The sequence below is a fragment of the Paenibacillus lycopersici genome, assembly GCF_010119935.1.
Lineage (GTDB): Bacteria > Bacillota > Bacilli > Paenibacillales > Paenibacillaceae > Paenibacillus_Z > Paenibacillus_Z lycopersici.
This window is the reverse complement of sequence record NZ_CP048209.1, coordinates 1,816,543-1,931,885: the sequence shown is the minus strand read 5'-3', so window position 1 is coordinate 1,931,885 and position 115,343 is coordinate 1,816,543. Positions and strand designations below refer to the sequence as shown.

103 protein-coding genes (2 of these 103 only partly in view) are annotated in these 115,343 nt (G+C 51.5%); 15 read left to right on the top strand and 88 right to left on the bottom strand.

What is annotated here, in order from left to right; genetic code table 11:
* Window positions 1–595, top strand: the end of a protein-coding gene (locus tag GXP70_RS08240) for an NAD(P)/FAD-dependent oxidoreductase (protein ID WP_162356007.1). The gene continues 650 nt to the left of window position 1, outside the view; the window shows 595 of its 1,245 coding nt (coding positions 651–1,245); its start codon lies beyond the left edge, outside the window; the stop codon is at window positions 593–595.
* Window positions 596–924: 329 nt separating this feature from the next.
* Here GXP70_RS08240 and ppsA read toward each other — a convergent pair whose 3' ends face one another.
* Both ppsA and cls read right to left on the bottom strand, forming a co-directional pair.
* Complete coding sequence (ppsA, locus tag GXP70_RS08235; RefSeq protein ID WP_162356006.1) at window positions 925–3,540, bottom strand: phosphoenolpyruvate synthase; 2,616 nt, start codon at window positions 3,538–3,540, stop codon at window positions 925–927.
* An 839-nt stretch (window positions 3,541–4,379) separates the two neighbouring features.
* Complete coding sequence (gene cls / locus GXP70_RS08230; RefSeq protein WP_162356005.1) at window positions 4,380–5,807, bottom strand: cardiolipin synthase; 1,428 nt, start codon at window positions 5,805–5,807, stop codon at window positions 4,380–4,382.
* 151 nt (window positions 5,808–5,958) lie between these two features.
* Between cls and GXP70_RS08225 the strand changes: the two genes are divergently transcribed.
* The gene (locus GXP70_RS08225) at window positions 5,959–6,180 is read left to right on the top strand and encodes a hypothetical protein (protein WP_162356004.1); all 222 of its coding nucleotides are present in this window, start codon (window positions 5,959–5,961) and stop codon (window positions 6,178–6,180) included.
* A gap of 94 nt (window positions 6,181–6,274) precedes the next feature.
* On the opposite strand, the gene GXP70_RS08220 is transcribed toward GXP70_RS08225, so the two are convergent.
* The 5 genes from GXP70_RS08220 to GXP70_RS08200 all read right to left on the bottom strand — a co-directional run bounded on the left by GXP70_RS08220 (window position 6,275) and on the right by GXP70_RS08200 (window position 10,173).
* Window positions 6,275–7,069, bottom strand: a complete 795-nt coding sequence (locus GXP70_RS08220; protein WP_162356003.1) for an ABC transporter permease — start codon at window positions 7,067–7,069, stop codon at window positions 6,275–6,277.
* Window positions 7,062–7,997: an ABC transporter ATP-binding protein gene (locus GXP70_RS08215; protein WP_162356002.1), complete on the bottom strand. Its 936-nt coding sequence runs from the start codon at window positions 7,995–7,997 to the stop codon at window positions 7,062–7,064. The genes GXP70_RS08220 and GXP70_RS08215 overlap by 8 nt, the downstream gene beginning before the upstream one ends.
* 160 nt (window positions 7,998–8,157) lie before the next feature.
* Window positions 8,158–8,406 (bottom strand): hypothetical protein, encoded by a 249-nt coding sequence (locus GXP70_RS08210; protein WP_162356001.1) that lies wholly within the window; start codon window positions 8,404–8,406, stop codon window positions 8,158–8,160.
* A gap of 265 nt (window positions 8,407–8,671) precedes the next feature.
* Window positions 8,672–9,139, bottom strand: a complete 468-nt coding sequence (locus GXP70_RS08205) for a PilZ domain-containing protein (protein WP_162356000.1) — start codon at window positions 9,137–9,139, stop codon at window positions 8,672–8,674.
* An 80-nt stretch (window positions 9,140–9,219) separates the two neighbouring features.
* The gene (locus GXP70_RS08200) at window positions 9,220–10,173 is read right to left on the bottom strand and encodes an LCP family glycopolymer transferase (RefSeq protein ID WP_225442720.1); all 954 of its coding nucleotides are present in this window, start codon (window positions 10,171–10,173) and stop codon (window positions 9,220–9,222) included.
* Between the two features lie 203 nt (window positions 10,174–10,376).
* On the opposite strand from GXP70_RS08200, the gene GXP70_RS08195 reads away from it, so the two are divergent.
* The 3 genes from GXP70_RS08195 to GXP70_RS30165 all read left to right on the top strand — a co-directional run bounded on the left by GXP70_RS08195 (window position 10,377) and on the right by GXP70_RS30165 (window position 13,093).
* Entirely contained in the window at window positions 10,377–10,808 is a 432-nt protein-coding gene (locus tag GXP70_RS08195; RefSeq protein ID WP_162355999.1) for a VanZ family protein, read from the top strand.
* A gap of 122 nt (window positions 10,809–10,930) precedes the next feature.
* Window positions 10,931–12,880 (top strand): asparagine synthase-related protein, encoded by a 1,950-nt coding sequence (locus GXP70_RS08190; protein WP_162355998.1) that lies wholly within the window; start codon window positions 10,931–10,933, stop codon window positions 12,878–12,880.
* A 33-nt stretch (window positions 12,881–12,913) separates the two neighbouring features.
* On the top strand, window positions 12,914–13,093 hold the full coding sequence (locus GXP70_RS30165) for a paeninodin family lasso peptide (protein WP_162355997.1): 180 nt from the start codon (window positions 12,914–12,916) through the stop codon (window positions 13,091–13,093).
* A 183-nt stretch (window positions 13,094–13,276) separates the two neighbouring features.
* Here GXP70_RS30165 and GXP70_RS08180 read toward each other — a convergent pair whose 3' ends face one another.
* From GXP70_RS08180 to GXP70_RS08060, 25 genes are all read right to left on the bottom strand, one after another.
* Window positions 13,277–14,488, bottom strand: coding sequence for a copper amine oxidase N-terminal domain-containing protein (locus tag GXP70_RS08180; RefSeq protein WP_162355996.1), 1,212 nt, complete (start codon window positions 14,486–14,488; stop codon window positions 13,277–13,279).
* A gap of 353 nt (window positions 14,489–14,841) precedes the next feature.
* Entirely contained in the window at window positions 14,842–16,653 is a 1,812-nt protein-coding gene (locus tag GXP70_RS08175; RefSeq protein WP_192043516.1) for an ABC transporter ATP-binding protein, read from the bottom strand.
* An 11-nt stretch (window positions 16,654–16,664) separates the two neighbouring features.
* Entirely contained in the window at window positions 16,665–17,150 is a 486-nt protein-coding gene (locus GXP70_RS08170; RefSeq protein ID WP_225442719.1) for a lasso peptide biosynthesis B2 protein, read from the bottom strand.
* A gap of 40 nt (window positions 17,151–17,190) precedes the next feature.
* Window positions 17,191–17,478, bottom strand: a complete 288-nt coding sequence (locus GXP70_RS08165; protein WP_162355994.1) for a lasso peptide biosynthesis PqqD family chaperone — start codon at window positions 17,476–17,478, stop codon at window positions 17,191–17,193.
* Window positions 17,465–18,403: an HPr kinase/phosphorylase gene (locus tag GXP70_RS08160; RefSeq protein WP_162355993.1), complete on the bottom strand. Its 939-nt coding sequence runs from the start codon at window positions 18,401–18,403 to the stop codon at window positions 17,465–17,467. Before GXP70_RS08160 ends, GXP70_RS08165 begins: the two co-directional genes overlap by 14 nt.
* An 84-nt stretch (window positions 18,404–18,487) precedes the next feature.
* Window positions 18,488–18,673, bottom strand: a complete 186-nt coding sequence (locus GXP70_RS30265) for a paeninodin family lasso peptide (RefSeq protein WP_162355992.1) — start codon at window positions 18,671–18,673, stop codon at window positions 18,488–18,490.
* Between the two features lie 20 nt (window positions 18,674–18,693).
* On the bottom strand, window positions 18,694–20,673 hold the full coding sequence (locus GXP70_RS08150; RefSeq protein WP_162355991.1) for an asparagine synthase-related protein: 1,980 nt from the start codon (window positions 20,671–20,673) through the stop codon (window positions 18,694–18,696).
* Window positions 20,628–21,878, bottom strand: a complete 1,251-nt coding sequence (locus tag GXP70_RS08145) for a sulfotransferase family protein (RefSeq protein ID WP_162355990.1) — start codon at window positions 21,876–21,878, stop codon at window positions 20,628–20,630. Before GXP70_RS08145 ends, GXP70_RS08150 begins: the two co-directional genes overlap by 46 nt.
* Window positions 21,879–22,332: 454 nt before the next feature.
* On the bottom strand, window positions 22,333–23,559 hold the full coding sequence (locus GXP70_RS08140) for a glycosyltransferase family protein (protein WP_162355989.1): 1,227 nt from the start codon (window positions 23,557–23,559) through the stop codon (window positions 22,333–22,335).
* Window positions 23,556–24,893, bottom strand: a complete 1,338-nt coding sequence (locus tag GXP70_RS08135) for an oligosaccharide flippase family protein (RefSeq protein WP_162355988.1) — start codon at window positions 24,891–24,893, stop codon at window positions 23,556–23,558. Before GXP70_RS08135 ends, GXP70_RS08140 begins: the two co-directional genes overlap by 4 nt.
* The gene (locus tag GXP70_RS08130) at window positions 24,890–26,239 is read right to left on the bottom strand and encodes a UDP-N-acetylglucosamine 1-carboxyvinyltransferase (RefSeq protein WP_162355987.1); all 1,350 of its coding nucleotides are present in this window, start codon (window positions 26,237–26,239) and stop codon (window positions 24,890–24,892) included. The genes GXP70_RS08135 and GXP70_RS08130 overlap by 4 nt, the downstream gene beginning before the upstream one ends.
* 31 nt (window positions 26,240–26,270) lie before the next feature.
* Entirely contained in the window at window positions 26,271–27,149 is an 879-nt protein-coding gene (gene murB, locus GXP70_RS08125; protein ID WP_225442718.1) for a UDP-N-acetylmuramate dehydrogenase, read from the bottom strand.
* Window positions 27,150–27,300: 151 nt separating this feature from the next.
* Window positions 27,301–28,242 carry an NAD-dependent epimerase/dehydratase family protein gene (locus tag GXP70_RS08120; protein WP_162355986.1) on the bottom strand — a complete coding sequence of 314 codons (942 nt, stop codon included), beginning with the start codon at window positions 28,240–28,242 and terminating at the stop codon, window positions 27,301–27,303.
* Window positions 28,243–28,266: 24 nt separating this feature from the next.
* The gene (locus tag GXP70_RS08115) at window positions 28,267–28,902 is read right to left on the bottom strand and encodes a sugar transferase (protein ID WP_192043471.1); all 636 of its coding nucleotides are present in this window, start codon (window positions 28,900–28,902) and stop codon (window positions 28,267–28,269) included.
* A gap of 82 nt (window positions 28,903–28,984) precedes the next feature.
* Window positions 28,985–29,671, bottom strand: a complete 687-nt coding sequence (locus GXP70_RS30260; RefSeq protein ID WP_225442842.1) for an O-antigen ligase family protein — start codon at window positions 29,669–29,671, stop codon at window positions 28,985–28,987.
* Window positions 29,672–30,261: 590 nt separating this feature from the next.
* Entirely contained in the window at window positions 30,262–31,452 is a 1,191-nt protein-coding gene (locus GXP70_RS08105) for a glycosyltransferase (RefSeq protein ID WP_162355983.1), read from the bottom strand.
* A gap of 50 nt (window positions 31,453–31,502) precedes the next feature.
* Complete coding sequence (locus tag GXP70_RS08100) at window positions 31,503–32,591, bottom strand: glycosyltransferase family 4 protein (protein WP_162355982.1); 1,089 nt, start codon at window positions 32,589–32,591, stop codon at window positions 31,503–31,505.
* A gap of 21 nt (window positions 32,592–32,612) precedes the next feature.
* Complete coding sequence (locus GXP70_RS08095; RefSeq protein WP_162355981.1) at window positions 32,613–33,581, bottom strand: GDP-mannose 4,6-dehydratase; 969 nt, start codon at window positions 33,579–33,581, stop codon at window positions 32,613–32,615.
* A 2-nt stretch (window positions 33,582–33,583) separates the two neighbouring features.
* Complete coding sequence (locus GXP70_RS08090) at window positions 33,584–34,948, bottom strand: UDP-glucose dehydrogenase family protein (protein ID WP_162355980.1); 1,365 nt, start codon at window positions 34,946–34,948, stop codon at window positions 33,584–33,586.
* A 32-nt stretch (window positions 34,949–34,980) separates the two neighbouring features.
* Window positions 34,981–36,255, bottom strand: a complete 1,275-nt coding sequence (locus tag GXP70_RS08085) for a glycosyltransferase family 4 protein (RefSeq protein ID WP_225442841.1) — start codon at window positions 36,253–36,255, stop codon at window positions 34,981–34,983.
* A 59-nt stretch (window positions 36,256–36,314) separates the two neighbouring features.
* Window positions 36,315–37,205 carry a UTP--glucose-1-phosphate uridylyltransferase GalU gene (gene galU, locus GXP70_RS08080; protein WP_162355978.1) on the bottom strand — a complete coding sequence of 297 codons (891 nt, stop codon included), beginning with the start codon at window positions 37,203–37,205 and terminating at the stop codon, window positions 36,315–36,317.
* Between the two features lie 239 nt (window positions 37,206–37,444).
* On the bottom strand, window positions 37,445–38,110 hold the full coding sequence (locus GXP70_RS08075; RefSeq protein WP_162355977.1) for a CpsD/CapB family tyrosine-protein kinase: 666 nt from the start codon (window positions 38,108–38,110) through the stop codon (window positions 37,445–37,447).
* Complete coding sequence (locus GXP70_RS08070; protein WP_162355976.1) at window positions 38,091–38,849, bottom strand: YveK family protein; 759 nt, start codon at window positions 38,847–38,849, stop codon at window positions 38,091–38,093. Before GXP70_RS08070 ends, GXP70_RS08075 begins: the two co-directional genes overlap by 20 nt.
* A gap of 452 nt (window positions 38,850–39,301) precedes the next feature.
* Window positions 39,302–40,408 (bottom strand): acyltransferase family protein, encoded by a 1,107-nt coding sequence (locus GXP70_RS08065; RefSeq protein ID WP_162355975.1) that lies wholly within the window; start codon window positions 40,406–40,408, stop codon window positions 39,302–39,304.
* A gap of 451 nt (window positions 40,409–40,859) precedes the next feature.
* Window positions 40,860–42,008 (bottom strand): nucleotidyltransferase domain-containing protein, encoded by a 1,149-nt coding sequence (locus GXP70_RS08060; RefSeq protein WP_162355974.1) that lies wholly within the window; start codon window positions 42,006–42,008, stop codon window positions 40,860–40,862.
* Window positions 42,009–42,306: 298 nt separating this feature from the next.
* On the opposite strand from GXP70_RS08060, the gene GXP70_RS08055 reads away from it, so the two are divergent.
* Complete coding sequence (locus tag GXP70_RS08055; protein WP_162355973.1) at window positions 42,307–42,675, top strand: helix-turn-helix domain-containing protein; 369 nt, start codon at window positions 42,307–42,309, stop codon at window positions 42,673–42,675.
* Between the two features lie 599 nt (window positions 42,676–43,274).
* Here GXP70_RS08055 and gltB read toward each other — a convergent pair.
* Window positions 43,275–47,879, bottom strand: coding sequence for a glutamate synthase large subunit (gltB, locus tag GXP70_RS08050; RefSeq protein ID WP_162355972.1), 4,605 nt, complete (start codon window positions 47,877–47,879; stop codon window positions 43,275–43,277).
* Window positions 47,880–48,373: 494 nt separating this feature from the next.
* On the opposite strand from gltB, the gene GXP70_RS08045 reads away from it, so the two are divergent.
* Window positions 48,374–49,813 (top strand): SGNH/GDSL hydrolase family protein, encoded by a 1,440-nt coding sequence (locus tag GXP70_RS08045; protein WP_162355971.1) that lies wholly within the window; start codon window positions 48,374–48,376, stop codon window positions 49,811–49,813.
* A gap of 233 nt (window positions 49,814–50,046) precedes the next feature.
* Here GXP70_RS08045 and GXP70_RS08040 read toward each other — a convergent pair whose 3' ends face one another.
* The 4 genes from GXP70_RS08040 to kapB form a co-directional block, all read right to left on the bottom strand.
* On the bottom strand, window positions 50,047–52,065 hold the full coding sequence (locus tag GXP70_RS08040; RefSeq protein WP_162355970.1) for a YhgE/Pip family protein: 2,019 nt from the start codon (window positions 52,063–52,065) through the stop codon (window positions 50,047–50,049).
* Between the two features lie 53 nt (window positions 52,066–52,118).
* On the bottom strand, window positions 52,119–52,328 hold the full coding sequence (locus GXP70_RS08035; protein WP_162355969.1) for a hypothetical protein: 210 nt from the start codon (window positions 52,326–52,328) through the stop codon (window positions 52,119–52,121).
* Between the two features lie 61 nt (window positions 52,329–52,389).
* The gene (locus GXP70_RS08030) at window positions 52,390–52,983 is read right to left on the bottom strand and encodes a TetR/AcrR family transcriptional regulator (protein WP_162355968.1); all 594 of its coding nucleotides are present in this window, start codon (window positions 52,981–52,983) and stop codon (window positions 52,390–52,392) included.
* Between the two features lie 105 nt (window positions 52,984–53,088).
* Window positions 53,089–53,475: a sporulation phosphorelay system protein KapB gene (gene kapB, locus GXP70_RS08025; RefSeq protein ID WP_162355967.1), complete on the bottom strand. Its 387-nt coding sequence runs from the start codon at window positions 53,473–53,475 to the stop codon at window positions 53,089–53,091.
* A 176-nt stretch (window positions 53,476–53,651) separates the two neighbouring features.
* On the opposite strand from kapB, the gene GXP70_RS08020 reads away from it, so the two are divergent.
* The gene (locus tag GXP70_RS08020; RefSeq protein ID WP_162355966.1) at window positions 53,652–54,767 is read left to right on the top strand and encodes an MGDG synthase family glycosyltransferase; all 1,116 of its coding nucleotides are present in this window, start codon (window positions 53,652–53,654) and stop codon (window positions 54,765–54,767) included.
* 263 nt (window positions 54,768–55,030) lie between these two features.
* Here GXP70_RS08020 and GXP70_RS08015 read toward each other — a convergent pair whose 3' ends face one another.
* The 5 genes from GXP70_RS08015 to GXP70_RS07995 form a co-directional block, all read right to left on the bottom strand.
* Entirely contained in the window at window positions 55,031–56,614 is a 1,584-nt protein-coding gene (locus GXP70_RS08015) for a C40 family peptidase (RefSeq protein WP_162355965.1), read from the bottom strand.
* 323 nt (window positions 56,615–56,937) lie between these two features.
* Entirely contained in the window at window positions 56,938–57,174 is a 237-nt protein-coding gene (locus tag GXP70_RS08010) for a hypothetical protein (protein ID WP_162355964.1), read from the bottom strand.
* A 255-nt stretch (window positions 57,175–57,429) separates the two neighbouring features.
* On the bottom strand, window positions 57,430–57,921 hold the full coding sequence (locus tag GXP70_RS08005; protein ID WP_162355963.1) for a double zinc ribbon domain-containing protein: 492 nt from the start codon (window positions 57,919–57,921) through the stop codon (window positions 57,430–57,432).
* A gap of 341 nt (window positions 57,922–58,262) precedes the next feature.
* On the bottom strand, window positions 58,263–59,885 hold the full coding sequence (locus tag GXP70_RS08000) for an ABC-F family ATP-binding cassette domain-containing protein (RefSeq protein WP_162355962.1): 1,623 nt from the start codon (window positions 59,883–59,885) through the stop codon (window positions 58,263–58,265).
* 73 nt (window positions 59,886–59,958) lie between these two features.
* Window positions 59,959–60,885, bottom strand: a complete 927-nt coding sequence (locus tag GXP70_RS07995) for an MBL fold metallo-hydrolase (RefSeq protein WP_162355961.1) — start codon at window positions 60,883–60,885, stop codon at window positions 59,959–59,961.
* Between the two features lie 709 nt (window positions 60,886–61,594).
* Here GXP70_RS07995 and GXP70_RS07990 point away from each other — a divergent pair.
* A complete protein-coding gene (locus tag GXP70_RS07990) occupies window positions 61,595–62,752 on the top strand; it encodes a conserved virulence factor C family protein (protein WP_162355960.1) in 1,158 nt (385 codons plus the stop codon).
* A gap of 594 nt (window positions 62,753–63,346) precedes the next feature.
* Here GXP70_RS07990 and GXP70_RS07985 read toward each other — a convergent pair.
* A complete protein-coding gene (locus GXP70_RS07985) occupies window positions 63,347–65,719 on the bottom strand; it encodes an alpha-L-rhamnosidase-related protein (protein ID WP_162355959.1) in 2,373 nt (790 codons plus the stop codon).
* A 128-nt stretch (window positions 65,720–65,847) separates the two neighbouring features.
* Here GXP70_RS07985 and GXP70_RS07980 point away from each other — a divergent pair, with 128 nt between their 5' ends.
* A complete protein-coding gene (locus GXP70_RS07980) occupies window positions 65,848–66,696 on the top strand; it encodes an AraC family transcriptional regulator (protein WP_162355958.1) in 849 nt (282 codons plus the stop codon).
* A gap of 102 nt (window positions 66,697–66,798) precedes the next feature.
* On the opposite strand, the gene GXP70_RS07975 is transcribed toward GXP70_RS07980, so the two are convergent.
* The 3 genes from GXP70_RS07975 to GXP70_RS07965 all read right to left on the bottom strand — a co-directional run bounded on the left by GXP70_RS07975 (window position 66,799) and on the right by GXP70_RS07965 (window position 68,498).
* Window positions 66,799–67,287 (bottom strand): DUF6933 domain-containing protein, encoded by a 489-nt coding sequence (locus tag GXP70_RS07975; RefSeq protein ID WP_162360360.1) that lies wholly within the window; start codon window positions 67,285–67,287, stop codon window positions 66,799–66,801.
* Window positions 67,288–67,367: 80 nt separating this feature from the next.
* Window positions 67,368–68,084 carry a DUF6155 family protein gene (locus GXP70_RS07970; protein ID WP_162355957.1) on the bottom strand — a complete coding sequence of 239 codons (717 nt, stop codon included), beginning with the start codon at window positions 68,082–68,084 and terminating at the stop codon, window positions 67,368–67,370.
* A 186-nt stretch (window positions 68,085–68,270) separates the two neighbouring features.
* Complete coding sequence (locus GXP70_RS07965; RefSeq protein ID WP_162355956.1) at window positions 68,271–68,498, bottom strand: hypothetical protein; 228 nt, start codon at window positions 68,496–68,498, stop codon at window positions 68,271–68,273.
* An 896-nt stretch (window positions 68,499–69,394) separates the two neighbouring features.
* On the opposite strand from GXP70_RS07965, the gene GXP70_RS07960 reads away from it, so the two are divergent.
* Window positions 69,395–69,946: a hypothetical protein gene (locus GXP70_RS07960; protein ID WP_162355955.1), complete on the top strand. Its 552-nt coding sequence runs from the start codon at window positions 69,395–69,397 to the stop codon at window positions 69,944–69,946.
* 539 nt (window positions 69,947–70,485) lie between these two features.
* On the opposite strand, the gene GXP70_RS07955 is transcribed toward GXP70_RS07960, so the two are convergent.
* The 27 genes from GXP70_RS07955 to GXP70_RS07830 form a co-directional block, all read right to left on the bottom strand.
* Window positions 70,486–70,875 (bottom strand): type II toxin-antitoxin system death-on-curing family toxin, encoded by a 390-nt coding sequence (locus GXP70_RS07955; protein WP_162355954.1) that lies wholly within the window; start codon window positions 70,873–70,875, stop codon window positions 70,486–70,488.
* Window positions 70,872–71,045: a DUF2281 domain-containing protein gene (locus GXP70_RS07950; protein ID WP_162355953.1), complete on the bottom strand. Its 174-nt coding sequence runs from the start codon at window positions 71,043–71,045 to the stop codon at window positions 70,872–70,874. The genes GXP70_RS07955 and GXP70_RS07950 overlap by 4 nt, the downstream gene beginning before the upstream one ends.
* A 400-nt stretch (window positions 71,046–71,445) precedes the next feature.
* Window positions 71,446–72,312: a hypothetical protein gene (locus GXP70_RS07945; protein ID WP_225442717.1), complete on the bottom strand. Its 867-nt coding sequence runs from the start codon at window positions 72,310–72,312 to the stop codon at window positions 71,446–71,448.
* Between the two features lie 830 nt (window positions 72,313–73,142).
* Entirely contained in the window at window positions 73,143–73,469 is a 327-nt protein-coding gene (locus GXP70_RS07940) for a WapI family immunity protein (protein WP_450091389.1), read from the bottom strand.
* Between the two features lie 627 nt (window positions 73,470–74,096).
* Entirely contained in the window at window positions 74,097–74,426 is a 330-nt protein-coding gene (locus tag GXP70_RS07935; RefSeq protein ID WP_162355951.1) for a hypothetical protein, read from the bottom strand.
* Between the two features lie 478 nt (window positions 74,427–74,904).
* Entirely contained in the window at window positions 74,905–75,000 is a 96-nt protein-coding gene (locus GXP70_RS29770) for a putative holin-like toxin (RefSeq protein ID WP_225442716.1), read from the bottom strand.
* Window positions 75,001–75,342: 342 nt separating this feature from the next.
* Window positions 75,343–75,723: a retropepsin-like aspartic protease gene (locus tag GXP70_RS07930; RefSeq protein ID WP_162355950.1), complete on the bottom strand. Its 381-nt coding sequence runs from the start codon at window positions 75,721–75,723 to the stop codon at window positions 75,343–75,345.
* A complete protein-coding gene (locus GXP70_RS07925) occupies window positions 75,724–75,966 on the bottom strand; it encodes a hypothetical protein (RefSeq protein WP_162355949.1) in 243 nt (80 codons plus the stop codon).
* 213 nt (window positions 75,967–76,179) lie between these two features.
* Window positions 76,180–76,860: a hypothetical protein gene (locus tag GXP70_RS07920; RefSeq protein ID WP_162355948.1), complete on the bottom strand. Its 681-nt coding sequence runs from the start codon at window positions 76,858–76,860 to the stop codon at window positions 76,180–76,182.
* Between the two features lie 262 nt (window positions 76,861–77,122).
* Window positions 77,123–77,521, bottom strand: a complete 399-nt coding sequence (locus GXP70_RS07915) for a hypothetical protein (protein WP_162355947.1) — start codon at window positions 77,519–77,521, stop codon at window positions 77,123–77,125.
* Window positions 77,522–77,687: 166 nt separating this feature from the next.
* A complete protein-coding gene (locus tag GXP70_RS07910) occupies window positions 77,688–78,239 on the bottom strand; it encodes a DUF6998 domain-containing protein (protein WP_162355946.1) in 552 nt (183 codons plus the stop codon).
* Between the two features lie 122 nt (window positions 78,240–78,361).
* Window positions 78,362–78,790 carry a hypothetical protein gene (locus tag GXP70_RS07905; protein ID WP_162355945.1) on the bottom strand — a complete coding sequence of 143 codons (429 nt, stop codon included), beginning with the start codon at window positions 78,788–78,790 and terminating at the stop codon, window positions 78,362–78,364.
* Between the two features lie 239 nt (window positions 78,791–79,029).
* Window positions 79,030–79,599 carry a hypothetical protein gene (locus GXP70_RS07900; protein ID WP_162355944.1) on the bottom strand — a complete coding sequence of 190 codons (570 nt, stop codon included), beginning with the start codon at window positions 79,597–79,599 and terminating at the stop codon, window positions 79,030–79,032.
* Between the two features lie 178 nt (window positions 79,600–79,777).
* Complete coding sequence (locus tag GXP70_RS07895) at window positions 79,778–80,593, bottom strand: hypothetical protein (protein ID WP_162355943.1); 816 nt, start codon at window positions 80,591–80,593, stop codon at window positions 79,778–79,780.
* A 98-nt stretch (window positions 80,594–80,691) separates the two neighbouring features.
* Window positions 80,692–81,177: a hypothetical protein gene (locus GXP70_RS07890; protein WP_162355942.1), complete on the bottom strand. Its 486-nt coding sequence runs from the start codon at window positions 81,175–81,177 to the stop codon at window positions 80,692–80,694.
* 177 nt (window positions 81,178–81,354) lie between these two features.
* Entirely contained in the window at window positions 81,355–81,561 is a 207-nt protein-coding gene (locus tag GXP70_RS07885) for a hypothetical protein (protein WP_162355941.1), read from the bottom strand.
* Window positions 81,562–83,097: 1,536 nt separating this feature from the next.
* On the bottom strand, window positions 83,098–83,541 hold the full coding sequence (locus tag GXP70_RS07880) for a GNAT family N-acetyltransferase (RefSeq protein WP_162355940.1): 444 nt from the start codon (window positions 83,539–83,541) through the stop codon (window positions 83,098–83,100).
* Window positions 83,542–83,776: 235 nt separating this feature from the next.
* On the bottom strand, window positions 83,777–84,517 hold the full coding sequence (locus GXP70_RS07875; RefSeq protein ID WP_162355939.1) for a glucose 1-dehydrogenase: 741 nt from the start codon (window positions 84,515–84,517) through the stop codon (window positions 83,777–83,779).
* Between the two features lie 67 nt (window positions 84,518–84,584).
* Window positions 84,585–84,899, bottom strand: a complete 315-nt coding sequence (locus GXP70_RS29540) for a hypothetical protein (RefSeq protein WP_192043428.1) — start codon at window positions 84,897–84,899, stop codon at window positions 84,585–84,587.
* 217 nt (window positions 84,900–85,116) lie between these two features.
* Window positions 85,117–85,881 carry a Nif3-like dinuclear metal center hexameric protein gene (locus tag GXP70_RS07865; RefSeq protein WP_162355938.1) on the bottom strand — a complete coding sequence of 255 codons (765 nt, stop codon included), beginning with the start codon at window positions 85,879–85,881 and terminating at the stop codon, window positions 85,117–85,119.
* A 210-nt stretch (window positions 85,882–86,091) separates the two neighbouring features.
* Complete coding sequence (locus GXP70_RS07860) at window positions 86,092–86,679, bottom strand: chloramphenicol phosphotransferase CPT family protein (RefSeq protein ID WP_162360358.1); 588 nt, start codon at window positions 86,677–86,679, stop codon at window positions 86,092–86,094.
* A gap of 446 nt (window positions 86,680–87,125) precedes the next feature.
* Entirely contained in the window at window positions 87,126–87,419 is a 294-nt protein-coding gene (locus tag GXP70_RS07855) for a WYL domain-containing protein (protein WP_162355937.1), read from the bottom strand.
* 433 nt (window positions 87,420–87,852) lie between these two features.
* Window positions 87,853–88,230: a tyrosine-type recombinase/integrase gene (locus GXP70_RS07850; protein WP_162355936.1), complete on the bottom strand. Its 378-nt coding sequence runs from the start codon at window positions 88,228–88,230 to the stop codon at window positions 87,853–87,855.
* Window positions 88,231–88,239: 9 nt separating this feature from the next.
* On the bottom strand, window positions 88,240–88,770 hold the full coding sequence (locus tag GXP70_RS07845; RefSeq protein ID WP_162355935.1) for a phage integrase N-terminal SAM-like domain-containing protein: 531 nt from the start codon (window positions 88,768–88,770) through the stop codon (window positions 88,240–88,242).
* Window positions 88,771–89,480: 710 nt separating this feature from the next.
* Window positions 89,481–91,121, bottom strand: a complete 1,641-nt coding sequence (locus GXP70_RS07840; RefSeq protein WP_162355934.1) for an RNA polymerase sigma factor — start codon at window positions 91,119–91,121, stop codon at window positions 89,481–89,483.
* A 204-nt stretch (window positions 91,122–91,325) separates the two neighbouring features.
* Window positions 91,326–91,544, bottom strand: coding sequence for a helix-turn-helix domain-containing protein (locus GXP70_RS07835; RefSeq protein WP_162360357.1), 219 nt, complete (start codon window positions 91,542–91,544; stop codon window positions 91,326–91,328).
* A 10-nt stretch (window positions 91,545–91,554) separates the two neighbouring features.
* Window positions 91,555–92,034: a DUF2975 domain-containing protein gene (locus GXP70_RS07830; RefSeq protein ID WP_162355933.1), complete on the bottom strand. Its 480-nt coding sequence runs from the start codon at window positions 92,032–92,034 to the stop codon at window positions 91,555–91,557.
* 241 nt (window positions 92,035–92,275) lie between these two features.
* Here GXP70_RS07830 and gpmA point away from each other — a divergent pair, with 241 nt between their 5' ends.
* Window positions 92,276–93,049, top strand: a complete 774-nt coding sequence (gene gpmA, locus GXP70_RS07825) for a 2,3-diphosphoglycerate-dependent phosphoglycerate mutase (RefSeq protein ID WP_162355932.1) — start codon at window positions 92,276–92,278, stop codon at window positions 93,047–93,049.
* A gap of 128 nt (window positions 93,050–93,177) precedes the next feature.
* On the opposite strand, the gene GXP70_RS07820 is transcribed toward gpmA, so the two are convergent.
* The 7 genes from GXP70_RS07820 to GXP70_RS07790 form a co-directional block, all read right to left on the bottom strand.
* The gene (locus tag GXP70_RS07820; protein WP_162355931.1) at window positions 93,178–93,951 is read right to left on the bottom strand and encodes a transglutaminase domain-containing protein; all 774 of its coding nucleotides are present in this window, start codon (window positions 93,949–93,951) and stop codon (window positions 93,178–93,180) included.
* 248 nt (window positions 93,952–94,199) lie between these two features.
* On the bottom strand, window positions 94,200–95,291 hold the full coding sequence (locus tag GXP70_RS07815; RefSeq protein ID WP_162355930.1) for an LLM class flavin-dependent oxidoreductase: 1,092 nt from the start codon (window positions 95,289–95,291) through the stop codon (window positions 94,200–94,202).
* A gap of 79 nt (window positions 95,292–95,370) precedes the next feature.
* Entirely contained in the window at window positions 95,371–95,886 is a 516-nt protein-coding gene (locus GXP70_RS07810; protein WP_162355929.1) for a GNAT family N-acetyltransferase, read from the bottom strand.
* 78 nt (window positions 95,887–95,964) lie between these two features.
* On the bottom strand, window positions 95,965–97,218 hold the full coding sequence (locus GXP70_RS07805; RefSeq protein WP_162355928.1) for a M20 metallopeptidase family protein: 1,254 nt from the start codon (window positions 97,216–97,218) through the stop codon (window positions 95,965–95,967).
* 172 nt (window positions 97,219–97,390) lie between these two features.
* Window positions 97,391–98,032, bottom strand: coding sequence for a thioredoxin family protein (locus tag GXP70_RS07800; RefSeq protein WP_162355927.1), 642 nt, complete (start codon window positions 98,030–98,032; stop codon window positions 97,391–97,393).
* 219 nt (window positions 98,033–98,251) lie between these two features.
* Window positions 98,252–99,253, bottom strand: a complete 1,002-nt coding sequence (locus GXP70_RS07795; RefSeq protein WP_162355926.1) for a zinc-binding dehydrogenase — start codon at window positions 99,251–99,253, stop codon at window positions 98,252–98,254.
* A 521-nt stretch (window positions 99,254–99,774) separates the two neighbouring features.
* Window positions 99,775–100,719, bottom strand: coding sequence for a zinc-dependent alcohol dehydrogenase (locus tag GXP70_RS07790; RefSeq protein ID WP_162355925.1), 945 nt, complete (start codon window positions 100,717–100,719; stop codon window positions 99,775–99,777).
* Between the two features lie 278 nt (window positions 100,720–100,997).
* Between GXP70_RS07790 and GXP70_RS07785 the strand changes: the two genes are divergently transcribed.
* The 3 genes from GXP70_RS07785 (at window position 100,998) to GXP70_RS07775 (ending at window position 104,408) form a co-directional block, all read left to right on the top strand.
* Entirely contained in the window at window positions 100,998–101,813 is an 816-nt protein-coding gene (locus tag GXP70_RS07785; protein ID WP_162355924.1) for a helix-turn-helix transcriptional regulator, read from the top strand.
* Window positions 101,814–102,592: 779 nt separating this feature from the next.
* Window positions 102,593–103,210: a hypothetical protein gene (locus GXP70_RS07780; RefSeq protein WP_162354580.1), complete on the top strand. Its 618-nt coding sequence runs from the start codon at window positions 102,593–102,595 to the stop codon at window positions 103,208–103,210.
* 331 nt (window positions 103,211–103,541) lie between these two features.
* Window positions 103,542–104,408 carry an aldo/keto reductase gene (locus tag GXP70_RS07775; RefSeq protein WP_162355923.1) on the top strand — a complete coding sequence of 289 codons (867 nt, stop codon included), beginning with the start codon at window positions 103,542–103,544 and terminating at the stop codon, window positions 104,406–104,408.
* Between the two features lie 696 nt (window positions 104,409–105,104).
* Here GXP70_RS07775 and GXP70_RS07770 read toward each other — a convergent pair.
* The 8 genes from GXP70_RS07770 to GXP70_RS07735 all read right to left on the bottom strand — a co-directional run.
* Window positions 105,105–105,986, bottom strand: coding sequence for a phosphotransferase (locus GXP70_RS07770; protein ID WP_225442715.1), 882 nt, complete (start codon window positions 105,984–105,986; stop codon window positions 105,105–105,107).
* A 115-nt stretch (window positions 105,987–106,101) separates the two neighbouring features.
* On the bottom strand, window positions 106,102–106,953 hold the full coding sequence (locus tag GXP70_RS07765; RefSeq protein WP_162355922.1) for an NAD-dependent epimerase/dehydratase family protein: 852 nt from the start codon (window positions 106,951–106,953) through the stop codon (window positions 106,102–106,104).
* Window positions 106,954–106,996: 43 nt separating this feature from the next.
* A complete protein-coding gene (locus GXP70_RS07760) occupies window positions 106,997–107,842 on the bottom strand; it encodes a TolB family protein (RefSeq protein ID WP_225442714.1) in 846 nt (281 codons plus the stop codon).
* A gap of 97 nt (window positions 107,843–107,939) precedes the next feature.
* Window positions 107,940–108,890 carry a phosphotransferase family protein gene (locus GXP70_RS07755; protein WP_162355920.1) on the bottom strand — a complete coding sequence of 317 codons (951 nt, stop codon included), beginning with the start codon at window positions 108,888–108,890 and terminating at the stop codon, window positions 107,940–107,942.
* Between the two features lie 243 nt (window positions 108,891–109,133).
* Window positions 109,134–111,338: a copper amine oxidase N-terminal domain-containing protein gene (locus GXP70_RS07750; protein ID WP_162355919.1), complete on the bottom strand. Its 2,205-nt coding sequence runs from the start codon at window positions 111,336–111,338 to the stop codon at window positions 109,134–109,136.
* A 292-nt stretch (window positions 111,339–111,630) separates the two neighbouring features.
* Complete coding sequence (locus GXP70_RS07745; RefSeq protein WP_162355918.1) at window positions 111,631–113,658, bottom strand: Na+/H+ antiporter; 2,028 nt, start codon at window positions 113,656–113,658, stop codon at window positions 111,631–111,633.
* 224 nt (window positions 113,659–113,882) lie between these two features.
* Window positions 113,883–114,809 (bottom strand): hypothetical protein, encoded by a 927-nt coding sequence (locus tag GXP70_RS07740; RefSeq protein ID WP_162355917.1) that lies wholly within the window; start codon window positions 114,807–114,809, stop codon window positions 113,883–113,885.
* Between the two features lie 154 nt (window positions 114,810–114,963).
* Window positions 114,964–115,343, bottom strand: partial view of a GNAT family N-acetyltransferase gene (locus tag GXP70_RS07735; RefSeq protein WP_162355916.1) — the 3' end only. 565 nt of this gene lie beyond the right edge of the window; the window shows 380 of its 945 coding nt (coding positions 566–945); its start codon lies beyond the right edge, outside the window — the gene reads right to left on this strand; it ends in the stop codon at window positions 114,964–114,966.

Here is a 115,343-nt window from a genome sequence, read left to right as displayed (position 1 = left end):
AGGCCAGCATACGCTCAGCACCTCTGCCGGACCGGCCGTTCATGCGAAGCATGTCATCTATGCCGTCGGCTACGAGCCGGAAGAACTGCGCGGCAAGCTGGTGAGGGCACAGTTGAACCGGACGAGCGCCATCCTGACGGAGCAGCAAGCCGACGTATCGCCTTGGTACGGCCGTTATTTGATTTGGGAAACCGCCCGTCCGTACTTCTACGCGCGCTTGACCGATGACGGCCGCGTCATCGCCGGCGGGTACGACGAACCCGGCGGAAAGCCGCTCGCCGGGCAGCATGCGCGGGATGAATTCTCGGACAAGCTGGCGGACCGGATCAAGCAGCTGTTTCCTTCGTTCCAAACGGCGCCTGCATACGAATGGAACGCGACCTTCGCGCTGTCGCAGGACGAGCTGCCCTTCATCGGCGAAGATCCCCAATGGCCGCAGGTTTATTATTGTCTTGGCTACGGCGGCAACGGCACGGTATACAGCATGATGGGCGCCAAGCTCATCCTCGATCTCATCGAAGGCCGTTCGAACCCGCTCGCGCCGATCGTCGGACTGGGACGGAAGTCGCTGCAGCCGAGTCCGGCCTCTTCATGAATGACCGTCAATAGCAGCCGCAATAACAGCCCGTCCATGCGCAATACCGTATCAACGACGATACCGCGCCAACGCTACGCTCAAGGGAAGCACAGCGCCAGGGGTTGTCCTCCTAGCGTACGCAGTACATAGCAACATCCCGATTAAGAGGCGAAAGGACCTCGACATCCACGGCAATGCGGATGTTGAGGTCCTTTATGTTGAGGTCCTTTCTCTTCGAATATAATCTCTCCCACGATTGAACAGCCCCCGATGCCGCCGGCGAATGCCGCTGCTTCACCGGGACTTATGCCATCGCCGCTATCGGCGCTCCATCAGTTGGCGGGGATTTAGGACAAAAGTTCAATATATCCTTCCGTTCCATGCACGCGAATGCGCTGCCCGTCCCGGATCCTTCTGGTCGCTTGCTCGACGCCGACAACCGCCGGCAAGCCATACTCCCGCGCAATAACCGCGCCATGGGTCATCAGGCCGCCGACCTCGGTGACGAGTCCTTTAATGGATACGAACAACGGCGTCCAGCTCGGATCGGTGAACGCGGTTACGAGAATATCGCCATCCTCCAGGTTCGCCTCCGCCATGTCGAGTATGACGCGCGCCCGCCCCTCGATGACGCCGGACGAAACGGGCAGGCCTGCGATCGCTCCCGCCGGCAGGTTCTCCCTTTTGTACGAGCCCGTAATGATTTCGCCGTCGGACGTGATCACGCGCGGCGGCGTAAGCTTGTCGTATACCTTGTACTCCTCCTTGCGATTGGCGATGATCCGCTCATCCAGCCGCTGCGTGCGTACGACTTCATGAAGCTCCTCGAAGGTCAGAAAGTAGATATCTTCTATCGCCTGAATCGCGCCGGCCTGCACGAGCCGAGCGGCTTCTTGCAGCATGGCCTGCTTATACGCGAAATAGCGGCTGACATAGGCATACTTCGGATATTCCCGATAACCGATGAAATTCCGGACGAGGTCGATCTTCTCCTTCGTCTCCCGGGCCTTCTGCCCGCCATCCGGCAATTGCCGCAATCGGGCCAGCAACTCCCGCTCCTTGTTCAACGCTTCGGCTCGCCCCTGCTCGAATTTCCGCTTGCTCTCCCGAGGCTCGAAATGTCTGACATTGCCCAGAATCAACGGAATAAGCGTTGCCGGGTTCTCGCTCCAACGCGTGCGCGTGATATCGATTTCCCCTGCGCACCGCATCCCGTATTTGTCGAGATAAGCCGTAATCGCATCCCGGGCTTCCCGTCCGCCTTCGAGCCGGGCCAGTTCATCCAGGAAGCTATCGCCCTTCGCATGCTCCAAGAAGGCAACGACTTCCGGATAAGGCCGAATGGCATCCGCGACATCCAGCAGCGCCAGCCCCATCTCCGAGGTAACGTTGTGCGGCACGGACTGGGACAGCATATCGGCGGCGTTCTTCTCTCCCAGCCATTTCTCCATCTGCTCATTGATCCAGAACGATGCATTCATGGCCGTCATAAACACGGCCGTGCTCCGCGGATCGAACAGGATCTTCTTAAGCTCCTGCATATCTTCAATAATAAAGTCAAACAGCTCCGGCCCGGTTTTGGCGCGGATGCCGCGTTTGAGCGCTTCGATCGAAGCTTGGGTGCGATTCATCAGCTCGGTCACGATCGTCGGGTCGTTATCGAATGGCTCCGGCGTTCGCATGAAAGCAGGCTGCCTGCCTTGGCCCCCGGCGCCTGGGCCTGGTTGATCGTCGGGCAGCAGCGGGATGAATTCGCGCGCAATGACCGTCTCGATCGCGTCCCGGGTCAGCGGATCGGATTGCCCCATGGCATGGAGCATCTTGGCTCTGCTGGCAGACGAAGACAGCATCGCCGTCGCATCGACGAACAGCCTGCCGCCGGCCTTACGCATCGGCGCCGGCGTCAGCAGCAGATAGAACGACAATCCGAGCGGCTTCATGGGATCGGTCATCATTTGCTGATGGCCTACGGATAAGTAGATGCGATTGGCTTGATCGTTCGCTTCCGGGATCGGGAATAATGTCGTGATCGGCCTGCTCTGAACCATATGGAAGACATCGTCGGCCAGACACCATTCCATATCCTGCGGGCAGCCGAAATACGCTTCGATCCGCCTGCCGATGTCTGCCAGCCGTACGATCTGTTCATCCGTCAGCGTCTGCGCATGCCGCCGTTCGGGTTCGATCGGGCGCGTCTCCGTTCCGCCTTCCGCGCATCCGTAGATCGCCATTTCCTTGGCCGCGATTCGTTTGTCGACGATCCGCCCTTCCTCCACGCGATAACAATCGGCGGACACCAGGCCGGAAACCAAGGCTTCGCCAAGTCCGAAGCCGGCATCGATCGTCAGCCGCTTGCGGCTGCCGGTCAGCGGATCGGCGGTGAATAAAATGCCCGACGCTTGCGGGAAAACCATCCGCTGTACGAGAACGGAAATATACACCTGCCCGTGGTCGATTCCGTTCTGCATCCGGTAGACGACCGCGCGATCCGTGAACAGGGATGCCCAGCATTTGCCGATATGCTGCAGAATAGCCGCTCTGCCGACGATATTCAGATAGGTGTCCTGCTGTCCGGCGAACGAGGCATGCGGTAAATCTTCGGCCGTCGCGCTGGAACGCACGGCATACGCGTATTCCTCGCCGCAGCGGGCGAGATAGCGGGTAACGGCTTCCTCCACATCGGAAGGGATAGAAGCTTCCCTAATAAGCTCCCTGAGCTGGCCGCTGATCTCGCCGACTTGTTCCAGATCAACGGCCTTCAGCGCGGCGAGCCGGTCCAGCAGCGCCCGATAGGCTGCGTTATGCTCGAAGGCTGCCCGGTATCCGGCCGTCGTGACGCAAAATCCTTCCGGCACCTGGATACCATGGATCCTGGATAATTCCGCGATATTGGCCCCTTTGCCGCCGACGAGCTGAAGCTGCGACCGTTCGATCTCTTGAAAGCCGAGTGCCAACGCATTCATTCCGCATCTCTCCTAACCGTGAAATAAAAACCGTTTGACAGACTTTGCGCCGACATGATACAATTAAATTGTAAGATGAACTAACTATGTCTATAGGTTTTAATATAAACATGCGTTTTGATTATATCATGTACCTGTCGATTTGCAATACCTGATTACAATTCACTTGATAATACACTTGATTTCATTCGCTTGAGTGACATCCGCTTGATTGATATTCATTATGATTACCATAAACAAGAACCTGGACATGTTGTCCAGGTTCTTCAATTTGTTGAGAACCATACGTCTGCTTCGGGCAGGCTCGCGGCAACCCACGTCCTGGAGCACGAACAGCTCCTGTCGGCGCTTCGCCGGCATGGCATGGATGGCTGTTACCGCTTCGAACCAGCCGGCTTCATGACGGCCGGTTCACGATACGTCCGCCGATGCAAGGAAGCGGACAGGAGATCCGTTATTCGCTGCTTGATCACGTTTTTTCATGTGCTGGCGGACAAGAGATCCGCTATATCAGCTGATTATCCTGTTTTCGGTACCGTACGGTCACATTAACGGATCCTGTGTCCGTTCGCCTACCCGAATAGACTGATTTGGCCAAAATAACGGAACCTCTGTCCTTCGAGTCTTAGAGGGGATTCGTTCCTTTCCATACATGCGGCACATGCGGCGTCGAACTTTCTCTACAATCTGATCTCTTCGCGCGGTCTGGCTTGTCTAGAGTCAAAACGCCCCCGTCATCCGCCCCCAACAGGCTGACGTCTGTGTTTAGTACCGTCAGCCGCGACGCCGCGACGCCGATGCCGTCTCCTTCCCGCAAGCGCAAGCACGCTTGCCATCCGCTACAAGAGCGGCGACAACATTCGGGCGACGACCTGGCCTGCCTTCTGCCGAAGCGGGCGCCGCTGAAAATGCGACCGGTTCACTTCCTCGCACTGCGCCGTATCCGCCCAGAAATCATCCTCCAGCCGGCGGATCGCCTGATCGTCGAACAGCAGCGCGTTAATTTCGAAGTTGCTGAAGAAGCTGCGCATATCCATGTTCGCGGTGCCGACCGACGCCAGCAGCCCGTCGACGATCAGCACCTTGGCATGCACGAACCCGCGATGGTAGCGGTAGACGCGCACGCCGGCACTCAGCAGCTCTTCCACGTACGACAGCGTCGCGAACAGCACGAGCTTCGTATCCGCTATGTACGGGATAATGATTCGCACGTCCACGCCGCTCAGAGCCGCCGTGCGCAGCGCCATCAGCACGCTCGGATCCGGGATGAAATACGGCGTCGTAATGTAGATGCGCGTCTTCGCGACCGCGATGGCCGTGAACACGCATTCCAGAATGGCGGCGTCCTTGCTGTTCGGCCCGCTGGCGATGATCTGCACCTGCTCCTGGCCGCTGCACTGGTGCACCGGCATATAGGCTTGCCCGGACAGCCGCTTCTTCGCGGTGAACCACCAATCCTGCATGAACACTTCCTGCAGGAAATAGACCGCGTCGCCGCTTACTTGCAGATGCGTGTCGCGCCAGAAGCCGAGCTTCGGGTTGCCGCCGAGGTATTCGTCGCCGATATTAATGCCGCCGACGAAGCCGACCAGCCCGTCGACGACGAGGATTTTGCGGTGATTGCGATAATTCATCCGTTTGTTGAAGAACGCCACCCGCGCCTGCAGGAAGCATGCCGTCTCGATGCCCGCCTCTTGAAGCTCGCGGATGTAGGCGGCAGGCAGCTCCAGGCTGCCCAGCCCGTCATAGATCACGCGCACCTCGACGCCTTCGCGCGCCTTGCGGACGAGCGCCTCCTTCACCTTCCGTCCGATCCCGTCATCGCGAATCGTATAGAACTCGACATGAATATGATGCCGCGCGCTCTCGATCGCCGCCAGCATCGCCTCGTACGTTGCCGCGCCGTTCGTCAGCACCTTCGTTTCGTTGCAGCCCGTGATCGGCGAGAACGTCATGCTCTGCAGCATATCGTACAGCCGCTCCTGATGCCGGAACTGCTGGCCGCGCATATCCTCCAGCCGGTTCACCAGCCGGCAGCGCATGAGCGCCTGCAGCTTGGCCACTTCCGCGACGACGCCTCTTCTGCGCAGCGTCCGTCTCCGCCGGTACTCCTGCGCCAGGAAGTAATACATGACGAATCCGATGATCGGCAGCACGAACAGAATGAGCAGCCACGCGACGGTTTTGGAAGGGCGCCGGAATTCCAGCACGAGAATCGTCGCGATTTGAAAGATGAATACGATCAGAATGATGAATGCCCAAATCATTGCGTCCCTCCCCGCCTTCTTGCCGGCGTACGTCCCTCTAGCTTTCGCAGCCGCTGCTGGGCGTATGCATCAATCAAGGCATGTTTTACCACGGCTTGGAATAAATAGCTAGTAGCACCTTACCACCGCAGGAAGGAGGATGAATCGAGCGATGTTCAGAGATGCCGGGAGAAGCGAATACGCCGAGACGTCCATCGGACCGGGAACGCATGCGGAAGGCCAGGACGGAGGGGTCTACAACGGCAATTGTCGCATGGAGCGCCAAACGGAATCCAGGACGCGTCATCCTCTGCAGGAGGGTGATCCGCTCCAGCCTCCGCACCAGCAGGCCAAGGAGAACGCCGGCAAGGAGAAAACCCGGCAAGCCGGGTAACCGCACGAAGAAAGGGAGCGCCGGCCGTACGAATGACGGCTGACGCTCCCTCTTTCATATTATTCGAACGCCTCTTTTATTCGAATGCATCGTTCTACGACGCCACGTCCCGCCGATTGAAGACGAGCCAGGTAATGCCGACGAAGACGATATAATAGCCTGCCAGCACGGCAAGCGAGAAACCGAGCGTCAAGTCGTGGGCGATTTCGCTGCTGCTCAAATACTGCTTCAAATTCAAGTGCAGGAACAGCAAGTATTCGACCCACTTGTAGTCCAGCATCGCAAGCAGGCCGCTTGCGACCATGCCGAAGAAATAGATGAACATCGACAGCCCGATCGCGAGCCCGCCGCTGCGGAACAACGTCGAGAGCATGAAGCTGAACGTCACGATCATGATGAGCCCGAGATAGTCCAGCACGTACACTTGCATCATGTAACTGAACGGGCCGGAGTTGTTCAATACGCCGAGCGCCGCGTTCGCCGTCTTGGCGTCGCCGTAGCCGAACAGAAGCAAGTTCAGCACGAACGAACTGAGCAGCATGAGCACGGACAGGAGCAGCGCGAAGATCAGCAGCGCGATGTACTTGGAAAGCAGGATTTTGGAACGGCTCCACGGCCGGATCAGCAGCAGCTTGATCGTGCCCGACGAGAACTCGCCCGCCACGCTTTCGGCGGAGACGACGACGGTGAAGATCGTAATGAGCAGATACGTGAACGACTCGATATTGCTCATCACGCTCCACATGTTCCCCGTGCCTTTGTCGAACGACTTGCTCAAAATGCTGACCAGGATGACGATCCCCAGGATGATGCCGATCATGATCCAGGTTCCGATGCGCCGGTAAATCTTCATATTCTCGTTGCGGACCAGCTGCAAGAAATTATACAATCGGATTCCCTCCCGTCATCTCGAGGAACTGGTCCTCGAGCGATTTGTTCAGGACGCGAATCCCGTATACGTTAATTCCCGCGCCGACGAGCTCCGCATTGATGCGCGCCACCGTATCCCGGTCCGCCCGCACAAGCGCCCCTTCGTCCATCCGCGCCGCTTCGTGCTTCGCGAGCAGCGCCACGGCGTCGTCCGGCCGGTCCACCTCGAACAGCACGGGACCGCTCTCTTCGGCCAGCTGCGCGCCGGTCTGGATCGTCCGCACATCGATCAGCCTGCCGCTCTGAATGATCGCGACCCGGTCGCACATCAGCTCCATCTCGCTGAGCAGATGGCTGGAGACGAAGACGGCGATGCCTTCTTCCTTGGCGAGCTTGCGCAAATAATCGCGCAGCTCGCGAATGCCCGCCGGATCGAGACCGTTGGTAGGCTCGTCCAGAATGAGCAGCGACGGCTTGTGCATGATCGCCTGCGCCACGCCCAGCCGCTGGCGCATGCCGAGCGAATACGTCTTCACTTTATCATGGATGCGATCCTTCAGCCCGACCAGTTGAATGACTTCGTCGATCCGCTGCGTCGTAATGCCCGGCACCATCCGGGAGAAGTGCAGCAGGTTCTGAAACCCGGTCAAATATTTGTACATCTCCGGGTTCTCGACGATCGCCCCGACATGCCGGATCGCCTGCTCGTAATCCTCGCGAATGCTGTGCCCCTCGATCAGCACGTCGCCCTTCGTCATCTTCATCAATCCGACCATCATACGGATCGTCGTCGTCTTGCCGGAGCCGTTCGGTCCGAGGAAGCCGAGCACTTCCGCGCGCGGAATGTCCAGCGTCAATCCGTCGATAATCGTCCGTCTGCCGATCACCTTCGACAGCTGCTGAAGCCTGACGATCGGCTGCTCGTCCGAAACGCTTCCATACGTCATCGTTGCACCCCCATTATCCGCGGAAAATCTATTTTTCCTGCGCCTTATCCCCATCAGTATAACGGATGAAGGGGGCGATTGGAAGGCGTTGGGAGCGCAGCGCTGGGCGCACGCCTGCCGGAAGCCGATCGAAATGCGCGCGCTTCGTTACGCGAGGGCGCTAGATGAACGCGAACATCGGCTCCTCCGCGTCGTCCCTGCCGTATTCGTCGAATGCCGCGCGCTTGTTCCTTTCAGGCCGGTTCACGTTTTGAAAGGGATGCGGCGCAGACGGCGTCCGCATGCACGCCGTGCAGCAGCCGAGCGGGTACTCGATCCGGTAGAAGCCGGTTAAGAACAGCTTCTCCGCCTCCTGAAGATTCAACATTTCGCCGCAGCATACGCAATAGAATTGTTGCTTGTTGACCATAATTCGCTCTCCTTTCCAAATCGACAACGTTGTATATGTATATACCTTTTGTATCAAAATATGAATATGTTGTTACAATTCGTATCGTGATCAGAATATGACAAATCTCGCGCCCTGTCAATACGATAACCGACAATTGCGACAGATTTTTCAAAATAATTCCCGATCCTGCGCCAATTCTGTCATGTATACGCTTACACATCTGGTCATTTAGCCTCTTCGCCCCGTGTGCCACGTCCTTTCGGAGCAAAGAAAAAAGGGATTTTCATCCCTTCTGATCGAACTTCATGGATCGAATGACGGCGTTCGCGCCGCCCATCATCCGTTCGTAGAGCTGATGGATACGGCGGTAGTTCGGCTGCATCTGCCCGATATACGCCAGCAGCGCAATCCGGATCGCCTTCTGGATATGATCGTCCGGAATGAATTCAATGCCATAGGCATATAAATTGTCCTCCTTGCGGCGCCAGACGACGTGTCCGAGCAGCGACAGCTCCCACTGGCAGATCGACGTCTCGATATGCAGCACGTAATCGGAATTGACGGGGAACCGCAGATGCGAATGGCATTTGAAGCCCGTCGGGCTCAGATCGTCCAGCAGCACAGGCGTATAGCTCGACTGAAAGCCCTCCCCGAAGACGCTTACGATCGATACCTTCGCCTTGATATTGCCGCGGAGTTTAATTCGAATCTGGCTGCGGGGATGCGGTGCTTGCCTGCTTTCGTTTCCCATATTGTAACGCCCCTTTATAGATTTTGATACGATTCGTATCTTATATGGCATAGCTGTTCCGCGAAAAGCGACTCTGCCGCCTAATTCAACATATGCCCCTTAATGAGCCCCTGAATCCGATCGCGCTCGGCATCGTCGACGATGTAGTACCAGATGCCGTCGATCGTTCGTCCCTTGCCCTGCACTTCCGCCGAATCGATCGACTTGATTGCCGGCCTGTAATCGATGGCAAAGCGTTTCATATCGCCAAACGGTATATTCGTCCTGACACTGTCGCCCAGCTTGCCGAGCAGGGAATGAATATGGGTAATGGAAGACAAGTTCAAGGCCTGATTCATGAGCGCCTGCAGAATATCGCGCTGCCTCGTATTGCGTCCCAGGTCGCCGTGCGGATCGTCATACCGCATCCGGGAATAGAGCAGCGCCTCTTCGCCATTCAATGAGAGATGCCCCCGTTCAAAATGATGCTTGAGGTAGTCGAACGCGAACGGATTGTCTACCTCTACGCCCCCGACGGCATCGATCAGCTTCTCGAAGCCTTCCATATTCACTTTCACGTAATAATCGATCGGGTAATCGATGAAGTTCTCGACCGTAGCGACGGACATCGGAACGCCGCCGAACGCGTAGGCATGGTTGATTTTGTCGGTCGTGCCGCGTCCGACGATCGCCGTGCGCGAATCCCGGGGGATGCTGAGCATGAAGGCCGAATGCTTGGCCGGGTTGACCGTCATCACGACAATCGTGTCCGAGCGCCCGCTGTCTTGTTCCCGCTGGTCCACGCCAAGCAGCAGGACGGTGAACGCCCGTAATTTGCCCGGTAACGGCGCAGCCTCCGGTTTCTTCGGTACGCTCGCGTCCTTGCTCACGCGCATCGGCGTAATCCGCTCGATTGGTTCGTACATCCGATCGGCCGTTGATTTAACGGAGTGGTACACATACCAGACGAGACTGCCGGTCAGAATCGCGAGCGCGACCGCGGCGATACCGGTCCACAGCAATAGACGCTTGATCGAAGGTTTCGGAGGTTTCATGGTTCAAGACTCCTTACGGACGGTTATAAAAGAAGTTCAAGGTCCCTATTCGCAGCTTCCATTTCATAACCCGCTTGCATGATACATATTGTATCATTATAATTAACAATACCTTTTCTTTTCGCCTCTTGTCAATCTTTTCTAGCGCATTCGATCAACGTCTCATACCTGTCATACCTGAAAATCATTCAAGGATGTGGAGCATGTTCAGAGCCGCAATCGCCATGCTGTGGTGCGTATTTTTGTTCGTTTGCACCTGCACGCAAAATTTCAAGCTAATGGTCATATACAGGTACATTCATTTTAGATTCAATCCGCATCCGGATTGGCATCAAATCTTGATCGTTCCAAGCGAAGATATTATTTACAGCCATACGAATTGGTATCTGCTCCAGAAAGCAGGACACTTCCTCGGCTTCGCGATCTTGTCCGCGATGCTGTATAAGCCAGGGAGATCGTACGGCATCGTGTTGGCGATCGGTTATGCGATCGTCACGGAAGTGCTCCAGCTCTATTTCTCCCGTGACGGCCGGATTGTGGATGTGTGCATCGACACCGCCGGTATCCTGCTAGCCTATCTATTGCTGAGAGCCTATGGTTCCAAACGATCCGTTCCTCTTCCTCCCCCGCGATAGTTTCAAAAATATGCGCCTAAATGTATCTTTTTTTAAAAAGAAATTGATACATACTGTTTCTTTTTCTATAAATACTCGTTATAATAAACTCAAATGTCTACAATTCGTATCAGGAGGAACCCATGAGCTTAATTGCCGGCATCGTGAACGATAGGGATTCGTCTCCGAATGATTTACGCGAGAACGGTCTGCTGCTGATGCAGGCCATGCGCGATTACCCCGCTGACGATGCGCGGCACTGGCATGACGAGTCCGCGTTCCTGGGTTGTCACGCCCAGTGGATCACGCCTCAATCCGTTTACGAGAAGCTTCCTTGCTATAACGAGTCTCTCGACCTCGCCATTACGGCGGATGCCATCCTTGATAACCGGGATGCGTTATGCAATCGGTTCCAGATCGAATCGTCCCGAAGGGACGCGTTGACGGACAGTGAATTAATCGTCATGGCCTACGAACGCTGGGGAACCGAAGCGCCGAAATATCTGATCGGCGATTATGCGTTCATGATTTGGGACAGGAAGCAGAAGCGCTTGTTCGGCGCGCGCGACCTGGCCGGGAACCGTACGCTGTACTACCATTACGATCGGCGGAGCTTGACATTCTGCACGGCGATCGCACCGCTTCTGGCGCTGCCTTCCATCAAGCAAGGGCTGAATGAAAGCTGGTTATCCGCGTTCCTGGCCATCAATGCGCCGATTGATTCCGTCGATGTATTCGCGACAGCCTACCGCAATATTCTCCAAATCCCTCCCGGCCATAGCTTAATCTCGGCGAACGGCAGGTTGACGCTATCGAAGTACGATTCGCTGGTCGTATCCGACCAGAAGCTGTCGCTCCCTTCCGATGGCGATTACGAGGAAGCTTTTCGAGAGGTGTTCGGCCAGGCAGTAGCCTCCAGGCTTCGCACCTTCAAGCAAGTCGGCGCCACGTTAAGCGGCGGGCTCGATTCCGGCAGCGTAGTCAGCTTCGCGGCCAGCGCATTGCGGAATGAAGGCAAGACGCTGCATACCTACAGCCATGTTCCGGCTGCCGATTTCCAGGACTGGACGGCCCGTCACTTGATGGCCGACGAAAGACCCTTCATTCAAGAAACGATTCGCCATGTCGGCAATATCCAAGACAATTACTTGGACTCCCAGGGGCAGAGCCCGTTCACGGAAATCGACGAATGGCTGAATATCATGGAATCGCCCTATAAGTTCTTCGCGAATTCCTTCTGGATTCGAGATATCTATCGTACGGCCAGGCAGCAAGGCATGGGGGTTCTATTAACCGGAGCACGAGGAAACAGCTCGATTTCATGGGGTTCCGTCACCCAGTACTGCGCGCATCTGCTCAAGACGATGAGATGGATCCAGTTCTACCGGCAAGCTACGTTATTCAGCAGACAGATGAGAATCCGAAGATCGCAGCTCCTGCCGAACATCGGAAAATACGCGTTTCCGTTCGTGAATAAACTGTCCTTTGCCGAAGCCGGCGACAAAGAGGATTTTCCGCAGTTAATAAACCCGGATTTCGCTGCAAGAACGCAAATTTACAACACGCTGAAGGACCACCAGCAGCTGCTCACAGAGTCGCCTCGGAATATAACGGACGAAAGGCAATTTTTCTTCAATAATTTAGCCATTCTTAATATGCAAGGCACTTCAGGCGCCAAGCTATCATTAAAATACGGCATATGGGAGAGAGATCCGACTTGCGATCCGAGAGTCGTCCGCTTCTGCCTCTCGCTTCCCATCGAACAATTCGTGCTCAACGGCGTAAGCCGTTCGCTCATTCGAAGAGCGACCGACCAATACTTGCCGGATAAAGTAAGATGGAACCAACGCGTGAAAGGCTTCCAAAGCGCGGACTGGGTTCATCGCATGACCCCCGTCCGGAGCGCGTTCATCCAAGAGCTTCATGACCTGTGCAACGACTCAGCGGCTTCCGAATACTTGAATATCCCTCAGATCAGAAGCTCGCTCACGGAAATCGAACGGCAGCCCTTTCAACCCGAGCTTGCCATGAACTCGAATATGATCTATTTAATGCGAAGTCTCGTTGTCTATCGCTTTTTACGCAAATTTTAACGCTCCGACTTGCTGAAGGGAGGTGAACACACGATGAAGAAAGTATGGCAAACACCGCAGGTGGAAGTGCTGAACGTCAGAGAAACGATGCTTGGCGACGGCTGGAAACATACCGACTGGACCTACATTGGCGGCCATCTGGATGTCGACCAATACAATTCCAATCCTAGTGGCAACACTGGGCCAATCCCTGCTGAATACTACGGCTCCTAATCCTGTCCCATACTTAAGAAGACCAGCTCCCGTACATGACGCGTACGTGAGCTGGTCTTCCCCATTTGATCCACCTAATCCGACACAAAAAAAGCCCATAACATGCACGCGTTTTGCAACGCGTTCATCTTATGGGCTTGTGGCTTAGCTTGGAACGTTATCCCCGAATTGCAGGCAGGCGCATTACAGCTTCTCCGAAGCGATCGTCTGGCTAACCGGATTGATCGTCCAATTGCCGTTCTTATCCTGGTTGACTTGAAGCAGCATAGTCACCCGTTTGTTCAGATAGTCGGAAGCCGACTTCTTCTCCGACGTTTGCACGACGTATACATAAGCCGTGCCGGCTTGATAGTACACGATGCGCTTCACTTCGTTCGTGAACTTGATATCGTACGACTTGAAGAACGCCGTCGTCGTATCCGTCAATTGCTTCTTGAAGCTCGCGTCTCCGCCGTAAGTCGCAGCCAGATCGGCGACCTTCTCCGCGTTCAATGCAGTCTCGTTCGCATTAATGACGGCCAGGATGGCCGTCTTGTCGGCATCCGGAACGACAGCCTCCGCCAACCCGCTCGCATCCTTCGAATACGTGGTCGACTTCGTACGGAAGTCGTAGATTCTCCAGCCGCCGACTGCCGTACGGGTCAAGTCCGCTTCCATCATATCCACGCGATCCAGGAAGAAGCCGCTTCCTGTCGCCTTGGTCGTTACCTTATAGCTGATCGTCGCTTTATTGCCTTGCCAAGAATCGATCGCAATGTTCTCGAACGTGGATTCGGAACCCGGGAACGCAATGGCGGTCAGGCCGCTGTAATCGCTGCGAAGCGGAGATTTCGCATCGAACGTGGCCAGCAGATCGTCCAGCTTGCCTTCGACGGCCGCTTTCTTATTGCGGACCAGAAGCGACAGAATCGCATCCAGATCGCTCGCAGCCGGCTTCATGTACGTCAGCTTGACGATTCTGGAAGACGGGATCCATTCTACGTTGAGGCCCGATGCTTCGGCGATGAAGCGAATCGGCACTAACGTACGTCCCCGAATGAGAATCGGCTTCGGCGGCTCCGGCGGCTGTTTCGTGAATTTCCCGCCATTGATGGTCATCTCATTCGTGAGCAAATTAATGACAATCGACGTCGAAGGAGATTGCCCGGTTACGATTCTCGTGGCCGAATCGTACTTCACCGTATAGCCCAACGCTTCGAAGATGCCGCGGAAGCCCGCATATACCGTCCCCCCCGTTAAGAAGGGATGCACGTCGAACGGGATTTCGTCATCCTCGAGATAGGTTCGGATATAACCGGGATCGTCGTTCGTCGCCGCCATGCTCACCGAAGCAAACGAGAATAACATGACCGCTGCAAGCAATAATGCAACCAGCGTCTTGCGTTTGTTCATCATTCAATCTCCTCCATCTCCTCGTTCTCACCCTGTACCCATCGCATCTTTAGTCGCTATTCCGTTCATGGCTATTCAACCGCCTCGATTGTACAAAACCCCCTTATTGGTATTAATGCTAGATTATGTAATCCTATACCAGCATACCAGCAGTTTTCGGGTTGGAATAGCGATTAAAGCCCTATATTGCATGAAAAAAATGGATGATTCCAGGTAGAATATCACGCCATATCCTGTTGCGTTATGATGTTTTTTGTAAAACGAAGGGTATTGTCTGATGCGCATGATCATGCGCATCGCAGCGTTATGTCTTTAGGCCCACCAGGCCATTTCACGCTGCCGCGCCGCCCCGATCGTTAATTCATGCCCGTACGCGTGGCCGGCTCCTGGAAGGCGAGCAGCTTCCCGAAAGTTCCTTTCGTCTCTGCAGCCAGCTGGGCGTATGCGCCCTGCTGAATGACTTCCCCGTTCTCCAGCACGATCACTTGATCGGCGTTGCGAATCGTCGAGAGACGGTGCGCGATGACGACGATCGTCATATTGCCCTTCAGCCGCTCGAGCGCCGTCTGGATAATCGCTTCGTTCTCGTTATCGAGTGCGCTGGTGGCCTCATCCAGAATGAGCACGGAAGGGTTCCGCAGTATCGCCCTCGCAAGCACGATGCGCTGCCGTTCGCCGCCGGACAAGCGTACCCCGCGGTCGCCGACGACCGTATCGAGTCCATTCGGAAGCTTGCTGACAAAATCATAGGAGGCAGCCAGATGAAGCGCCTGCCAGATTTGGCTCTCGCTTACGTTCGGCTGCACCAGCTGCATATTATCGCGAATGCTGGCATTGAACAGAAACGGCTCCTGCGAGACATAGCTGACGGATTGGCGGAATCCGGCTATGCTGCGTTCATCGAGCGACCGGCCATCGATGAAGACGCCCCCCTGCTCCGGCGTCAGCAGACCGATCAGGAGATCGACGAGCGTGCTCTTGCCGGCTCCGGATTTGCCGACGATCGCAGCCATGCTGTTCGCCGGGATCGACAGGGAAACCCCGCGAATCGTAAGCGCGCTATCCTTGTCGTAGCGGAAGGAGACGTTCCGGAATTCGATGCTGTCGCGAATCGTCATCGCATCCGGCTTGTCGGAAGCCATCTGGCTCCAGGCATCTCTCGCTTGCAAGCAGGCCGTCTTGATCTCGAATAATTTGGCGAATGCGGGAATGGACGTCGCGATCTGTTCGATCGTCCCTTGAAGCGAGGAGAACCGCGGCCACAAGCGGCCGAAAATCATAATAATCAGCATCAGCTGCCCCGCTGACACGTGAAGCACGTCGACGGACAGATAGACGAACGTAACGATCATGACCGATGATGCGATGCCGTAACGAAGCTGGCTCGTCGCTTGCAGCGCGGACAAATTGACCAGATTGCGCTCGATTTGCCTGCATATCGTCTTGAACCAGGCCAAATGCGAATATTCCAATGCGTTGCTCTTAATATCCTTGATGCCGTTGAACTGCTCGTTGACGCCTGCCAAATAATCCATGTGCAGCTCGGTCGTGCTGTCGCCGAGCGCCTTCGCATTGCGGACGAAGTGGCGGGAGAAATACGTGAAGCCAAGCCCGCAGCCCAGCACGATCAGCGTCAGCGGCCATGACAGAAGCAAAGCGAATCCGATCTGAATGAACGTAAAGGTGAGCGAGGTAATGAGCGTCAACGTCTGCGTCGTCCCTTGATTGACCCTTGCGAGCTCGGAGGTGAGAAGCGCGCTGAAATCCGATTTTCGGCGATGGATGAAGAACAGCCAGTTGGCTTCCATGATCGTCCGATAGGTATCCATGCGAAGGTATTTCATGAAGCGCTGCTGGATCGCGATGTTCTGGATCGTCTGTCTTCGTTTGAGAATCGCTTGCCCGATCACGACAGCGAGATAGACGCTCAAGACCAGCGGCAGCACCCACTGCTCCGGCAGCTGCTTCATCGTCCGGGATACCTCGGAGATGTATGGAATCTTGGACGTGTTCATATTCACGATGCCGACAATGCCCATGATCGGAACGAGCAAATACAGGCCGATTCCGTCCATGACGCTGATCAGCATCATGTTGAGCAGATTCCAGTACAGCCGTATGCCTTCCAGTTCATGCAGTTTGCGCAGATAAACGAATAATTGTTTCAACGCGGAGCCTCCTACCGTGATCGGGACAGCGCGCCCCCGTTCGAACGAGACCCGGCGGCGTTCTTCCCAAATAAGCGAATCATCGTGAACTGCGGGATTTCCGCTGCGCCCGTGACATAGATTCGTCCGCTTCTCACCCATGCATGGGCAATCAGCCTGCCATCGCCGTCCTTGGCGGTGCCCAGGTACAGCGTGCTTTCGATGCCGCGCCGCGCAAGCATGTTCATGGCCGCAAGCCCCCTGACCAGGCACTTGCTCTCCCACCAGGTATGTCGGCTGACGAGATGGAGCGCGTTGGAAATCCGGCGCATCACCGCTTCATCCGCCTCGTTATAGGCATACGTCGTTTCATGCGGCTGCAAATCCAGGTGTCTGACGACTTTCGAGAACGGCATCGCCTTGAGCAGACGCGCCCAGCCCAAGCAGAATACCGCTTCGACGATCAGCCATTTCATTTGGCGATTCATCTTCATGAAAAGTTTGATTTTGCCTCTCAACTCGCTCCCCGCCTTCTGTACAGTCGGCCGTCATCGGCCGTTATCCGTTTACGACAAGGCCTTCCTCCGCGAGGTTAGCCAGAAACGTCCGGACCTGCAGCTCGCATAATGCCGCGTCGATCTCATACTCCTCCGTCAGCGCGCCGACGATCTCGCCGATCGTTAGCGGCTGCTCGATCAGCTCCCATATCCGTCCGCCGACTTGGCCCAAATTATAGTACTTGCCGTTCGCGATGCTCATCATGACCGTATCGCCGTCCATCTTGCTGGCCAAATTCCCTTCCGCTCTGCCGATTGCCCGCTCATCATCAATTCTACCGTTCATCATTGGACTGCTCGCTCCTCGTAATGGTTTCTAATACTTGATCCACGATATCGTTGACCGTAAACGCATGCTCCGGACGGCGGATGCGATACATAGAAGGCGATTCAGCCAGTTTCGCGCAAGAGGAGAAATGCCACTGTTCCCGCTTGAGAAGCGGCACAAGACTCCCCCGGTACGTGTGAATCATTAACGTATGGATACGCGCTAATCCGGTAATCTCCGACACGGTCACCCGCTCGTCAGCCGTCTTCGCCAGCTCGAAAACGCCGGCCAGCCGAATCTCTTCGTCATGAAAGCAATCCACGACGGGAACCGCGAATTTCGTCTGCCGGTCGTACAGCGGCTGATAGCTGCCGTCCATGCCGAGGCCATCCAGACTGGCCTGCCATAATTTCTGCTGCGGATAGGCCGGAACGATGATCGAACCGCCATCCGTATTCTTGAGCGGGATCACATCGTCGCTCAATAGACGATAGCCGCGATGGATGAGCGCGGCAGCCAGCGTCGACTTGCCCGCCCCCGATTCGCCGACGAACGCGTATGCTCGGCCATGAACGACGATGGCGCTTCCGTGCAAAGGAATGAGCCCTCTCCTCATCAGCAGCAAGCCCATGCAAGTGCCTAATATATAGAGACGAATGAGATCGAAACTATCGTTATGGAACGGATGAACCGTAATACGACGTCCTCGGTCGACTTCGAATATTGCCGCTCCCGGTATGTACATCAATACGCAGTCGTCGAACATACCATAGTAGCCTTGATATTTGACGGCTTGCTCCCATCTATCGGTCAACTCGCCGATAACCACTTCAATATCCGTTTGCGATTCGACGAATTGCGTCGCCACGAGTTCGGGTAAGGCAATCTCGCTCGTGATATGCATGCCAAATGCCCAATAGTGCAATCGGTTCATCGTTTGTACCATCATCTATCCCCCTGGTGGAGTTCGGATGACCCTTATCCATCATGGATGGTATAAGGGCCCCGACCGACTTAAGTAAGATTGCTATTATGACGCAGAAGGCCCGCCGCCGCTGCCGCCTCCGAAGAACGAAAGCACGCTCTTCGGCTCGCTTGGATCGTCGACGTAATCATCCGCCGTCACGTAATCGACGTACTTGCTGCCTAGACCGGCCATTGTCATGCGAACATCCAACACCTCCAGTGCCGGCTGCTGCCAGGATTTCTTCGCCATAGACATCACCTCCTTTCCACTCAAGCGTGGAACTGCTGAATAAATCGGCCGGTGACTAGACTTTGCATGATTAACCGCGTCTCCCCGTTGAAAGCCTGGTCGGCATTCGGCGCTTGGCCTACGCGATTGCAAGCCTGCCGGATCCGGGCGGCATTCAAGTAATGCGCGATGGCCGGCTGCTTGCACATGGCCAACACTTCCTCCGTCAATTCCGCCCATTGATGACGCAGCCGATGGACCCAATCCGCGCCTTGGATGCCTCTTACTTTGTGATTCAAGCGGATATCGTCCGGCAGCAGGCCTTGCATGGACCGTCTGACCAGCGCGCGGTCTTGACCGTTCCGGACGTACTGTTCCGCGGGTACGGACAAGCAGAATCGGACGACCCTGATGTCGCTTGTCGGATCCCGCTCCCACACTTTATACCGCAAGGACAGCTTCATCGCTTTGCTGCCGAACGTATTGGCAATCGCGCCGTTCTCGAAGTGGCGGATACGGGCATCCATCGCGTTCGACAGGTACGCGCCGTTCAAGTTGAGCTTGTGCGGCATAAGCCGTTCCATCATGCGCATGTCCTGCGCGAAGGCGGGAGCGATCAGCTCCGACAGCCTCGGCTTACGGCTTCGAAGGCCGAACGCCCCCGCGCCGTAAGCCCGCTTGGCGATAAGCGAAAGCAGCCTCCTCCGGCCGATGCCTCTTATGCGGCTATACGAGCGGAGCTCCTCGTATAATCCCTTCACCTTCCAATTGCGCAGCATGTAAGCATAGTATCCGATAGCGGGTCCCCAGGAGATCGAATGGTTGCCCTTCGCTCCGGTAAGCAGGATGCCCGCGCCGTCTCTGGCCGCTTGCTCGTAGACCCCTCTGATCCAGAAGGAATTCTCTACGTACTTATAAGGCGTTTCCAGAATTTCAAGCCAATCGTCGACCTCCGTCAACGAGTTGAGCCCCGCGAAATCCATGAGCTTGCTCTCGATATTCCCCAAGAACGCTACCGTAGACGCTATGTATGGCGTTTCGTTCGCCAGCATGCTTCGTCCCGTCCAGTCCTGGAAGTCCTCCACGGGCACGCTGCTGTATGTATACAGCGGCTTGCGCTGCTCCCGCAGCGCCTTCGCCGCGAAGCTGGCCACCGTTCCCGAATCCAGTCCGCCGCTTAACGTAGCCGCGATCCGATGGCGTGAACGAAGTCTTGCCCGGACCGCCAAATCCAATATATTACGGAACGCTTCCTCATATTCGCCGTCCGATTTGAAGCTTAGCTCCTGCTCCGGAATGATGCTGCCATAGGACTGGTGGCTGAACTTCCGGCCCTGAAGCGTGAATGTACAGCCGGGCGGCAGCTGACGGATACCCGCATAAGCCGTCGCCGCCAGATCGAATGAATCGTACATATCCGGAATCGCCAAGTAATCGGCAAGCCATGGCTCATGCAGTTTCTTCCGTGCGCCAGGCAAAGCCAGCAGCGGCGATATCGTTGAACAGAGCGCGAAATAATCGTCATGCTGATGATAGTAGAGCGTGCGATTGCCGAAGAGATCCCTGGCGCCGAACAATAGCCGCTGCCGCTGATCCCAGATGACGTAGGCAAAGTCGCCGGCCAGATACTTGGGCGAAGCCGTGCCCCATTGCCGGTAGGCGTGGAGGATCAGCGCGCCGTCCGTCATGGACGAGCGCTCGGAGACCGCAATGTGCAGCCGGTCGAACAGTTCCTCCCGGTTATCGAGGATGGCGTCGGCCGCCAGCAGCAATTGATAACCCTCCTCATACCGCGGCATAGGCTCATTGATGGACTCGGGCGTGATCCATTGTGCATGACAGCCAAGGAACAATGAGCGATCCTGCCAGGTTTGAACGTCGTCGGCCGGAAACTTCTCCAGGCCTCGCATGAGAATATGCCCTAACGGATAGGCATCCAGGTCCGCATCATAGCCGATTACGCCTGCCAGCGCGCTCATCGCTTCACCCCGGACGACGAAGAGATATAGTGATTCATCCATTTGCTGAGTCGTCTGCCGAACGGGACGATCGCCTTCAGCCGGGCGATCTTGCTGCGATACGCATGCAGTTCCGTTCGAAGCTGCTGCTGGGCGTTATAGCTTCCCGCCAGCCGCTGCTCCAATGTTCGAAGCGCCATCCGCAGGCGAAGCGCCTCGCTGTGCGCTTGATCCATGGCGGGCTCGCCGGCCGCCGTCGCTTCCTCCCTGATGGCAGCGTCGTCTGTCCGACATTGATACGCGTCGATCCATTGCAGCCCCGTCGCATCCACGAGCTGCTTCGTTCTCCGGTTCAGATGATCCGTATCCGGCCCATCTTCGAATTTGATGCCGGTAATCCTTTCCGCCTCATCCAGTTCCTTGCCGTACCCAAGCTCACGGAAGATTGCAGCGCCGAGCAGCCTGCAGCTATGTTCGATTTCATTCTTATCCAGCACCGTCTTCCAGCTGTCGACCGAGTCGCGATGCGCCTCCCGATGATCGGACAGGAACGGATCGCCGACCCCCATGCTGTAGTACAAATCCGATTTGCCCGTATCGGCGTAATCGCCATACCTCTCGATGCCTTCTTCGTAGGCGATGCCGATGAAAGCGCACAATCGTTCCAGCTCTTCTCTCGGCGCGTCGACAAGCCGCTCGTAATAGAGCTTATACGTCGAAGCGTGTTCGGCCGAGAAATACCGATGGTATCGGAACAGCCCGACCGTGACGTCGGTCATCTTCATATTGAACGTCTGGCTCGCCGGATCCGCGCCGATATGAAAACCGTCCGCCCCGCCCTTACTGCCGTAAACCTTCTTATAGGAAGCAATCACCGCCAAGGGATTGCGAATGAGCCAGATCCGTTTCGCCTGCGGGAACAATCGGTCGAGAAACTCCAGGATGCAATAGTATCTCGGCGATTTGTCGACCACCAGCCGGGCATCCCCGCTCCGCAGCAGCCCGTTGTAGATCTGCAAGGCAAACGCACGGCAGGCTTGCTCGTACGTCTGTTCGGGGACGATGCCGTTATAGAATCGCCGGATGATTCCCGTGCCCCCGTAAGGACGAGGAGGGGCCAGCTTCATATCCTGCAAGCCCATCAGGAACCACATCTCCTGCGTCGCGAAGACGTGAGAGTGGTTCTGGAGCATGGTCGTCACCAGCGAGCTGCCGCTTCGCGGCGTGCACAGCAGGAAGACGAGATTCGTGCCATCCGGTGATATCATCTGCTCACCCGCCTATAAAGATACGATATGTAGCAATTGTATCACAGAATTTCCGTTTTGTATCGTGTTTTTTGGAGAAGCTTATTGCTTGTTTTTCAAAGAAATAGATCGATTGGAGTGATCGACTTATATCGAATGAGGGTTTCTATAAGGGGGATTGATACCAGAAGTGCGCTACTCCATCATGTTCGTTTTTGGATTAAGGAATGAGTGGGAATCATGCTTTTGGGATGAGACAGAAAAACGTATCCCTCCTGCAACAAGGAGAGATACGCCAATAAATTTGAATCAAACACACATACAATAGCGAAGCTCCCTAACAGAGTTCGCATCCCGCGGAACAGTAACGTTGACATGATTACATGATAGTGCAGATGGGTTTACAGAAAAAGCATATGAAACACTTGCTGTGATTGGTTCAGATTGGGTACTCGCAATAGTACTTAAGGACAACTTATTCAATTTGCTTCTGACGTATTACTACGGAGTTCACCTTCTTTAGATATTGAATGAATAATCGACCGTTAATCGCTAGTAATTGAAATAAAGTTTTTATTATGCCCGATAATAATGAAAATGCATTAACTGATTTCGGTTGACTCATTATGGAATGTATGATTTTCCCAATCCTAGCCTCTGCATGCTTCACATCATAATGGTTCCCAATATATTCCGAAATTCCAGTTAAATAGCTCGATTCGAAATGATTTTGTTTAATTGAAAGAATTACTTGAGACAGTTCATCATATGATGTGGGATTGCTTAGATTTCGCCCCGTAAAATTAGTCGACTTTAATTGTTCAATATTCTCAGCTCTGCACCAGAACATTGTTCCCGATTCACTAATAACAAAGCTAACTTTAGAATAAAACATAGGTTCAACTACGCTTCGGCCTTTTCCAAAAACAATGTGCGAATTAAGAATATAGTCTTTCACGTTCGTCACATGACCTTTTATGAAAATAACAGGATGTGTGAACTTCGAGTTAATCTTTTCCGAAAATTCTCTTACCTCACTCCTTAATTCTCCGTCACCAATAATGGTAAGGTTAACATCTATGTGTTCGACTATTTTTTCAATTAAGTTTAACACTAAAAAGATAGAATTCTTTTTATCATAGTCTAAACGAGAAATCAGGAGCAATTGAACTGGTTCCGCACTAGATAATTGATAGTTGCACCCGTATATATTAGGATCTGAATCAAATGTCATTCTATTCGTAATCGTCTCTATTGATTCTTCTTTAAATCTACTTTTTAAAAGCTGCTGTTTATTTTCATCACTAAATACGATGATATTCTTTTCATTCCTCATAATTTTCGTGAAAAAATCTTGAATTTCTCCGCCGGGTATTATATAAATCACAGGAATGCGGAATAAAGAGTTAATAAGACGGGCGTAATAACATTCACCTTGAGTGACCGCTATAAATAAATCGGGCTTTTCATTTAAAACAATTTTTAGTAGAGAGATAAATAAAATGATGTTTTCCAGTGGATTCCTTTTAAAAAATGCTTGATCTATTGTAGTTACACCTAGTTTCGAGAAGTCATCTTGTGATTGTGAGTACTCGCCAACGACCACCACTTGATGTTGGAGTTTATTCACCACTTTTACATATTCAAGTGCAGATAATGCCGAGCCGCCGTGAAACCTTCTTAATTTAAATAAAATTTTCATTCGACTCCACCCTGCAGCTTTAAATTATCTTTCATTTTACCGCTTTTCTTCATGAAGGTTTCATAAATTAATTGAATATCTTCTTTAGTTACGATAAGCATATTTCTCATCGTTATGTTTTCTTTCTTCCCGTAAACGTAACTGAAAATAAGAGCGCCGCAGGTGTAACTGATGGATGACGTAATTGCCGCACCAATGATGCCGTATCGAGGAATTAAGAGAAGATTCAGGCCAATATTTATAACCAAAGGTCCAATATACACCCAGAACGCATAAAGCGGATATCCTCTCCCTGCTAAATCCGGCTGCAATATTTTCACTATTGTCATCAAAATAATCCCAGGCAGTAACAATTGCAATGCTTCAGCAGAGCCGGCAAATGCTTCTCCATAGAGTATATTAATAATCGGGTGAGCAAGTATGCCTATTACTGCGCCTAATAACAAGAGCAGCGGAATAGTCATTCTCAGCAATCGGACCGCTCTTCTTGACGCTTCCTGATCACTCTTGCTATTTGCGCTTTTGGAGAATAGTACAACACTTAAAGCAGCGGGTAATTGCCAAATCAATTCAGCCATACTTACACCAACGGAGTACAGGCCCACTGCTTTTACTGTCGATAATTTTTCAAGAAAAATGACGTCAATCCTATAGTTCAACTGAAGGATAAATAATGCCGCCGCATAACTGATTCCCTTTGTAAAAAGCTTTATGGGAATGGGATGTATATATCTAATATTAATTTTACTAATTCGCTTCAAAATAAAAATCGAATAAATTGCTGAAGCCAGAATATATAATACATTCACTAAAGTGGCGCCAATAATGCCCAAATTAAGGATCCAGACTAAAAGAACTACTGCTCCAAAGTTTACAATTACCCCTATCAATCCTGATAGATTAATACTTCCGATTTTTTGTTTGCCCTGCATTACGCCGGAAGTATATTTTACAATCAAGTTTAATGGAATTGTCAGTAACGCAAGCAGCAGCGGCGCCCAGCCAAACTTATCGCTCATTGAAAAATAATAGTATCCACCTGTTAAAGTAACAGCCAGCGTGGATGAGAAGAACCACAAGAATCCTACAGAAGAAACGATATCCTCCGTCTTATAAATACCTTTACCTATAAAAAAAGCAGTCGCTTGCCGCACTCCTAAATCAACAAAGCTGACAAGCAGGAGCGGAATAACAAATATCGCTGTAACAACGCCTTTATTTTCAGGTCCGAGCAATCGACTCAATAATGCCGAGATAACGAAGGTACCAAGTAGAAAAATAAACTTCGATATGATTGTACTGATGATCTGAATTGCAGTGCTGTTATTCTTCATTTGCTTTCACTCACTCTTTTTATGTTTGCGCCTAGGGAACCAAATAGATCAATGATATTGCCATAACCGCGCTCGATTTGATAAATATTCGTAATTTTGGTGTTCCCTTCGGCTGCCAGTGCGGCTACAGCCACTGCAGCACCGCCTCGAATATCTGTAGCAACGACATCGGAGCCTTTAAGTCGGTCTACTCCTTTAATGATCGCTATCTGACCGGCAGCACCGTTAACACAGTTGAAATTTCCCGGAACGATTTCGATATTCGCCCCCATTTTGGCTAATTGGTAGCAATATTCAAACCTGCCGTCCAGGATCGTTTCCGTTAATGTAGAAGTGCCGTCCGAGAGTAACATTAAAGCCGTATGGAGTGGTTGAATATCCGTGTGGAACCCCGGATAAGCGCTTGTGACGACATCTACAGGCTGAAGCCTTTTTGTCCACCTTACCGTTAACCCGTAAGTCGTTTCGTCAATCTGAAGTCCAGTCTTTCTCCACGTTGTTAACTCGGCTGCGAGGACCTCGCCTGATATATTATGAATGTTTACATTTCCCTTCGTAATTCCTGTCGCGGAAATAAGAGTAGCCGCAATAATGCGATCGGGCATAATATTATGTACCGTCCCACGTAGTGCAGGAACACCAATTATTTCGAGTGCGTTATTATTTACCCACCTTATTTGAGCTCCCATTTTATTCAGAAGATTTATGACGTCAATAACCTCGGGATTGCATGCTGCGTTATAAATCGTTACCTTGGTTCCATTACCGCGAACTCCTGCAAATATTGCATTGATCGTTCCGCCAAATGTCGGATAATGAAACACGATATTCGATTCCTTATTTATTCTGCTTTCATTCAATAACAGTCCCATCTCATTCTCAATCATATCGAATCCCATTGCTTTGAACGCCAATACATGAAGATCATGCTTTCTGCTTCCAATACTACACCCGCCTGGAAGAGGCAGGAACAAAGAAGAGCCCCAGAAAGCAGAAGCGCCTAGAAGCAATAGGGAGTGTCTTATTTTTCCCGCTACCAGCTCATCCAACGCCCCTCCTTTCCAACCTGATCCGCAGCAAATCAGGGAATTCTGGTGTATTTCAATTTTTGCACCGGCTTCAATCAATAGCTCGATTAGTAATCTAACGTCATTTATTTCGACTGGGACATTATGCAATACGACCTCATCCGATGATAAGCAAGCAGCTACAATGGATGGTAGTGCTGAGTTTTTGGCACCGGCCAATGAAATGTCTCCTCTTAGTGAGACACCGCCTTCAATTTCTATGTAGGGTTCAGCGGTGATTGTATCTTGTAAAGCGAGGTTTCCGAATACTTGATCCATGTTACCCACTCCTGCCTAATGTAATTTCTTTTTATACATATATGGCTTCTTCTTCCAGCAAAATATTGAATTTTATATATACTGATTCTTTAATAAAAATAATTAGCCGTCTAATATCATCTGCTGTTGCCGAACCGTCATTAATGATCCAGTTTGCATGTACGTGACTTATTTCTGCTCCACCAATTTTGTAGCCTTTCAACCCGGCTTCTTCAATTAATCTCCCTGGATGCGGGCCTTCCGGAGGACTCTTAAATGTACTCCCCACAGTGGCGACATTTATTGGAAATTTGCCTTTTCTAATATCGGCGGCCATCTTAGTCTTCTGTTGAACCAATTGAATATCATCTGCATAACGCAGATGGAATTTAACGGCTACGATAATGTCTGCCTGTCCGTGAAACCTGCTCGATCGGAAATGAAAATTCGCATCATGCACTTCCACTTCTTGCAATTCTTCGTTCTCATCAATATAAATAATGGATTTTACGATTTCCGAGGTGTCATGACCGATACATCCGGCGTTCATGACAACGGCACCTCCAATTGTTCCTGGAATACCAGCATAGAACTCGAAACCGCCAATTCCGTACTTAGCCATTAAATTCGAGAGTAGGGGTAACGCAACTCCCGCTTCAGCATAGACATGGTCTTCATTTACTTGTATTTCTTTCAAGCCTTTGCCGATATGGAGGACAACTCCATCAAAGCCTCTATCATTAACGATGATATTGGAACCATTTCCAAGAACGAATATTGGCGTATTGCTCAGCCTGCAATTCCTTTTCACTTCCACTACTTCATCAATTGAATTAGGAACGATATAATACGTGCACTGCCCGCCAACCTTCATACTCGTTAATTTATGCAATGGATAGTCGAGTTCGATCTTGGAAGCTAGAGAGAACACACTTTCACCTCAGTATTTCCAGAGTAGGCGCATTTTCGGCCATCACAATTACGAAATGTATCGCAATTAAAATTTACGATACATTTCGTAACATGTCAAGCGTGATTTATCCACTGTTTCACGAAGTAATGTAGTTTCTCTTTAGGGATCCCTACATTCTAGTCAGGATGACTTCATTCTTATATTGATTGTAAAAGGTAAAGGTTTCCTCTAATCCGTTGTATAAGTTATATCTCGGCTTCCAATTCAGCTCTTTCAATGCAGCAGAATTATCTAACCGGCTATGCTTGATGTCACCTAATCTTTCTTTTGCATAGCGGGGAATGAGTCCATTCCCAGAGATATCGCCAAGTACATTAATTAATTCGTTTATAGACGTTTGTTCATTACGGCTTATATTACAAATGACATCATTTCCGAAGTGCAATGCATTAATATTCGCTTCTGCAATATCTTTAACATAAACAAAATCCCGCGTTTGTTCGCCATCCCCATAAATAACGGGTGTTTCCCCATTTATGAATCGATTAATGAAAACTGCAACGACACCGCCTTCACCTTTCACTTCCTGACCGATGCCATACACATTGGCGTACCTCAGAATTACATAACGAATATTATATAGCTTGGAATAGAGTTCAAAATATAATTCCGGAGTGAATTTGGAGGCACCATAAAATGAAATCGGGGCAACTGGATGGTTTTCATCGACTGGCAGATATAACGGATTCCCATATGCTGCAGCTGATGACGCATAAACTATTTTTTCAACACCGGTCTTCCTAGCCGCTTCCAATAAATTCAATGTGCCTAAAATATTGACCCTTGCGTCATAAACAGGTTCCTTCAACGACAGCTGCACATCGATTTGCGCAGCATGATGGATTATCGCCGCAGGCCTCTCTTCATTGACCACATCGAACAAGTCCTCCGAAGTAATATCGACTTGATAGTGTTTAACATCGGAATGAAGCTTTTCTTTGCTGCCTGTTGAAAGATTATCAACTACAATCACATTATGATCATTCTGGATCAATGCATTTACAACATGTGAGCCGATAAATCCTGCCCCGCCGGTTACTAATACCTTCATAGTTCCCCCTCCAAAGACTCTAATTTATCTTGCGCCTTCTCCTGTAAAAACAACTTTTATTGTTTTCAACAATATTTTCATGTCTAACGCGAACGACATGTTCTGAATATAATACATATCCAAATCGAGTTTTTCTTTCACTGAAATATCATATCCGCCGTTGACTTGCGCCCAACCGGAAAGCCCTGGCTTTACAAGTAATCTCTGGATAAAGCCTGGCACTTGCTCGTTAAATTGAGCAACAAAAATAGGCCTCTCTGGTCTAGGCCCAATCAGACTCATATCACCTTTTATCACATTTATGAGCTGCGGAAGCTCATCGATTCTTGTTTTACGTATGAAGCTGCCGACTCGCGTTACTCTCGGATCGTTCACCATTGCCCATTGTGCTCCGTTTTTCTCAGCATCCACCCTCATAGAACGCAGCTTAATGACTTTAAATAGCTGACCTTTCCATCCTACTCTCTCTTGAACATAAAATACCGGCCCAGGTGACTCCACTAAGATTGCGACTACGGATATAGCGATAATCGGAATGAGTAAGGCAAAAATTATACAGGATAACACAACTTCGCTAAGCCGTTTAAATAATAAATAGTAACTTTTCTTCTGGATCACACTTGGTAACACAAATTCCAATGATGCTGACGTTTCGTTCATGAACTGTTCTTTCATCGTTATATCTCCTCCCTATCTACCATTCTTTTTTCTGTATTGTAAGTTATAAATGTCATAGCAAGCATTACACGCTTTTGTTAATCTTCTCTTTATCGTTTAACCTAATGTAAGCAAAGCATATCGCGAAGAACACGTATGTTATTTTTGAATAATAAGATACGACGGCAAAATCGCCAATAAGCTGTGCTAATAGCAAAGTCACTAATAATATTGACGTTGTATCCGATATTCTAAATAATTTTATGAAGCAATATACGTACATGCCATAATAACTGAGAAACGCAATGATTCCGCCATTCACCAGCATCTCAATGAAATTGTTATGTGAGTACGTATATCTGCCGGTGTCTTTCGCCAAGAAATACCTAAAGGAATCGTACCCATATCCTGTTAATGGTCTCTTCATAAACAGATCCCATCCCAGGCTTATCATATTCGACCTTTCGATCGTCGAGTTATCGGCTCCACCATCATTCGAAAAAAAATCGAAAAATTCAGTCATTCTTAGCATTAAGGTATCAAACATCGGGAGCTGCAATATGAAGTAGACAACTGTGCCCACGGTAACAATCAGTAAAAATGTTCTTATGATTTTCTTGGATTTATTTTTCATGAAGAGTAGATACAACAGTCCCAGAAGTAAGACCACTAAAGCTTTTCTGGACGCCGTAAAGGCGGAAAGGAGTATCAAGAAAATACATGCCGCATAGTAAATGTATTTTCTTAAATAGAACGCGTAGTAAAAGCTCATTAAAGCGCCGATTGATAGCGACATACCTAGAATATTTATTTGACTTATGTCAGAGCCAATTCGCTGTGTAACAGACCCGCTAAATAAATTAATAAAACCATATACATAAATAGTGTATATGGCTAAACCAATATAGGAATAGAAAACCATCATTAGTGATTTTTCCACTTTAACCTTATCATCCAGGTAATTATATATTAAGTAAGAAACCAGGCATAGCTGCCCTACAGCAATCACTTTACTGTATGTAATTTGACTTTCCGGTGCCCAAAAATAGGTTATTATAGCCCAGATAAATAAAAGACTAATAAACCACATGTACCTGCCGAATATTAGTCTCGATCTTTCTAAAATATAAAAAATAAATAGTCCACTCAACGTTAGTAATATAACTTCCGAAATAATAAGAGATTGCGCTTTAAAAGAAAATATATGATAGGATATCATATACATTAAGAACATAAACATCGTTAGTTTCTCTACCAAACTCCATCTGAATAAGTCTTCTCGCCTTCTTGCTAATAGCGTACTCCCACTGATTATTCGGACATTATTTAGCAATTGCATCACACCTTTTCACTTAAGGAAGTTTAATCGATTATTTCAATAAAGGCTTTTTTACATCGCTGATAATCGAATTCGTGGGCTCGCTCGAAAGCTCGTATGCTATACTCTTCGCGAGCCTTCGCATTTTCCAAAATTTCAACTACGGCTTGAGATAAAACAACTTCGCAATCCTCAATACTATTTGAATCCCAGTTTTCTTTTTCCGTTAAAGGCGGTACCAGTACTCCATAATCAGCAAATTCAATCTGATGGGCTATCCTATCTATGTTACTTTCTTGATAAAGAATTTCCCTTGGACCTGATTTACAATCCGTGCTTACGATCGGCTTTCTGCATGCCATTGCTTCCACGAGCGAATTGGGAAAGCCTTCGAATAATGATGTCATCACATAAACATCGCTTTTACTAATGAACTTAAAGGGATTCGATTGATGACCTGTTAATAATACTTCTCCCTCCAGTTTAAGCTCTTGGATTAATCCTTTGATCAGATCGTCCTGCTCTCCATCGCCAATAATAACCAATCTTGCATTCTTTATATGCTGTTTAATCAAGCTGAATGATTTTATTAGGTGCCAGAATCCTTTTTGGTGCATCTTACGCCCAACAGAAATAATAACTTTTGAATTGTTATAAAAATCTATATGTTGTGATTCGAGTTTTTCCATAGCCAGATTTGTAATTTCATTTATATCATAAGGATTATAAATAACCTTGATCTTATTGGAATCGACACCATAATCGTTCTCTAAATTTTGAGCAATGATTCTTGATACCGATACAACGCCGTGAGTCCGGTTATATAATTTACTCAGAAGAAAATCAGATATTTTCGTCATCATCGAGAGGTTTTTTTCGCTTGCTTTATAATTTCTAACCGATATGATTTTCTTATGTTTTGTATTCGATAACAGATTTATCATATTGGCCCCGTCGAGGAAGCTGATAACCGCGTCGATATTATTCTCGGCAACTATACGATTGAATTTTTTCGTCCTAGAAAATATTGCAATTATTTTTTTGAATTTCGATTTATTTGATGGTATGTTCATATCAATGATTTCACAAGCGCATTTGTACTTCATAATACTTCCGTCAAAGACAATAATAAATAAATTGTACGTATCCCCTAATATGCTTGAAAGCCTCTGGACAACTCTCTCAGCACCCCCAAATGGAAGTGCCGGGATAAACAGTGCGACATTTTTGCTCAATCTCCCGCTCCCCCTAACTTATTCGGACAGATCAACCCTAACCAATGAAATCACTTTTCCTCAGCCGCAGCCGTGGCCTTCTTAGCTGTAGATTTGTTAGATCCATTATTGTTGATGATGGACAAGAAGCGAGTTATGACAATGTCTGGACGATAGTTATCATACTCTTTAAGACAATTGGATTTGAACTCGTGTATTAAATCCGGCTTCGAAAGTATGTATTCAAGCTTGGATTGCAGATTTTCTTGACCAAGATCGAATAGCAATCCGTTTACGCCATCTTTTACAATCTCATTGTTGTATTTCCAGTTTGATGCAAGTACGGGTAAACCGGATGCAAATGCATCAAGCAACGTACCTGCAAAACCTTCGCCGTAATAATAAGTTGGAAACACCAGCATAAAGTATTTTTTCAATGTTTCGACCGAATCAGTGTATGCAACGATACCTTTATAGCTGATGTACTCATGTTTATTCATAAAGCTATCAAATCGAGCTTTATATCCCGGATCTATTTCCCCATAAATGTCCAAAGTAAACATGATTTTATTATACTTTTCATTAATGTGGCATACTGCTTCAATGGCATCTTCGATTCCCTTTTCCTTTAGAACTCGAGAAAACGTACATAACTTATATGGAATATGACTTGCATACACCAATTCATGTTCTTGAAGTTGATTTATACTTTTGAAATTAGGAAGATAGAATGTCTTCTCCACTCCAAATTTCCTTAAGTTAGAAATCATTGTATAGCTTTCAACATGAATGCTATTTAACTTTTTCACAAAATAAAGCAGTTTTCTATTTTGGTTCAAAAACTCAGGCAGCCACCCTCCGATAACTACATAATGAATCTTCCTTCTGAAAAAGAAATTCAAAAAAATAAATAACGGAACAATAACTTTTATTCCGTTATACGCTGGAAGAACAACGATATGCTTGCAGGTCATCATTACTTTGATACAATTCATCAGCAAGGCGATTGGGTTTCGCCTCCAATTATGTGTATCGATCGTGCTCACCTTGGTTCCATCTTGTTTCATCAGTTCATCAGTGATGGTTTTTGTTTTAATGGTTTGACCGTTAGCCAACTTATGACCTTTTCCGAAGTGGCCCACTACAGCTATTCTCAACATAGAAACACAGCCCCTACTTCATCATCTGATCCCCATGGTTTGGTTATTATCGCAAAACCAGTCAATAAATAATCTTAAACCATTATTGATATCGATACGCGGCTGATAGCCCAACAATGATTTTGACTTCTCAATATTAGCCCAGGTACGCGGTACATCCCCTAGCTGTTCCGGCAGCCAATTTATGATTGCTTTTTTTCCAAGCAGACTTTCAATGCTCGCAACCAGTTCCGATAATTTGGTTGGACGGTCATTCCCTAAATTAAATACTTCGTACTTCTCTGATTGATAGTAGGCAGATGCTATTATTCCATCCACAATATCTTCAACATAAGTATAATCACGGCTAGTGGAACCATCTCCGAATAAGGTGATCGGTTCATTCATTAGGATTTGTTTAGTGAATTTATGAATGGCCAGATCCGGCCGTTGTCTAGGTCCATACACTGTGAAAAACCTCAGTGCTACCACAGGGAGATTAAAACAATGGTTATAGCTTCTGCATATTGCCTCTCCGGAAGCTTTGGTCGCTCCATAAGGGGATGCCTGATTTAATATAGGGTCTAGCTCTGCGAATGGAACTTTTTCATTCAAACCATACACCGAGCTAGAGGACCCAAAAATCATTTTCGCTACATTGAACTTAACGGAAGCATCTAGAATATTAACGGTTCCATTAATATTAACATCTACATACTGGGAGGGATTTTCTAGAGAAGGCCTTACGCCTGCCTTTGCTGCGAGGTGAATAACAGTCTCAGGACGATACGTAGCGAATGCATCAAAAATCAATTGTCTATCACGAATATCCGCTTCAAGCAATCGGTAATTGGGATTCGTTATATGTTGCTTAATATGCTGCTCTTTAATTTCCCTGCTATAATAAGGATCATAATTATCAATGACCATTACTTCATGGTGCCCAGCCAACAGTTTATCAACAAGGTGGCTTCCAATGAATCCCGCTCCGCCTGTAACTAGAAATCTCATTGTTATTCGCCCCTACCAATGCCTTTATAAGAAACGCCGCATTTCAACATAAGTTCTTTATCCAACACGTTACGTCCATCAATAATCAGTTTGTTTTTCATCTGATTCGCTAGTTTTAAGTACGGTAAGTGTAAAAACTCTTCCCATTCCGTAATTAATACAACGCCATGACTATCTTCGAAGATTTCATCGGCAGACTGCGTATACACAACGTTTAAATTCGGATATTGTTTCTTGCAGTTATTCATGGCAACTGGATCAAACACCTTTACATTTGCCCCCAGTTCCAATAGCCCTCTAATAATATCGATCGAAGGCGCATCCCGTAGATCATCAGTATTCGGTTTGAACGCCAACCCCAGAACACCAATCGTCGATCCGCGAAGTACTTTAAGTTCGGACTGAAGTTTCCTTATGATACTTTCACGCTGCTTATAATTGGTCTTTATTGTTGCATGCACCAAAGGCATTTCAAAATTATACTGATTTGCCGTATACATGATGGCAGCTGTATCTTTCCCAAAGCAGCTTCCGCCCCAACCGATACCCGCATTTAAAAACCGCGATCCAATTCGGGAATCTTGGCCAATCCCTTTTGTAACTTCTTTAATATCTGCCCCCACTAATTCAGCAAGGCCTGCGAATTCATTAATAAACGAGATTTTCATGGCTAGAAAAGAATTAGCCGCATACTTGATTAATTCAGCACTTGTTGGACTTGTTGTTATAATACTCGGAAGAGGCAAGCCCTCTGGACGTTTAATTGAAATCGGTGGAATAAATGATTGCTCCAATAATGGCTTATATAGATTAAGCAAGCGATTCGTTGCAGATTGAGACTCTGTCCCTATAACGATTCGATCCGGGTAGAGCGTATCAAACAGCGCCTCGCCCTCTCTTAGAAATTCGGGGTTTGATGCTACATCGATGCTTTTTACAATATTCCGCTTCTTGAGTTCTTGCTCGATGATTGTTTTCACTCGTCTAGCCGATCCAATAGGAACCGTTGACTTATTGATGATAATCGTTTCGGAGTCTGGATTTAATCTTTCTCCAATGCTCTTTGCCACGACCTCAACATAGGTAAGATCAACATCACCATTACCTTTGTTTGGTGTTCCGACTGCGATGATAACAATATCAGCAGACGAATCGAAGTCGTTCCACGTGCTAATAAAATTCATATTATGCCTTGCTTCAGAGAGTAGTTCATTTAAACCTTTTTCATGGATTGGAACTTCCCCGTCTTTTAAACGCATAATACGATCCGCATCAATATCTAAGAGCGTAATTTCATGTCCGAGATAGGCCAAAGCGCTGCCAGTTGTTAGTCCTACATATCCGCTTCCAACGATTAGTACTCTCATATTCATCCCCTAGTCAATAAAAAAATTAAATACTATTTACTTGCCAGTAGCGCTGTGCTTTTAATTTCAGCTTTATGATTATCAACAATTTGCACTAAATAATTGGAAATTTCATCATAGATTTTCTCTGCTTTAAAATGATTATCGAACAATTTTTTTGAATTTTTCGACATTTCTTGTCGAACACTTTCATTAAGCTCTAATTCATACAAATAATTTGCTAAATCAATCTCATTTTCATAATAATGACCACATTGATTTGCTTCACAAGTTTCTTTCATTATACCTCGAACCGATAAAAGCATCGGCAAGGCGCCCGATAAGTATTCGGCAAATTTATTAGGTAAATTCATTTCATAGTTCTTACTTTGTTTATAGGGAATGATTCCAACTTTCGATATCCGCATTAATGCCTGGATTTGATTGGCATCTACCCAACCCGGAAAATATACATTGGATAATCCTTTTGCTTTTGCCTTGAGACCTTCAAGTTTTTCTCCCGTTCCACATAATACATATTTAATACGTTTGTTTTCCCTTGTTAATTCAGCAGCTTGCAACACAGTATCAAGGTCTACTGCATATCCGATTTGCCCAAAGAAGCAAGCAATAAAATCGTCGCTCGCTATCCCTTGTTGTTCAAAAAAGGAAATACCGTCCTCTAATTGTTTGTCATCATACGTTATTGTTTTGTAACCCAACGGAAATACCCGATCCCAGCTGCTTTGCAGACGATTTGCGTAATTAATTCCCCAATTTAAATATTCTGTAGTTAATCCCGTTATTGCATACGCCTGATTACAAGCCTGACTTAGTGTTCTGCGACTAAATGAAGACATGAATTTAACAATGTTTTTTAAGGGAGCCGGGAAGTAATCCGCATAAATATCCGGCCATAGATCCCGGATGTCAAGAACAACAGGTATGTTATATTCCGTACCTAATTTTGCTGCTTCATAGGCCAGGTCGATTGTAGGCATCGCGCAAAAAATAAGATCTGGTCGTGGTAGTTGTCTTGCACGTCTAGCAAACTTCTTCGCTGTATGCGTTTGATGGATAACTCGCCTTAATGAAATATTTCCTTTGTATGAAATAGAATGAATAAGTTCGAGTTTATAATTATGAGCGATGGAGATTTGCTTATCCTCTTTATGTCGGTATTGTTTTTTCGTATGATTGAATGTTGAACTCCACCAAATAACCTCGTGCCCTTTTTTAGCTAATTCTTCCGCCAACATACCCATTCTAAATAAACGATCTCCGGAATTATCACTTGGGAGAGGCTCTCCTTCTTTCAATAACCACACTTTCAACGTGACTACCCTCCCTAACTCTCTTATGAATGAATAGCAGCCTTAATGGATGATCATATTACGAGTTCAAGTTTGATTTCTTTTTCAATAATTTCATTAAGGTACTGCAATAAACCAGCTCGAAGATCCTCTCTCTTCAAAGCAAATTCAATCGTAGTCTTAATAAAGCCCATTTTCTCGCCAACATCATATCTGATGCCGTTGAAATTATAGGCGTATACCGCTTCAAAATTGTTCAATTCCTCTAACGCATCAGTCAATTGGATTTCTCCGCCGGCACCTGGGCTCTGATGCGATAAGACATCAAAGATTTTGGGACTAAGAACATAACGCCCCATAATGGCGTAATTCGAAGGGGCATCTTCTCTTTTTGGTTTTTCGACGAGTTGGCTTACGCTAAATAAATCGCTATGTATTTCTCTGCCATCAACGATCCCGTATCTGGACACTTCATCATCTGAAACTTTTTGTACGCCTATAACGGAGGTTTGATAACGTTCGTATTGCTCAATTAATTGCTTTAAACATGGTTTATCCGCCTGCACGATGTCATCGCCGAGCAAAACCGCAAAAGGCTCATTTCCAATAAACTTTCTTGCACACCATACAGCATGCCCCAGCCCCTTGGCTTCCTTTTGACGAATATAATGAATATCAACCATCTTTGAAGACTTTTGGACCGCATTTAACAATTCAATTTTTCCTTTTTCCAGCAAGTTCTGTTCCAATTCAAAGGAACTATCGAAATGATCTTCAATCGCTCTTTTTCCTTTTCCAGTGACGATAATAATGTCTTCAATCCCTGATTCGATAGCCTCTTCAACGATATATTGGATCGTTGGTTTATCAACGATAGGCAGCATTTCTTTAGGCATGGCTTTCGTTGCCGGCAGAAACCTCGTCCCTAAACCCGCAGCCGGGATAATTGCTTTTCTAACCTTCATCTCCATCTGCCCCTTTTGAACTGCCTCTTATGAAAAATCATTCACTCATGTGGCATATTCATCGATACGAATTCATTAACTCAGCAAAACTAGTGTGGAAAGGCATCAAACCTCACCTCACATCACACCATCGACGACCCGCGTCTAAGGTTCAAAGTTACGAACCCACAGTATAACCGAGTGCCTACAGTGATATAGGTACAGTAGACATTACCTTATGTTCAACTATGAATATGAACTTAGTTTTTTGTTTTTTTCTTTACAGGTGCGTTGACCAATACCGCTCCAAGAAGTCGACATTTGGTTTTGTTGAGTTGGGATATAGCTTTCTGAGCTGCTTCCCGTTTGACTTTGGCATGTTCTATTACCAGAACAGTACCATCGCAAAGCGCTGAAATAACCGATGCTTCGGTCGCGTCTAGAACAGGAGGGGACGTAATCAGTACAATGTCGAACTGACTTTTTACAACGGATAGGAAATCCCGCATTCGTTCCGAAGTAAAATGACCAAATGAGTTAAGTGATACTTGACCTGTCGAAACAAAGGAAATGTTCGATATATGCGTTTCTGAAATGACATCATTCGGCAGATTATGACCATCTAATACGTTGGATAAACCTAACCCATTGGAGCTGAATACTTGATCTAATGACGGTTCATATAAGTCGGCATCAATGACCAAGACACTCTTACCTTCAAGGGCATATACAATGGCTAAATTAGAAATCGTAATTGCTTTGCTTGATTCAGACTGCATGGAAGTCACTAATATGCATTTCGCGGTCTCTTCCGATGAGGAATATTCAATATTCGCCTTTAATAGTCTGTATGATTCCGGAACAGACGACCTAGGATTCAGTTCGGTAATGAGACGATTGCTTTTACTAATTACTGTTGTTGGCAAGTGATTTCTCCCCCATTCCTCTTTGGGTGGTGGATGCGCGTCTATGTCTTAATAAATCTTTCTTACTGCTTTTCGTAATCGCTGCAAGTACGGTTATGTTCAGCATATTTTCGATGTCTTTTTCAGTCTTGATAGAGTCGTTGACATACTCCAACATAAATACTACAAATAGCGACAGAGCCAATGAAGCCAAGAAAGCGACAATGATATTCAATTTTGTGTTAGGGCTAGTCGGAACAGGATGCTTTGCATGCAAAGCTTTACTTAATATAGTCACATTGTCTACTTTCATTAATTTTGGAATTTCATTTTTGAAGGTCTCTATTACGGCATTTACTACGTCAGCGGCCCTTGCTTGAGATGTATCTTGGATTCCGATAGTCATTACTTGGGAGCCCGCTTTTGACGACACACTCATTCTTGAATTGATTCCCGCTGAAGAAAGTCGAAGCTCTGGATGATCTGCAACAACCTGATCTAGAATAATTGGGGTTTTTATGACTTCCTTATAAGTATTAATGAGCTGTATATTAGCGTTTAGTGTATTCAAATCAATTTTTGCATTTCCAGAAACATTATTCGTATTATTAATAATTAACTTTGCACTCGCGTAATAAGTTGGATTAATATAGTATTTACTTAGCAGTCCGCTCACGACACATGCAATTAAAACGAGTGAGATAATAATCCACATTCTCTTTTTAATGACTCTGGAAATATCCTTAAATTCCAATTCCATTTTTACCTCCTGCTTTACTTTTATGAGTTGAATGCAACAGTGCAATAAGTACCTTTTCCCATTACCTATGACACTATTTGTATCAATAACTAAACTTTATGATACAATATGTATCTTGTCAAGCGGAACTTTCTCTCTCTTCCGGATCTCCATTTAGGTACTAAAATAGGGGTACTTGTTACACTCCTACGATAAGTTACAGTATGTATCATTGTCAAGTGATTATTTCTTTAACAGATACAATAAGGATCGGTGGAACGATGGGAAGTCTCTACAAGCGATCGACTATCGGATGAATGTCTAGAAAGGCCTAGAGGCCTCTTCTAGGGCGGACTAGTCGTGAATATTAACGCCCGCTCCTTCGAGTTGAGGTCGTGCTACAATTCGGATATCGACGCCATTCGGACAATAGAAAAGACGCCCCCTCAGTTGAAGCGCCCGTGTCTTCATCGTTAAAATGAACCTTTTACTAATGGTTGTGATTTTGTAGCAGCTTTACTTCGGTTACGTAAGAATTTCAAAGTCGGCCTTTCGACAATTGTATAACACAAGCATCCGGTAACGATTGTTAAAAACACAATCATAATTCCTTGAATAAGACTGAATCGAGAAAAAACGATATTATTCATCTTGTTAAATACTGAAAGGGAAAAGACGTGAATTAAATAGATGGAATATGACGCATCACCTAAGTATGTCAATACTCTCGGTACTTTGAACTTTCGTATTCCCTCAATCAAGACGCAACCTAGAATAAGAAAAGCGGAGAACACTCCCCAGGATAGCACGCGATGAGGCACGTATATTTGTTTAAAACTTATAATCCAAGTTGCAGTAAATCCCAATAAACCGATTACTAAGAAAATTGGGGCGAACATAGCAATCTTTTGCTTAAACTTTCCGCAAAAATAAGCAATCATTGCCCCAAAGATAAATTCCAAGCATAAAGGGTTGAATACGAACCGCAAATAATAATTGAGACTGTCAAGATTAACCCAGTTCCCAATAATGAAAAAGCCAATTATTGCTGCAATCCAAGAAACGATGATCGGAAAAGACCATTTCTTAGGCAAGAGAATTAATAATGAAAACATTGCATAGAAAAATAGTTCATACGTTAATGTCCAAGCTACACCAATAATCGGGTGTACTTCTTGAGGGAATAAGATAATTGACATTAGGATGAATCCTATGCCTCTGCTAGTCTGCTCACTTAATGACGGTGCAATGAAGAGAAGAGGCAAAACAAGCAGAGTAACAATCCAATAAATAGGGAAGATCCGGAGAAACCTTTTGGTTATGAACCCCTTCAGCTTTTGCCGATTGCCTATGTCATTTTGATGAACATGGAAAATAATAAACCCACTTAATACGAAGAATAGATCGACGCCCCATGAACCCAAATTAAAGATACCGCCAAATAGTTCAAAATGGTAATCATCTTCAAATAAGTGCGTCCCATGAGAGAGTGCCACGCTTATGGCTGCAACTCCTCGCAGTACTTGTAGTAGGAATAGTTGTTGGTTAACTCTATTTTTTTCGGCAAGTGACCTCAACACGACTGCAACCCCTCCTATTGATACTATTTGTATCATAAGAAAACATACCCAGATCACGGTGTCATTAGATGTTTTGTGATGCCCCTATATGAGCTGCACGTTTCCCATAAGGTCTTACGTTCAGGCCTTTGATAATGGATTGATATGACGAAGCAGTAGCCATGATGGACATCATGACAATATGGAGGAGAAGCAGTGCATCTGTGACACAGCGCTTCTCGAGGTCTTTTACGTCCAAGAAATTAGGAGTGAAGTGTGAAGATGGTGAGAGAGACCTACAACGTGTTCAATTAGCATTACTATAGCTCAAATGGGGCAATGCGGGGATGAATGCAAGCCGGAGTGCAGCACCACGGCTATTCAAACGCAACCAATATACGCTTATGCTAGATTACAGAATGAAAAAACATAATCGACTCGGGAACGATATCGCGTATCGGCAATTCCTGAATTAATGCTCTTTAGTTACTCTTTGTCTTTTGTATGATCTCCATACATATAATACTGGGCGTAATGGAATATATAAAAACTTTAGCATTCTTGGCAATGGCAATGTATTAATATCCCAAGGTTTAGGATGAAAATAATCTAGAACATACGCTATTTTTCCAGTAAAATTCAAAATCCATAATGTATACCGTCGAACATTTTTACCTTGTATCAAGCCTGCTGACATTTGAGCTAGTATATAAGCCTTTTTATTCGGCTTAAATAAGGCTATCTTCTCACTTACAGGTCTATTAAACATCCAAAACAGTAAAAGTAATACTTGTGCGCCTAGATAGGGCATCTTATATTCATTCATGATTTGGATAATTTTGTCCCAATTCAAATCCTTCTTAACAAGTCGATCCATATCATAAAGCCAACGTAGTCGAAACCACCCATGCCGAGTTCCATGAGTGACTAAGCTGAAAAATAAATCCTCAGGGCTCAGCACATTAATGGATGTACCTTTAAACTGGATTTTATCTCTACGTTCCCACATTTGATCAAATGACGGTTCACCCCATACGCTCCAGTTTAGTCTCCAATGAATTTCAAGCTGTATTCTCTTTTGGGGGTGCATAAAAGTTAAATGATGCTCTTTCAAACGAGTGAAGGCACTAGAGCCTGTTTCATCCTGTTGCACGTAGCCGGCCTGTTCAAGAGCAGCTCTTACATTGTCAATATCCGTATGTGAAATAATAATATCTAAGTCCTTAGATGTCCGTAAAGAAATATCACCATATAATAATTCCGCTAATACAGGACCTTTTAATACAAGCCACCTAATACGATTTACTCGGAACATGTTGCTAATTAAGATTAATTCACCGCTTAAAGAGAGCATTTGAAATAAATTCCTAGTATATAGATCATGCAATTTACTTCTTACACGCTCAGGAACTAAATCGCTTTCAATACTTTTCAAATATTCATAAATCACCGGATACACTCTATGATGCTGCGCTAATTCAATGAAATAATTCCAATCTATATTACTAGCATTCTTCAAGGATCGAAGTGCCTGGTTAGAATCGCTTTCAGATCTCAAAATCAATAACAGCAGCTTTAATTCATTTGGCATTGAATTCAAATCGAATTCATAATTAACCATCTACATACGCTCCTCTTGTTTAACGACTCCCAGTTATCACAGATATTATGATACAGTTCGTATCTTGTCAAGCTTTATACATTCGTCAGTATGATTGATACAGGTGATATGAATAAATTCTATTTTTTTGTGAATAATAGCAATATCACGTTACAAAACGTAACATTTCATTGACAACGAGATGGTTACTTCAGCTATACATTTTTTTTCAAACGAATATTGCGACATTTTGTTTCATCCAATGCATTTGGAAGCATTTCGTTATAATATGGAGTTATAGCTAGTTAGGAGGAGAAATATGAACATTGGGAATATCATTTTTAAACTGAGGGAAGATCGGGGTTGGACTCAGGAACAGACCGCCGGATTGCTTGGCATTTCGCGTGCGGCGCTGTCCCATTACGAGAAAAACCGTCGCGAACCGGACTCGGAGACGTTGTCGAAGTTCGCCGATTTGTTCAACGTGTCCGTCGACTATCTAGTCGGACGAACCGCTATTCCTCATATGAATTTGGATGAGCCCGTTCGAGAATTCGTCGATCAATTGGAGCTCTCCGAAGAAGAAATCCTTCACAAATTCGATTTAACTATAGATGGCGTTAAATTATCGCCAGAGGAAGCGCGTAATTTCATCGCTTTCGTTCGCGCCGCTCGGAACATGAAGTAACCCGTGCGAAGAAGCAATGACGTTATCGGCTTCCGCCTCCTTCCTTCATCTTCGCCGAACCTATGCTTATACATGTTAAAAACCATAGCCGCTCGAAGCCGGCCATGGTTTTTTTTATCATGCTTATGATTATGTATGCGGCAGACTACTTATGATTGCTTACCTTGCAAGGGCGGCAGGTCATCCGGCCAATTCGTACGATCAATGCCAAGCTGCTCCAGAATGTCCAGTACATCCAATTCCACCGTCTGGGAAGCTGTGCTTCCATCATTGCCATGATCGCGCCTCATTGTCATACTCCGGCTCCTACTCCTCCGCATTCCGCTTCTCAATTGAACAAATGACACTTTGAACCTCTCCCTTTATCCTTCTCGTTTCTATTCAGGCATTGACCCGTCTTGTCTGTACTCCCATTATATCCAGTCTTATCCAAAAATGTTGTCGAAGGATGTGACTCACAGCTCACAATTAAGGACTTATTTTGTCGTTTTATATGCATCTGTTAGCGATCCTAATACTTTTCTCACAATTGGACCTATAAAAAAAGCCGGCAGTGATGGAATCACTGCCGGCTTCGGTATCTTGCGTTTCGTATGCGATTAGTTGCCGCCTACGCGGGCGAGCTCTTTCATGTTCGACTCGAAGGCGGCGAGAAGCGCTTCTTCGCCGGCTAGGCCGGATTGCTCCATCCGTTCGATCTGTTCGAGCATCCGCTTGTAATCCTTCGGAATGACTTTAATGAACTTCGTCAAGGACGTCTCCCAATCGGACAGCAGGCGGTCGCCGATCTCGCTGCCCGTGTAGGCCACGTGGCGCTTGATCATGCCGTGCAGCTCTTCTGCGTCGCGCGCGTCTTCAACACGCTCCAGAAGGACCATCTCGATGTTGCAGTGCTTGTAGAAGTCGCCAGCTTCGTCCAGGACGTACGCCACGCCGCCGGACATGCCTGCCGCGAAGTTGCGTCCGGTGCCGCCGAGGATGGCGACGCGTCCGCCCGTCATGTACTCGCAGCCGTGATCGCCTACGCCTTCGACGACGACTTTGGCGCCGGAGTTGCGTACCGCGAAACGCTCGCCCGCGATGCCGCTGACGTACGCTTCGCCGTTCGTTGCGCCGTAGAACGCCGTGTTGCCGATAATGACGTTCTCGTTCGACTTGAAGGTCGACTTCGGCGACGGAGCGACGATGATCTTGCCGCCGGACAGCCCTTTGCCGACATAGTCGTTGGAGTCGCCTTCCAGCGAGAGCGTGATGCCCTTCGGAATGAAGGCGCCGAAGCTCTGGCCGCCCGTGCCGACGAAGTGGAACGAGATCGTATCCTCCGGCAGTCCCGCCGCGCCGTACTTGCGGGTCACTTCGCTGCCCACGATCGTGCCGACGACGCGGTTGATGTTCGTGATCGGCAGCGTCGCGCGCACTTGCTCGCCGGCCTCGATCGCCGGCTGCGCAAGCGTCAGCAGCTGCTGCATGTCGAGCGATTCATCCAATTTATGATCCTGCTGCTGCGTGTTGTAACGGGCGGCATCCTGAGGCAGCTCCATTTGGTGCAGCAGCGGACGCAGATCGATGCCTTTCAGCTTGTAGTGCTCGATCAGATCCTTCGTCTGCAGACGGTCTACGCGGCCGACCATTTCGTTGACGGTGCGGAAACCGAGCGCCGCCATGAATTCGCGGAACTCTTGCGCCACGAACAGCATGTAGTTCGCGACATGAGCCGGGTCGCCCATGAACTTCTGGCGCAGCTCCGGATTCTGCGTCGCCACGCCGACCGGACACGTATCCAGCTGGCAGACGCGCATCATGACGCAGCCCAGCACGACGAGCGGAGCCGTCGAGAAGCCGTATTCTTCCGCGCCGAGCAAGGTCGCGATCGCAAGGTCGCGGCCGTTCATGATTTTGCCGTCCGTCTCCACGACGACGCGGTCGCGCAGGTTGTTCAGCATCAGCGTCTGATGCGTCTCGGCCAGGCCGATCTCCCACGGCATGCCCGCATGGCGGAGCGATGCCAGCGGCGATGCGCCCGTGCCGCCGTCATAGCCGCTGACGAGGATCACGTCCGCGCGGCCCTTGGCAACGCCTGCCGCGATCGTGCCGACGCCGGCTTCGGATACGAGCTTGACGTTGATGCGCGCGCGCGGGTTCGCGTTCTTCAGATCGTGGATCAGCTCGGCCAAGTCCTCGATCGAATAGATATCGTGATGCGGCGGAGGCGAGATCAGACCGACGCCCGGCGTGGAGCCGCGGACTTCCGCTACCCATGGGTAGACTTTACGTCCCGGCAGCTGGCCGCCTTCGCCCGGTTTCGCGCCCTGCGCCATCTTGATTTGAATCTCGTCGGCGTTGACCAGGTAGTTGCTCGTGACGCCGAAGCGGCCCGAAGCGACCTGCTTGATCGCGCTGCGGCGGGAGTCGCCGTTCGCGTCCGGAATGAAGCGCGCCGGATCTTCGCCGCCTTCGCCCGTGTTGGAGCGTCCGCCGATGCGGTTCATCGCGATGGCCAGCGCTTCATGCGCTTCCTTCGAGATGGAGCCGTAGGACATGGCGCCCGTCTTGAAGCGCTTGACGATGGATTCCACGGATTCCACTTCGTCGAGCGGCACGGGTTCCGCCGTATAATCGAAGTCGATCAGCGAGCGAAGCGTCATATGCTTCTTGTCTTCGCCCTGAACGAGCGTCGAGAACTTCTTGTACAGCTTGTAGTCGTTGGCGCGGGAAGCCATCTGCAGCGTATGGATCGTCTGCGGGCTGAACAGATGGTCTTCGCCGTCCTTGCGCCATTGGTATTCGCCGCCGGAATCGAGTTCCTTGTCGCGGCCTTCCTGCTCGGAGAACGCGCGGTGATGATGCTTAAGCGTCTCTTCCGCGATCACGTCGAGGCCGATGCCGCCGATGCGCGTCTCCGTCCAGGTGAAGTACTGGTCCACGACTTCCTGATTCAAGCCGACCGCTTCGAAAATTTGCGCGCCGCGGTATGATTGAATCGTCGAGATGCCCATCTTGGACAGAATCTTCACGACGCCCTTGGTCGCGGCTTTAATGAAGTTCTTGATCGCTTTATCATGCGTGACGCCCCTCAGCATGCCTTGGCTGATCATATCGTCGAGCGTCTCGAACGCGAGGTACGGGTTGACCGCGCTCACGCCGTAGCCGAGCAGCAAGGCAAAATGATGCACCTCGCGCGGCTCGCCGGATTCCAGCAGGATGCTGACTCTTGTCCGCGTGCCTTCGCGAATGAGATGGTGATGCAGGGCCGAGACGGCCAGCAGCGACGGAATCGCCGCATTCTCGAGATCCACGCCGCGGTCGGACAGGATCAGCACGTTATGGCCTTTGCCGATTACGCGGTCGGCCGCTTCGCACATTTGCTTCAGGGCGAAACGCAGGCCTTCCACGCCGTCGGCCGCAACGAACAGCGTCGGGAGCGTGATCGATTTGAAGCCGGGACGGCGCACATGGCGCAGCTTCGCGAAATCTTCGTTCGACAGCACCGGCGTCGCGAGGCGAATCTGGCGCGCGCTCTCCGGCTCCGGATTGAGCAGGTTGCGCTCGGGTCCGAGCGTCGTTCCCGTCGCCGTGATGATCTCTTCGCGAATCGCGTCGATCGGCGGGTTCGTCACTTGCGCGAACATTTGCTTGAAATAGTTGAACAGGCGCTGCGGACGTTCCGACAGAATCGCCAGCGGCGCGTCGTAGCCCATGGATGCGATCGGCTCTACCCCGCTGCCGGCCATCGGCTCGAGCACTTTGCGCAAGTCTTCGAACGTGTAGCCGAAAGCCTGCTGGCGCTGCTGAACCGTCTCGTGGTCCGGTTCCGGCAGTTCCGGCGCGTCCGGCAGCTCGTCGAGGCCGACCAGATGCTCATCCAGCCATTCGCGGTACGGATGCTCCGCCGCGATCTGCGCCTTCACTTCTTCGTCGGAGACAATGCGGCCTTCCCTAGTATCGACAAGCAGCATGCGTCCCGGACGCAAGCGGTCCTTGTAGACGACGTTCTCCGGATCGACGTGCACGGTGCCCGCCTCGGAGCCGAGAATGATGACGTCGTCTTTGGTTACATAATAACGTGCGGGACGAAGGCCGTTCCGGTCGAGGATCGCGCCGATCTGGGTACCGTCGGTGAACGCCATCGCGGCAGGTCCGTCCCACGGCTCCATCAAGCAGCTGTGATATTCGTAGAAAGCTTTCTTCTCGTCGCTCATGCCTTCATGGTTGGCCCATGGTTCAGGCACCATCATCATGGCGGCGTGCGGGAGCGAACGGCCGGACAGGTACAGGAATTCCAGCGTGTTGTCGAACATCGCCGTGTCGGAGCCGTCCGGATTGATAATCGGCTTGATTTTGTCCAAATCGGCGCCGAACAATTCCGATGCGAACAGCGTTTGACGGGCATGCATCCAGTTGACGTTGCCGCGCAGCGTGTTGATCTCGCCGTTGTGAATCAGGTAGCGGTACGGATGCGCGCGTTCCCAGCTCGGGAACGTATTCGTCGAGAACCGGGAGTGAACGAGGGCAATCGCCGTTTCCATCGCTTCGTCGTTCAACTCTGTGTAGAAAGAACGAACCTGCTCGGTCGTCAGCATCCCCTTGTACACGATTTTCTTGCTCGAGAAGCTGGAGAAATAGAAGCTGTCCGCGCCTTCCATGCCGGAATAGCGGATCGCCAGCTCCGCGCGCTTGCGGATCACGTAGATCTTGCGCTCGAACGCCAGCTCATCCTGAAGCGACGCCTCTCTGCCGATGAACACCTGGCGAACGAACGGCTTAACCGTCTTCGCGGAATGGCCGAGCTTCTCGTCGTTCGTCGGAACGGTGCGCCAGCCGATCAGCGTCTGGCCTTCCTCGCGGATGATCGCTTCCAATTCGCGCTCGTGCTTGCTCCGCACGCTCTCGTCCTGCGACAGGAACAGCATGCCTACGGCATAATCGCCGCCGGCCGGCAGCTCGATACCCTGTCCCTTCAGCTCGCGGGCGAAGAACGCATGCGGGATTTGCAGCAGGATACCCGCTCCGTCCCCCGTGTTCGGCTCGCTGCCTTGGCCGCCGCGATGCTCCATGTTCTCGAGCACCGTCAGCGCCTGCTGAATGATCGCGTGCGATTTCAATCCCTTGATATTAGCCACAAAACCCATGCCGCAGGCGTCCTTCTCGTGCTGCGGGTCATACAGGCCCTGCTTCGGCGGCAATCCTAAACGGTTCTCATTCATTCGGATGCAACCCTTCTATAAGAAATTTTGTAATAACCATGTTGTGCCCGACCCGACTTCGGCGTCCGTGCCCTTCCCTCTCGCCAAGCCGCCGTCAGTGGATGCCGGATCATCGACGACCGCCTTCCGGCGATCGGTATGAGGGTTGGATTTTTTTACAGATATCCGACTTCACTTCTTGTTCCGATTGACTTAAAATAGAGGCAGGCATGAAAATCCTTCCGATCGACTTTCAAGACGTTCTTCAAAAAAAGACGCTGGGCGGCGGCTGGTTAAAAATGCCGTTATTATCAGCATCCTTGCGGCTACGGACAGGTCTCGCTGCATTTCTTTATTTCATGATTGTATCATCACCCTATATCGATATCAATTTATTCTTTTGCAAAAAGTGATAAGACTTCTTTAACAAATCGCCTTGCACAGGCGAACATAATTTGCACTTTTTGTATAATTCTTTTCATTTAGGCGCTAATTATCCAAGGAGAGTGGTTCATGTGTTGCGTACGCTAATGAAGTCCAAGAACGGAGCGGCAATATTGACGGCGGCCGCGTTGACGGTCGCTGCGCTAGGTACGGGGGCCGCCTTCGCAGAAGGTGATCCGGCGACGAATGCCGGGAGCCCGGCCGGGCATGCGGCGGCCATGCAGGCGGCAAGCTTGAACGGCGCGCCGTCGCCGGTCGCGGCAACCGCGGCAGTCCGGCAATACGCGGCGGCGCCGGTCGCGCCGAAGGCGGCAGCCGGCGAACCGCTTCACATCGTCGCGATCGGCGATTCGCTGACGGTCGGATACGAGAACGGGATGAACCTGTCCTCCGTAGCCTACGGCTACGCCGACCGGGTGTTCGAGCAGGCATTGTACCACGGGCGCGCCGATATGAAGAACTACGGCATCCTCGCGCTCCGGACGCCGGGACTGAACGGCTTCCTGAAAGCGGCCGTCGAGGGCGCGAGCGTCACGCAGGAACAATTGCAGCCGAATTTGACGAAGGACGGCTTGGATCCTTCGGCTTACAATTATAATGCGGCGGTCGTCGGCAAGTCGGCCGCGCTCGCGGACGATCTGAAGAAAGCCGATCTGGTGACGCTGACGATCGGCGGGAACGATTTCATTCCGATCTTCGACGACATCCGGTCGAAAGGCTTGTCGGACGACGAGCTGCAGACGAAGCTCGACGCGATGCTGACGGACTATATTCCGCAGCTGGAATCGTCGATCCGCGCGGTGCTCAGTCTCAACCCGAAAGCGACGATCGTCTACGCGGACCAGTATCTTCCCGTTCCTGCGCCGACCGCTTTCATCAAGGCGGTTACGCCGTCGCAGTACGATATTCTGACCGGAACCGTGAACAAGCTGAAGGGAATGGACGAGGAGCTGGCCGCCAAGCTGACGAAGGAAGGCTATGATGTCCGAACCGTCGACGTGGCGGCGCCGTTCTTGGGCAAGGAGCTCAGTTATACGTCGATCGCCAAAGGCGACATTCATCCGAATTCGCAAGGCTACGAGCTGATGGGCCGCGCGTTCGCGCAAGGCATCTGGGGCGCCTACCGCGATCCGGCCGCGATGGCCGCCGGCGCTCCGCTGCGCGTCGTCGTGAACGGTACGGACTTGACGGGCGGCAATCCGCCCGTGCTGAAGAACAATACGACGTTCCTGCCGATGCGCGACGTCGCCAATGCGCTGCACGCGACGCTGAGCTGGGACGGCAAGACGCGGACGGCGACCATCGCCTCCGGCGGCAAGAAGGTCGCCTTCACGATCGGCGCGCATACGATGGTCGTGAACGGCCAGACCGTACCGCTCGAGACGCCGGCCTATCTGCAGCAGTCGGGCGGCAATTCGCTGACGTACCTGCCGCTTGCCGCGCTGTCGAAAGGGCTCGGGTACCAGGTGGATTACCGGAAGCCGATCTTGACGGTGTTTATTAATTCGTAATGATCGGGATGGCGCTGCGCTTCGCACGGCGCTTGTTGCCAGACAGAAAAGGCGGAATCCGCCGGACAGCGTATGCTGTTCCGGGGATTCCGCCTTTTTGGCGCGGCTTTGCGGCTGTTGCGGCCGGCCGGGGCGGCGATTCTGCCGACTCACGTCCCAGTCCGGGTTCCTGCCCAGGGTTCGCAAGGAAGAGCTATCCCCTTTGCTACCGGCCGCTTAAGCCTGTTACTTCATTATATTGCCAGTTCCGCCGGTGCGCCTGTCTGGCGCCGTTCCTTGCGGTGGATGACCGTAAAGACGATGAGCGACAAGACCGCGAACAGAATCGCGACGACTGCCAGGAATACGGCGCTGCCGCCGGTCGTCTCCAGCTCGTTGCCGGTCAAGATTTCGCGGAATGAGCGGATGGCGTACGTCATCGGCAGCCACTGCCCGATGTGCTGCAGCCAGGCCGGCACCAGCTCCGGCGGGTACGTGCCCGCGCTGCCGGTCAGCTGCAGGATCAGCAGCATGACGGACACGAACCGTCCCGGCTGATCCAGCAGCGTGACGAGGAACTGAATGATCATCATGAACGCGACGCTCGTCAAGACGGACATGCCGACGAAGGCGCCGAGATGATTGGCGTGCATGCCGATGCCGTACAGCAGGATCGCGTCGGCGATCAACGCCTGCACGACGCCGACGCCGGCGAAGAGCAGCGCCTTGCTGACGAACCAGCTCCAGCCGGAGCGCGGCTTCGTGCCGGTCTCGCGCATCGGCACGACCATGGTCGAGAGCAGCGCGCCGACGAACAGGCCGAGGGACAAGGCATACGGGGCGAAGCCCGTGCCGTAGTTCGGCACGTTCGTCAGCTTGCGCTCCTCGACATGGACGGGATTCGCGAACATGTCGTACAGGGCGTCGGTTCCGGTGACGCCCGCCGTCTTGCCTGCGGCGTCGCCGAGCTTGCCCGACAGCTCGGCCGAGCCGCCGGCGAGCTGCGACGCGCCGCTCGCCAGCGCGGCGGAGCCGCTGGCCAGCTTGCCGGCACCGCCCGCAAGCTGCGCCGCCCCGCGGCCCGCGGCGGCCGCGCCGTCCGCCAGCTTCGCGGCGCCCGCCGCGGCGTCCTTGGCGCCGGCGGCCAGACCGGCGCCGCTCTTCGCTGCGTCTGCGAGCTTCGCGTGCAGCGCATCGAGCCCTTGCAGCAGGTCGCGCTGCCCCTGCTGCAGCTGCGTGCCGCCGGCGGCCAGCTTCGCGCTGCCGCCGGAAAGCTCGGCTGCGCCCGCGGCTACCGCGCGGGCGGCGCCGACAAGCCCTTGCAGCGCGCTGTCCTGCGCTGCGTCCGGCTGCGCGGCGGCGTACGCGTCCAGCGCCGCCGACAGCTTCGCGGCCGCGCCGGCGAGATCGGCGCTGCCCTGCTGCGCCGATGCCAGCCCTTCGCCCAGCTTCGCGCCGGCCGAAGCGGCCGAGGCCGCCCCGTCGCCGAGCCGTTCGCCGGCGGCGGCGAACTGCCCGAGCCCGGCGGCCAGCTTCGCCGCGCCGTCGCTGACGGCGGCCGTGCCGGCCTTCAGCTTGCCGGCGCCGCTATCCAGCGCCTCCACCCCGCCGGCAAGCTGCTCCGTGCTGCTTGCCAGCTTCGCGACGTTGTCGCGGAGCTGCGCGGCGCCCTGCTCCGCGTCCTTCGCGCCGGCGGCGAGCTTGCCAGCCCCGTCGCTCGCTTGCGCGAAACCGTCGGCCGCTTCGCCGATGCTGCCGAATACCGCCTCCGCGTAGGCTTTGGTCACCTGCTGCGAAATCTCGGTTTGCAGCTTCTCGATGGCGGAAGCGCCGATCTTCGCCGCCAGGAAGTTCTCGCTGTCGTTCGTTACGTAACGCAGCGCCGCCGGATGCGGCTCCTTATCCAGCAGCGTCGTCGCTTGCTGCGAGAACTCGGCCGGAATTTCGATGGCGTAGTAATAATCGCCGTTCTTGAGCCCCTGCTCGGCCTGCTTCGCATCGACGAACGCCCATTTGAACGTCGGGTTCGCCTTCAGCTCCTGGACCAGGTCGGCCCCGACCGTCAGCGGCTTCCCTTGGAAATCCGCGCCGGCGTCCGCGTTGACGACCGCCACGGGCAGCCGGTCCAGCTTGCCGTACGGATCCCAGAACGCGCCGACCAGCATGCCGCTGTACATAATCGGGATGAACAAAATCCCGATGATCGGGATCAATAATTTCGGATTGCGGACAATCCGGCCGAGCTCCTTGCCGAATAAAGTAAAACCTTGCATGCGTCTTGCACCTCCAATAATCTGTCGAACAATTGACCATATCGTACTTTTGGTCAATCATGAGCAAAAAAAGAGGCAGCAGCCTGCCGCTCATTTCTTGCCTTTCTTGCCTTGTCTTTTCTTGCTTTTCTTGCTTTTCTTGCTTTTCTTGCTTTTCTTGCTTTTCTTGCTTTTCTTGCCTTGCTTTTCTTTCTTGCTTTTCTTGCCTTGCTTTTCTTTCTTGCTTTTCTTGCCTTGCTTTTCTTTCTTGCCTCTCCTTGCATGTCTTTCCTAGCTCGCCTTGTCTTTTCTTGCTTGCCCTGCTTCCCTTACCCTGCCCTTGCCCTATCGCCGCGCCATGCCGTCCCGCAGGAGAGCGGTGAAATATTCGGCCGTTTCTTCCCTAGACAATGGCATCTGCTGCTTGCTGCTCCACTCCAAGCTTAACGCGATGTAGAGCTTCAGCATGATGAATGCCGTCAGCCGGGGATCGGCGCTGCGAAGCTCGCCCTTGTCGATCGCCAGGGCGACCTCCTTCTCCAGCAGCGCGACGATCGCCTGCTCCAGCTTGTCGATGCCGTCCTTCGCCATCGGCGTGCCGAAGTCTCGCACTTCTTGCACCAGCTTCACGATCAGCTCATGCTTCTCGCGGAAGAGCAGCAGCTCGTGCAGCGCCGCCGACAAGTTATCGAAGAAGGGCCTGTCGCGGTCGATCGTCTGCTCCGCGATGCCGCGCAGCTCCTGGGCCAGCTGGCCGATGATTTCTCTGAACAGCTCTTCCTTCGTCGCGAAGAACGTATAGATGGTTCCTTTGCCGACTGAAGCGATCTTGGACACCAGCTCCATCGTCGTCGCTTTATAGCCGAACATGGCAAACGACTTGCCCGCCGCTTCCACGATCTGCGCCCTGCGGTCGATCGGCTTCTTCGTGCCCGCCATCGCTGCAGCCTCCTTTGTTTGTCATCTGTGATCAGTTTAACATCGACTGACCGTAATTACAATACGGTCATTTAGTCAAAATCGGAATAGCGGCCGGAATCCCGCTTAATATTCCTTCTCCAGCGTCCGCAGCGCATCCAGACCGCGCTCCGCCCACCGCTTAAGCCGGTCGAGCCCCTCGATTTCCGCGGCGAGCGCGCGGGCGCGCGATTCCTTGTAGTCCGGCACTTCGCCGTGGAACGGTTCGATTTCGCCGAGCAGCACGTTCGTCTTCTCAGTATAGCTGAGCGCCCGGCGCTCATGGAACATCGGCACGTCCGGGTTATACGGATTGTGCAGGTCGCCCTGTTCGGGATGCTTCAACACGGCCAGCACCTTCACCAGCGCGCGCGGCCCATTGATTTCCATCACTTCGCCTGCATAACGCCCTGTTTTATTCGCGAACGCTACTATCGTGCCCGGTTCGGGGGCTTTTCTTTGCCGATCTTGCATATTCATCGCTCCTTTAATGGCCATTATCGCTCTCATTGCCTGAGTTTTAGGATAAATTAACCGTGCAATCATACGCAAGACATAATTCCAATCTTGTGCTCGCCGTCTGCCCGTCGTAATATGAGAAGAGAGAAATTACGGCTGTACTGAGAAGGTAAGAGAAGCAGGTGAGATTATTGCATAAAAAACGAGTACTGCTGCTTTCCGAAGGATTCGGATCCGGGCATACCCAAGCCGCTTACGCGCTTGCCGTCGGACTGCGTTCGCTCGACGCTTCCGTCCAAACCCGCGTGATCGAGCTGGGTAATTTTTTGAACCCGGTGCTCGGTCCGCTTATCGTGTCCGCATATCGCAGAACCGTTACGAAACAGCCGAAACTGCTCGGAAGATTGTATCGCAGACAATATAAGAAATCATTGAACCGATTTACGCAGCTTGCGCTTCATCGCTTATTCTATACGCATACCTCGCAGGTCATTTCGCAGCTGAAGCCCGATTTGATCGTCTGCACGCATCCCGTTCCGAACGCCGTCGTTTCCCGGTTGAAGCGGCTCGGCCTGCAGACGCCGCTCTACACGCTCATTACGGACTACGATGCGCACGGTACCTGGACAAGCTCGGAGGTTAACAAATACTTAGTGTCCACGAACGAAGTGAAAAATAAACTGAGGGAACGCGGCATCTCCGCGAACCGCATTCAGGTGACCGGCATCCCCGTTCATCCGAATTTCTGGCAGACGCACGACAAGTCGGAGCTGCAGGCGCAGTTCGATTTGAAACCGATGCCAACGGTGCTCATCATGGGCGGCGGCTGGGGCATTATGTACAGCGACGATCTGCTCAGCTACATGACCCGTTGGCGCGACCGCGTACAGCTCATTTATTGCGTCGGCAACAACGAGAAGGTCCGCGAGCGAATGCTGGCGGATCCCGATTTTCAGCATCCCAATATTAAGGTGCTCGGCTTCACGAAGGAAATCAACAAGCTGATGGACGTCTCCGACCTGCTGATCACGAAGCCGGGCGGCATGACATGCACCGAGGGGCTCAGCAAAGGCATTCCGATGCTGTTCTACGAGCCGATCCCCGGCCAGGAAGAGGTCAATTGCGAGTACTTCGTCGCCAGCGGGTTCGGCGAAATGCTGGAATCGCGAGAGACGATCGACCGCTGGTTCGAAATCATCCAGGAGCCGTACTCGTCCGTGAAGTTCCGCAACGACCTCCTGCACAAGCGCAATCAGCAATACAATCCGATGGAATGCTCCCGCGTCGTCCTGCAGCTTATGCAGTGACGGCTTTTTTTTTGCCGTCCGGAGTTCCTATGGCGATGGGCGTGCCGCTTGGCCGCTTCTTCCTCCACTTATGCGAAGAAGCCGCCCCGTTCGATCGGGACGGCCTCGTTCGGAACAGCTCAGAACAGCCGTATGCGCGATAGCGGAAGCTGTCCGTTCTTCGTATAGCCTATGCGCGTAATCGGCGGCAGCAGGAACCGAACGCAGAACAACGCGATCGCCGGAGCAATCGCGTTGTTCTCTATGACTAGCTTCTGTGCCGCTTACAGCACGCTGCCGCCGAACAGGAAGCGGTATTCCCAGTGCGTGTCCGCGATAACGCTCGTGCGGACGCCGCCGGATGCCGTGGAGTACGTGTGGAGAATTTGCCCGTCGCCCAGGTAGATGCCGACATGCGTAATCGTCTCCTCCGCTTTGTTCACGTTCTTGTACGCCGATGCGCTCGACCCCTTGGAGTCCATGAAGAACATCAGGTCGCCGCGCTTCAGTTGATGCCAATCCGTCTTCACGCTGCCCAGATTGCGCACGTAATCCCCTTGCTTGCGCGAATCTGCCGGCAGGGTCAGATTGGCGCCTTCGCGGAAGGCGGTGCGTACGAAATCCGAACAGTCGAACGTCGTCGTCGTGCTGCGGTCGGAGCCGTATTCGTACGGCGTGCCCCAATATTTCATGCCTGCGGCGATGACGCTTTCGACGAGCGCCGCATGATTATCGGCGCTGCCGGAGCTTGTACCGCCGGAATTATTCGATCCGGGCGAGCCGTTGGAACCATTCCCGCCGGCCTGCGGAATGCTGCCGGTCACGGTAATGTACTTCTCGTCCGAGCTGACGTAGCCTTTCGTGCCGTCGGCGGCCGTTACGGCATACCAGTTGCTGCTCGGCTGGCCGGTTACGGTGACCTGCTCGCCTTTGGACAGATAGCGGATCCGTTCATTATCCGTGGACGGACCCGTGCGGAACGAGACGGATGCGACGATCGTCGCATTGGCGGACGCGGAGCCGCCGGACGAGCTGCCGTTAGATGCATTGCCGCCGGAGGCACTGCCGCCTGGCTGCGTGACGCTGCCGGTCATGGTAATGTACTTCTCGTCCGAGCTGACGTAGCCTTTCGTGCCGTCGGCGGCCGTTACGGCATACCAATTGCTGCTCGGCTGACCGGTTACGGTGACCTGCTCGCCTTTGGACAGATAGCGGATCCGTTCATTGTCCGTGGACGGACCCGTGCGGAACGAGACGGATGCGACGATCGTCGCATTGGCGGACGCGGAGCCGCCGGATGCATTGCCGCCGGACGAGCTACCGCTCGTCGTATTACCGCCGGATGCATTGCCGCTAGGCTGCGTGACGCTGCCGGTCACGGTAATGTACTTCTCGTCCGAGCTGACATAGCCTTTCGTCCCGTCGGCGGCCGTAACGGCGTACCAGTAGCCGTTCGGCTGGCCGGTTACGGTGACCTGCTCGCCTTTGGCTAAGTACCGGATGCGCGCGCTGTCCGTGGACGGACCCGTGCGGAACGACACCGACGCCGCGATCGTCGCCTTGCCGGCCGTTGGACTGACCGCTTCGACGATCTCGACATATTTGTCATCCGAGGAGATGTAGCCGATCGCGCCGGCGCTGTCTTGTACCTTGTACCAGTATGTATTGACTTTCTCCAGGATGACGACTTGCTCGCCCTGCTTCAAATATTTGTACACGGTCGAAGAGGTGGATGGAAGACTGCGGAAGCTGACGCTGGACTGGATTTGACCTACGGTTGGCGCCGTCGTCGCCGCGGAAGCGGCTGCGGGCAGCAGCAATGAAGCGCTCAATACGACGGACAACAAGATGGCTGTACGTTTGTTCATAAGCTCTCCCTTTCGTGTGATTAGCTCTTGTAGAAGCAAGCGATTGCCTGTCTTGTCTCCATTGTACGGAAGCCTATATCCCGGCCATATCGACCGCTTGTCCCATTTGTCGAATAACACCGTAGTCTATTAGAACCACGAACACTGGCGCTGCCGCACGAAAAAAGACGCCCCGCTCGGGGCGCCCGTACCTGAAACAACCGTATTCGCTGGACATGCATCCTCACAATAACTTCATACAAGGTCCTAATACAGCGTCTTAGGACCCACGAAAGCGCGGCGGCCGCAGCGGCATGTAAATTATTCCAGCCCGCCTCGTTCGCCTACTTGTGCTCCGTTTCCGGGATCATGGCTTCGAACGGTTCCCCGGACTGGCCTTTCTTCATAATATCCATCAGCGTATCGTACCGGTTCGGGGAATCAATGACGGACTGGTATTGCTGCTTGCCGATCGACGAGAAAATCGCAACGCCGCCCGTATGATAATACAAATACAAGGACGACTCATCCTCATTGTACGAGCAGAACGCGATCTGCTTGGACTCCACGGGCACCAGCACTGGAACCGCCTCCCATACGCGAAATTGGCCTCTACACTCTTATGTATATCGTACATTTACCCGTATAAGCACTCGTTCGAATCATTTTCGCGCGGACGGGGCGGCTAATTCTTGGTGCGGATGATGGCGATCCGTTCCGGACGCGAGCTCCCGCATGCCGCATATAGAGAAAAAGCAGCCCCGGCGGAACGCGGCGAGCGCGTGCCCAGGACTGCCTTGTATAACGATGATTGCGATTGAAGGCGTGATTAATAATTAAAACACTTCTTCCACGGCCGAGCCGCTGTTCAAGCCCCCTCCGCAGGTCACGCAGAATTTCGCGTTCAGCTCGTTCTCGGTCTGGCACTGATTGCAAATGACGACGATTTCGCCGATCGTCGTGTGCGGCTTCGGCTCTTCGGCCAGCGATGCGCCGCAGTCCGGGCAGAACCGCGTATCCAGCGTGACGACCCTGCCGCATGTGCAGGTTTTCTCGTTGCGGGTAAGCTTGATCCGCTCTTCCAGCACCTTGATCTCCGTGTGCAGCTCATCCGCCTGGTGGCAGCACTCCATGACTTCTTGCTCCGTGGAGGCGATATCGCCCGCTTGATGCCCGCGGTATACGGCAGCCCCGATCTGGGCGCACAGCCGCTCGATTTCTTTCTCCTTGCCGGATATTTGCGCTTTCAGCTTCGTAATCTCGACGGTCTGCTGCGCTTTCTTGGCCGCATCCGATGCACCCTGCTTGACTTTATCGAAAAAGGACATAATAAATCGACTCCTTTATAAATTCGTCTAGCTTTGTCGCTTTCGCTTATTTTACCACAAATAACGATGCCGGGTCATGCGCGGAAGAACGATATATTTTATGCGTCATGGACAGCCGGAAGAACAGCGGCCGGCGCGGTATGGGCGGCCGCAGCCGGACTCCGGGAGCGGTATTGCGGTTGTCGGCGTATGGATTGCCGATGAGCGGATCGATGGCCTACTGCCCTCCGGCGTGCGGATCGGTGGTATATCGATTGCCGGCATACGGATCGCCGCACGCCAAAAAGCCTTGAGCCGGCCAGAAGGCCGAATCAAGGCTTGGTATGTCTGTCCCGGGCTGCTTACTCAGCCGGATACATGCGTTCGCGGAGCGCTTTGATTTCCGCGCTTTCGAGGTATTCGTCGTACGACATCATCCGGTCGATGATGCCGTTCGGCGTGATCTCGATAATCCGGTTCGCGATCGTTTGCACGAACTGATGGTCATGCGATGTGAAGATGAGCGTGCCGTCGAAATCGATCAGCCCGTTGTTGAGCGCCGTGATGGACTCCAGATCCAAGTGGTTGGTCGGTTCGTCCATGAGCAGCACGTTGGAGCCGGAAAGCATCATTTTGGACAGCATGCAGCGCACCTTCTCGCCCCCGGACAGGACGCTCGCCTTCTTCAGCGCTTCGTCGCCGGAGAAGAGCATCCGGCCGAGGAAACCGCGGATGAAGCTCTCGTCTTGATCCTTGGAATATTGGCGCAGCCAGTCGACGAGGTTCAATTCCACGCCGTCGAAGTAGGCCGAGTTGTCTTTCGGGAAATACGCCTGCGTCGTCGTTACGCCCCAGGAGAACGTGCCGGAATCGGCTTCCAGCTCGCCCATGAGCAGCTGCATCAGCACGGTCTTCGGCAGCGTGTTCGGGCCGACGAGGGCGATTTTGTCGCCTTTGTTGACCGCGATCGTCAAATTGTCGATGATCGCCGCGCCGTCGATCGTTTTCGTCAAGCCTTCCGTCAGGAGCAGCTGCTTGCCCGCTTCGCGTTCCGGCTTGAAGTGAATGAACGGATATTTGCGGCTGGACGGACGAATGTCGTCGAGCGTGATTTTGTCCAGCAATTTCTTACGGGACGTCGCTTGCTTGGACTTCGATTTGTTGGCGCTGAAGCGCTGAATGAACGCCTGCAGCTCCTTGATCTTGTCTTCCTTCTTCTTGTTGGCGTCGCGCATGAGCGTCAGCGCCAGCTGGCTGGACTCGTACCAGAAGTCGTAGTTGCCGACGTACATCTGGATTTTGCCGAAATCGATATCAGCGATATGCGTACATACCTGGTTCAAGAAGTGACGGTCATGGGATACGACGATAACGGTGCCTTCGTACCCGCCCAGGAAGTTCTCGAGCCACTCGATCGACTGCATGTCGAGATGGTTGGTAGGCTCGTCGAGGAGCAGGATCTGCGGATTGCCGAAGAGCGCCTGCGCCAGCAGGACGCGGACCTTCTCGTTGCCGGACAGCTCCGACATCTTCTTGTCGTGCAATTCGGGCGGAATGCCGAGGCCGTTCAGCATGCCTGCCGCTTCGGATTCCGCTTCCCAGCCGTTCATGTCCGCGAATTCCGCTTCCAGCTCGCCCGCGCGCATGCCGTCTTCGTCGGTGAACTCGGCTTTGGCGTAGATGGCGTCCTTCTCTTTCATCACGTCATACAGCTTCTTGTGGCCCATGATAACCGTCTCGAGCACGAGGAAATCGTCATACTCGTAATGGTTCTGCTTCAGAACCGCAAGGCGCTCGCCCGGCGTGATATGCACTTCGCCGTGCGTTTGCTCCACTTCGCCGGACAGAATCTTCAGGAACGTCGATTTGCCCGCTCCGTTCGCGCCGATCAAACCGTAGCAATTGCCCGGCGTGAATTTAATATTGACATCTTCAAATAGCGCACGCTTCCCGTATCGAAGCGTGATGCCGCTTGTGCTGATCATAGTCAGGTATCCCGTCCTTCGTCGTTTAAATAATACTCATCATGCCATTATAGCACATTAGCGCCTACCGAGCCTACTGCTTTAGCTTCCAAGTCTCGCCGTGCGGCAATATCCGCACCGTGCCTTCGGCGAGCCGCAGCCGGCGGGTCTCCGCTTCCAGCCGGTCGAGCGCTTCGCGCGGCGTATCGTCCGCCAGCTTGTAGGAACCGTAGTGCATCGGCACGAAGCGCCGCGCGCCGATATCGCGGAACGCCCGCAGCGCCTCTTCCGGCGAGACATGCTGAGGCCCCATGAACCATTCCGGATCGTATGCGCCGATCGGCATCAAGGCGACGTCGATGTCCGGGAAGCGCATGCCGATTTCCTTGAAGCCCTCGAAATAGCCGCTGTCTCCCGCAAAATACACGGTCGGCGCGTCTTTGGCCTCGATCACGAACCCGCCCCAGAGCGACGAATTCGTGTCGATCAGCGTCCTTCTCGTCCAATGCTGCGCCGGCACGAACGTGAACTTCACGCCGTTCGATTCGACCGACTGCCACCAGTCCAGCTCGATGATGGAGGAGAAGCCTTTGCGCCGCAGCTTGTCGGCGAGGCCGACGGGAACGATGAGCATTTTGCTGCCGGTCAGCTGCTTCAGGGACGCGATATTCAAATGATCGTAATGCGAGTGCGAAATCAGGATGACGTCGATCGGCGGCACGTCGCGCGCGGCGAGCCCCGGCGGCACCAGCCTGCGATGAAACGCCAGCTTCTCCGCCCAGATCGGGTCGGTGATGATGTTCAATCCGGCCAATTGAATCATGAACGTGGAATGGCCGACCCAGGTCAACGTCGGCTCCGTCGTATTGCTATGCAAATAACGGACATCCGGTTCCACCACGGGAACCTGGAACGAATAATCCTTCGCTTTCATTTTGCCGCTGCGCCGTTCTCTACGCCATTGTCGGATTTCCCGGAACGTCCGCGGTACCGCGGCAGGGTCTAAATTGGTATAGCGCATTTCTCACATCTCCCATATCGGTGTGCTGGCTTCCTGGTGCGGCCGGGTCAAGGGAATCGGGCACCGGATCGCTCTTTGCTCCTTCAAAGATACCAAGCTTAATTCCATTAATCAAACGGCGGGGGCAGCCATAAGCCGGCGGAATACGCATGACTGACGAATCATTCGGGGCGGGAGAAGGCGGCAAAGGGATTATGCGGGAAAAAGCGGGTTCGGGTGCGCCGCGAGGGCGGAGTGCCGGGAACTAGGGGTCTCGTAAGTGCTGCGGTCGCGTGACTGCTCCGTGTGGCGAGACACCGTCGAGAGCGAGACATCGCCGAGAGCGAGACATCGCCGAGAGCGAGACACTCCCGAGAGCGAGACACCGCCGAGAGCGAGACTCCACCGAGAGCGAGATACCACCGAGAGCGAGACACCGTCGAGAGCGAGACAACCCCGAGAGCGAGACAACCCCGAGAGCGAGACAACCCCGAGAGCGAGATACCGCCGAGAGCGAGACATCGCCGAGAGCGAGACTTCACCGAGAGCGAGACTCCACCGAGAGCGAGATACCGTCGCCATGCGTACGCCGTTCTGGAAATATTCGCCGTCTCCAACTAAATAACCATCCCCTCCGGAGGTGACGCCATTCGCGCAATGGTTTGTGATTCGCCTTCCGGATGGTTTACACTGGAATGGAACGCATGAGCGAGAAACGGAGGTTGAATCGATGAAATTGACAGGCATTGAACCTACGCCAAGTCCGAATACGATGAAATTGAACGTGGACGAGAAGCTTGCGCCGGGCCAGCGGTTTAGTTATGCGGCTGCGGAGGCATCGAGCGCGCCCGAGCCGCTGCGCGGCCTGCTTGCCATCGAAGGCGTGCGGGGACTGTTCCGCACGGCGGATTTCATAGCGCTCGACCGGAAGCCGGGGGCGGACTGGGAGCGTATTCTGTCCGCGGCGCGGGTTCTGCTGCAGAGCGAGGAAGCCGGCGGAGCCGGGACTGGCGGCGGGCCGGCGGCCGCCGGCGCCTTCGGCGAAGCCCACGCGTTCGTGCAGCTGTATCGGGGGATCCCGATGCAGGTGCGCGTGCGCACGCCGGGCGGCGAGTCGCGCGCCGCGATGCCCGCGGCATTCGCGGAGGCGGTCACCCGCGCGGCCGGCGCGTCCATGATCCGCGAGCGGAAGCTGGAGGAGCTCGGCGTCCGCTACGGCGAGCCCGACGACATTGCCGCGGAGCTCGTGCGCGAGCTGGAAGCCGCCTATCCGCAGGAGCGGCTGGAAGCGCTCGTCGAGGCGGCGATCGCGCTCGGCGCCTCCGGCGGCGAAGCCGAGGCCGCACCGGTCGTGCGGCCCGCGCCGCTGACGGCGGAGCAGCTCGCGGCGAAGCTGGCGGACCCTGACTGGTCCGTCCGCTACGAGGCGCTGAACCGCACGGCGCCGACGCCGGAGATGCTGCCGCTGCTCGCGCAGGCGATCGGCGACGACAACGCCTCCATCCGGCGGCTGGCCGTCGTCTACCTCGGCGAGCTGCGCCTGCCGGAGGCGATGCCGCTGCTGTTCGCCGGGCTGCGGGACGCATCGGCATCCGTCCGGCGCACCGCCGGCGATACGTTGTCCGATCTTGGCGACCCCGCCGCCATCGGACCGATGATCGAGGCGCTCGGCGACCGCAACAAGCTGGTCCGCTGGCGCGCCGCGCGCTTCCTCTACGAGGCGGGCGACGACACCGCCGTCGAGGCGCTTGAACGGGCCGCGGCCGACCCGGAATACGAGGTCAGCCTGCAGGCCCGCATCGCGCTGGAGCGCATCCAGCGCGGCGAAGAAGCTGCCGGCTCCGTCTGGCAGCAGATGACGCGCACCCGCGAAGGCGGAGCGAGCTAGCGCGGAGCGAGCTATGCGGGCTGCCGGCAACCGGTGGAAATCCGGCGAATTCGCTACATGTAGCGTACTGGATACACTACATTGGCGGCATTCCGGCGAATTCGCTACATGTAGCGTACTGGATACACTACATTGGCGGCATTCCGGTGAATCCGAGTCATGTATTGTACTGAATACAATACATTGGCGGCATTCCATCGATCCCGTGCCATGTAGCGCACTGGGTTCACTACTTTGGCGGAATTGCACCGATTCCGTGCCATGTAGTGCACTGGGTACACTACATTAGCGGAATTCCGCCGATTCCGTGCCATGTAGTGCACCGGGTACACTACATTGGCGTAATTCTACCGATTCTGTGCCATGTGCACTGGGTACACTAAATCGCGATTCGCGAGATTCCACCGATTACTAGAACACAACAAGACGGTTCCAAACCGCGCCCAGCGCGGAATGGAACCGTCTTTTTCATTTCTTATGCCTTGCTCTCACGGTACTCCTGCCAATACCTTTGCCCAGCCGCACCGCTCCATTCCCGCTTCCGGTCCTTCCCCTACACAGGATCGCAAATAAAGCTAGCTGCTCAGCCGCCCATCAAATCGGGCAGGCCACCCGGAACGACGCCTGCTCGCGCTCATGCGTCGAGCCGTCCGGCAGTACGACGACGGCCGGCACGCCGGCCGGCACTTCCGCGTCCAGCGTGAAATGGCCGTCCGCGATTTCCCAGCGGACGCGCACTTCGCCCATCGGCGTCGGTACGGCGCCTTCGGCCCAGGTCTGCCCTGCTGGCTTCGGCTCGATGCGAACCGCGGCGAATCCCGGCAAGCCCGGCTTCACGCCCAGCGTCTCCGCCGGGTATTCGTACAGCGGAAGCGAGCTCCACGCATGGTTGTCGCTGCGCTGTTGAACCGGATCCTCCACCCATGCAGTCAGCCCGAGAGCGATCTGATCCTTCCACGCCTGCCACAGCTGCTCGGTCCGCCCGTAGCGTCCCGCCTTCGCGAGAGCCCGGAATAAGAAATGACTCATGGAGAAGGACGCTTCCGCCAGATCATTACGCGCGAACATCCGGTCCATCAGCGCGCCCGCGGCCTCGCCTTCCACGGCGCCCGAGAGCACGGCCCACAGCTGGGCATGCTGGCTGAACATCGCAACCGCCGGGCCGTCGCGGAACAAGCCGCTCGCCTCGTCGTAACAAGAGGCGAGCACCGCCGCGTTCACTGCCTGTGCCCTCGACCGGTATTCCGCCGCTGTATCCGTGCGGCCGGCCGCTTCGTTCAGGTCGGCCCCCTGCTGCAGCGTCACGGCATACATCAGGTTATACGCGGTCAGCGCGCCTTCTCTTCTCGCAGGCGGAGCGCCTGCCGTCTCGTTCCACGATTCCACCCAATCGACGAAGGCCCAATACGGCTCGGGAATGTAGCCGACAAGGCCGTCTTCCTCCACCAGCCGCTCGAACCAGCCGAGCACGGCATCGATCGTCGGCAGATACCGGCGGACGAGCGCCGCGTCTCCGAAATGCGCGTAATGGTCGTACACCATCTGAACCCAATAGAGCGCAAACCCCGGAATGACCTGCCGGGAGACTGACGGATAACGGCTCTGGAGCATGCCGGACGGAATGAGCGAGCTGTGAAAATCATAAATCGTCTTCCGCCCCAACCGGTCGTCTCCGCTGACGGCATACGTGAACAGCGCCTGCGATTTCGCATCCATGATGTACTGCATCTGCTCGTAGTAGGGGGTATCCTCGTACGTATCCTGCATGCAGTTGCGCAGCGTGTTCAAGCTGATGCGCCACATGTCGTCCGTCAGCGGATCGGACGAGCGGACGCTGCCGAGCTCCTGCAGCGGGTAGCTCGTCGCGCGCCACCGCAGGCTCGCCAGCGTAAGCGGCTCGTCCCCTGCTTGCAGCGCAACCCGGACAAAACGGAACGCGCGGCGCCCCATCGGCTCGTACGTCTCCGGCCTGCCCGGACGTCCCCAGCCCGCCGGACTGTAGAAATCCTCGTTGCCGATCAGGATTTTGCCCTCCGGATCGTCGCGCACGGTTTTGCGCTGTCCGCCGTGCTGCTCGGGGTGCTCGTACTCGTACGCTTCCGCATAGAGCAGAGCGACGCGCCCGCCTCCGCCCTCGCAGACATCCAGCTGCACGTACCCCGTCGTGAGCAAGCCGGCGTCCAGCTCGAGCCATGCCGACTCACCCGGGTTCAAGCGAAGGGGGAAAATCGCCTCCACGTCTGCATCCGGCGCGATACCGGAAGCGCGCATAACGCGCACGAATTCGCGTTCCGTTTCCTGAAGCGCCGGAATCGGCCGAGGCTTCAGCTGCCACGGCAGAAGCTGGCCCCATAGACGGTCAAGCGGCTCGATCGGCCCGCCGCAGACGGCCCACGAAGAGTCGTCGAAGCCGGCTTCCCGCCAATCGGCCGGGATGAGGCTGCCCTGCACCTCTTCCGTTCCGCCGACGAACAGCGTCTTCGTCTCCGCCTGGATGCCGACCGCCTCACAGCTTGTCATCCGCCACGAGCCGTCGGTGTCCAGCTTGAGCGGCTCCGCTCCGCTTCTGTCCGTGAGCGCGCCCTGCAGCCATAAGCCGCCGATATCCGAACGCCATTCGGACATCGGGCCGCCCTCCGACGGGCCGCCGATCAGAATACGCGGATAATGCACCACTTCCACCGCGATGACATTGCTTCCTTCGCGAAGATACGGCGCGAGCTCGACCGTATCGTAATATTGGTTGAAATCATCGCCCTTGCACGGCCCGCGCAGTACGAAAATCCCGTTCACGTACAGACGGTATTTGCTGTCGGCCGTCACTTCCACGGTCAACGCCGATTCGGCGGGGTTCGCGACCTGGAACGATTTTCGAAAGAACGTACGCTGCTGTCTGCGCGCCGCTCCGGCATTGCTGTCACTGCTTGGCCATATCCAGGCCGCCGTCCATGGGTGTCGATGCTCCATCGTTAATCCCTCCGAATATCATCATGTAAACGCTTGACATCCTCATTATAGAGAGATACAACGATTAATAGAGGGTGTATCGAATCACAGATGGAGTATATTGGTTCAAATCAAGGAGGAATACCGCCATGACGGAAACGTATCATTTTACGCAAGCGCAGTTCATTCATCCGGAGGAACGCATCCGCATTCATACGTTGAACAACGCCATCTACCGCACCGTCACGCGGCACAAGCATGATTTTGTAGAGCTGTTCTACGTCCGTTCCGGCAAAGCGCTGCACCGGCTGAACGAAAAATCTTTTCGCGCGGGGGCGGGCGACGTGTTCGTCATTCAAGCGGGCGACGTGCACGCCTTCGAGCCGATTACGCCTCAGTTCGAGTGGATCGACTGCATGTTCACGCCCGACTTCGTCGACTACGACGTTCGCTCACTGCCTTCCGGGCGCAAATATTACGCGAGCGACGGCATGGAAATCGAATATTTGATGCAGACGATGCTGCGGGAATACGAGGACAAGAAGCCGGCTTACTTGACGAAGCTGCGGGGGTATTTGCTCGCGCTGCTTGCGGAGCTGGGGCGCCAGGGTGAACAGGGTGCGGAGAACGACTACGTCAGGCGCAAAAAAACGCGGCTCCTGCAGGAGGCGATCGCCTACGTTCACCAGCATTACCGCGATAAAATCAAACTGGATGACGCGGCGGCGAAGCTCGGCATCAGCCGCAGCTCCCTGAACCGCTTGTTCCGCGGCCAGCTGCACGACAGCTTCGCCGGGTTCGTGAACGCTTACCGGCTGGAGCAGTGCAGTCGCCTGCTTCGCTCCGGCGACGCGCCGATCCGCGATGCTGCACTGGAATGCGGCTTTGCCGACGGCAAACATTTTCGCACCCAGTTTCGCCGGCGCTTCGGCATGACCCCGGGGGAGTTTCGGAAAGCGGCCGTGCCGGACGGAGGCGATCCGGCGGTTGAGCCTTGATCCGGAACGGAACGTCCGCCAAACTGGATTCCGGACGGAACAAGTGTTAGCGACGCAGCGTGAATAAGGTGTTATGTGATGCCTATGCCATCCAGAATCTTTTTACAAGTAATTACTTTGAATAGCATCTTTAAATACTTTTATTGGTTCTTTATAGTCAATTGGCTTATGAATAATTCGATTTATCCATTTCATAAGTTCATATTCATTCTCGAAATCATTTACATCCGTACTGTACAGCGTTACTTCTTTCATTGTCCCTAAGACACTTCTATTGTTAGTTTTTGAAATAGCTATCTCCTGTCCATCTCTTATATATAAATCTATCAGTTTCTGTTCCATTCCTTCAGTTTTAAGATATTCAGTTAATGTTATGCGGAATTTATCCACTAATTTATGAAATTGTGACGATCTAATACCATCTATAATCACACTTAGTCGACTTAAGTCATTGATGAGTATAATATGCTTTCGATTATTTAATTTAATAATATTGGCATGCCAACTAAATAATGGCGAAATAAACTCATTTTCTTCAGGAGAAACTTTCATATCATTTAATAAGATTTGAGTAAATCTAAATACGAACATTTTCACTCTTGTCCTTTCTATGCTCTTGCACAGGTTTCACATTACGTTCTTGTATACGCGACACACTAGCACCTTAAGGCTCAGGAGGAGCCGGCCGCGATGCGGTTAGGTGGTGCGGGTGTGTCCGGCTGACTCCGCTTCCTGGCTCCAGAAAATACTTCCCCGAATCCACTTCTAACTCCCTGCCGAACCGAGGGTCGAATTGGCCCGAAGCGTGAATTTGGTGTTATACGACGAGACTTCTGGATGCTTACAAAGCATTCATCATCTGCATACTCACGTTCCAGTTCATAAAATAAATCTGCTAAACATTCATAAAATCCCCAACCAGTTCCTTCTGCATCTTCAACAGCTGTTCTTAAACGTTCTTCAAATACACCATACAGATTCAATTCATGGTTATCTCTAATTTTCTTTATGACTTGGCCATACATTGAAATCATCGAATCATAAAATCTTTCATTAATATCACCACAATCATTCGTAAACTCGATTCCTTGCTCGACATATAAAAGCATTAAATCAATCGATTTCGAAATGTCGTTACAAAGTTTATTAAAATTACTTATAGCCTGCTTGGCTTGGGATAAGCGTAATTTAGGCTCCCCCTTGTCAGGATAGAATTCGTGAATAATCGCTTTCTTCGCATCTTCATAAAATTCAATGACACTGTCTTCCGGATTAAGTTTTATTTGAAAATACTTTCTCACTTCTTCATTGAGTTTATAGCACTCCATGACCATTGCTACGATTTCAGCATGAGAGCTATCTTTAAGAAATCGCTTTAATTCAACCAATGATAAATTTTTTTTTTGACATTGAGATCGTCCCTTCAATTTGACCTAGAATCTGATTGCTTGGTCTTGTCGTATAACGCTTGTGTTCATGAAACCGAGTATAGCATTTTTCTTTTCTTGATAAGTTACTTCAGCTAATTCGAGAAAGCTAGTGTTCTTAGTCTTATACCATAAACCTCGATACGTTTATTTTGAGTTATCCGCAGTTAGTATTATAGTTATCATTTCTCCAACATCAAGTCCATTAAATTCCTTTTTATTAGTTGCTTTCAATGGAACTGACCAAATATTGAACGTTGCTTTATATTCCCCTAGCATTATGTTAAGTTCATAATTACTTTTGCTGGCTCTATCATAGCTACTTCTTTCATATGTACCTAATATTGATACTAATTCTTTATCACTAACTGGCATAGTTGTTGGCCAGCTTACTATACCCTCTGATTCCGCTCCCAGTCTTCTCAACTTCAGTCTGGACCGAGGGCAAGGCCGAAGCGTGAATGAGGTGTTATCTAATGCCGGTGCACTCCTCGCGTTACTTGCTCCATTCCTATGGCTGTTAAAAGGCGAGTTAATTCCTCTTAAGGATGTTGAGCATGAATTATGAAAATAAAATTCCACAAGGATGCCAGCGACCGAAGCGTGAATGCGGTGTTATCTGATGTACTCGCCTTCTTCGAACTTGCTAAAATGGTACTTCTTCATCTTCTTCTTTGTCTTCATTCGCAACTGACTCATCAACGCAATACAATTCATCTCCGTCATAGCTCTCACAAAATTGATCTTCTATCTCCTTCTGTCTTGTCTTAGTTACTTGGCTTTGAAAGCTAATCTTTAATTGTTTCAAATACCTAGGGTCCGTACGATGACCCAGTATCTCAAGTTCCCTCACAGCACACAGAAGATTACCGCGAAGTGCTTACTATAGCCCCTGACCAAGTTGCTCCCATTGTATTTGAGTAACCATATCTTTGCTGCTTGAAGTCTCCCTAACCGATTAAGTCTTTTATGTCTTGGTGTGTTTGAGCTGTTCTTGTTGTTCTTCATTTTTTCACTATCTTTCTATGTAATTTCAGGTTTTTCAGATAACGTTCTTGCGTTCACGAACCCGAGAGCCTTAAGTGATCGTAGGGAGCGGGTCGCAGACTTAGGCTCAAACTTACCTGCTTCTAACTTCGGCCGGACCAAGAAGCGTAAGCCCGCAGTGTGAATACGATGTTATGTGAAGTTAAATTCCTACAACTTATATACTTGTTTAGGTGTTCAAAAGTATAGTACCATTAAGTTGGAAATAAAAGGGTGGTGTAAATGTGGGGCTAAATTATTTGAATCTCGATCAAGAAACTAGAAAGTTTATGACTATTGAATTGAATATTGATATTGAGCAAGGAAAAGTATACTTAAGTCCAAGGTTGAATAGTATTGGTAAGGCAAACTACACCAATGCTTTGAAACAGTCCTTTTTAAGTGGTGAAGATTCCTCGCTATCAAAACAACTTAGAAATGGCTATTTATCCGAAACTGAACAAAGAAAGACGAAGGTTGGCTATACTACAGCCAAGGTACCTATTACAGCACCGGATACGTTAGCTGAGGGAGAATTTAATAGATATTACATACGTGCATTATGTAGGCGTGCCTTGGATGATTCTAATTTTGAAATAGTTGTTTATCGTGCCAAAGAAGTTTCGGATCCTCGACCTTCATCAAAAGCGAAAATTGGTGAAAGGTTTGATCCTCAACAATTAATTGATGATTTAAGAAATAATATTGGAGTTGATACTAGTCTGGGTCTTCCTCCAGGTCCAAATTCTGGTTTGAGCGTACAACTCAAAGTTAAATCTCAAGAAGTTACTGCATAACTAATTAAAATAGGAATCGCGCAAGATGAGTGCGCCTTTTCGATTGAATAAATGTATTGCATTAATTTCACAAACCGTTCGTGTATTCACGACGCCTGACGGAGTCGGATGTGTCCGGCTGAGTCAGCTTCCTGGCTGCTCAACTTATGTCCGGACCAAGGGCGCCTGCCCGTAACGTGAATACGACGTTATCTGATGGATATTCCTTTTATGATTTCGCTTTCAAATTTTCTGTTGATGTTTTTAAACGCATTTCCTTCCTTCCAGTATTTGCTGTCAATCAAAGAATCCGCAATAACCTTTCTACCTGTTAAAGCAAAATATCTAACTGTTGAATAAAAAAGGCTAGCTATTGGTGGGAGCAGTATTTCCATTGCTTTTTTCTGGTTTTCTTCTGTTTCTTCATCAAGCTTTGGAAAATTAATCTATTATCCCTTGCAAATACCTACTTTCAGGCATAGCCGCGCAGCGTGAATCCGGTGTTAAATGATATGCCGGCCATCTTCGAATTTCTTACTTCCCTTGACAATGAAAAAACATCAAGCTTGTTCTTTCACTTGATGTTGGATAATCCATCGTTCGATATGTGATTCTCCAAACTTTCCTTCGGCGGTTTTTATACCCAGTTCAATTAATTCGCTTTGTTCGTATTTAACAGAAATATGATTCAACCGCAATAACATTAATAAAACTGCAACCCCAACTCGTTTATTTCCATCTACGAAACCGTGATTTTTTATAAGTGCATGACTAGTCACAGCAATTTTTTTGATTGATCCTTCATAAAGTTCACGCCCATCAAAAGTAACTAATGTCTTATTCAATGCACTTTCGAGCATCCCTCGATCTCTAATGCCTTCCGCTCCACCTGTAGCTTTTAATATCTTCTCATGAAAGACAATCAATTGCTCAATCGTGATCGTTATCATTTAGCCAGTTCCTTTAATGCTTCATGGTTTTCCGTTATAATCTCATCCATCATGGATTCCAATTGTTTGTTTGTTCGGTTTTTTAAGAATTCAACAAAATCAAGGACTTCAATCTTTTTATCTTCTGGCAAGGTTAAAAAATCTTGAATGAGTTTTTCTTCTATACTCATGAAGAACGCCTCCTACTTGTATTTCATTATTATACACCAACACACAAGGGAAATTACATTTGTTTCCTTAAGTTGTTTCCGATTAGCCGGCATTTCATTAACGTTCTTGTATTCACGAACCCTTACTGCCTAAACCGACCGAAGGGAGAGGCCACGACGCGGTTAGGCAGTATAGGGTTGTCCGGCTGATTCCGCTTTCTTGCTACACAATTTACTCCATCCGAATCCACTTCTTTTGCTCCGGTCCGGACCAAGCGGCGTAGCCACGCAGCGTGAATCCGGTGTTATCGGAAGTGATTGCCCTCTTAATTTGCATTTTATAACTTTCTATAACTTTTGAAAAATGACATCTATAATTACTATAAAGTATACGATTGTTTAATATAACTATAAGTAAAGTTTAAATTATTTCTGGAAATACAGACTTTTGTATGTCACTTCCTAATTTGTGGAATTGAGCGTTACCACTCTCATCAAAGCCATGAGCTATACATTTAACAATAATGTCATCATTTTGAGATTGCTTTTGACCAATTAATGCACCTTTTAATTCTAATAATTCTCTAGCAACCTGAGGTCTAAAACAAACATTATAATTTAATTTATCTTTAAGTGACGGATATGCCCAAGCATCTTGAACAACTCTAGGCGGTAAATCAAAAAAAGACTTTGCTATAAATTCAGAAACACAATATAAGTACTCTGTCCCTACTCCTACATCTCTACAAAATTCTTCTCTCAAAAAATCGTTAATAATATCATTTACTAATCTAGCTTTTTCACTATAAATCCCTAAAGACTCATAGTTGTATTCTTGACCTATCACATTTACTTTTATTTCATCTTTCGCTTCGTATATTATTAAAGCGTAATAAGAGCCATAAGGTACTTTTACTTCTTTTAAAGTAACTGAGGGGTTTATTGGCGTAGTATAAAGCAGAGATTCATTAGGTTTATTCAATCTGCCATATTGTCGTATAAATTCACTTGGTGCATTCCAAAAATCCGATTCAATTTTCAAGTTTCTATTTGGAATCAATGATCCATCTAATACTCTAGCTCTAAAGAACTTCGTACCTTTAGGGTAAAAATTCGAATTAGTGAAATAAATAAAATTTCCTTTAAAAGTAAGTACATCGAATATCTCATTATTTATAGCTTCTTGTGTCATAATTGAGATGTTCAAATTCCTAAACCTTCTTATTTTACCTAACAATTCTCTAGGATCTATTTGTTCAAGAAATTCAATATGGCTTTCTCTCGACATCAATCGAAACACTTCTTTCTCAATTGTTTATTAATTTATGCTTTGTTAATTTCCGATAACGTTTTTGTGTTCACGAACCCGAGAGGCTTAAGTGAGCGTAGGGAACGAGTCGTCAGAGTTAGCCTCGCAGGGGTGTCCGGCTGAATTCACCCTCGGCACTTCTACTACGGTCAGGACCAAGGACGCAAGCCCGCAGTGTGAATACGGTGTTATCCGATGCCTTCGACCTCTCGAGTATTCTCACACTATCTTTATCTCTTCAAACATTCCTTCGATATTCCCTTGGAGCTATTAATATGTTTCAATAACCCACCCTCAAAAATCTCCTTAAAAGCCCTTAATAGTGCTCTTAAAAGCGTTCTTAAAAGCGTTCTTAAAAGCGTTCTTAAAAGCGTTCTTAAAAGCGTTCTTAAAAGCGTTCTTAAAAGCGTTCTTAAAAGCGTTCTTAACTGGTATTGTATCCCATTTTTAGCGGATTAGCACTTTCTATTCTTCATAAAAAAGCACCGCGGCGGCGAAGGGGGTTACCCAATTGCTCGCTTGCCGGCGCGACTAGTGTATTCTGTTCTTCGTGTTGTTGATGCTATCTTAATATGTCTTTAATATGCACTCGAAGGTTTCGCATAACGTTCTTATATTCACGACGTCGAAAGACTTAAGGAAATGCTGGAATGACGCAGCCATCCGGCACACCGGTTCGCGAAGCGAGATTTGTCTTGCAGCTGTGTCTGGCTGCTTCTTCTCCCACGAAATCCCTCTGCCGGACCGAGGGCGAATGCCCGAAGCGTGAATATGGTGCTATAAGATGTCCCCACCTTCTAGAAATACCCTCACAGATTCTTAATGCCCTTCATGCCACCGTACTTTAAGTTAATCAATTTTAAGTCTTCAATTGTCTTCACCAAATAACTTTGATCTGATTCAATTGAAAATGTTAATTCATTATCAACACTTGGAAATTGTTTATAGCTTCCACTTATATAAATCCTTCCACGTGGATCAACTTCAATTGTTACTTCAAAATCCATATCCATAGACTTCAAAATTGCTTTTCCTTTTAGTTCTTTATAGATCTCATTTATTTCGTTATAAAGTTGAAACAATTGACCTGTAGTCAGCCAAATTGATCCCTGAACGAAATAGTTACCACTTTTTATTTGAATTACACCTTTAAAATCATATCCTCCTATATAACTTGTCGTGTCAGGGAACCCAACACTTCCTCAATGCTAATAATAATCTGTTGATTCTCTTCTCCGAAAATGTGAACATCCATTTAGATCACCTATCTTTTTTTTAAAAGGTTTGTGGGGATTTCTTATAACGTTCTTGCATTCTCGACGCCCGACGAAAGTCGGGTGTGTCCGGCTGCATCCACTTCCAAGCGCTTCTCCACTTCGGTCCGGAGCGAGGGCGGATGCCCAATGCGTGAATGAGGTGTTATCGGACGCTCCAGGCTTCTTCGGCCATGCCCTCACAAATGTGTCTTGTCTTGATCTTTGATGTCCCTTGAACTTCAATGTCACTTGAACTTCGAAGTCTCTTGGACTTCGATGTCTCTTGAACTTAGGAGTGTCCGATAACGTTCGTGTATTCACGACGCCTCACCACCTTAAGTCACGAAGTGGCGGCCGCGACGCGGTTAGGTGGTGCGGGTGTGTCCGGCTGAATCTACCCTCGTCTCTTCAACATCGGTCCGGACCAAGGGGCGAATGCCCCGCAGCGTGAATATGTTGTTATACGTAGTTGCACACTTCTTGATATACTATCAAACTTCTTTCCAATCATTTTCCTATTTGTATATCATGTATCTTCCCCTTTTGTTCTAACCACTTAACTAATAAATTTTGTATCCTAAATCTTTCTTCTAAAATAAGAGTTTCGCTGTGATTGGATTTAAGATAATACTTTGTTTTAATATGTTCAGTTTCCCCAAAGACTAGTATGTCTAAATAATCGACTCCAGGCATTTCAATTGCGATTGGAATAATGTATTCATCCTCAACATAATAAATAAATCCACCACGACCATGTGTTTTTATATGAAAGCCAGGAACAGCTGATTCTCCTAAATCATTTAAAATTGAATTGAAAATATATGAGGAGTTATTCATATAATTCTCCCTCCTTCTATTTTTTGCTCTGTGCAATTACGTATAACGTTGTTGTGTTCACGACGCCCGACGTAGTCGGGTGTGTCCAGCTGATTCTACTTCCCGAAATGCCTCTGCCAGACCGAAGGCCGGATGGCCTGATGCTTGAATACGGTGTTTGACGAAGTTAACACTTCATTGAACTGCTCACACTCAATCTTTCAATAGTCTTTCAAATGGTCCTTAAACTCTTTTTATAACGCCTTAAATTGGCCTTTCAAAGTTGACTCACTTATCGCCTTTATATTGTATTCAAGTGTTTTCAAATTTCTTTAATACACGCTTTGCTGATTCACTTCTTTTCCAATTGTGTTATCATATTTCTAAAGAAGCCGAGTGCGGCTAACACTCGGCTTAACAATTGGCTTGGATGGGTTTATCCCTTCTTGGTCGAATGGACATAAAAACCCACCTTTGGCGTCAACCTTGGGGTGGGTTTTTACTTTCTCTTGTTGTTAGAATTGATGTATGTTAAAAGGACAAGGATAAACGACCGAAATAAAAACATGATCGTCAATGCATCCTTTACTTCCATGGCCTCACCTCCTTTCGAAGGGGAACCATGCCCACCCAAGATTCAATTGTCTTCCCCATTGCACCATTATCTACCACTAAGATAGAGAACAATTGTTCGATGCTTTAATTAATATTGAACTTGTTAATTTCATCTAACGTTCTTGTGTTCACGACGCCGAGAGGCTTAAGGCCATGAAGTGGCCGGCTGCGCTTGCGTAGTTCGCCTCGCAGGTGTGTCCGCCTGAATCTGCTTCCTTGAAATGCATCGGGCGGACCGAGGGCCGAATGGCCCGATGTGTGAACACGGTGTTAGGTGAAGTTCTATCTCTTCTTTGAAATGGATAAAAAAAATCTGCAATAATTATTGCAGACGTTTTAGCTCTAAGTTGAACAGATCGATATTAAATTTGCCATTTAATAAAATGTCGAGCCCTAATAATCCATTGATGTTGTGATACTTGAAGGATGTGAAATCTAGTTCAACATCCTTTAGAATAAAATCTCCAATTTCAATCGACTGTACGGTTTTGATAAAAGCGTGTTCTTCTCCGCCAATCCCGAAACTTGTAATAAAATGATCTTCTTTGGTTGCTCTGATGTCAATATCATCTACTGCATCTTGAGAAATTAAGGAATGGCTTGCACCTGTATCAATCACAATATTCTTAATTAATTTACTTTTACCATTATATTGAATGGTTATTTCAGTAAAAAGAAGACCTTCTCTAAATTCAATTAGCATTTAAAGATATCTCCTTAAACCAACGTTTTTACGAATGAACACTTCAACTTTATCTCTTGATGTATGAAAAACAAGGGTTCTGTTCTTACAATTGAGTAATTCACGAGTAGCATCCTCGTCCTTTACTGGACCAATTAAAGCAATTTCATCAATTATTTCTTTGTTATCCTGTTCCATTGAATTTAAAATTTCAAACTTCACCCATTGATCAGGATATATGTTTTGGGCTTCTTGCCATTTCACGTTTGATCCCTCCAAACGTTTTGATTTCATTGTATCATTATTCGGTTTGAAAAGCCCTAGATAGAATTTCACCTAACGTTCTTGCATTCTCGACGCCCACCGGAGTCGGATGAGTCCGGCTGATTCCACTTCCAGGCTTCTCTACTTCGGTCCGGACCGAGGGGCGTCAGCCCGGTGCGTGAATGCGGTGTTAGACGAAGTTCTATTGCCCTCTCAGTCAATTTTACGGATATTCTCCAGGATCTCATTTGTAGTTAATAGATTTTTAAAAACGATCAAATTCGAAAAGGGAGTATGTAAGTCAGGAGCGATCCTAAATTGATGCTTAATAGTTTTAAGCGTTTCAGACAATCTTCTTTCAAAGTCCAAATAATTCAAATTCCTTGGGAAAACCATAAATGTATCGAGCCATTTTATTCGAAAATTAGAGATAATAATATCAATATCCGGATATCTGACACTTCTATACGAGAAATAAGGAATTTTCCGTTCATCATTTATATCCCAAAAATAACTTAGTCCATTCCATCCTTGAAAGTATAAAGGAAAGCTATATTGTGGTATTTGACTATTCTTTATAAGAGATTTATAAATTCGTGGAATAACTTTATAATACTCACCAGTCTCCCTATCAGCTATTATTCTCAAGTGATTCAAATGAGTTTTATATATCCATCCAATCATATTTTTATTTACGCTAAGAATTGAATCGGGTGGGCTATACGTCTTATTTATCTCCAAAGCTAATATTTTACCGGCGTCATCATAAATACTTAATTTTGAATTGCAATCTATGCAAACATCTTTTATTACTTGTTCATGATCAATAAGAGCGGATTTAAATAACTCTGCTCTTGCAGTGTTTAGAATTGGTTTGCCAAATGCAACTTCCATAACTGACTTTGATATTACGTGTTCCTTTGATAACTTGTCGTTTCGAAGATCACCACAATAAATACAGGGTTTGGATTGTATGTTTTTCACGCCTTTCGCAATAGAATTTCGTCTAACATTGTTGAATTCTCGACGCCCGACGAATGTCAAGTGTGTCCGGCCGCACCCACTTCCAGGCTTCTCAACTTCGGTCCGGACCGAGGGCCGTATGCCCGATGCGTGAATGCGGTGTTATATGTAGTTGATGTCATCTTCGAATCCACTAAATTGTTTCTTTAGATTGCTTTAGTTCCCGATGAGTTTTCATTCCAATTAAAATTATTACTAGACCTAATCCTATAAATACTAATGAGTCATTAACCTGCTTGAGTAAGTTATTGTTCCATTTCATTGGACTAAACGGTACAACCACAATTGTAAATATGGCTAAAAATAAAGATAACTGCCTGCCTCCTCTTAATCCAAAACTTATATATCGATTTCGACTAGTATTCGTTTCTAAAATGAATAAAAACAAATCATATAAAATGAACCAAAAGCCAGCCAATGAGAAACTGAAAATGAATTTGAATTCAATCTTTATTACATCCATAAGCTTCAAAAGACCAAGAGAAATATAACCTATCCCAAGATATATAATAATTGAGATTGTTGATTTCAAAATATCCCACCTAAAGGAACAGATATAAATACATTTACAGAAATTACATATAACGTTGTTGCGTTCTCAACGTCCGAAGGAGTCGGGCGTGTCCGGCTGCCTCTACTACCTGGCTTCTCAACTTCGATCCGGACCGAGGGCGAATGCCCGATGCGTGAATGCGGTGTTATATGACATTCCCCACTTCATCGAATAGACTTAAAAACTCCCTTTGTTCACTCGATAGTAATATGTCTTTATTGATGTTTTTTGGGTATATTTCGCCTTGTTCCCATATTGATTTAATAATACTTGTTGCAGTTCCGATTTTTACTTTCCTATCCTTTAGATTCTCTATTACCTTGATTGTGTTAAACAAATAAATCCTTTTAATAAGCCACGGTGCATGAGTTCCCTTTGAAGATCCCAGTGAATAATTTTCTTGGCCAGTCAAAACGAGATAGTAATCCGGTAATCCGTTTAGGTTTATATCTAGCATTCTTGAATCTTTGGTATACCACTTAATATTTACAGATTTGCCTTGAAGGGGCTCATTATTAAAATATCCATCAATGCCTTTTGAGTTGGCCATTTCTTGAAGAGTAATATTAAAGATTCTTGAGGCAATAAATTCTCCTGTATGACCAAGTATCGCTGGTCTCCCTAAAATTGATGCAATTTGTTTATCTACTTCATTTTTTTGTTTGAGAAGCTGCGCTAAATATGACAGGTTTTGCATTTAGGTTTTTCCTCCCTTCAGGCACTTGGAGAATGTCATATAACGTTGTTGCATTCTCGACGCCCGACGGAGTCGGGTGTGTCCGTCTGATTCCACTTCCAAGCATCTCAAACACATTCAAATTATCTTAATTTCTCTTCAATTTCCAAATTTAACTCTTTAAAATATTCAATTAATTTTTCTGATTCTTGTTTAAATCCATTTGAGTAAGAAACGGATGTCCCATTAGATTTTGTATATTCAAAACTCAAACCTTTAAATCCGCCTCTCGGCCCGACATATTTAGTTATGTTTTTAGCGGTTTTGAATTCTTCTAACCTCTGCTTTCTTTGGATTTCCATTTCCTCTAAATATTTTTGATCAATTATTTCCAAAGAAGACCAAAGTACATCTAGAGAACCTAACCCAGGAAAATGTACTCCCGTAAAATTATCGTTAGCTCGCGACCAAATCCCATAATTCCCAATTGTATAACCTTCAGTTCCAGCCACAAGGCCATTGAGATATTGTGTTAAATCAACAGTTAGTTTTACTTGAATTCTCTCATGCACTTTGTTTTGTCCCTCCTTAAAAATAATCACTGGGTAATGTCATATAACGTTGTTGTATTCACGAACCCGAGAGGCTTAAGTGAACGAAGGGAACGGTCGCCAGACTTAGCCTCGCAGGGTTGTCCGGCTGAATCTAACCTCGGCACTTCTACTTCGGTCCGGTCCAAGGGCGTAAGCCCGCAGCGTGAATACGGTGTTATATGATGCCAAATGCATTCTTTGAGTTACTTGCAATCGTTTTATTTATACTTGTTTGTAAGGAGCTCTTCATATCCTATTATGTTTTTATATTTCTCTAGAATCATCTCGTAAACTCTAGATTTCAAAGAAATGTATTCCTCTGTTTTAATAAGTACGTGTTCACCAAAATCATTTCTATTGTCTCGACAATTAATATTCTCGTAATAGTATTTCAACAATAGCTCTCTTAATGTAAGTACTGAAGAATAAGTTTTCCCATCAATTTCAGCTGCTAGGTCTAGCAACTCAGAATTAAGCTTGTTTATGTCAGAAACATTATCTTGCCCCACTTCTTCCTTTAATCTCCATAGAACATTACTCAATTGAGATAATTTTCGGATTTTTATAGGTAGACCATCAAATGATTTTTTTACTTCCTGTAGTTCTGTTGTCAACCACACCGAGGTTAAAGTAAATACTCCACCCACAATTGATCCGAGAAGTCCGCTAACATATTGGGAATCTAAGTGGTTATCTTTCATCATTTTGTAAGTGAAAAACACAAGGAAAAGAACAAATAACACTAATAAAATACTTACCAGAACTATCTTGAATTTTTGAAATATCATCATCGAGCCACCTTAATTTATTGTTTGCATGAGGTTTCATATAACGTTCGTGTATTCACGACGCCGATCCCCCTTAGATAGATCTTATCTTAGGGGGAACGGTGTGTCCGACTGAAATGTCTCCTCGAAATCCCTCAGCCGGACCGAGGGCCGAATGGCCCGAAGCGTGAATATGGTGTTAGACGATGTCATCAATCTGCTTCTTGAAGAAGCTATCTCGCACCATTTTTTCAATTATTTCTACGGAATTACTAATGGTGTCTTTAGCCTTTTCAAAATATTCGGTTGTAACGATAATTTCGTTATCAATAGTTTTAATTTCTTTTGGTAGCAGCTTTACAAAATCATCTCTTACCTTACCCGTATTATGAGCAATAATATTTCGAATCAAATAAATTTCAGAAAGTGTACTTTCTAGTTCATCCTCAAATTTTACATTGATTTTGTTTTTTAAGTATTCAATGTATTCTTTTAACTTAAAGTGGCCGATCTTGTTTAATTCTTTATTCATAATCAATTTTAATGGATCGTTCAAATTATCAATGACTTCCTCATAACGAAGTGTTTCATTGCTCTTAAGCATACTTGGCTTTAAGTGAAATAATTCATTGAATACTGATGTAATATACGTTTCAAAGGCGCCCCATAGAAAAACAACAAGTACAGAATAAAGATATGTATCTAAAATGACATGTTCCTTATGAGTGAAATTCATTACTCCACTAAGAAACTCAAATTGATCTTCATTAAGTTCGACTGCCACCAGTTTTTCATTTTTATTTTTACTTTCCTTACTATCGCTTGTTCCGTTACTATCTTTAGCTTCAGATAGTTTAGAAACAATTCCTTCTAGCTTTTCTATTTCTGTTTCAATGCTTGCTATTGCAACAGATTTCAATAAATTGGAGCGATAAAAACTAATTTGAAATTTAATATATGATTGAGAGCCTCCAGCATATCTTTCTTCATAACTTTGAAATCTCCCTAAGGTCATTGATAATTCTTCCTCTCTGATTGATGATTTCGTCTAACGTTCTTGTATTCACGAACCGGAGAAGCTTAAGGCCCCTTAGGGCCTGGTGGCTCCGCCACTTAGCCTCGCAGGGTTGTCTGCTGAATCGGCTTCCACGAAATGCCTCTGCGACGTTTGATTACATCACTTAAAAATTGCACTGGTTCTATATGGAATTTATCTAAATGTAAACGTGAAACTGCTAATGACGTGGTTTTACCATAACTTTGTTCATATAACGTATAATATTTATTAAAAACCTCATCAGCTGTAACAACATCTTCTATTAATATGTCCCTAATAAATTTTTGGAATTTATAAAATGATTGAATATATTGCCGAATGTAAAGTCTAATGTCTACGGTGTCTCCTGCCAGTTTTAATTCTTCAAGCACTTTTTTCTTGAATTTACTATCATTCTCAATATCCTTTAATCTTAAAGTTGGTACAATTAAGTGTTTTATTCTATCATCAACAGTTTTACTAGTTTTATGTGAAATCGCATGTATAGGTAGGCCTCTATGCTGAACATAATTTCTTATTGCTTCCATAACTCTATAACCCATAACATTGTCATACTCATTATTTTTAAGTTTCTCGAATACGGTTACTATATCTGGTTTATCAATACAAACCATCTTTAAATCATGAACAATACTATCCAAGTACATTTTAGATGTGGTGTCAATAAGTAAATTATTCTGCGGTTTATCCTATGTATTTCATTCACATAAAGGGTCCATTCAACACTGGCTAGAGGAATGACTAAATTCGATAATGATATTTCCATTATTTCCTTTTCTTTCGACTACAAAGTTAAGTTTTTCTTCCATATATAAAAATATCTGCAGACTAGTCTTTGCCACTTTAACATCTTGATAATCTTCCGGTTTTATTTCAATAAAAGATGATGGTTTTCTTGGATCATATAAGCAATATTGTTCTGTCATAAAAGTGCTCTTAAAAGTGCTCTTAAAAGTGCTCTTAAAAGTGCTCTTAAAAGTGCTCTTAAAAGTGCTCTTAAAAGTGCTCTTAAAAGTGCTCTTAACTGGTATTGTATCCCATCTTTGGTGGATTGGCACTTTCTATCTTCATAAAAAAGCGCCGCGGTGGCGAAGGGGGTTACCCATTTTCTCGCTTGCTGGCGCGACTAGTGTATTCTGTTCTTCGTGTTGTTGATGCTATCTTAATATGTCTTTAATATGCCCTCGAAGGTTTCGGATAACGTTGTTGCATTCTCGACGCCCGACGAATGTCGGGTGTGTCCGGCTGCATCCACTTCCAGGTTTCTCAACTTCGATCCGGACCGAGGGCGACAGCCCGATGCGTGAATGCGGTGTTAAGCGATGCCCCTGACCTCTCGAATTACTTCCACAATCGCTCTTCTTCTTTCAAATGAATCCAATTTTACTTCATTTTTCTTCCAATTTGTTCTATTCGTTATCGCCTTTAAATGTCTTTTAAAAATGCCTTTCAAATGAAATCCTTCATCTGGTCTTTCAATCTGGTATTTTAATGATTCTTTCCAATTTCTCTATACAGAGATGAAGAGCATCAAGGTTCTCGATGCCTAGAGGCTAAGATTCCCTTAGAATTTAAAGGTCTTTTAAGTCGAGTTTGTCATAAAGAGTGTGGAGCGCATCAAGTTTGCGATGCAATAATAGAAGAGTCTGTTAAAATGATGTCATTCCAGGGGTTTCGCTTAACGTTCTTGTATTCACGAACCCTCACTGCCTTAAGTGATCAACGGGAACGGCCGCGATGCGGTTAGGCTGTGCAGGGTTGTCCGGCTGAATCCACCCTCGGTACTTCTACATCAGCCCGCAGCGTGAATACGGTGTTAAGCGATGTTGCCTACTTCTTTGAAACACCTTCAAATTGTCTTCCTTTATTTTAGTCACTTACATCCTTCCAAATCTTTTGAATGACATGAGGTCCATAATCTTGTGGATACAAAATGATTGCGACACTTATAGTTATTAAAATAATTAATATCCAAATAAAAACAGTAGAACTTCTTGCCCTATTCATTGAGATTCTAATTCCTATTAGTATTATCACTATATTTAATAGAATAGTAGCCGGCAGAGATATGATTCTTCCTAGCCCGGTATGTGGATAGAATTTCAATAGTAAATACATGGTTATGAAAGTCGGTATAAAAAGCATTGTAAATATAAGTGTTCTAATTGTTAAAGATTTCAATAAGGCTCCTCCATAAAACATATTACTTAAATGGTTCAATTATTGCCCTATACATTTCTTTACTTAAGATTTCGCAATTTCGCTTAACGTGCTTGTGTTCACGAACCCGAGAGGCTTAAGGTGACCAAAGGGAGCCGGGTCGAAGATTTAGCCTCGCAGGAGTGGTGTGGCTGAATCCGCTTCCCCGAAATTCCTCGGTCCAAACCAAGGGCGAATGCCCGCCGCGTGAATACGGTGTTAGATGATGCTGCCTCTTCTTCGAATCTACTTTCAAGTGCTTTTTACATATTTATTATGAATCCAGTCTTCTTACCTTTTATAAATCCACTGCTTTCATAAAATTTATGTACTTCTTCACGATGGGAACCGGTCATTAACATCAACTTATAACAATTCTTCAATTCAGCAATTTCCTTGGCCTTTTCTAAGGCCATTCGCCCAAACCCATGTCTTCTATAGTCTTGATGAGTTATTACATTCTCTATTAATCCATATGGCCTTGCATTTCGAGTGAGGTTTTTAATGATAACTAATACACAAGATGCAACAATTACCTCATTATGTTCAATAACTATAATATTCATATTCTTATCATTTAATATGTCTTTCCAATGTTCATATAAGTCTTTACATCTATTCAATTCAGGATCACTAGGTTGAAGGAATTTATACAATATTAGAAGATCTTCTAATTCTTTTTCTTGGATTAATCTAGCTTTTGTCACTTTTGGGCACCTACTTCTTTTTAGGCTTTAGGCAGTTTCATCTAACGTCTTTGTATTCACGAACCCTCACTGGCTTAAGGGCGCCAGCCCAGGTCCGATGGACTTAGCCAGTGCAGGGTTGTCCGGCTGTCACTACTTCCTCGAAATACCCCTGCCGGACCGAGGGCCGGATGGCCCGATGCGTGAATACGGTGTTATGCGCAGTTTCCTCCTTCCTTGATATACCTAGAACTTCCTATTCTCCTGCAATTCTTCCTCCATCTATCACTAATGATTGACCTGTCATAAACGAAGATTTATCAGAACTTAACCAGCAAATGGCTTCTGCTATTTCAACTGGTTGCCCTATACGTCCCATTGGATGCAATCTATCTAAACTTCTGGTATTCTCTCCTACCCAACTTGTTTTTATTGTACCTGGACAAACGGCATTAATTCTTATACCGTTTGAAGCATATTCAACTGCTGCTGTCTTGGTTAAACCAATTATTCCATGTTTGCTTGCCACGTATGCAGCATGATGTTTCAGTCCTACAAGTCCTGCTATTGATGAGGTATTCACAATAGATCCATACCCTTGTTTCTTCATGAATATGATCTCATGTTTCATACATAACCATGTTCCTTTTAAGTTTACTTGTATTACTCTATCAAAATCTTCTTCCGAATATTTTGCTGTCTTTGATCCGATGCATATGCCTGCATTATTAATGGCAGAATCTATTCTCCCATATTCATTTATACATTTTTCTATCGATCTTTGGATTTCAAATTCCTTGGTAATATCGGCTTTATGGAAGACAGCTGTCCCTCCCTCAGCTGTTATTAATGATATTGTTTCTTCTCCCCCACACTCATCGATATCAACCATAAATACATTAGCTCCTCGTTGAGCTAATAATTGTGCAGTTGCTCTTCCTATACCTGAACTCCCACCAGTTATGAAGGCTATCTTATTAATAAGTTCTTTCTCCATAGAGATTCACCTATTCTTTGTTTGTTTTGATGATGCTTTAAGGAAATTGCGCATAACGTTGTTGTATTCACGAACCCGAAAGGCTTAAGGCGCGGGTCGAAGACTTAGCCTCACAGGAGTTGTCTGGCTGAATCCACTCCCCAGAAATCCCCCGGTCCAGACCAAGGGCGTAAGCCTGCCGCGTGAGCTTCTTACCAGCAAAATAGTCAAATAGTTGATTTTTATGTTTTTGTCTACTTAATACCGCATCAGCAATTGCTATTGTCAAAACAGTGTCGTCCGTAAATCTGGTAAATCTGTTAAACAGACTAAATTCTGTAGATTTGTTATTATGCCATTCAAATACTGAGCCAATTACGTCTCCAATTATGGCGCCTAACATAGATTCTCCTTGGTTTTAGATTTGCCCCGATTTCCTATAACGTTCTTGCATTCTCGACGTCCGACGGAGTCGGGTGTGTCCGGCCGACTCCACTTCCAGGCTTCCCTACTTCGGTCCGGACCGAGGGCGAGTGCTCGAAGCGTGAATGCGGTATTAAGCGATGCCGCTTCCCCTTGAATTACAATCATTCTTGTTATACAAACTATATCTAATTTAATTATCCAATTACCTCAATATGCTCTTCATAAAGCTGTGATAAATTAATTTCTTTAAATTCAGATTTTAGTTTTTTCGCCAAAGCTTCTACACCAAATATTTCAGTAAAGGTATGACTTCCTACAATCATATTCATATTAATGAACTTCGCATATTGAACTGAGTATAGCGTCTTTTCTCCAGTTATGTAGACATCGCAATTATTATTCAAGGCTTCTCTCAATTGATTCGTTCCATTCCCTGCTCCCGTTATCATACCTACTCTTCTTATCTCTTTGTCGTTATTCTTTTGAACGTATACGCTTTCACCTAATACAGATTTCATTTTCTCGATAAGTTTTTCTAATGACAGCGGGGAATCATACTCTCCAATACCAATTGCACTTCGCCCTTCATATTGATGAGATTGTTGTACAATGTTATTTATTCCTAACGCTCTAAACATTGAATTGCATGTTCCAAAATCACTATAATCCAAAGGCAAATGCACAAAAAAGTGTGCAATCTTGTACTCTCTTAATAGCCTGATACATTCTTCTTTCATTCCATAAACGAAATTCCAAGCATCATGATGCGTGATAATTAGTTGAACATCATTACTTGCAGCCTGCAATACTATCTCAGGAGTAATGTTGGTTGAATAGCCTATTCTTTCATAATAATCTAATGAAAAGTTGTGAAAACCATATTCTTCTTTTTCTTCAAAGTCTGTAAAGAGATGGCCAAATAAATTAAACATATACGCCCTGAATTGTTCAAAAGTCATCCTAGACATCTCCTATTAATGAATAAATAAATTCAAGCGGTTTCGTCACGACGTCCAACTCCCTTAAGCCCGAAGGGCGGCCGCGACGCGGTTAGGGAGTTGAATGTGTCCGACTGAATATGCTTCCCCTGAATCCTCTTCTAACTTCTACCAGACCGAGGACCGAATGGCCCGCAGCGTGAACATAGTGTTATCTGAAGGTTAGGGCTTCTATGAAACACCAACACTTCTTTTATTTAACTTCTTAAAAGCAGAATATTCACGATTTGATCTAATAATATTTAATATCAAATTGGCACATTCATCCGGACTCAAGGTTTCAGTATTTAGTTCAAGGTCATACTCATTAAGGCAATAAACTTTATCATACTGTGAGATTGCTAAACCAATCTCTCTATCTCCCCTTAGTTTCTCTCTCCTAATTAGCTCCTCTTTCGAGCAAGTTACTCCTACAAGCAGTACAGGATGATCCATTAATAAACCTAGAAATGTATTAAATCGTTCGTCAGTATCATTTACTGTATCTACAACGATATTCGTTCCCATTACCGACATAAATTTAATTGTTGAATAAAACAAAGTAATCAATGGTTCAATAATTATATGGGTCGGGCCTTGCACATCTTCTGCATATTTGGTGTTAATGAAATTAATGTAGTCATGAAACAATCCATTAAAAAAATCATCAATTGATAAATGATAAAACGAGATTTCATTTTGGTTTAATAGTTCAGTCGATATGGAAGTCTTTCCGGAACTTGAAGTTCCATTTAGAAAAACTATTAACCCTGGCTTCAATTTAATCATCCCTTCAAAAATAATCATTCCGTATCTTTCAGATAACGTTTTGGTATTCACGAACCCGAGAGCCTTAAGTGAGCGATAGCGAACGGGTCGTCAGACTTAGGCTCGCAGTGGTTGTCCGGCTGAATTACCCTCGGCACGTCTACTCCGGTCCGGAACAAGGGCGTCAGCCCTCAGCATGAATACGGTGTTATCCGATGCCTTCGACCTCTCGAGTATTCTCACACTATTTTTATCTTTTCAAACAATTCTTTGATACTCCCTCAGGGCTTCAACATGTTTCAAGAATAATTAGTTAAAAGGGTTAAAAACCCGTGCTCAAAAAATTCCTTTAGAATCCTTAAAAGTGCTCTTAAAAGTGCAACTTCTGCCGGACCGAGGGGCGAATGCCCCAAAGCGTGAATATGGTGTTAGCTGATGTTGGTGCCTTCCCCGATTTACTAAAATATTCTGTTGAATATTTTAGTCATATCTGGATCATTGGGATTATAGTCTTTCCTGATTCCTTCAAAATGCTCATCTAAGCTATTAATAAAATTCATTCTATCTAATCTAAATAATCTCCAGCCAAGTTTACCTGATTGACTAAGTCCCCTTATTTGAAATCCTCGAAGAATATCATGTCCTGCTGAACTTATTCCATAACAAAAAGGTTCTACAACTCTCTTTCTTCCCTCATAATGAAACTCGATTACATGCCTTTCTTGAATTGCTTTAAATACTATGATATTCATTAAGTTTCTCCTTTGAAATTGATATTAAATTACAAATAAAGTAAAAATACTCACGATAAAATAAAACCTCAATCTATAAAATGCACTGCACCAATTTCTGCTAACGTTCTTGTGTTCACGACGTCCCAGCGACTTAAGGCAGCGAAGCTGCCGGGTGCGCGACAGCGCACTTAATCTATGGGATGTGTCCGGCTGATTCACTTCCTCACTGCTGATAATTCATCATCGAATCTACTTCTTGCTCCGGCCGGACCGAGGGGCGAATGCCCCGAAGCGTGAATACGGTGTTAGGTGAAGTTACCGTCATCTTGAGCCAGCATCCAATATCTTTAGCAGCGGCACATAGCCTCCCCTTTGTGATTCCTTGCCTTTACCAGCGTTTAATTTCGCTCCCCGCTCAGAAGGACAGTCGTTCCACTTCGGCTCGCTCCTCCTATACTCCGATATCCCCCATTTCTCCCAACTGGTCCAGCGGGCTCTTGATGCGGCGGATGTCGCGGGTGCTGACGTAGTCGCGGGGCTGAGCCTGCTCGACATACCCTATAACGATCGCATGGGCAGCGTCGGACAGTAGGGTGAGCCGATCTTTGCGGCATTTGCCTTGGCGGACGCGCAGCGTTTTCCGCTCGGGGTCGAAGTCGCTTAGGCGTAGGCGGACCACCTCGCTCACGCGTAGGCCCGAAGAATAGGTGACGTACACCAGCGCTCGATGCTTCGGATTAGGCAAGGCTTGGAGAATAAGCAGAACTTCATTTAGCGACAGCACGTTGGGCAGCTTGTGTTCCTTTTTCGGTCGGATGAACGGCGCCATTGCCGATCCCTACAGCACTCGGTTCGCGTAAAATTTGATCGCGCTGAGCGCCTGGTTGACATGTGAATGGGAACAACCGCGGTCGAGCATGGACAACGAATATTGCCGGACGGCCTCGTCGCCCTCGTGCAATCGATGCTCGCCAAGGAAGCGGTAATAGCGTTCGAGCTGACTGCAATAGGCCTTGACGGTCTTGGGGCTGTACCCTCTGAGCGCCAGCGCTTGGCGAAGCAGCTCCTCGTAGTTCTCGTCCCACCGCAGCAGCGGATCGAAGCTATCGGCATTCGCCGCCTGCGCCGAGGGTTCCCACTCGTCCAATGTCGGGCATTCGGCGGACAGCATCTCATCGATTTCGACCGCATCGCGCGGGAACCGTTCTTTGAACGCCATCAGCGCATTCAGCGTGTACGGGATCGTCCAGCGAAGGTGCTCGGGCTCCCATGCTTTTCCCGGGATCGCTTTTATCGCGTCGACGTAGGCACGGTTAAAAGGAAATCGCACGGCAAGCCGGAATTCGTCCTGCTTTTCAAGTCGGATCATCGTCGTTTACCACCCTTTCAGTATAACAGTTATGCTAAATTTTGGAATACAAGGAAACAGAAACTCGCCTGTTCCCCTGCAGCGCACGCGGTGAACATTCGCGTCTTCGGCGCCACTCTCAAGCGAGTGCGGCGCGGCAGACTGCGTTAAGCGGCCGATAGCCGCATAACCGGGTGAAATGCAAATAAGGAGATCCCCCCGTCCCTGCTGGACGAGGAAATCTCCCGATGCTTTCGGCTCTATGTTGCGTCGCTATATGAAGTTCAGCTTAGCATGGCTTCCGGTAATTGTAAATGTCACTCTCTGTTCCGTTCAAAATCCGTTGTGCTCCATCAGATCGATCCGGTTACCGTTCCTCAACCATGGCTTCGGCACCCCAAAGTACCTCCTGCGGTTCGCCGAGAAAACGAACGCCCCTGGGCGCGCAGCGCCAGCTCTCCTTCCGGTTACCCGGAATCGAATCGGTCACGATCAGACCGCCCGCGGTAGGCGCATTGCCAGCTTCAATACGGTGCCCTTCAAAATGCCGAACCGGCTCGACAGCGCCGCTCCGTTTGCCCGGCCGATCTTGCCGATCGCATCGAGCACATGACGCGCTGCGCGAAATCACGGGGGACGCCGTATCTGCGCATCGAGCTGCGCATGGTTCGCTTCGCCGAGCTGGGTGATTCCGTTGATGTCCGGGTATTTCTTCAAACTCAGCCGATCCCTTACTTCGTTTGCCAGATCAGCGTCGTCAGGCGCGCCTGATCCGCCTTCGCAGGCTCGGCCAGCCGGCCGCCGCGGACGAGCCGTTCCATGACCGCAAACGTAATGCCCATGCTGTCGTTATAGGCACGATTGTTAATCTCTTTGCAGCTCATGGCAGGCGGAACGGACTGCGTCAACAGCGCAACGAAATCATCGTTCAGCTGCTCCAGCCGGGCCATCGCGCCCGCTTCCAGCAGCGCCTCGTCGATCAGCCGGCTGAACGCTTCGAATGGTTCCGCCCGGAAGAAAGGCACGAGACACGACAGCTTGCCGTCCTGCTGCTTGGCCAAGCCTTTGGCCGCCATCCGGCTAATGATCGTTTTGTCGTAGTCGGTATGGGCAGCGCCGCTGTCGATCAAATCGGCGATGTGGCGCATGTCGACCAGATCCGGCGCATCGAAATCCCGCCACGTCAGGCCCGACCACCACGTCTCCATTTGCAGCCCATGATGGCTGCCGCCGTCCGAACGCGATTTAATGCCGTTGGCTGCGAATTTGCGCACGATCTCGTAGCCGGGCTGGCGCTCCAGCTCTTCCTGCGGGTAGACGATGCTGGCGCTGACGGCATATTTGCCGCCATCCTTGCGCTCATCGGGCGCCATCGCGGCGAAATAAGCCGCATCCTTGATCCGGCCATGCTGCCGCCACACCGCATACGGCAGGATCGTCCAGAGCAGCAGCTCGTCGGCAAGCTCGCTGCCGTGAAAGCCGAGCGCGCGCAGCGCTGGCAGCCGGGATTCGACCGCCTCGTAGAACCGGTCCGCGAGGTCATCCGCCGCAGCCAGCAGGAGCGCATTTTGCCGTGCCAGGGACTGCTTCGTCTCGATGATGAAGTTGGTCCGGTATTTCCCTCCCGCGACCTTCGTGATCAAATCCGCGTACTCGAACTTCTCGAGCTCCGACTCGATATAGGCCGCGGCGACGCCGAGCTTGCGGGCAATCTGCTCGACCGTCAGCGGTTGGTCATAGATGGCCGCGCAAAGATTGCCGCTGAGCAGCGAACTGAAATACGCGTTCGGTTCCCCGTGCGGACCCGGCATTCCGTTATGTCCGACGCGAAGGCGCACCGGACGGAATTGCAGCTGTTCCATGGATGCGGACGACATTGTGAATCCCTCCCGAATTTTGTGCCGCGCATCGAAAAGATGCCATTTTACCGTTCCGGCCGGAATCCCAAGTCTCCCGGCAATGGCTCCGACCGCCAGCCCGTCGTAGTAATACAGCACGCAAATTTCCCGATGCACCCGGCCTAAGTAGGCAACCTCTCGCTTCAGCTCCATGATCGTTTCCTCCTCCGCGAGACGATCCGCCACGGGGAGATCTTCCGATATGAGCGAAGCATCATCCAGCTCGGAGCTGCGCCAATGCCGCTTATGCTTGGCCACGTAATTGGACCATGTATAGCAGCAGATGCGATAGACCCAGCCCGGCATATGGTCGATCGTTCTCCCCGATCGCAGCGAAGAGACAAGCGCGATCAGGATCTCCTGCGCCAAGTCCTCCGCATCCTGCGCATGCCCGGTCCTCGACAACGCGAAGCCGAAAATCATACGGGAGTATTCGGCGGCAGCCTCCTCGGCGCTGCGGGTCAATGGGTTCATGAACGGTATTCGGCCTCCTTCGTCGACGGCGTTCACCTAATAAGTAGGCGCGGGAGAGGGAACGGTTGGAACGAATCCACGCTTTTTTTTCATGCGCCTTTCTCGCTAGAAATCGCTTTCAAATCTAGTTGAAAGAAAACAGCCGATTCGAGGTCGACTGCCGCGATATTCGCCGGTTCCGCGCGTTAACTGAACTTGTCTGTATCATGTAGCGCCTTCGTCGCTCCTGTATTCCAAAATATCGCCCGGCTGACAATCCAGCGTTCTACATATCGCTTCTAATGTCGAGAAACGAACCGCTTTGGCTTTCCCGTTCTTCAGAATGGACAGGTTCGCCATCGTAATGCCGACTCTCTCCGAAAGCTCGGTAACGCTCATTTTCCTTCTTGCCAGCATCACATCAACGTTGATGATAATCGCTATGACGTTCACCTCAGATCGTTAGATCGTTTTCCGATTTCATATGAATCGCTTCTTGTAAGAGTCTCTGGAGAACGGCAGCAAAAACGGCGATCACCAAAGAGGAGAAAATAATGATCAAGCTCATCGGCATGAAACTCGGAGGGTCGATTTTCTTACTCATGAGATAGTAGAGCGGCACGCCTAGCAGGTACACGGCACTGATGGCGAAGGCGCAGTACTTGATGTTCTTCAAGGCCGTAACGGATAATTCCGAGAACGCCTGGTTCTTATCCATATACCTCAGAAGCTTCAAGACTTGATACAGCGCAAAGTAAAACGGGATCGCGGCCGCGTACATATCGATTAGTACGAGTGCTTTCATATAAGCAAGATGCGGATACAATTCCCCGGCATAATTCCCGATCCTGGGCACCAAAAATACACATATCGCAAGAACTGGGATTCCCATAAGAATGTCGGCTATCTTCAGAAAGAGCGTTCCCCGAATCATATAGAGCACCTCGCAGTTTAGTTATAGCGTGATCTTATCACAGTATTTATCGTTTATCAATAAATTAATATCGTTTACAATGATACTGTCATTGCGAGTGAAACATCCGTTCTTACAAGTGAACAACAAAAAAGCATTTCTCATTGCAAAGAAATGCGTTACTCCCTCGTCATTTGCGTTCGCCAACGCCGACAACTATGATGGAATTGGGTAACTTATCCTATATCAAGGAGGATTCCGCATGATCAAAATAGTGCTGATCCGCCACGGACAGAGCGAATGGAATCTCGAGAACCGGTTTACGGGCTGGACGGACGTGGATTTGTCTCCGAACGGTCTCGAAGAAGCAAGACAAGCCGGAATCATCCTGAGAAAACAAGGTTATGTCTTCGACGAAGCGCATACATCCGTACTGAAGCGCGCGATCCGGACGATGTGGATCATTCTGCAGGAGATGGATTTAATGTGGATTCCCGAATTCAAGAGCTGGATGCTGAACGAGCGGCATTACGGCGCCCTGCAAGGATTGAACAAAGACGAGACGGCCGAGAAATACGGAGAAGAACAAGTTCATCTCTGGCGCAGGTCCGTCGACGTTCGCCCGCCTGCATTGGATACGAGCGATGTCCGGTACGAAGCGTCCGCGCCGCGCTACGGGGATTTGAAAGCAGGGGAATTTCCGTTGACGGAAAATCTCGAGGATACGGAGCGCAGAGTGCTGAAGTACTGGGAGGAGATCATTGCCCCTGAACTCTCGTCAGGCAAGCATATTCTCATTGCGGCTCACGGCAATACGCTGCGGGCGCTTGCGAAGCATCTGGACCGGATCCCGGCCGACGGCATTGCCGATCTGAACATCCCGACGGGCATCCCGCTCGTGTACGAATTGAACGAACAATTGATGCCGATACGGCACTATTACTTGGGCATTGACGGCGAGATACCGGACGGAACGATTCCTTCCCACATCCCCCCCGCTATGAATAACGAGCGTTCGCCGCTTCCGCCCGAGTGAGAGGCGCCTTCGGGGAAGCGTCCCCGTCCTGCTCCGAACCAAGCCAACCGGCCAGCAAAGCCAACCGACCAGCAAGCCAACCGAACTCCCCGTTGGGTCCGCGAGTCTAGCGGCTCGTCCATCGTTCGTCACTCCGCGGCCGGGTAGCGCTTCGTCCATTGGTGATCCCGCTCCATCTGCGCATCCGTCTTGAGGAAGTACGCATAGCCGACGCGGCCAGGGCGATCGGGAACGGGATCGTCCCACGTCGCGTCCATATGGTACCAGCGTCCGTTCACCTTGACGAGATTCCAGACGTGGCTGCCGGATTGGACGCTGCCTTCGACGATTCTCGTCTCGAATCCCGCGAGCTGCAGCATGCGGAACGCCAGCAGCGCGTAGCCTTGGCATACCGAGGTGCCCGATGTCAGCGCATCGTAGGCGGTGTAATGCTGCAGGCTCTCATCGTAAGCGACATGCGTGACGATCCAGTCATGGATCGCCCGTGCTTGCCGTTCCTCTCCTGCGGCGTTCGCCAGAATGCCTGGCAGCAGCGCCCGCACCTTCGCGTCGACGATCGACGTCTCTACGGCGGATTCGCGGTAGGCGACCGCAAGGTTGATTTTGGCCGCCCCGTTCCGTGTCCGGATGGTGTACAGGTAAGAGTCGACGTTGTAAGCCAGGTAATCGTCCTGGGCGAATACGCCCTTGAGCAGCGATCCGATTCGGGCCGAAAGCTCCTTCCGGTCCCCGACGTAATCGAAATCGATGCGGGTCTCGCGCGCTTCCAGCCGCGCGAAGATCGAGGCGCGCAGCTGATCCAGCGTCTGCTCGGAGGACGCCATGCCGATGCCATAGAACTGCGAACCCAGTAATACAACGATGAACGTGGCGATACCGATCTTGTGCAGCCTTCTCAACATCCGACCCCTCCTCCTCTTCCGTGTCCGTATCTTCCTGTTATTATACCCAGAATATGGGACGTTTGAACATGTGATTCCCGCTATGCCCGGTCACGGGGAAATCGCGCAGTATGGTGTTGGCCTGCGGGCATGATGATGACCAACGGGGCATGATGATGGCCTGCGTCGGCATTCATCGCTGCCTCCGCAACGCAAAGAAAGGATACCCGTATGACTCGGGCATCCTTCCGCAGTTCCGCTATGAGCACTCATCCTGTCATGCCTTGCGCCTGCGCCGATTGAGCGGCCGCTCCTGCAGGGGGCGATTGTCCCCAGACCTTGCTCGGCATCTCGCGGCGCAGCACGGGCGCCACCTCTTCCGCGAACCAGGTCAGCTGCTCGCGCTGTTCGTCTTCCGACAAGCCGTCGACGCTGATGCCGATCACGTCATGCCCGAACGCCTCGCGGTAAGCCGCAATCTTCCGGATGACGCTCTCCGGGCTGCCGATCAAAGCCGGTCCGTTCGCGACCGCATCCTCCAGACTGCGAAACGGCGACTGATTATGCTGCGCCGCGGCGGTCGCCTGCATCGCTTCGTAATACGGTCGAAACCGGCGCAGCGCTTCCTCCTCCGTTCGCGCGATATACAGGCTTCCGGACCCGGCGCCGACGACGGCATCCTTGGGATCGCGTCCGTAATAAGCCCAGCGTTCCCGATAATGATCGATCAACGCCTTGTATTTGGCCATCGGGTGAAACGCATTCGACGAGAATATCGGCTCGCCGTACTTGGCCGCGAGTTCCGTCGACAGCATGCTCGACGCGCTCCCGTGCCAAATCGGAATCGGGCGCTGCAGCGGTCTGGGCTGCGTCGTGACGTCATCGAGTCTCGGCCGGCATCGCCCTTCCCAGCTCACGTTCTCTTCGTCCCACAGCCGGCGAAGCAGCGCGTACCGCTCCGCCAGCGAATCCCATTGTTCCTCTTCCGCGATCCCGAAGAGCGGATAATGGCGGGGATCGTTGCCTTTGCCGATCATGATCTCGAGCCGTCCGCCGGACAGATGATCCAGCGTCGCGTAATCCTCCGCTGCGCGAACGGGGTCCAGCACGCTCAGCACCGTGACGGTCGTCAGCAGGCGAATCGACCTGGTGCTGGCCGCGATGGCGGCCAACACGACCGGCGGCGACGAAGACAGGAATGGGAAACCGTGGCGCTCGCCGATGCCGTACGCGTCAAGCCCCAGCGACTCCGTCAGTACCGCTTGGCGCAGGACGCTCCCGAATTTCTCCAGCGGCGTCAGCGACTCGCCCGTAACCGCGTTAGGCAGATTCATCATCAGACTGAATACGGCGATTCTCAATGCTTCCGCCTCCTTATGCGCAGCTGCGGCGATCCGGCTGCCGCTCTTCTTCGGCCATGTGCCGATGCCGTACTCGCGTTCATGCGCCCGGATTCGTCTGCAAGCTGCCGGAATGGACCGTCTTGCGCAGCAAATGCATCATGCCGTCGCCGTTGCCCGGATCGAAAGCGTAGAACCGCTCGTAACCTCTCCGTTCGTACATCGGCAGCAGCCATGGATGCTTCTCGGCCGTCGCGAGCGTCACGCCCGAGACTTGCAGTCGCTCCGTAACCGACTGCTCCACCCAGTCGAGCAGCTTGCCGCCCAGGCCTTGACCCTGGCAGGCGGGATCGACCGCGAACCATTTGAGGAACGGCAGGTCGGTCAAGCCCTTCAGCTCGTTCCCCTTGGACAGCGTCACCGTCGCTTTGATATCGCCGTCGACCTCCAGCACGTAGCAGTCGTTGGCGCGCACATTGTCCTGAATCAGCGCCAAATCGGCATTGGCCGCAGGCCAGTGCAGCTCCAGCTCGCGAATCGTCGCGTAAGCGTCGTACGTAATGGCGAGCAGCCGTTCCGCGTCCGCCTCCGTCGCCAGTCTGTATTGTTCCGCCATCGGAATCACCTCTTCGTCGTTGTCGTTATTAATTGCTGCCGCGACGCGCAATTCCAGCCGTTCGCTCGTGTCGCCGGCTTATCCCTCGAGGACGCCGCCTTCCCGCATCGCTTCCAGCACGAACCGCACATGCAATTTGGCTCCGTCCAGCAGCATCCGCTCGTCGATCCCGAAGTTCGGATGATGCAGAGGATGCCGGCAAGCCGGCGTTCCCGAGCCGAGGAAAGCGAACGCGCCCGGCGTCTTCTTCAGATACAGCGCGAAATCTTCGCCCGCCAGGCTCGGCTTCTCCAGCGTCAGCGTCCGCTCCGCGCCGAATACGGCGCGTCCGGCGGCAATCGCGAGCGACGCGGCTCGCGCATCGTTCTTCAGCGCCGTGCCGAGGCGAAAGCGCGCCTCGCTGCCGCCTCCGAACGAGCCGGCGATCGCGGAAGCCCTGCGCTCGATCGCATCCCGGATGCGAAGCACCGTCTCCTCCTCGAACACCCGGTAGGAGCCCGTCACTTCGCTGCTTTCGGCGATGGCGTTCAGCACCGTTCCCGCCCGAAGCGTGCCGAAGGACAGCACGGCCGGCTCTAGCGGATCGATCTCGGAGGCCATGACCACCTTCATTTCCGTTACGAACTGCGCCGCCATCAGCAGCGCGTCCACCGCGAGATGCGGCGTGCTGTGATGGCCCGCGATGCCCTGGAACGCCACGCGAAAATGCGTCGATGCCGCCATCGCGTAAGCGCGATGAACGCCGACGGTGCCGAGCGGAAGCTCCGGCCACACATGCAGCGCGAAGCACAGATCGACGCCGTCCAGCAGGCCGGCCTCGATCATATCCCTTCCGCCGCTGACCAGGCTGCCGTCCGCGATCGGCAGCGCGCCTTCCTCCGCGGGCTGAAACGCGAATTTGACCGTCCCCGCAAGTTCTTCGCGGCAGCGGCTCAGCACGCGGGCCGCTCCGAGCAGCATCGCCATATGCGCGTCGTGGCCGCAGGCATGCATGACGCCATCCGTCGCCGAACGGTACGGCACGTCGTTCTGTTCCCGGATCGGCAGCGCGTCCATGTCGGCGCGCAGCAGAATCGTCTTCCCGGGGCGGGCGCCGCGCAGGGTGCCGACGACGCCTTTGCCGAAATATCTTCCGACGCCCCGCTCGACTTCCAGTCCGTAATCGGCAAGCTGCGCGGCGACGCTGGCCGCCGTCCGGTCTACGCCGAACATCGTCTCGGGATGCCGGTGGAAGTCCCGCCGCAGCCGGATCAGCTCTGCTTCAAGCTCGCGCGCGAAGTCCGCAGCCTCGCCGGTCTTGTCCGCTTCGGCGAATAAAGCGTTCAGCGGCATGGCCATGCCGCTGCTCTCAGGCGCGCTCTAGTGCGTGCACTATCGTGTGAGCTAATGCCCGAGCCAATGCCTGATCTACTGCCTGATCTAAAGCGTGTCATTGGGTGACTGCGCCGCTGGAATGACGTGCTCCGGCAGGTTCCCTTCATGCGCGCGGATGCCGCGAAGCCGCTCATGAGACGCTTTCCGCGCGCGGCGCGACAATGGCGCGAATATGCTCCAGAATCGCCTTCTTCTCCAGCTCCCGCGCTTCCTGCCGGCGTGCCTTCAACTCCGCAAGCAGCGCCCGGCGTACGTCTTCGGCCAGCTCCCCGAACGGCTTGCCGCGGCCCTCCAGCTCCGGATGCGCGACCCAGAACTTCTCCTGCCATATTTTCAACAGCACGGTAATGTCCTCAGGCCGTTCAATGAAATAGCCAAGCTCTTCGCCGGCCTCGCTGAAGAACAGATAAGTCGGAATCCGGCTCTGGCCGTCGTGATGCGGGTACAGCCCGGCAATGTCCCAGTTGCCCGGGTCGCGCGGAATGATGCGCAGCTTCAGCTTGCCGGTGTCCCGTTCCAGCCTTGCGAACAGCGGCAGGTTGGCCGCCACGTCGCCGCACCAGTCATGCGCCAGCACCAGGACGTCGACCGGCGACTTCAGCCCTTCGAAGAAGGTCAGCTCCCGCTCGCCCAGCGAGTAAGCCTCGAAATTGTCCCGCAGCGTCTCCCGGTTGGCCTGCGCGGCCGCGACGAATGCGTCGAACGTTACCGCTTCCCGAAAAGCCTGCTCCTTGCGTTCCCGTGCAATGCGGTTCTTCCTGAATTCCGCCATGCTCCATCATCCTCTCGTCGTTCGATAGCTTGCATCCTATAAAGCAAAAAGGCCGAAACCGCCCAAGCATTCGCTTAAGCGGTCACGGCCTCCGGTTATCCAGTAGGCCATATCCAAAACCGACTAATCTCATTGGGTTTTAAGGATATGGTACACGTAACCGATACGATCGTCTAATCAGCATTTTCTATCACGTTATCGAGCGGTTCAATACACGGCTTATGTCTGCCACTCCAAAATGACGCCGAGCGCCGGGCTTCCCTTGGCCGTAATCAGCTCCCATGCCAAGGCGGCCTCGCTCGCCGGGAACCGGTGCGTGATGAGCGGCTCCGTCTTCAGCCAGCCTTCGGCAATGCCGCGAATCGTCTCGTCCATGCGCGGCTTCGTCCAGCCGGACGGCGTATGCAGCGTGATCTCCTGTCCGCGGAGCGTCTGGATATCGACGGCTCCGTTCTCGCCGAGATACCCGGCCGAGACGAGATGGCTGTCGTGTCTCATGAGCGGCTGCAGCCGGCGGAACGTCTCCAGGCTGCCGACCGTGTCGACGACGATGCCGACGGCAACGCCGGCGCTTCGCAGCTCGTCGGCAGGGTCGACCGCGCGGGCGTTCAGCGGGAGCGCGTAGCCGCCCTCCTCCGCCAGCCGCAGCCGCTCTTCGCGGCGGCCGGCGATGTACACGGCCGCGCCGCGGGCATGCAGCGTCTGCGCCGCCCATTGCCCGACGAGTCCGTCGCCGATGACGACCGCGGCTTCCCCGCGCTCGACCGGCGGGCGGCTGCCGCAGTTGTAGCCGACCTGCGTCAGTACGGCGCCGGCGTAAGCGATGGTCGGAACGCCGCATTCCGGCAGCTTCCACACCTGGCTGCCGTCCGTAACGGCCGGGTTGACATGGCCGGCGAAATCGAAGAACATGCCTTCAATTCGGCTCACGGTCGCAAATACGCGGTCGCCCGGCTTGATATGCGTCACGGCGCTGCCGACATGCGTCGCTACGCCGACTTTCTGATATCCCGCTACTTGCGGGAACGGCCACGGGTCGCCGGGCCGGTACGGTACCTCGCCCGAAATCCGTTCGCCGCGGAAGAACGACGACTCCGTTCCGATGCTGATCCACGAATATTCGACTTCGATGACGACATCCCTGTCGCCGGGTTCGGGCACTTCCACCTGCTTGAACGCTGCCCGCTCCCGGTCCTCGAATACGACGGCTGTTGCTTTCAACGATTACGTCCCTCCTCTTTGGGGTGATGCATCGCGGTGTACGGGTGCGCGACGCGGGGTGCGAGCAGGGTGCACGGAAGCGCGAGGCGCGGCGCACGGGCGCGGAGGCGCGGCGCACGGCCGCAGAGGCGCGGCGCGCGGGCGCGAGGCGCGGCGCGCGGGCGCGAGGCGCGGGCGCACGGGCGCAGAGGCGCGGCGCGCGGGCGCGAGGCGCGGGCGCACGGGCGCAGAGGCGCTGCGGCTCCGCGCTAGCGCACTTGCCGTGCCGCGTTGCCGGGGCTATCCGGCTCGCGTACTGGCGACGCTGGCGCACGTCCGCGCTGCGGCTCCGGGCGCGAACGCTTGTATCGCGGCGCAGGTACCGGGCGGCATGCGGCGCTGGCACACGCTCGAGCTGACGCCACGCGAGCGACCTATATCTCGCCGCTTGCCCGGGGCAATCCGGCTCGCGTACTGCGAGCGCCGGCTCGCGTACTGCAGGCGCACCGGCGCGCGTCCGCGAGCCCCGCCTCATCGCTCTGCTAGAACGCTTCCTGCGGATTGAAGCAGATTTTGACCGCTTCCTGCCGTTTCAAGGTTTCAACGCCTTCGGCGTACAGCTTGAACGAGATTTGTTTCGTCTGCAGGCATTCCGTGTTCATCTCCGGTCTGGTCAGCACATCCAGCAGCAGCCGGCGATATCGCTCGGTCACCGGGCGGGCTTTGTGCGATTCGAGCTTGATGCCGTTCATCCAGAACCGGTCCCGGTAGATCAACTCGCCCCGCAGCACGCCGAAAATAACGACATGCTCGTTCGTCCGGTCCAAAACGTTCTGCACGGACGGCGCCGCGCCGACGCAGTCATAGCCGAGATCGAACCGGCGGTCTCCCAGGCTGTCCGCCAGCACGGCTTCGCCGATGCCGAGCGCGTTCACCGCGGCGACCCGCTCCGGGCTGACATCGATCCCGATGACGCGCGCGCCCCATAGCCTCGCGACCTGGATCGCCAAGATGCCGGCGGGGCCGAGTCCCGCGACGAGCATGCTTTTGCCCTTCACGTCTTCGAACTGATCGAGCCCGAGCACGACGCATTTCAACAGCTCCGTAGACACCGCTTTCCGGTCGCTCACCGTGTCCGGCAGCTTCAGCAGGTCGCGCTCCCGGTAAGCCATATATTGCGCATAGGCTCCCTGTCCTTGCAAATGCTCCAGCGCCGCGACGCGATCGCCGGGTCTCAGCCCCTGCACGCTTGGCCCTGCCGCTTCAACGACGCCTACGGCCTCATGTCCCGGGAAACCGGGAGGCAGCGGGTAATCGGGAGGACGCGTCTGATCGAACATGTCTTTGCCGCCGAGCATGGCGATGTCCCAGCGGGGACAAGTCGATACCAGCGTTATCCGTACCAGCACTTGATCGTCCAAAATCGTCGGCTGCGGCACATTTGCGATCCCGTACTCGCCCGCGCCCGTAATTTGCAATGCTTTCATCGTCCGCTCATCTCCTTCTGCACGCCGCCCGTACATGCAGGCAGCCACACCAATAGGATAGCGCTATCATTTCCGGGTGTCTTTGCACGCCGTAGTCCGGATCGGGAAAATCATGATAAATTCAGCTTGCATAGCTGCCTGAATCTACGCCATCATTTGCACTAGATTGACATTCGCCGGACAGCCGCGCGAATCTCCGATGATCTGACATGTACGCTGCAGCCTCCGACATGGTATCATGTGCACATCATGGATAATCCGGCGGGAGGCGTCGCTGCATGAAAATCAGGAAACACGGCTTGGCCGAAGCCGTCTGCAACGCAGGCGGACGCGCCGGCGGCGTGCATCCCTACTGCGAGCTGTTGTGCATTTTGGAGGGGGAAGCGGAGCTGGAATGGTCCGGCGTCGCATACCCGGCGAACGGAACGGCGCTCTTCGTCATTCTGCCGAATACGCCGCATCAGCTCGTCCAACGATCGGACACGCTTCGTTATTGGTACGCGGAGTTTCACGCCGAGGAGCACGATCCCTTGCCTGCCGTCGACGTGGTCTACCAGTGGAACGGCCAGCAGGGCGGCATCGATTGGGATGGCGATCCGTACAAGGCGCTTCGCGCCGCTTTTCAAGCGGTGTGCATGCTGATGACGGCCGAGTCCTCGCTGCCGTGGGATCTGTTCGCCGAGGCGCTCGCATCGGACCTGCGCAAGCTGCTGATGCTGCTGACTGGCGCCATCTCGACCCGCACCAAGCCGGCCCCCTCTTACTCTTCTAGCGAGACGGTCGTGTCGGAGACGATGCGTTTCCTGGAATCCATGTTCCCCCAGCCTCTGACGCTGCGGACGATCGCCGATAATACCCACTACAATCCCTCCTACCTCGTCCGGTTGTTCCGCAAACAGACGGGCAAAACGCCCTTCGGCTACTTGAACGAGCTGCGGCTGAACGCCGCTTCCGAATACCTGCTTCATTCCCGGATGTCCGTGCAGCAAATATCGCAGGCATGCGGCTTTCAAAGCATTCATTACTTCAGCCGGACGTTCAAGCAGCGGTTCGGCGCAGCGCCGAGCGAATGGCGCCGGGACAGACGGGGCTAGCGCGCTGCGCCCGCCTTCCGGTGCGGGCGTTATGGTTGGTGAGGCTAGTTGCAGAGGGGCACGGGGGCACGAGGGGCACGGGAGGCACGGAGGGGCACGGGAGCACGAGGGGTACGATGGGCACGGGGGTACGAGGGGCACGGGGGCACGGGAGCACGAGGAGCACGGGGGCACCACATAGGCGGGAATCCGCTGATTTCGAGCAATGAGGTGCATGGGTGCTTTCTGCGGCGGATAAAGTTGTCCGAATAGCAACTTTATCCGCATTTTTGCCGGTCTGCGGCGAGGAAAGTTGCCCGAATAGCAACTTTACCGGCGTTTTTGCCAGTCTGCGGTGAGGAAAGTTGCCCGAATAGCAACTTTACTGGCATTTTTGCCGGTCTGCAGCGAGTAAAGTTGCCCGAATAGCAACTTTACTGGCGTTTTTGCCAGTCTGCAGCGGATAAAGTTGTCCGAATAGCAACTTTACCGGCGTTTTTGCCAGTCTGCAGCGGATAAAGTTGTCCGAATAGCAACTTTATCTGCATTTTTGCCGGTCTGCAGCGGGGAAAGTTGTCCGAATAGCAACTTTATCTGCATTTTTGCCGGTCTGCAGCGGGGAAAGTTGCCTGAATAGCAACTTTGGACTCTTCTCCATTCAGCGGCAAGTTTGCTTTCGGCGTTGGCGAGGCTAGTTGCAGAGGTGCTCTACATGGGCGGATATCCGTTGATTTCGAGCCATGAGGTTTACGGGATGCACTACATCGGCGGGGGGGATCCGCTGAGCTTGGAGCAATGTGATGCACGGGATGCACTACATCGGCGGGAATCCGCTGATTTCGAGCAATGAGGTGCACGGGGTGCACTACATGAGCGGGAATCCGCTATGTGAAAGCCGCTTCTTTCCCGTCAAGCTTCAAGCGGCACGTCACCATCAGCCCCAAGCCAGCCGGGCAACCAGCCTCCAGCGGCATTTTACCTGGCCTGTCAGTTATCCCGCGGGGCCGATGTCCCTCCATGGCATCTATACAGACAACTTCCTTTCTCTCGACATACACTGTACAGAATCGATCGAGAGAAAGGAGATGAACGAGATGTACTATCAACAACCGATGAACGCAGTCAGCCCGGCGAACGCGATGAATCCGATGAATCAGATGGGTTCCCAGTTCTGCCCGGATTGCCCCGAGCAAACCGTATACGATCCGCCAGTCACTTTATATGAAAACTACTACCATCCGCAAGTAGTCAACGTCATCCAGCCAATTGAGGTCGTCAAACAGCATCACTGCTACCCAGTCTACAACAAATCGTGCGTCTACAGCGAGAAGGATGTCATGGTTCGCGGCGGCAAAAAGGCAACGATCGCATCCAAAAAGGCAAAATCCCGCGCTAAAGCCCGCAGCAATAAACGTTAATTCGCACCCTTGCATGCCGCTCATGTTCCAGTGATAACGGCTAACTCGTACCAGCATTCGCGTTAACCGCAGCTCCATACGACGAAGCCCGGCGTTCGCGCTGGGTTTTTCGTCGTTCGCATGTTGCGCGGCAGGCTCGCGGCAGGTAACGGATGATCCGTCGCGCACAGCATACAGCGGCGGTTTCTTTTCCGCCCCTGCAGCAGCTCATGCGCAACACCGCCGATTTGCTTTTGCCGGCCCGCTGCACTACAATCTTGGCACAGGGAGACAAGCGTCTTTCCGAAGCTTGGCAGGCATTCATCACTCATGCGAATCGGAGGTAATCGTAATGACCATCCAGCAACACACTGCAGCCGCTTCAGGTACATATGCCATCGGAGGCGATTTGACCGTCAATCGGCTGGGCTACGGCACCATGCAGCTGACAGGTCCGGGCGTTTGGGGGGATCCGAAGGATCCGGAAGAAGCGGTCCGCGTCTTGCGGCGCACGGCCGAGCTCGGCGTCAATTTCATTGATACGGCCGACGCGTACGGCCCGTTCACCGCGGATTTGCTGCTGCACAAGGCGCTTCACCCGTACAAGGACGATCTCGTGATCGCGACAAAAGCAGGCTTGACCCGCTCCGGTCCGAACGACTGGCGTCCTGTCGGCCGTCCGGAATATTTGCGCCAGCAGGCGCTGCTCAGCCTTCGCCATCTCGGCCTGGAGCGCATCGATCTGTTTCAGCTCCACCGCATCGATGCGAAGGTGCCGTTGGAAGAGCAGATCGGCGAATTGGCCAAGCTTCGCGAAGAAGGCATCATCCGCCACATCGGCCTGAGCCAGGTCAGCGTGGACGAAATCAAAGCCGCCGCCAAGATCGCGCCGATCGCGTCCGTTCAGAACTTGTACAACCTGTCCAAGCGCGACTCGGAAGACGTGCTGAACTACTGCGAAGCGAACGATATCGCGTTCATTCCATGGTTCCCGCTCGCGACGGGCGCTCTAGCTCAGGCAGGCGGCCCGTTGGACGCGATCGCCGCCAAATACGACGCCAAGCCTTCTCAGATCGCGCTCGCCTGGCTGCTCAAACGCTCCAAAGTCATGCTGCCGATCCCGGGCACGTCGCGCGTCGCCCACGTCGAGGAGAATATCGCCGCAGCCGGCATTACGCTCAGCGACGAAGATTTCAACGCACTGTCCGCGCTTGCTTAGCATTCGCGCATTCGTGCATTCGTGCAAGCAAGGGCCATGGCTGCGATACCGCACCTGCACCCGCGGGCTTGTTGACCGCGGACCAGTTGATCGCATGCTAGTTGACCGCGGGCAGGCCGACCACTTCGCGCGCACGACAATCAAGAAGCCGTACAAGCCGGACGATTCCGGCGTTGTACGGCTTTCAGGCGTTCGACAAGTTCGACGCCACATATGTCGCATGTATGGAAAAGAAAGCCCTCCTCCAAGACTCGCGGACAAAGAGTCCGTTATTTTGGCGAAATCGGGCTTTTGGGGACAGCGCACGGACACAGGATCCGTTAATGTGCCCGAATGACATCGAAAACAGGCAAATCAGCCGATATAGCGGAACTCCTGTCCGCGAGCACGCGGAAATACGTAGTATAGAAGCGGATAACGGATCTCCTGTCCGCTTCCTTGCATCGACGAACGCACCGTCAACCAGCCGTCATGAAGCCGGCTCGTTCGAAACGGTTACAGCAGCAATCCATGCCACGCCGGCGAAGCGCCGACAGGAGCTGTTCGTGCGCTAGGATGCAGTTTGCCACGAGCCTGCTCGAAGCAGCGTATTATCTCAACAATCAAGAAGCCGTACAAGCCGGACGATCCTGGCGTTGTACGGCTTTCTTCTTCGTCGTGACCGAACCGCCGCCCGGCCTATGACAATCCACCCGTTTACCCCTCATTCATACGAGACACTTGCGCAAGACAAGCTTCCGCCCGCTCCAGCTGGCTCATCGCAAAAGGCAAATCCCCGCTGCCCGCAAGGGCGAAATCGAGATTGCCGAGCACGGACATGAGCACCCTGGCCGTAAGCGCGAATGCGAACGCTTCCCGTTCGCCGCTGTCGTTCAGCCGGCTGACGATATAGCTGAAAACCGGCTCTTGCATGCCGCCGAACAATGCCCGATTGCAGACGAACGAAGCCTTGTCCCAGAATGCGGGCATCAGCGAGGCATCTTCGAAGTCCGCCCAGATCCATCCTTCGGGACTTGGAAGCAGGTTGCCCGCATGCGCATCGCCATGGCATGGGAACAGCTCGGTCTCGCGGCGCATCTGCCGATCAACATCCGCGAATCGCGTCAGGAGCGCCTGCACGCGCGGGTCGGCGCTGCCCGTCAAACGCTCGGCCGACCGAACGGTCCGCTCCCAGACGCCGAGATGCGGAAGCTCTCCCCGATAGCCGCGCATGGCGTGCGACAGCTGATCGATGCGGGCAGCGGCGTCCTCCGGCGAGAGCGGCGGCAGTGCCGTAGGCGGCACATAGTTCCAGCAGCTCATCCACGTATCGCCGAGCGCATACAGGCTCGCTTCCATCCGGTCGGACGGCAATAATACCGGGACGTTCCGGTCGTGGAGATGCCTTGCGATGCGCAGTTCCTGCGCAAGGCTTGCGAGCGCGTCTTCCGCCTCGTCCCGGGAACGGACGACGGCAATTCTCGCCACGATGGGATGCGGGGCCAAATGAACGATCAGGTTGCCGCCAAGGCTCAGCTCGACAGGCGCAATCCCGTCCAATCCCGCAAGCTTGGCAACCGCGATTGCTTCTGAAATCATCTTCCTAGTATCCGGCACGTTCAACTGCTATCAGCTCCTTAACGAGGATGCCCTTATCCTAGCCCCAACATGGCACCATGGCCGCGTGCCCGAGAGGCTTGCTTTGCCTTGCCCATTATTGCAATCCTGCGCGGAAGCCTTCCCGCCACGACCTGTACCGCGGCTCCCAGCCTTGCCTTACGGCCTTGGCGTTCAACGCGCCCCGCTCGCCCCGGGCGCTGCCGGTCTGAACCTCCGGCGCAGGCGCGCCGACCGCATCCGCGAAGGCGGGCAGCCATGCCGTGCCGGAAGCCGGCTCGTCGTCGACGATATTGTAGACGCCGGACGGCCAGTCCAGGGCGAGCAAGGCGGCGCGGGCGGCATCTTCGGCGTGGACGAAGGAGCTGACGCCGTCCGTGGCCGGAAGCCGGCGCTCCCTCGCCTGTTCGGCCATCCAGCCGTCCGCGGCGTACCATGTGCCTTCGCCGTAGAGCAGGCCGTACCGCAGAATGACATGCGACGGCAATTCGGCCGCCGCCGCTTCCATCACGGCGACGGCTTCAACCGTAGAGCGGCGCGGCTCCGGCGCTTCGAGATCGAGCGGCTCCGCTTCCGCAGCCGGTCCGCCGCCCGGCGCGTACACCCAAGAGATGCTCTGCACGATGATGCGCCGAACGCCCGCCGCGCGCGCGGCGTCGACCAGATTGCGCGTGCCTTCCCTGCGGATGCGCGCATTGTCCGCGAAATTCCGCGCGCCGAGCGCGGTCAGCTGATGGATGACCGCATCCGGCTTCGATTCGCAAACGGCCGCGAATACGCCCTCCCGGCCGAAGACGTCCGCAACCGCGGAGCGTGCTCCCGCGCGTTCCAGCGCGGCCGCCTGATCCGGGCTACGGATCAGGCCCGTCACTTCATGGCCGGCTTCGATCAACAGCGGGATAAGCGATCTGCCGATGACCCCGCTTGCGCCCGCGACTAAGATCTTCATGGCTTGTTTCCTCCTTACCCGTTCTGCTGCATATCGATCACTATTACGCTTTCAACCGATAGCTGACGAAAGCAAGCCGCTTGCTGTCGGGCGACCAGGAATTGACGTTGATCGTCCCCTGGCCCCCGAAGAGCTGCACCAGCGTCCGCGGCACGCCGCCTTCGCTCGGCATCAGGCGGATCTCGACATGCTTATTCGGCGGATGATCGCCCGGCTCGACATCGCCCTTGCGATAGACGATATGCGCAACCGTGCGGCCGTCGGGCGATACATGCGGGAACCAGCTGTTGCTCTCGCCGAACGTCATCTGCGTCTGCTCGCTGCCGTCCGCATTCATGCGCCATACCTGCATGAGCCCGCTTCGGGTCGAATTGAACCAGATGTGACGGCCGTCGGGCGAATACTCGGGTCCGTCGTCCAGTCCCGGCGTGTCGGTCAGCCGCGTTTCGCCGCCGCCCTCGACCGGAATGGCGTAAATATCGTACTGGCCGTTCCGTTCCGCGCAGTACGCCAGCGTCGAACCGTCCGGCGACCAGCCGTGCAGATAGCTCGGCGCCAGCTGCGTTACGAGCGTCGGCTCCCCGCCGGCAAGCGGCACGATGGATATGCGCGAGCCGCCGTCCGGCCAGGAATGATCGCTGATCGCGATCCGCGCATTGTCCGGCGACAGCACATGGTCGTTGTTGCACCGGTTCGCTTTGCCGGTATCGATCGCTGCCGATTCGCAGGAAGCGATATCGAAGGCGTACAGCAAGCCGCCGCTGTTATAGATAAGCCGCTTCCCGTCGCGCGTCCAGTTCGGCGCCTCGATCAAATAATCGAACTCGGCCAGCGTCTGCCGTTCGCCGGTATCGACATCGACCGTTTCCAAGAAACTGATCACGTTCATCTTCATCCGTCCTTTACGATTAAGATCGTCGCTCCGTCATAGACAGCATGCCCGGAAGCGACGTTGTCGTGCTTGCCCTCGCCAAATGGTCCTCCCGCTAGCCGAGCACCTCGGCGACGACCTGTCTGGCATACGCCGCGTAGGAATCGGCGAGATCCGGGCTTCGGTCCAGCGCCCAGCGCAGTTTGTCGAATGCGCGCAGGAGCAGCAACGGCTTCGCTTCCGCCGCGATTCCTTCACGTATGCCATACCCATCCAGAAACGCCGAGAACTCTTCCGCATTCGGGCCCTCGCCCTGCAGCCGGCTCTGCATCACTTGAACGAGCTGTCCATGCGGCGATACGGCTGCCTCCGCGCTGCCCCAATCCAGCAAAATCACTTGCCCCGCGTGATCGACGATCGTATTCTTCAGCGACAGATCGCCGTGATTCAACCCGAAGCCGAACACCGTTCGGCTTACTTGCTCGAACAGGCGCCGTGCACGCTGCGATTCCGCGCGCGTTACGACCCCGAGCGCGAGCAGCCGGTCATCGTCCGTCAAACTGCGGATGTTGTACTGCACGTACCCGAGCCAGCTGCCGTCGGACCCTGCATGCGGCGGCGACCTGAACAAGCCCAGCGCGGGATCAGCCAGTTCTTCGCCATAGCCTTGCGTCGGAATCGCCTGCATCCGTCCGGCATATTCGCCGAGCTGCCGCCATATCTCTGTCCGCGGATGCAGGCTGTCAGTCCCGTTGCAGCCTTCCACGAACGTCAGCAGCATGTACGCCGTATCGGCCGCTATGCCGATGGACAGCACTTCGGGGCCTGGAATGCCGGCCGCGGCCGCCTGTTCGATGCACCATCGTTCTTTCTTGTAGCATGCATAGGCGCCGCTCCCGTTCATGCGGACGACGACTTTGCGGCGCGCCGTCTCGACGACGCACACCTGATTGACGAAGCCTTTGCCGAGGATCTGGTAAGCGGACATCGCCGGCTCGCCCAGATAGTCGGCCGCGATCCGTTCGGCAAGACGAACGATATCGGTCTTCAATGGTTCGTCGCGCATTCGAATTCCCGCCTCCCTTGTTCGCGCGGACGCTTCGAGCCTCCTTGTACGCGGATGTACATGTAAGGAGTTCTTCGCGGCGCACCGATATCCTCTATCGCGATTCTCACCAATCCACGAAATCAGCAGCGTTCCCCGCCAATCGACGACAGCCCCCGAAATCATTGCGTGAACAAAGCAAAAGCAGCCGATCGTATCGATCGGCTGCGGACGTGCTCGTATAGGGCGTGCAAATGGCCAATGCTACTGGCGGAGCTCCGGCAGCGGCGTGAACAGCATCGCGACCGGCAGGTTGCTGCCCGAAGCGACGGTGAACACGATGTCGACCGTTTCCTCGCTGTCCCCGGTGCGGTACAGCACGCCGGCCTGGTTATTGTTCTGCAGCACCTGATTCTTCGCGACCGTCACGAGCTGCCCGTTGACGAGGAACGCGCCCGTATACAGACCGCCCCGCCCGTTCAGCGAGATGAGCGTATGCGGCGCGACATGCGACAGATGCATGCGGTACAAGACGCCGAAATTGCCGCGGTTGTACTCCAGGTTTCCGGTCATCTCGTCGATGCCGTCCAGGATTTTGTCGATCGACGGGTCGCCGATCTGAATCCGCTGCGGAGTAGCGCCCAGCCGCTCTTCAATGTCGATGGAGCGGTCGGCGTTGTAGAACGTGCCTCTGACGTGAACCCCGTCGCGGGCCATGACCGGCAGGTTCGGCAGCTCCGCAAGCGCGTCTTTGTTCGAGGCGACGACGACGACCGTGTACAGCAGCTCTTTATTGGATAGAATGTCCGCGTATGAGCTGAACGATTCGTTCGCTTTCAGCGGCACCTTGGCGATATCGGGCAGAATCTCCTTCGTCTCCCCGGGAGCGATCGATGTCAAGACAGGCGTCGGCTTGCTCGCGAACGACGACAGATAGCGGGACGTAGCCAGCTTGCCGGCCAGCTCCGGCGAAGCCGTCGGTCCGCCCATGCCGATCGCGGTCTTGGTCACTTGGGCGGCGGAATAGCCCATGTTCGTCGCGAACAGATGAATCGAGACCGGATAGCCGATCTTGTTGACGTTATGGAACATGAACCGGACTTGGCCCGACAGTTGAGCGCGATACGCGATCCCTTCCTGGATAAGCGTCTCCGGACTGTTGCTGCGCACCATCTGCGACGGTTCCGAGGCGATCGTGTATTTATAAGCCGGGATCTGCAGCACGCTCGCGCCGTCAATCGCGAAAATTTCGCCTAGCGGCGTAAACAGCTTGGCATATTCGTCCTTCGTGTAAAGCACTTCGTTCGATACCGTAATCATCTTCGATACCGTGGATGTCAAGCCGTGCCGATCCTCGACTTCCAGCGTGACGAGCTTGTCGCCGGGCTCGAAGAACACGATATCGTTGCCTGTAAACGTGCTGCGGACGATGGAATTCTCGTCGTCGGTGCTCAGATCCGTATACGTAACGTTCTCGCCGATCCGGTAGACCGTCTTATTCGTCGTAAAATCCGCGACCGGCGGCAGGTTCGGCGCCTTGACCGTTACGGTCACGCTGAACGGATCGCTCCATACGCCGTTGCTGTCTTCCACTTCCCGCGTAATGACGTAGGTGCCTGCCTCCGGGAAGAAGTCCATGCGCCCGGTCCACTGTTCGTCCACGAACGGCATGCCCGTCGCATTCGTCGAATGGTCGATATACACGACCGGCGTTTGCATCGCGTAGATTTCGCCAGGCTGAACCTCGAATTCCGCCGTCGGCTTCGGAGGCAGCACGACGGTCGACCATTTCAGCGTAATTTGCTTGCCGACGACCGCGATCGTGCTGTCCGCCATTTCACCCCAGGAACGCAGCGGAACCATCAGGTAGCCCTGTTGGATGAACGTTGCGCCGGCGAGCTTCGTCTGCACGCCGTCCCGCGTCGCGACGTCGCTGCCGATCTTGAACACCAGCGTATGCTTGTCGCTTGTCGCGGACGATTCCTTCGTCAGGGCGTTATAGGACGTTTTGTAGCCGTAGCGCGCGGCAATCGAGCTGAACGGAAGGAACGTTCTGCCGTTGATGCTCGTTACCGGCTGCGCGGATTGATAGGTCGTTCCGTTGTGCAGCATAGTCGTGCTGCCGATCGTCAAATCCAGCCGGTCCGTCGCCGGAGACGCTTCCGTGCCCGTACCTGGCGTTCCCGTGACTGGCGTGCCGGTTCCCGGTACGTCAGTGCCGGGAGTGCTGCCCGGCGTCGTATCCGGGACGCTAATGCCCGGCGATGTACCCGTGCTTGGCGTTGCGTCTGTGCCTGGCGCCGTGCTTGTGCCCGTATCGGACGCTGCGTCTGCGCCGGATGCTGCCCCCGTATCCGCTGCGGACGTAGATGGTTCCTGCCCGATACCCGCTGCATCGGCTCTCGTTACGGCGTTCGTGAAGGGCAGTAATAAGAATGATAAGACCAACAACCATTTCAACGATTTCATGCTCTGTCTCCTCTATTTTCTCATCTGCTCCGCATGCGCGGGAATACCCGGCAGCCGGAGATTTACGATTACCATATGTCTTAACGCCGCAAGCACGGCATTTGTTGCGAAATATTGGGAAAAAACATCAATTGGACACAATTCCCGGCATCCCGCGAAAGGTGCGGTCTAGGATCCGCGCGGACGTCTAACGAAAAAGGCGCCTGCTGACAGGCGCCGGATGCAGGCATTCGATCCGACGGGCCGGGAGCAGGCGGTTCGGCCGTAACCGGGCAGCCTGCTCCAACGCCGTCTACGCCTGCAGGAAATTCCCCCAATTGACGTCCAGCACTTCCGCTTCGTGCATGCTGACCTGGAATTGCAGCTTGTTCAATTGCTGGCGTCCGATGTGGCCCTGCTGGTAGAAGAGCTGCAGCGCCTCCCGCTCCGCTTGAATGGACAGCATCCGCAGCGATTGAACCTGCTCCTCCACGACATCGTCCGGATTCGGAGCCGTCAGCTTGTTGTTCAGCATATGGATCATATACCGGTAATGGCCGCACACCCGGTTCACGGAGGAGTCGGCGCATGATTCGTTCTTCTGCAGCTTCTGGAGCGCATAAGCGGCGGTCGTGGCCCGCATCCGGATGTACGCCTTGCGGTTCTTCACCTTCCAGCCGTCCTCCTTCCGTACCGAAGGACGGAAGAACGAGATGACCCGGTTCACGAGCGAATAGAGCAGCAGGTAGAAAATATGCCGGCGCTTCGAGACGGCGATCTCGATATTGCGGAACATATTGTCCAGCACGGTCGCTTCTTCGGCGCCGATCTCGCCCTGCTCGCGCAGCAGCTGCACGCATTTCCGCTCTTCCGCGATGCCCAGCTTGCGCAGGTACAGCTCCTCGTCGCGCGCTTTGCGCGACAGCCTGTCGTATTCCGAACGTTTGATGTCCGACAGGCGCTGATCGTTGTCCGCGATGACGATCGCCGCGGAATGAACATTGGTGTCGTCGATGGCCAGCCGCACGGCTTGGCTCGCCGCCTTGATCGCTTCCTTCTGGACGCGAAGCTCCGCGTCGCGTCCGGCCAGCCCGCCTTCCGCCTCGTCCGGCTGTCCGGCCAGCAGCGGAAGCGCGATGCTCGCAATCAGCAGCGAGACCAGGATGACGCCCGCCGCCAGGAAAATCATCAAGTCCCGCTGCGGGAAAGGCGCTCCGCTGCCGAGCACGAGCGGTATCGTGAACGCGCCCGCAAGCGTGATGGCGCCGCGGATGCCGGAGAGTGACGTCAAGGTGATCGCCCGCCAATCGTTGCGGGTTCCGATCGGCGTGGTCAGCCGCTCCGACACGGTCAGCCACAAGAAACGCAGCGCGATGAGCAGCACGTAGATAAGCAGCACAAGGCCGACGGCCCGGTAATTGTTATAGGCCAAATTGCTGAAGATGCTGTGCAGAATGTCCGGAATCTGCAAGCCGAGCAGCACGAACACGAGCCCGTTCATGACGAACAGAATGATGTTCCATGTGATTTCCGAGACGAATTTCTGCTCGATCGTCGTGAAGCCGGACCGGTCCTGCTCGATCGCATGAACGATCCCGCCTGCGACCGCGGCAAGGATGCCGGACAAGCCCGCGTGTTCCGCGACATAGAAGAGAATGAACGGCGTCACGATTTGAATCAGCACGTGGATCGACGCGTCCTCGATCCCGAATCGCCGCAGCGCCATGCGTATCCATATGATCGCGACCGCCAGCAGCGCGCCGAGCAGCAGGCCGCCGAGCGAAATGACGAGGAAGCTCCACGAGGCCGTCCAGAGGGAGAACGTGCCCGTGACGGCAGCGGCGATCGCGAATTTGAACGCCACGAGGCCGGAGGCGTCGTTCATGAGCGACTCGCCTTCCAGCAGGCGGTGAATGTTCTGCGGCAGATGCACGCGCGAGGCGATGGCAGACACGGCGACCGCATCCGTCGGCGAGAGGATCGCCGCCAGCGCGAACGCCGCCGCCAGCGGAATGACGGGAATCATCGCGTGGATGATATAACCGCCCGCGATGACGGTGAGGAACACGAGTCCGACAGCCAGCAGCAGAATCGGCAGCCGCAGCCGCCACAGCTCGTCGCGGGGCGTCCGCTTGCCGTCGTTGAAGAGCAGCGGCGCGATGAACAGGATAAAGAACAGCTCCGGCTCCAGATGGGCATGGATATGCCACGGCAAGTAGACGACCGCGCCTCCGAGGGCGACCTGGATGACGGGAAGCGGGATAAAGGGCAGCATCCGCTGCAGCACCTGGGAACCGGCTAGCAGCAGCAGCAGCACAAGTACAACGAGAAATAACTCCATGCGATCCTCCGGCGTTTGAAAGTCGACTGGTTCAGCGCTGACCGCATCGGCGTCTGACCGACGGGCCGAACTCCCCGGCTAACCCAGTCTACTTGCATTGTACCCTATAACCCGGGTTGCCATGTTCAAAAAATTCCCGTTACGGATACGAAAGAAGCGGCGTAAGGAATCGAGGCGGTCGGACGCAAAAAAACCCGAGGCCGGCGCCTCGGGCAGTATCCATATTAAGGTTGCGGCATGTAACGATGATCGATCTTCAAGTAGCCCCGGTAAACCTTCATATGATACATAAAATCGGGGTCGGTCGATATATGGACCCGCTTCACATTCGGCGAGAGGCTCCTGATTTCCTTGGTGATCCGCTGTTTCATGTCAGCGGGAACGGAGCTGCCGGCGATGGCTTTCCGATCCAGACCGAATAGCTTGCTTGCATGGCCGTCCGCGGAAGAAGCGGAAGACTTCGTCGACTCTGCTTTCATGGAAGGGGTATTATTTCGCGCCGTCAACGCATGGGAGTACTGGATCAACCCTTCACCGGTATGCTGGGACAGCTGGGTCATGCCGTACGGATGGCGAAGGGTCGATCCGTCCAGCGACCGGCCGTTCCCCGCGCCGTTCATCGTATTCGAGGCTTTCGGACCGTACATGTACGGCCCGCCCGGGAAGTACATGCCGTTCATCCCGTAGTTGCCGCTCGTTCCGGAAGTCCCGTTCATGCCGTACGTATTTTTCGTTTTGGACAACGCCGCGTTCATTTCGCTCATCTTCGCGCCGTTAGCTGCCGTACCGCCGACGCCATGGTTCATGTCCCCTGCGGTGCCGCGCTTCGCGTTTGCTTGCGCCTTCGGATGAAGCGATAAGGCAACGTAAGCATCGGCGCCATCGACATACACGTACGCTTTGTGAATGCCTTCGAGGCCGGAGATTCGATCCCCCATCGTCCTGTTCGCCGTTAGCCGCTTCCCGTTCATGTGATTCGCGACCTTGTTCTCCGCTGCCGTACGGTCGTCGGATAACAGGCGCATGTCTTCTTTTGCGCTGCTTTTCGCGTTCATATTGCGTGCGGTTTGATCGCCTTGATGATTCATACAACCGGTTAATAATGTCGATATGACGACGCTCGTCGCCAGCAGGATCCTTTTCCGCTGCATCTTCTCGTCCTCCTTTAGCCGTCTTGAGGCTTAACGTTAGGCTTTGTCGAATGCGGCGGCGCTATGCTTGTCAACTTTTTAACGAAATGTGATTCCGCAGCCATACGAATAACGAAAAAGCCCTTCGCACGGAAGGGCTCTCGTCGGCGCTGCGCTATTCATTCTCCGCCGGAATATACATCGTCTGTATTTCGGGCACGCCCGGGACGAAACCAAGCTCCAGGTACACCGACTCCGCCGTGTTTCCCTCCATGACATACAGCCTCAGCAGCGGATATGCCCCGTGCAGTACGGTCAGCGCACGCTTCAGCATATTGCCGGCCAGGCCCATTCCTCTGTACGCGGGCAGAACGCCGATCCGGTACACGGCCGCTTGACCGTCCTGCAGGCAGAGACGGCAGTTCGCCGCCAGCGTCCCGGTCAGCTTATCGTACACGAGCGTCGAGCCTTGCAGCAGCCGCTCGTTCGTGTAATTCGCATCGTCGGGGGCGTAGTCCGCGAGCGTGCGTTGATTCCGTCTGACGGCGTCGATTC

Excerpts from the sequence above, each read along its gene's own strand:
- ppsA (WP_162356006.1), bottom strand. The coding sequence starts at position 3,540 with ATGAATGCGTTGGCACTCGGCTTTCAAGAGATCGAACGGTCGCAGCTT.
- cls (WP_162356005.1), bottom strand. The coding sequence starts at position 5,807 with ATGATTTGGGCATTCATCATTCTGATCGTATTCATCTTTCAAATCGCG.
- GXP70_RS08225 (WP_162356004.1), top strand. The coding sequence starts at position 5,959 with ATGTTCAGAGATGCCGGGAGAAGCGAATACGCCGAGACGTCCATCGGA.
- GXP70_RS08215 (WP_162356002.1), bottom strand. The coding sequence starts at position 7,997 with ATGACGTATGGAAGCGTTTCGGACGAGCAGCCGATCGTCAGGCTTCAG.
- GXP70_RS08210 (WP_162356001.1), bottom strand. The coding sequence starts at position 8,406 with ATGGTCAACAAGCAACAATTCTATTGCGTATGCTGCGGCGAAATGTTG.
- GXP70_RS08205 (WP_162356000.1), bottom strand. The coding sequence starts at position 9,139 with ATGGGAAACGAAAGCAGGCAAGCACCGCATCCCCGCAGCCAGATTCGA.
- GXP70_RS08200 (WP_225442720.1), bottom strand. The coding sequence starts at position 10,173 with ATGAAACCTCCGAAACCTTCGATCAAGCGTCTATTGCTGTGGACCGGT.
- GXP70_RS08195 (WP_162355999.1), top strand. The coding sequence starts at position 10,377 with ATGTTCAGAGCCGCAATCGCCATGCTGTGGTGCGTATTTTTGTTCGTT.
- GXP70_RS08190 (WP_162355998.1), top strand. The coding sequence starts at position 10,931 with ATGAGCTTAATTGCCGGCATCGTGAACGATAGGGATTCGTCTCCGAAT.
- GXP70_RS30165 (WP_162355997.1), top strand. The coding sequence starts at position 12,914 with ATGAAGAAAGTATGGCAAACACCGCAGGTGGAAGTGCTGAACGTCAGA.
- GXP70_RS08180 (WP_162355996.1), bottom strand. The coding sequence starts at position 14,488 with ATGATGAACAAACGCAAGACGCTGGTTGCATTATTGCTTGCAGCGGTC.
- GXP70_RS08165 (WP_162355994.1), bottom strand. The coding sequence starts at position 17,478 with ATGATGAACGGTAGAATTGATGATGAGCGGGCAATCGGCAGAGCGGAA.
- GXP70_RS08160 (WP_162355993.1), bottom strand. The coding sequence starts at position 18,403 with ATGGTACAAACGATGAACCGATTGCACTATTGGGCATTTGGCATGCAT.
- GXP70_RS30265 (WP_162355992.1), bottom strand. The coding sequence starts at position 18,673 with ATGGCGAAGAAATCCTGGCAGCAGCCGGCACTGGAGGTGTTGGATGTT.
- GXP70_RS08150 (WP_162355991.1), bottom strand. The coding sequence starts at position 20,673 with ATGGATGAATCACTATATCTCTTCGTCGTCCGGGGTGAAGCGATGAGC.
- GXP70_RS08145 (WP_162355990.1), bottom strand. The coding sequence starts at position 21,878 with ATGATATCACCGGATGGCACGAATCTCGTCTTCCTGCTGTGCACGCCG.
- GXP70_RS08140 (WP_162355989.1), bottom strand. The coding sequence starts at position 23,559 with ATGAAAATTTTATTTAAATTAAGAAGGTTTCACGGCGGCTCGGCATTA.
- GXP70_RS08135 (WP_162355988.1), bottom strand. The coding sequence starts at position 24,893 with ATGAAGAATAACAGCACTGCAATTCAGATCATCAGTACAATCATATCG.
- GXP70_RS08130 (WP_162355987.1), bottom strand. The coding sequence starts at position 26,239 with ATGGATCAAGTATTCGGAAACCTCGCTTTACAAGATACAATCACCGCT.
- GXP70_RS08120 (WP_162355986.1), bottom strand. The coding sequence starts at position 28,242 with ATGAAGGTATTAGTAACCGGCGGGGCAGGATTTATCGGCTCACATGTT.
- GXP70_RS08115 (WP_192043471.1), bottom strand. The coding sequence starts at position 28,902 with ATGAACGAAACGTCAGCATCATTGGAATTTGTGTTACCAAGTGTGATC.
- GXP70_RS30260 (WP_225442842.1), bottom strand. The coding sequence starts at position 29,671 with ATGAGCTTTTACTACGCGTTCTATTTAAGAAAATACATTTACTATGCG.
- GXP70_RS08100 (WP_162355982.1), bottom strand. The coding sequence starts at position 32,591 with ATGTTGAGAATAGCTGTAGTGGGCCACTTCGGAAAAGGTCATAAGTTG.
- GXP70_RS08095 (WP_162355981.1), bottom strand. The coding sequence starts at position 33,581 with ATGAGATTTCTAGTTACAGGCGGAGCGGGATTCATTGGAAGCCACCTT.
- GXP70_RS08090 (WP_162355980.1), bottom strand. The coding sequence starts at position 34,948 with ATGAGAGTACTAATCGTTGGAAGCGGATATGTAGGACTAACAACTGGC.
- galU (WP_162355978.1), bottom strand. The coding sequence starts at position 37,205 with ATGAAGGTTAGAAAAGCAATTATCCCGGCTGCGGGTTTAGGGACGAGG.
- GXP70_RS08070 (WP_162355976.1), bottom strand. The coding sequence starts at position 38,849 with ATGGAATTGGAATTTAAGGATATTTCCAGAGTCATTAAAAAGAGAATG.
- GXP70_RS08060 (WP_162355974.1), bottom strand. The coding sequence starts at position 42,008 with ATGGTTAATTATGAATTCGATTTGAATTCAATGCCAAATGAATTAAAG.
- GXP70_RS08055 (WP_162355973.1), top strand. The coding sequence starts at position 42,307 with ATGAACATTGGGAATATCATTTTTAAACTGAGGGAAGATCGGGGTTGG.
- gltB (WP_162355972.1), bottom strand. The coding sequence starts at position 47,879 with ATGAATGAGAACCGTTTAGGATTGCCGCCGAAGCAGGGCCTGTATGAC.
- GXP70_RS08040 (WP_162355970.1), bottom strand. The coding sequence starts at position 52,065 with ATGCAAGGTTTTACTTTATTCGGCAAGGAGCTCGGCCGGATTGTCCGC.
- GXP70_RS08035 (WP_162355969.1), bottom strand. The coding sequence starts at position 52,328 with ATGCAAGGAGAGGCAAGAAAGAAAAGCAAGGCAAGAAAAGCAAGAAAG.
- GXP70_RS08030 (WP_162355968.1), bottom strand. The coding sequence starts at position 52,983 with ATGGCGGGCACGAAGAAGCCGATCGACCGCAGGGCGCAGATCGTGGAA.
- kapB (WP_162355967.1), bottom strand. The coding sequence starts at position 53,475 with ATGCAAGATCGGCAAAGAAAAGCCCCCGAACCGGGCACGATAGTAGCG.
- GXP70_RS08015 (WP_162355965.1), bottom strand. The coding sequence starts at position 56,614 with ATGAACAAACGTACAGCCATCTTGTTGTCCGTCGTATTGAGCGCTTCA.
- GXP70_RS08005 (WP_162355963.1), bottom strand. The coding sequence starts at position 57,921 with ATGTCCTTTTTCGATAAAGTCAAGCAGGGTGCATCGGATGCGGCCAAG.
- GXP70_RS08000 (WP_162355962.1), bottom strand. The coding sequence starts at position 59,885 with ATGATCAGCACAAGCGGCATCACGCTTCGATACGGGAAGCGTGCGCTA.
- GXP70_RS07995 (WP_162355961.1), bottom strand. The coding sequence starts at position 60,885 with ATGCGCTATACCAATTTAGACCCTGCCGCGGTACCGCGGACGTTCCGG.
- GXP70_RS07990 (WP_162355960.1), top strand. The coding sequence starts at position 61,595 with ATGAAATTGACAGGCATTGAACCTACGCCAAGTCCGAATACGATGAAA.
- GXP70_RS07985 (WP_162355959.1), bottom strand. The coding sequence starts at position 65,719 with ATGGAGCATCGACACCCATGGACGGCGGCCTGGATATGGCCAAGCAGT.
- GXP70_RS07980 (WP_162355958.1), top strand. The coding sequence starts at position 65,848 with ATGACGGAAACGTATCATTTTACGCAAGCGCAGTTCATTCATCCGGAG.
- GXP70_RS07975 (WP_162360360.1), bottom strand. The coding sequence starts at position 67,287 with ATGTTCGTATTTAGATTTACTCAAATCTTATTAAATGATATGAAAGTT.
- GXP70_RS07965 (WP_162355956.1), bottom strand. The coding sequence starts at position 68,498 with ATGCCAGTTAGTGATAAAGAATTAGTATCAATATTAGGTACATATGAA.
- GXP70_RS07955 (WP_162355954.1), bottom strand. The coding sequence starts at position 70,875 with ATGATAACGATCACGATTGAGCAATTGATTGTCTTTCATGAGAAGATA.
- GXP70_RS07950 (WP_162355953.1), bottom strand. The coding sequence starts at position 71,045 with ATGAGTATAGAAGAAAAACTCATTCAAGATTTTTTAACCTTGCCAGAA.
- GXP70_RS07945 (WP_225442717.1), bottom strand. The coding sequence starts at position 72,312 with ATGTCGAGAGAAAGCCATATTGAATTTCTTGAACAAATAGATCCTAGA.
- GXP70_RS07935 (WP_162355951.1), bottom strand. The coding sequence starts at position 74,426 with ATGAATAACTCCTCATATATTTTCAATTCAATTTTAAATGATTTAGGA.
- GXP70_RS29770 (WP_225442716.1), bottom strand. The coding sequence starts at position 75,000 with ATGGAAGTAAAGGATGCATTGACGATCATGTTTTTATTTCGGTCGTTT.
- GXP70_RS07930 (WP_162355950.1), bottom strand. The coding sequence starts at position 75,723 with ATGCTAATTGAATTTAGAGAAGGTCTTCTTTTTACTGAAATAACCATT.
- GXP70_RS07920 (WP_162355948.1), bottom strand. The coding sequence starts at position 76,860 with ATGGAAGTTGCATTTGGCAAACCAATTCTAAACACTGCAAGAGCAGAG.
- GXP70_RS07910 (WP_162355946.1), bottom strand. The coding sequence starts at position 78,239 with ATGCAAAACCTGTCATATTTAGCGCAGCTTCTCAAACAAAAAAATGAA.
- GXP70_RS07900 (WP_162355944.1), bottom strand. The coding sequence starts at position 79,599 with ATGATATTTCAAAAATTCAAGATAGTTCTGGTAAGTATTTTATTAGTG.
- GXP70_RS07895 (WP_162355943.1), bottom strand. The coding sequence starts at position 80,593 with ATGACCTTAGGGAGATTTCAAAGTTATGAAGAAAGATATGCTGGAGGC.
- GXP70_RS07890 (WP_162355942.1), bottom strand. The coding sequence starts at position 81,177 with ATGGGTTATAGAGTTATGGAAGCAATAAGAAATTATGTTCAGCATAGA.
- GXP70_RS07885 (WP_162355941.1), bottom strand. The coding sequence starts at position 81,561 with ATGACAGAACAATATTGCTTATATGATCCAAGAAAACCATCATCTTTT.
- GXP70_RS07875 (WP_162355939.1), bottom strand. The coding sequence starts at position 84,517 with ATGGAGAAAGAACTTATTAATAAGATAGCCTTCATAACTGGTGGGAGT.
- GXP70_RS29540 (WP_192043428.1), bottom strand. The coding sequence starts at position 84,899 with ATGTTAGGCGCCATAATTGGAGACGTAATTGGCTCAGTATTTGAATGG.
- GXP70_RS07865 (WP_162355938.1), bottom strand. The coding sequence starts at position 85,881 with ATGACTTTTGAACAATTCAGGGCGTATATGTTTAATTTATTTGGCCAT.
- GXP70_RS07855 (WP_162355937.1), bottom strand. The coding sequence starts at position 87,419 with ATGAATATCATAGTATTTAAAGCAATTCAAGAAAGGCATGTAATCGAG.
- GXP70_RS07850 (WP_162355936.1), bottom strand. The coding sequence starts at position 88,230 with ATGGCGCCGTTCATCCGACCGAAAAAGGAACACAAGCTGCCCAACGTG.
- GXP70_RS07845 (WP_162355935.1), bottom strand. The coding sequence starts at position 88,770 with ATGATCCGACTTGAAAAGCAGGACGAATTCCGGCTTGCCGTGCGATTT.
- GXP70_RS07840 (WP_162355934.1), bottom strand. The coding sequence starts at position 91,121 with ATGAACCCATTGACCCGCAGCGCCGAGGAGGCTGCCGCCGAATACTCC.
- GXP70_RS07830 (WP_162355933.1), bottom strand. The coding sequence starts at position 92,034 with ATGATTCGGGGAACGCTCTTTCTGAAGATAGCCGACATTCTTATGGGA.
- gpmA (WP_162355932.1), top strand. The coding sequence starts at position 92,276 with ATGATCAAAATAGTGCTGATCCGCCACGGACAGAGCGAATGGAATCTC.
- GXP70_RS07820 (WP_162355931.1), bottom strand. The coding sequence starts at position 93,951 with ATGTTGAGAAGGCTGCACAAGATCGGTATCGCCACGTTCATCGTTGTA.
- GXP70_RS07810 (WP_162355929.1), bottom strand. The coding sequence starts at position 95,886 with ATGGCGGAACAATACAGACTGGCGACGGAGGCGGACGCGGAACGGCTG.
- GXP70_RS07805 (WP_162355928.1), bottom strand. The coding sequence starts at position 97,218 with ATGCCGCTGAACGCTTTATTCGCCGAAGCGGACAAGACCGGCGAGGCT.
- GXP70_RS07800 (WP_162355927.1), bottom strand. The coding sequence starts at position 98,032 with ATGGCGGAATTCAGGAAGAACCGCATTGCACGGGAACGCAAGGAGCAG.
- GXP70_RS07790 (WP_162355925.1), bottom strand. The coding sequence starts at position 100,719 with ATGAAAGCATTGCAAATTACGGGCGCGGGCGAGTACGGGATCGCAAAT.
- GXP70_RS07785 (WP_162355924.1), top strand. The coding sequence starts at position 100,998 with ATGAAAATCAGGAAACACGGCTTGGCCGAAGCCGTCTGCAACGCAGGC.
- GXP70_RS07780 (WP_162354580.1), top strand. The coding sequence starts at position 102,593 with ATGCACGGGATGCACTACATCGGCGGGAATCCGCTGATTTCGAGCAAT.
- GXP70_RS07775 (WP_162355923.1), top strand. The coding sequence starts at position 103,542 with ATGACCATCCAGCAACACACTGCAGCCGCTTCAGGTACATATGCCATC.
- GXP70_RS07770 (WP_225442715.1), bottom strand. The coding sequence starts at position 105,986 with ATGATTTCAGAAGCAATCGCGGTTGCCAAGCTTGCGGGATTGGACGGG.
- GXP70_RS07765 (WP_162355922.1), bottom strand. The coding sequence starts at position 106,953 with ATGAAGATCTTAGTCGCGGGCGCAAGCGGGGTCATCGGCAGATCGCTT.
- GXP70_RS07760 (WP_225442714.1), bottom strand. The coding sequence starts at position 107,842 with ATGAACGTGATCAGTTTCTTGGAAACGGTCGATGTCGATACCGGCGAA.
- GXP70_RS07755 (WP_162355920.1), bottom strand. The coding sequence starts at position 108,890 with ATGCGCGACGAACCATTGAAGACCGATATCGTTCGTCTTGCCGAACGG.
- GXP70_RS07750 (WP_162355919.1), bottom strand. The coding sequence starts at position 111,338 with ATGAAATCGTTGAAATGGTTGTTGGTCTTATCATTCTTATTACTGCCC.
- GXP70_RS07745 (WP_162355918.1), bottom strand. The coding sequence starts at position 113,658 with ATGGAGTTATTTCTCGTTGTACTTGTGCTGCTGCTGCTGCTAGCCGGT.
- GXP70_RS07740 (WP_162355917.1), bottom strand. The coding sequence starts at position 114,809 with ATGCAGCGGAAAAGGATCCTGCTGGCGACGAGCGTCGTCATATCGACA.